The sequence below is a fragment of the Rhodococcus sp. GQ147 genome (assembly GCF_059759155.1).
Window position 1 is genome coordinate 1 of sequence record NZ_JCAXDU010000022.1, and the last position, 82,545, is coordinate 82,545.

The 82,545-nt window shown below is 68.6% G+C and carries 70 protein-coding genes, 1 tRNA gene and 4 pseudogenes; 30 read left to right on the top strand and 45 right to left on the bottom strand.

From position 1 onward, the window contains the following. Positions 1 to 257: 257 nt before the first annotated feature. The 14 genes from tyrS to AC6CID_RS21075 all read right to left on the bottom strand — a co-directional run bounded on the left by tyrS (position 258) and on the right by AC6CID_RS21075 (position 14,960). Complete coding sequence (tyrS, locus tag AC6CID_RS21010; RefSeq protein ID WP_498354414.1) at positions 258 to 1,535, bottom strand: tyrosine--tRNA ligase; 1,278 nt, start codon at positions 1,533 to 1,535, stop codon at positions 258 to 260. A 15-nt stretch (positions 1,536 to 1,550) separates the two neighbouring features. Then, positions 1,551 to 2,201, bottom strand: a complete 651-nt coding sequence (locus AC6CID_RS21015) for a DNA-3-methyladenine glycosylase (protein WP_064060177.1) — start codon at positions 2,199 to 2,201, stop codon at positions 1,551 to 1,553. Then, complete coding sequence (locus tag AC6CID_RS21020; RefSeq protein ID WP_039584036.1) at positions 2,186 to 2,407, bottom strand: Trm112 family protein; 222 nt, start codon at positions 2,405 to 2,407, stop codon at positions 2,186 to 2,188. The genes AC6CID_RS21015 and AC6CID_RS21020 overlap by 16 nt, the downstream gene beginning before the upstream one ends. 39 nt (positions 2,408 to 2,446) lie before the next feature. Then, positions 2,447 to 5,431, bottom strand: a complete 2,985-nt coding sequence (locus AC6CID_RS21025; protein ID WP_498354415.1) for an AMP-binding protein — start codon at positions 5,429 to 5,431, stop codon at positions 2,447 to 2,449. 153 nt (positions 5,432 to 5,584) lie between these two features. Continuing rightward, on the bottom strand, positions 5,585 to 7,006 hold the full coding sequence (argH, locus tag AC6CID_RS21030; protein ID WP_006554816.1) for an argininosuccinate lyase: 1,422 nt from the start codon (positions 7,004 to 7,006) through the stop codon (positions 5,585 to 5,587). A 2-nt stretch (positions 7,007 to 7,008) separates the two neighbouring features. Beyond that, entirely contained in the window at positions 7,009 to 8,208 is a 1,200-nt protein-coding gene (locus tag AC6CID_RS21035) for an argininosuccinate synthase (RefSeq protein ID WP_006554815.1), read from the bottom strand. A gap of 47 nt (positions 8,209 to 8,255) precedes the next feature. Continuing rightward, positions 8,256 to 8,765 (bottom strand): arginine repressor, encoded by a 510-nt coding sequence (locus AC6CID_RS21040; RefSeq protein WP_019289632.1) that lies wholly within the window; start codon positions 8,763 to 8,765, stop codon positions 8,256 to 8,258. Between the two features lie 2 nt (positions 8,766 to 8,767). Further along, on the bottom strand, positions 8,768 to 9,697 hold the full coding sequence (gene argF / locus AC6CID_RS21045) for an ornithine carbamoyltransferase (RefSeq protein ID WP_064060175.1): 930 nt from the start codon (positions 9,695 to 9,697) through the stop codon (positions 8,768 to 8,770). A gap of 6 nt (positions 9,698 to 9,703) precedes the next feature. Beyond that, complete coding sequence (locus AC6CID_RS21050) at positions 9,704 to 10,891, bottom strand: acetylornithine transaminase (RefSeq protein ID WP_033097677.1); 1,188 nt, start codon at positions 10,889 to 10,891, stop codon at positions 9,704 to 9,706. Then, positions 10,888 to 11,826 (bottom strand): acetylglutamate kinase, encoded by a 939-nt coding sequence (gene argB, locus AC6CID_RS21055; protein ID WP_498354416.1) that lies wholly within the window; start codon positions 11,824 to 11,826, stop codon positions 10,888 to 10,890. Before argB ends, AC6CID_RS21050 begins: the two co-directional genes overlap by 4 nt. After that, positions 11,823 to 13,073, bottom strand: coding sequence for a bifunctional glutamate N-acetyltransferase/amino-acid acetyltransferase ArgJ (gene argJ / locus AC6CID_RS21060; protein WP_064060174.1), 1,251 nt, complete (start codon positions 13,071 to 13,073; stop codon positions 11,823 to 11,825). The genes argB and argJ overlap by 4 nt, the downstream gene beginning before the upstream one ends. Next, complete coding sequence (gene argC, locus AC6CID_RS21065) at positions 13,070 to 14,143, bottom strand: N-acetyl-gamma-glutamyl-phosphate reductase (RefSeq protein ID WP_033097675.1); 1,074 nt, start codon at positions 14,141 to 14,143, stop codon at positions 13,070 to 13,072. Before argC ends, argJ begins: the two co-directional genes overlap by 4 nt. A 59-nt stretch (positions 14,144 to 14,202) precedes the next feature. Further along, positions 14,203 to 14,703, bottom strand: a complete 501-nt coding sequence (locus tag AC6CID_RS21070) for a PspA/IM30 family protein (protein WP_006553971.1) — start codon at positions 14,701 to 14,703, stop codon at positions 14,203 to 14,205. After that, a complete protein-coding gene (locus tag AC6CID_RS21075) occupies positions 14,700 to 14,960 on the bottom strand; it encodes a Rossmann-fold NAD(P)-binding domain-containing protein (protein ID WP_174556237.1) in 261 nt (86 codons plus the stop codon). Before AC6CID_RS21075 ends, AC6CID_RS21070 begins: the two co-directional genes overlap by 4 nt. Here AC6CID_RS21075 and AC6CID_RS21080 point away from each other — a divergent pair. Further along, positions 14,947 to 15,345, top strand: coding sequence for an Lrp/AsnC family transcriptional regulator (locus AC6CID_RS21080; protein ID WP_019289638.1), 399 nt, complete (start codon positions 14,947 to 14,949; stop codon positions 15,343 to 15,345). The two genes, AC6CID_RS21075 and AC6CID_RS21080, sit on opposite strands and share 14 nt — an antisense overlap. Here the strand turns inward: AC6CID_RS21080 and pheT are convergent. The 6 genes from pheT to infC all read right to left on the bottom strand — a co-directional run bounded on the left by pheT (position 15,334) and on the right by infC (position 21,321). Continuing rightward, complete coding sequence (gene pheT / locus AC6CID_RS21085; protein ID WP_498354417.1) at positions 15,334 to 17,820, bottom strand: phenylalanine--tRNA ligase subunit beta; 2,487 nt, start codon at positions 17,818 to 17,820, stop codon at positions 15,334 to 15,336. The two genes, AC6CID_RS21080 and pheT, sit on opposite strands and share 12 nt — an antisense overlap. Positions 17,821 to 17,879: 59 nt before the next feature. Further along, a complete protein-coding gene (gene pheS, locus AC6CID_RS21090) occupies positions 17,880 to 18,950 on the bottom strand; it encodes a phenylalanine--tRNA ligase subunit alpha (RefSeq protein ID WP_024101130.1) in 1,071 nt (356 codons plus the stop codon). Between the two features lie 83 nt (positions 18,951 to 19,033). Continuing rightward, the gene (locus AC6CID_RS21095) at positions 19,034 to 19,846 is read right to left on the bottom strand and encodes a TrmH family RNA methyltransferase (RefSeq protein WP_006553976.1); all 813 of its coding nucleotides are present in this window, start codon (positions 19,844 to 19,846) and stop codon (positions 19,034 to 19,036) included. Between the two features lie 38 nt (positions 19,847 to 19,884). After that, a complete protein-coding gene (gene rplT / locus AC6CID_RS21100; RefSeq protein WP_006553977.1) occupies positions 19,885 to 20,265 on the bottom strand; it encodes a 50S ribosomal protein L20 in 381 nt (126 codons plus the stop codon). Between the two features lie 67 nt (positions 20,266 to 20,332). Further along, positions 20,333 to 20,527, bottom strand: coding sequence for a 50S ribosomal protein L35 (gene rpmI, locus AC6CID_RS21105; RefSeq protein ID WP_006553978.1), 195 nt, complete (start codon positions 20,525 to 20,527; stop codon positions 20,333 to 20,335). A 71-nt stretch (positions 20,528 to 20,598) separates the two neighbouring features. Beyond that, positions 20,599 to 21,321 (bottom strand): translation initiation factor IF-3, encoded by a 723-nt coding sequence (gene infC / locus AC6CID_RS21110; protein WP_033097706.1) that lies wholly within the window; start codon positions 21,319 to 21,321, stop codon positions 20,599 to 20,601. Positions 21,322 to 21,638: 317 nt separating this feature from the next. Between infC and AC6CID_RS21115 the strand changes: the two genes are divergently transcribed. Continuing rightward, positions 21,639 to 22,004 carry a DUF1844 domain-containing protein gene (locus tag AC6CID_RS21115; RefSeq protein ID WP_016692782.1) on the top strand — a complete coding sequence of 122 codons (366 nt, stop codon included), beginning with the start codon at positions 21,639 to 21,641 and terminating at the stop codon, positions 22,002 to 22,004. Between the two features lie 96 nt (positions 22,005 to 22,100). On the opposite strand, the gene uvrA is transcribed toward AC6CID_RS21115, so the two are convergent. Next, positions 22,101 to 25,094 (bottom strand): excinuclease ABC subunit UvrA, encoded by a 2,994-nt coding sequence (gene uvrA, locus AC6CID_RS21120; protein ID WP_006553981.1) that lies wholly within the window; start codon positions 25,092 to 25,094, stop codon positions 22,101 to 22,103. 133 nt (positions 25,095 to 25,227) lie between these two features. Between uvrA and AC6CID_RS21125 the strand changes: the two genes are divergently transcribed. Further along, positions 25,228 to 25,917, top strand: a complete 690-nt coding sequence (locus AC6CID_RS21125) for an MBL fold metallo-hydrolase (protein ID WP_220666152.1) — start codon at positions 25,228 to 25,230, stop codon at positions 25,915 to 25,917. A 97-nt stretch (positions 25,918 to 26,014) separates the two neighbouring features. On the opposite strand, the gene AC6CID_RS21130 is transcribed toward AC6CID_RS21125, so the two are convergent. Further along, positions 26,015 to 26,266: a hypothetical protein gene (locus tag AC6CID_RS21130; RefSeq protein WP_498354418.1), complete on the bottom strand. Its 252-nt coding sequence runs from the start codon at positions 26,264 to 26,266 to the stop codon at positions 26,015 to 26,017. Between the two features lie 193 nt (positions 26,267 to 26,459). Between AC6CID_RS21130 and AC6CID_RS21135 the strand changes: the two genes are divergently transcribed. From AC6CID_RS21135 to AC6CID_RS21150, 4 genes are all read left to right on the top strand, one after another. Then, positions 26,460 to 28,154, top strand: a complete 1,695-nt coding sequence (locus AC6CID_RS21135; RefSeq protein ID WP_498354419.1) for an alkaline phosphatase D family protein — start codon at positions 26,460 to 26,462, stop codon at positions 28,152 to 28,154. 162 nt (positions 28,155 to 28,316) lie between these two features. Beyond that, entirely contained in the window at positions 28,317 to 29,360 is a 1,044-nt protein-coding gene (locus AC6CID_RS21140) for a DoxX family protein (RefSeq protein ID WP_024101156.1), read from the top strand. A 173-nt stretch (positions 29,361 to 29,533) separates the two neighbouring features. Then, positions 29,534 to 31,852 carry an ATP-binding domain-containing protein gene (locus AC6CID_RS21145; RefSeq protein WP_121209227.1) on the top strand — a complete coding sequence of 773 codons (2,319 nt, stop codon included), beginning with the start codon at positions 29,534 to 29,536 and terminating at the stop codon, positions 31,850 to 31,852. A 111-nt stretch (positions 31,853 to 31,963) separates the two neighbouring features. Further along, a complete protein-coding gene (locus AC6CID_RS21150) occupies positions 31,964 to 32,383 on the top strand; it encodes a DUF732 domain-containing protein (protein WP_037216868.1) in 420 nt (139 codons plus the stop codon). A 4-nt stretch (positions 32,384 to 32,387) separates the two neighbouring features. Here the strand turns inward: AC6CID_RS21150 and AC6CID_RS21155 are convergent, their stop codons facing one another. The 3 genes from AC6CID_RS21155 to uvrB all read right to left on the bottom strand — a co-directional run bounded on the left by AC6CID_RS21155 (position 32,388) and on the right by uvrB (position 36,074). Continuing rightward, complete coding sequence (locus AC6CID_RS21155) at positions 32,388 to 32,840, bottom strand: universal stress protein (RefSeq protein WP_006553987.1); 453 nt, start codon at positions 32,838 to 32,840, stop codon at positions 32,388 to 32,390. A 156-nt stretch (positions 32,841 to 32,996) separates the two neighbouring features. Then, positions 32,997 to 33,869, bottom strand: a complete 873-nt coding sequence (locus AC6CID_RS21160; protein WP_006553988.1) for an SCO6745 family protein — start codon at positions 33,867 to 33,869, stop codon at positions 32,997 to 32,999. Positions 33,870 to 33,914: 45 nt separating this feature from the next. Continuing rightward, positions 33,915 to 36,074 carry an excinuclease ABC subunit UvrB gene (uvrB, locus tag AC6CID_RS21165; RefSeq protein WP_019289647.1) on the bottom strand — a complete coding sequence of 720 codons (2,160 nt, stop codon included), beginning with the start codon at positions 36,072 to 36,074 and terminating at the stop codon, positions 33,915 to 33,917. 69 nt (positions 36,075 to 36,143) lie between these two features. On the opposite strand from uvrB, the gene AC6CID_RS21170 reads away from it, so the two are divergent. The 3 genes from AC6CID_RS21170 to AC6CID_RS21180 all read left to right on the top strand — a co-directional run bounded on the left by AC6CID_RS21170 (position 36,144) and on the right by AC6CID_RS21180 (position 39,043). Continuing rightward, positions 36,144 to 36,662, top strand: a complete 519-nt coding sequence (locus AC6CID_RS21170; protein ID WP_037216870.1) for a ribonuclease FAU-1 family protein — start codon at positions 36,144 to 36,146, stop codon at positions 36,660 to 36,662. A gap of 462 nt (positions 36,663 to 37,124) precedes the next feature. Then, positions 37,125 to 38,915: a sodium:solute symporter family protein gene (locus tag AC6CID_RS21175; RefSeq protein WP_498354420.1), complete on the top strand. Its 1,791-nt coding sequence runs from the start codon at positions 37,125 to 37,127 to the stop codon at positions 38,913 to 38,915. Beyond that, a complete protein-coding gene (locus tag AC6CID_RS21180; RefSeq protein WP_006553992.1) occupies positions 38,912 to 39,043 on the top strand; it encodes a putative transporter small subunit in 132 nt (43 codons plus the stop codon). The genes AC6CID_RS21175 and AC6CID_RS21180 overlap by 4 nt, the downstream gene beginning before the upstream one ends. 3 nt (positions 39,044 to 39,046) lie before the next feature. Here the strand turns inward: AC6CID_RS21180 and AC6CID_RS21185 are convergent, their stop codons facing one another. Further along, complete coding sequence (locus AC6CID_RS21185) at positions 39,047 to 39,457, bottom strand: LuxR C-terminal-related transcriptional regulator (RefSeq protein ID WP_232238098.1); 411 nt, start codon at positions 39,455 to 39,457, stop codon at positions 39,047 to 39,049. Between the two features lie 340 nt (positions 39,458 to 39,797). Here AC6CID_RS21185 and AC6CID_RS21190 point away from each other — a divergent pair. Together AC6CID_RS21190 and AC6CID_RS21195 are read left to right on the top strand one after the other, a co-directional pair. After that, a pseudogene (locus AC6CID_RS21190) lies at positions 39,798 to 40,318 on the top strand (RNA polymerase sigma factor); the annotation flags it as partial. A 92-nt stretch (positions 40,319 to 40,410) separates the two neighbouring features. After that, entirely contained in the window at positions 40,411 to 40,707 is a 297-nt protein-coding gene (locus AC6CID_RS21195; protein WP_033097668.1) for a hypothetical protein, read from the top strand. A 26-nt stretch (positions 40,708 to 40,733) separates the two neighbouring features. On the opposite strand, the gene AC6CID_RS21200 is transcribed toward AC6CID_RS21195, so the two are convergent. The 8 genes from AC6CID_RS21200 to AC6CID_RS21235 all read right to left on the bottom strand — a co-directional run bounded on the left by AC6CID_RS21200 (position 40,734) and on the right by AC6CID_RS21235 (position 52,132). Next, positions 40,734 to 41,423, bottom strand: coding sequence for a TetR/AcrR family transcriptional regulator (locus AC6CID_RS21200; protein ID WP_498354421.1), 690 nt, complete (start codon positions 41,421 to 41,423; stop codon positions 40,734 to 40,736). Positions 41,424 to 41,626: 203 nt separating this feature from the next. After that, complete coding sequence (locus AC6CID_RS21205) at positions 41,627 to 42,289, bottom strand: FMN reductase (RefSeq protein ID WP_217579723.1); 663 nt, start codon at positions 42,287 to 42,289, stop codon at positions 41,627 to 41,629. Continuing rightward, positions 42,286 to 43,428 (bottom strand): LLM class flavin-dependent oxidoreductase, encoded by a 1,143-nt coding sequence (locus AC6CID_RS21210; RefSeq protein WP_019289657.1) that lies wholly within the window; start codon positions 43,426 to 43,428, stop codon positions 42,286 to 42,288. The genes AC6CID_RS21205 and AC6CID_RS21210 overlap by 4 nt, the downstream gene beginning before the upstream one ends. 97 nt (positions 43,429 to 43,525) lie before the next feature. Then, the gene (gene coaE, locus AC6CID_RS21215) at positions 43,526 to 44,743 is read right to left on the bottom strand and encodes a dephospho-CoA kinase (RefSeq protein WP_498354422.1); all 1,218 of its coding nucleotides are present in this window, start codon (positions 44,741 to 44,743) and stop codon (positions 43,526 to 43,528) included. Between the two features lie 47 nt (positions 44,744 to 44,790). After that, positions 44,791 to 45,624 carry a DUF5602 domain-containing protein gene (locus tag AC6CID_RS21220; RefSeq protein ID WP_498354423.1) on the bottom strand — a complete coding sequence of 278 codons (834 nt, stop codon included), beginning with the start codon at positions 45,622 to 45,624 and terminating at the stop codon, positions 44,791 to 44,793. A 47-nt stretch (positions 45,625 to 45,671) separates the two neighbouring features. Beyond that, a complete protein-coding gene (locus tag AC6CID_RS21225) occupies positions 45,672 to 47,060 on the bottom strand; it encodes an FAD-binding oxidoreductase (RefSeq protein ID WP_498354424.1) in 1,389 nt (462 codons plus the stop codon). 111 nt (positions 47,061 to 47,171) lie between these two features. Further along, positions 47,172 to 50,594: an ATP-binding protein gene (locus AC6CID_RS21230; RefSeq protein ID WP_498354425.1), complete on the bottom strand. Its 3,423-nt coding sequence runs from the start codon at positions 50,592 to 50,594 to the stop codon at positions 47,172 to 47,174. Between the two features lie 80 nt (positions 50,595 to 50,674). After that, complete coding sequence (locus tag AC6CID_RS21235; protein WP_498354426.1) at positions 50,675 to 52,132, bottom strand: MFS transporter; 1,458 nt, start codon at positions 52,130 to 52,132, stop codon at positions 50,675 to 50,677. 294 nt (positions 52,133 to 52,426) lie between these two features. Here AC6CID_RS21235 and AC6CID_RS21240 point away from each other — a divergent pair, with 294 nt between their 5' ends. Then, the gene (locus AC6CID_RS21240; protein ID WP_016934979.1) at positions 52,427 to 52,639 is read left to right on the top strand and encodes a hypothetical protein; all 213 of its coding nucleotides are present in this window, start codon (positions 52,427 to 52,429) and stop codon (positions 52,637 to 52,639) included. Positions 52,640 to 52,815: 176 nt separating this feature from the next. On the opposite strand, the gene rpsA is transcribed toward AC6CID_RS21240, so the two are convergent. Further along, positions 52,816 to 54,276: a 30S ribosomal protein S1 gene (rpsA, locus tag AC6CID_RS21245; RefSeq protein ID WP_006554003.1), complete on the bottom strand. Its 1,461-nt coding sequence runs from the start codon at positions 54,274 to 54,276 to the stop codon at positions 52,816 to 52,818. A gap of 218 nt (positions 54,277 to 54,494) precedes the next feature. Here rpsA and AC6CID_RS21250 point away from each other — a divergent pair, with 218 nt between their 5' ends. Next, a complete protein-coding gene (locus AC6CID_RS21250) occupies positions 54,495 to 55,403 on the top strand; it encodes a class I SAM-dependent methyltransferase (RefSeq protein ID WP_006554004.1) in 909 nt (302 codons plus the stop codon). A gap of 7 nt (positions 55,404 to 55,410) precedes the next feature. Here the strand turns inward: AC6CID_RS21250 and AC6CID_RS21255 are convergent, their stop codons facing one another. The 4 genes from AC6CID_RS21255 to AC6CID_RS21270 all read right to left on the bottom strand — a co-directional run bounded on the left by AC6CID_RS21255 (position 55,411) and on the right by AC6CID_RS21270 (position 59,245). Further along, positions 55,411 to 56,184 (bottom strand): amino acid ABC transporter ATP-binding protein, encoded by a 774-nt coding sequence (locus AC6CID_RS21255; RefSeq protein WP_019289663.1) that lies wholly within the window; start codon positions 56,182 to 56,184, stop codon positions 55,411 to 55,413. Beyond that, positions 56,181 to 57,167, bottom strand: a complete 987-nt coding sequence (locus AC6CID_RS21260) for an amino acid ABC transporter permease (protein ID WP_006554006.1) — start codon at positions 57,165 to 57,167, stop codon at positions 56,181 to 56,183. Before AC6CID_RS21260 ends, AC6CID_RS21255 begins: the two co-directional genes overlap by 4 nt. A gap of 11 nt (positions 57,168 to 57,178) precedes the next feature. Continuing rightward, entirely contained in the window at positions 57,179 to 58,051 is an 873-nt protein-coding gene (locus tag AC6CID_RS21265; RefSeq protein WP_170318567.1) for an ABC transporter substrate-binding protein, read from the bottom strand. Between the two features lie 108 nt (positions 58,052 to 58,159). Beyond that, positions 58,160 to 59,245: an isocitrate/isopropylmalate dehydrogenase family protein gene (locus AC6CID_RS21270; protein WP_006554008.1), complete on the bottom strand. Its 1,086-nt coding sequence runs from the start codon at positions 59,243 to 59,245 to the stop codon at positions 58,160 to 58,162. Between the two features lie 19 nt (positions 59,246 to 59,264). Between AC6CID_RS21270 and AC6CID_RS21275 the strand changes: the two genes are divergently transcribed. From AC6CID_RS21275 to trxA, 3 genes and pseudogenes are all read left to right on the top strand, one after another. Next, a complete protein-coding gene (locus tag AC6CID_RS21275; RefSeq protein WP_033097659.1) occupies positions 59,265 to 59,783 on the top strand; it encodes a 2'-5' RNA ligase family protein in 519 nt (172 codons plus the stop codon). A 272-nt stretch (positions 59,784 to 60,055) separates the two neighbouring features. Beyond that, positions 60,056 to 61,024, top strand: a pseudogene (locus tag AC6CID_RS21280) (GlxA family transcriptional regulator). Between the two features lie 163 nt (positions 61,025 to 61,187). Then, positions 61,188 to 61,559 (top strand): thioredoxin, encoded by a 372-nt coding sequence (gene trxA / locus AC6CID_RS21285; RefSeq protein WP_498354427.1) that lies wholly within the window; start codon positions 61,188 to 61,190, stop codon positions 61,557 to 61,559. 143 nt (positions 61,560 to 61,702) lie between these two features. Here the strand turns inward: trxA and polA are convergent, their stop codons facing one another. Continuing rightward, positions 61,703 to 64,426 (bottom strand): DNA polymerase I, encoded by a 2,724-nt coding sequence (polA, locus tag AC6CID_RS21290; protein ID WP_121209223.1) that lies wholly within the window; start codon positions 64,424 to 64,426, stop codon positions 61,703 to 61,705. Between the two features lie 255 nt (positions 64,427 to 64,681). Here polA and AC6CID_RS21295 point away from each other — a divergent pair, with 255 nt between their 5' ends. From AC6CID_RS21295 to AC6CID_RS21310, 4 genes are read left to right on the top strand one after another with little or no spacing between them, the layout of a single operon-like run. After that, complete coding sequence (locus AC6CID_RS21295; RefSeq protein ID WP_200358135.1) at positions 64,682 to 66,052, top strand: branched-chain amino acid ABC transporter permease; 1,371 nt, start codon at positions 64,682 to 64,684, stop codon at positions 66,050 to 66,052. A gap of 3 nt (positions 66,053 to 66,055) precedes the next feature. Beyond that, positions 66,056 to 67,045 (top strand): branched-chain amino acid ABC transporter permease, encoded by a 990-nt coding sequence (locus tag AC6CID_RS21300; RefSeq protein WP_220666163.1) that lies wholly within the window; start codon positions 66,056 to 66,058, stop codon positions 67,043 to 67,045. Further along, positions 67,038 to 68,072: an ABC transporter ATP-binding protein gene (locus tag AC6CID_RS21305; RefSeq protein WP_138843449.1), complete on the top strand. Its 1,035-nt coding sequence runs from the start codon at positions 67,038 to 67,040 to the stop codon at positions 68,070 to 68,072. The genes AC6CID_RS21300 and AC6CID_RS21305 overlap by 8 nt, the downstream gene beginning before the upstream one ends. After that, entirely contained in the window at positions 68,069 to 68,893 is an 825-nt protein-coding gene (locus tag AC6CID_RS21310; protein WP_006554016.1) for an ABC transporter ATP-binding protein, read from the top strand. Before AC6CID_RS21305 ends, AC6CID_RS21310 begins: the two co-directional genes overlap by 4 nt. A gap of 40 nt (positions 68,894 to 68,933) precedes the next feature. On the opposite strand, the gene AC6CID_RS21315 is transcribed toward AC6CID_RS21310, so the two are convergent. Together AC6CID_RS21315 and AC6CID_RS21320 are read right to left on the bottom strand one after the other, a co-directional pair. Then, positions 68,934 to 70,265, bottom strand: a complete 1,332-nt coding sequence (locus AC6CID_RS21315) for an ABC transporter substrate-binding protein (RefSeq protein WP_019289674.1) — start codon at positions 70,263 to 70,265, stop codon at positions 68,934 to 68,936. 185 nt (positions 70,266 to 70,450) lie between these two features. Then, a complete protein-coding gene (locus AC6CID_RS21320) occupies positions 70,451 to 71,065 on the bottom strand; it encodes an ANTAR domain-containing response regulator (RefSeq protein WP_064060151.1) in 615 nt (204 codons plus the stop codon). 107 nt (positions 71,066 to 71,172) lie between these two features. Here AC6CID_RS21320 and AC6CID_RS21325 point away from each other — a divergent pair. The 3 genes from AC6CID_RS21325 (at position 71,173) to lexA (ending at position 72,539) form a co-directional block, all read left to right on the top strand. Further along, positions 71,173 to 71,249: transfer RNA gene (locus tag AC6CID_RS21325), tRNA-Leu, on the top strand. A 79-nt stretch (positions 71,250 to 71,328) separates the two neighbouring features. Beyond that, positions 71,329 to 71,862, top strand: coding sequence for a hypothetical protein (locus AC6CID_RS21330; RefSeq protein WP_064060150.1), 534 nt, complete (start codon positions 71,329 to 71,331; stop codon positions 71,860 to 71,862). A gap of 14 nt (positions 71,863 to 71,876) precedes the next feature. Continuing rightward, the gene (gene lexA / locus AC6CID_RS21335) at positions 71,877 to 72,539 is read left to right on the top strand and encodes a transcriptional repressor LexA (RefSeq protein ID WP_498354428.1); all 663 of its coding nucleotides are present in this window, start codon (positions 71,877 to 71,879) and stop codon (positions 72,537 to 72,539) included. A gap of 12 nt (positions 72,540 to 72,551) precedes the next feature. On the opposite strand, the gene AC6CID_RS21340 is transcribed toward lexA, so the two are convergent. Beyond that, on the bottom strand, positions 72,552 to 73,424 hold the full coding sequence (locus AC6CID_RS21340; protein WP_064060179.1) for a hypothetical protein: 873 nt from the start codon (positions 73,422 to 73,424) through the stop codon (positions 72,552 to 72,554). A 137-nt stretch (positions 73,425 to 73,561) separates the two neighbouring features. Between AC6CID_RS21340 and AC6CID_RS21345 the strand changes: the two genes are divergently transcribed. Continuing rightward, positions 73,562 to 74,134, top strand: a complete 573-nt coding sequence (locus AC6CID_RS21345) for a hypothetical protein (protein WP_006554022.1) — start codon at positions 73,562 to 73,564, stop codon at positions 74,132 to 74,134. A 142-nt stretch (positions 74,135 to 74,276) separates the two neighbouring features. Beyond that, a complete protein-coding gene (locus tag AC6CID_RS21350; protein WP_220666165.1) occupies positions 74,277 to 75,761 on the top strand; it encodes a DUF4389 domain-containing protein in 1,485 nt (494 codons plus the stop codon). Here the strand turns inward: AC6CID_RS21350 and AC6CID_RS21355 are convergent. Continuing rightward, the gene (locus AC6CID_RS21355; RefSeq protein WP_006554024.1) at positions 75,752 to 76,291 is read right to left on the bottom strand and encodes a flavodoxin domain-containing protein; all 540 of its coding nucleotides are present in this window, start codon (positions 76,289 to 76,291) and stop codon (positions 75,752 to 75,754) included. The two genes, AC6CID_RS21350 and AC6CID_RS21355, sit on opposite strands and share 10 nt — an antisense overlap. Before the next feature lie 236 nt (positions 76,292 to 76,527). Between AC6CID_RS21355 and AC6CID_RS21360 the strand changes: the two are divergent. Next, positions 76,528 to 77,342 (top strand): annotated as a pseudogene (locus tag AC6CID_RS21360) (universal stress protein). A gap of 37 nt (positions 77,343 to 77,379) precedes the next feature. On the opposite strand, the gene ppsA reads toward AC6CID_RS21360, so the two are convergent. Continuing rightward, positions 77,380 to 79,665: a phosphoenolpyruvate synthase gene (ppsA, locus tag AC6CID_RS21365; protein ID WP_064062001.1), complete on the bottom strand. Its 2,286-nt coding sequence runs from the start codon at positions 79,663 to 79,665 to the stop codon at positions 77,380 to 77,382. 129 nt (positions 79,666 to 79,794) lie between these two features. Here ppsA and AC6CID_RS21370 point away from each other — a divergent pair, with 129 nt between their 5' ends. The 3 genes and pseudogenes from AC6CID_RS21370 to AC6CID_RS21380 form a co-directional block, all read left to right on the top strand. Next, positions 79,795 to 80,334 carry a potassium channel family protein gene (locus AC6CID_RS21370; protein WP_006554027.1) on the top strand — a complete coding sequence of 180 codons (540 nt, stop codon included), beginning with the start codon at positions 79,795 to 79,797 and terminating at the stop codon, positions 80,332 to 80,334. A 374-nt stretch (positions 80,335 to 80,708) separates the two neighbouring features. Continuing rightward, positions 80,709 to 82,109 (top strand): annotated as a pseudogene (locus tag AC6CID_RS21375) (WS/DGAT/MGAT family O-acyltransferase). 179 nt (positions 82,110 to 82,288) lie between these two features. Beyond that, the coding region (locus tag AC6CID_RS21380; RefSeq protein WP_498354429.1) for a class I SAM-dependent methyltransferase at positions 82,289 to 82,545 on the top strand (257 nt) is incomplete at its 3' end.

Genomic DNA, 82,545 nt, shown 5'->3' on the forward strand with positions numbered 1-82,545 from the left:
TCATCACGTTACCGGACACCTGTCCGGCTCGCTCCGAGGCAACCGTTCTAAGCTATCACGTCCGATTTCAGGGACGCAAATCGCTGCTTTCCCGTTCTCTTCTGTGAGAGCCGATCGATGCGACATCGAACATGCCTGTTTCCGAACCTTTCGGTCCGGCGGGCTGTTCGGTGTCGCTCGAACGACGACTAAGTTACGCCGACGCTAACGCGCCGTCAAATCCGCTGGTCAGGGGCTCGCCAGCGTCGGCAAAGACCTCAGTCGCGGACGACTCGCACGCCGGCGAAGTTCCGCTTGCCCCGACGCAGGACGAGCCAGCGTCCGTGCAGCAGCTCTCCGTCGCGCGGGGTCCACTCCTCCGAGGCGATACGGACGTTGTTGACCGACGCGCCGCCTTCCTTGATGGTGCGACGCGCAGCTCCCTTGCTCTCGCACAGCCCCGACGCGACGAGCAGGTCGATGATCGTGTCCGGCTCGCCGGCGCGGAGCTCCGTCACGGACGCCTCGGTCAGGGCGGCCGCGAGCGTGGGCTCGTCCAGCTCGCCCAGCTCGCCTCGCCCGAAGAGAGCGCGGCTGGCCAACTCGACCGCTGCGGTGTTGTGCGCTCCGTGCACGAGCGTGGTCATCTCGGCAGCGAGTCGCTTCTGGGCCTCCCGTGCGTGCGGACGCTCCGTGGTGGCGGTCTCGAGTTCGGCGAGTTCGTCCTTGTCGAGAAAGGTGAACCAGCGCAGGTACTTCATGACGTCGGCGTCGGCAGCGTTGACGAAGTACTGGTACCAGGCGTACGGGCTCGTCATCTCCGGGTCGAGCCACAAGCTGCCACCACCGGTGGACTTGCCGAACTTCTTGCCGTCGGACGAGGTCACGAGCGGGACGGTCAAGGCGTGCACACTCTCGCCGTCGGTACGGCGGTTGAGCTCGACGCCGGCGATGATATTGCCCCACTGATCGGAACCGCCGACCTGAAGCGCACATCCGTATTCGCGGCGGAGCTGCACGTAGTCGTTGGCCTGCAGGAGCATGTAGCTGAACTCGGTGTACGAGATGCCGTCACCTTCGAGGCGGCGCTTGACGGTGTCGCGGGCGAGCATCACGTTGATCGAGAAGTGCTTCCCGATGTCGCGCAGGAAGTCGATCGCGGACAGCTTGCCGGTCCAGTCGAGGTTGTTCACGACCACGGCTCCCGTCTGGGAGTCGTCGAAGTCGACGAACCGCTCGAGCTGCCCACGGATCCGCCCTGCCCATTCGGCGACGGTGTCGGCGGAGTTCATGGTGCGCTCCCCCACGTCCCGCGGGTCACCGATCATGCCGGTCGCGCCACCTGCGAGAACGATGGGCCGATGGCCGGCGCGCTGGAAACGCTTGAGTGCGAGGAGCGGAACGAGGTGACCGGCGTGCAGGCTCGGGCCGGTCGGATCGAAACCGGCATAGAGGGTGATCGGCCCCTTGTCGAGTTCGCCTCGAAGTGCGTCGAGATCGGTCGATTGCGCGATGAGCCCGCGCCAGGTCAGTTCGTCGAGAATGTGCTCAGTCACCGTTCGATCATCCCATCACGCTCGAGGCGCAGCGGGCGCGCGTGGGCTGCGCCGGTACGCGGAGACCCCGATCGCCCCGGGAACCCACAACCGCCACGGTCTGTCGGCCGCCACGCTGATCCCCACCCGCGGCCCCCGCGCGGCCTCCCCGACCAGCGGTTCGGCCGGGAGTTCCACCCGCACCCGAGCGTCGGAACCATCCACGTCGATGCCGTTGTCGGCCAGATCGAGACCGAGCGCAGCAGCGAGATTGCCCGGACCGCGCGCAAGGTTCGCGAACGGCGTGCCGGACGTGCGCCGGGAACGGACGGCCTGCTCCCCCGCGATCACCTCACCACCGCGCAACAGCACCGCCGCGGCGGTGCCGTCGGGACCGAGGGAGACGTTCGCGCAGAAGTGCAGTCCGTAACTGCGGTAAACGTACAGATGTCCCGCTGGTCCGAACATGACCGAATTGCGCGGGGTCGGTCCGCGGTACGAGTGCGCGGCCGGGTCCGGCCACGGTCCGTCCTCGGGGCCGCCGTAGGCCTCGACCTCCGTCAGCAGGACGGCGGTCTCCCCCACTCGGATGGTTGCTCCGAGCAGCGCTTCGGCAGCCTCGACCGGATCGAGTCTTTCGAGTTCGCCGCGGACGGATCGATGATTGCGGCTCAGTCGGTGCTCCATCCGGCGACACCGCGCGCGGTGAAGTCCTCGTGCTCGGCGTCGCTGACCTCGCGCGCCTCGTCGACGAGAAGGACGGGAATACCGCTCTCGATCGGATACGCCCGCCGCAGTCGCGGGTTGTACAGGACGGCGTCGTCGACGAGAAGCAACGGCCCCTTGTCCTCCGGACAGGCCAGAATGCTCAGCAACGTGGGATCGACAGCCACGGATGTCCTTTCGAAGGGCGGAACCGAACCGGACCCAGGCTACCGCGCCCCGGCGGGCGAACCGGCCGTGCCCGCCTTCCACGCCGTGGCCACGGCCTTGGTGAACCGCTTGTACGTCCCGGTGTCGGGGTTCAGGTACCAGGTACGGACGGTGGGCACGGGCAATCCCTGTTCGCGCAGACGATCGGCGGACGGGCGATAGGACGGGCCCAACGGGATGTCGGGCACGACGTGCACGAGATCGGGTCGCTCGTCGGCCGGGACCGAGTCGAACGCCGCAGTGATCTCCGCGGCCGTCGGTGCACGGTTGCCCCGCAGCGAGCAGCCGGCCACTGCGATGTCGCGACCTCCCACCGAGATGCCATAGGCGACGGCGAGATCGACACGCGGGATCGCTTCGAGCACGTCCGCCACGCTCTGGGTGAAAACCGGGCCGTGGAAGGTGGGAATCACCGTCCCCCGACTGTCGAGCAACCAGTAGTCGCCGTCGTCGTCGCGTCGGAACAGGTTGTCGGTGGGCGCCCACACGTCGCCCGGTTCGAACACGCCGCGCATCACACCGGTGATTGCCGAGGTTGCGGGACCGGGTCTGCCGAGCAGCAGTCCGACCTCGCCGACCTGCGCCTCCCGCACGAAGCCGCGTTCGTCCTCCACGAGTCGGCCGACGCCGGCGTCGTAGGCAGCGAGGCGCACATCGGCGCTACCGGGCAACGGCCGGCCCTTCGAGCCGATCTTCGAACCGGAGACGTTCGCGAGCACGACGTTGCCCTCGGTCGACGCGTAGAACTCGAGAACCCGGGCGGGCTCAAACCGGTCGAGGGTGCGGCGCCACAGGCCCGGTGGCATGCCGGAACCGATGAACAACCGGATGGGATGGATGGCGTCGATGTGCAGCGACGGGCTGTCGAGCACCTCACGCATCATCGACCAGGTATAGGTGACGACGGTGACGCCGTAGCGGTGCACTTCGTCGCTGAAGAGCGACGGATTCAACCCGCGCGACAGTGCGATACGCGCCCCGCCCGCGAGCGCCCCGCCGAAACTGACCAGCAGACCGGACGAATGATGCAGGGGCGCAAGGCAGTACATGGTGTCACCGCGGCCGAGCGAGGCGGCGGTGGCGGTACCGAAGGCCGACAGCGCCCACCGGTAGTTGGTGACCCGCCGCACCGCGAGCGTGTCGCCACCACCGGAGAACAGGATGAATGCGAGTTCGCGCGCGAGTCCGGGATCGGGGACGTACCAGCCCGGCAATTGCACGGAGGAGATGTCGAGTCGTTCGAGATCGACGACGTCGGCGCCGGGCTCGACGTCGAGGTCGCGGACGTCGCCGCCGCCGAGGACCAGCACGGGAAGACCGGTCGCGACGGCCGCGTCGAGGTTCTCGGGATCGGCGACGATCTTTTCGACACCGCCCAGTCGCACGGCCTCGGCGATGTCCGGTCCCGGGGGGATGAGGGCGGAGACGGCGCCGAGGCGGGAGATCGCCGCGACCGCCGCCATTGCGCTGGGGCGCACGTCCATGAGGATGCCGACGTGCATCGCGGGACGGATGCCGTTGTCGGCGAGCCCGAGGACGACGTTGTCGATCCGCCGGTTGACGGCCTCGAAGGTGTAGACCCGGTCCTCGAAGATGAAGCACTCCCGCTTCGGCGACTTGCGGCCGATCTCGGCGAGCAGACCGCCGACGGAGATGCGGGTGCGCGGCTGGATCTGCCCGAGCCGCGCGAGGCGGGGAAGGGCGCGGGCGGCCTCCCCGGTGAGATCGCGTGCGCCGCGGACGGCACCGACCGCGATCCCCGCGAGCCCCTTGCCGAGATCGGTCCCGACGTCGGCGAGCGTTGCGGCCGTGTGCGTGATGCGGGATGCGACCGAGACGCCCGTGCCCTCGTCGGTGGGGTTCGGCACCGCCATCGGCGCGATGCCGACGGGCCGGTCCCCGACGCCCTCGCGCCACTGCACCCATTCCCCGACCGACGGCCACGTCTGCTGGCCGGCGACACTGCCCACGACGAGTCCGAAATGACCTGCGCGCAAGGTGTATTCGTAGACCTCCGCGCGGGGTGCGGCCTTGCGGATGCCGCGCACGGCGAGCGGTTGCCCGATGTCGTCGACCTCGCCGACGACTGCGAGGACGGGACAGGTGATCTCGGCGAGGCTCACGGCCCGGTCATTGATGACGAACCCACCGCTGACCATGCGGTTGTGGGCGATGAACTGGCGCAGTACCTCCGCGACGGCGGGACCGGACCACGCCACCCATCCCTCGGTGTCGAGGAATCGGCGCTGCGGCTCGCGCGGCAACAGCGCCTCCCGGTCGTGGAGCTGGAGCAGGAAGTCGATGCGCGATCGCAGCGTCTTGACCGGATCGAGCAGCTGGAAGCCGGTGCGCGCCATCCATCCGGTGATCGCGAGGCGGTTGAAGACGTGGTCGGCAAGGAAGTCGGCGGAGTGGGTCGCGACGATCTCCGGGATCCCGAACGGCAGGGCGGCGAGGGTGTCGACCGGGCTGCCGAAGGTGATCAGGCTCGCGATGCCGCGGCTGCGCCGATAGGCCGCGACCTGATAGCAGAACATGCCACCCTGCGAGTATCCGCCGAGATGCACGTCGCGACCGGTGTAGGCACGGACGCAGTCGACGACCTCGTCGAGGGCGAGGATGTGATCGGTGAGGGTGCGCTTCCAGCCGCCCTCCTCCTGGTCGGGCGATCCGAAGTCCACGACCCACGGATCGAGACCCGCTTCGTGGAGGCTGCCGACGGCGCCGGCGTCACGGGTGACGTCGTACACCTCGGCGGACACCATCATCGGTGGTACGAGAACGACGGGGATGCCCGTGGAGGCGGTGTCGGATTCGGGGAAGTACCGGCGGAGCCGGTACATGGAGGTGCGCTCGACGACCTGATAGGGCGACGACGACCGGCCGGGTTCGAGGCCACCGAAGCGCAGGACTTCGAGACCGTTCTGGGCAGTGGCGACGAGCCGTCGCACCGACTCGGTCACTACATCGGCGTCCAGTCCCACGGTCCGTTCCCCTTCTCGACGATGTATCCGCACCGGTCCCCGGCACCTGCGGTTCTACACCGGTACCCGCTGCATGCCGAGAGTATGTGCCAGCCTGCCACACGGCCCTCACCGTCCCGGGCAACTCGGGGTGTGCCCGGGACGGCAGGCGTGTCAGTCGCGAACCCGGTCGCGCAGTTGTGCCGCGGCGTCGCGCACGCGGCCGAGTTGCTCGGCCACCCGCACGCCCGCGGTGCCGCCGCGAGCGTCGCGCGAGGCGATGGAGCCTTCGACGGTGAGCACTTCCCGCACCTGCGGGGTCAGTGCCGGATCTACACCGGCCAACTCCTCGTCTGTGAGGTCCTCGAGGCCGGCTCCGCGGCCTTCGGCGACCCGCACGCACGCCCCGGCCGCCTCGTGGGCGACGCGGAACGGCACACCCTGGCGGACCATCCACTCGGCGATGTCGGTCGCGAGGGTGAATCCGGCGGGTGCGAGCTCGGCCATGCGCTCGGTGTGGAAGGTCAGCGTCGAGACGAGCCCTGCGATCGCCGGGAGCAGCAGCTCGAGCTGAGCGACGGAGTCGAAGACCGGCTCCTTGTCCTCCTGCAGGTCGCGGTTGTAGGCCAACGGCTGCGCTTTGAGCGTGGCCAGCAGACCGGTGAGGTTGCCGATGAGGCGACCGGCCTTACCGCGGGTGAGCTCGGAGACGTCCGGGTTCTTCTTCTGCGGCATGATCGACGACCCGGTCGACCATTCGTCCGCGAGGGTGACGTACCCGAACTCGGGGGTGCTCCACAGGATGATCTCCTCCGCCATGCGGGAGAGGTCGACGGCGATCTGCGCGAACACGAACGCCGCTTCTGCAGCGAAGTCGCGGGAGCTGGTGGCGTCGATCGAGTTGTCCGCCGCCGAGTCGAAGCCCAGGTCGGCCGCAATCGCGTCGGGGTCGAGACCGAGCGACGATCCGGCGAGCGCTCCCGACCCATACGGCGAGACCGCCGCGCGCTTGTCGAAGTCGCGTAACCGGTCGACGTCGCGCAGCAACGGATGCGCATGGGCGAGCAGGTGGTGCGCGAGCAGCACGGGCTGCGCCGCCTGCAGGTGCGTCTTGCCCGGCATGACGGCATCGGGGTGCGCCGCGGCCTGGTCGGCGATCGCATCGACCACATCGAGGACACCGTCGGCGATGCGCCGCGCGCTGTCGCGCAGCCACATGCGGAACAGCGTCGCGACCTGGTCGTTGCGGGAGCGGCCCGCGCGGAGCCGGCCGCCGACCTCGGGGCCGACCCGTTCGATGAGTCCCCGTTCGAGCGCGCCGTGCACGTCCTCGTCGGACTCGGCGGGGCCGAACGCACCGGAGGCCACATCGGCGGCGAGCCGGTCGAGGCCGTCGAGCATCGTGGCGAGGTCGTCGTCGGTGAGGAGTCCGGCACGGTGCAGAACCTTGGCGTGGGCCTGGGAGGCGCGCACGTCGTACGGGGCGAGCGCCCAGTCGAAGTGCGTGGACTTGCTCAGCGCCGCCATGGCGGCGGCCGGTCCGGATGCGAACCGGCCGCCCCACAGGGCACCTTCGTTGGTGCCGTGAGCCGTCATGACTACAGGCCCAGATCGCGCTTCGCGGCGACCTTCGACGACAGGCCGTGGATCTGCACGAAGCCCTTGGCGTTGGACTGGTCGAAGCTGTCACCCTCGTCGTAGGTGGCGAGGTTGAAGTCGTACAGCGACTCGGGGCTGCGACGGCCGTTGACGGTGATGTGTCCGCCGTGGAGCACCATGCGGATGTCGCCGGTGACGCGCTCCTGAGTGTTCTTGATGAAGGCGTCGAGGGCGGTCTTCAGCGGCGAGTACCACAGGCCGTCGTACACCAGCTCGCTCCAGCGCTCCTCGACGCGACGCTTGTAACGGCCGAGTTCGCGCTCGAGGGTGACGTGCTCGAGTTCCTGGTGCGCGGTGATGAGGGCGATGGCGCCGGGGGCCTCGTAGATCTCGCGGCTCTTGATGCCGACGAGGCGGTCCTCGACCATGTCGAGGCGGCCCACACCCTGAGCGCCGGCGCGACGGTTGAGTTCCTGGATGGCCTCGAGGACGGTGACGTGCTTGCCGTCGATCGCGACGGGGCGACCGGCCTCGAAGCTGATGATCAGCTCGTCGGGGGCCTGCCAGTGGGCGGTGGGGTCCTCGGTGTAGTCGTAGACGTCCTTGGTGGGGGCGTTCCACAGGTCCTCGAGGAAGCCGGTCTCGACGGCGCGGCCCCAGACGTTCTGGTCGATGGAGAACGGCGAACGCTTGGTGACGTTGATGGGCAGGCCGTTCTCCTCGGCGAAGGCGATGGCCTTCTCACGGGTCCAGGCGTAGTCGCGGACCGGTGCGATGACCTGGAGGTCGGGTGCGAGGGCGCCGAAGCCGACCTCGAAGCGGACCTGATCGTTGCCCTTGCCGGTGCAGCCGTGGGAGACGACGGTGCCACCGTGCTCGCGGGCGGCCTGCACGATGTGCTTGACGATCAGCGGGCGGCTGATGGCCGAGACGAGCGGGTAGCGATCCATGTAGAGCGCGTTGGCCTGGACGGTGGGCAGGCAGTACTCGTTGGCGAACTCGTCCTTGGCGTCGACGACGATCGATTCGACGGCACCGCAGTCGAGGGCGCGCTGACGCACGACCTCCATGTCCTCGCCACCCTGGCCGAGGTCGATGGCCACGGCGACGACCTCCTTGCCGGTCTCCTTACCGATCCAGCTGATGGCGACGGAGGTGTCCAGCCCGCCCGAATAGGCGAGTACGACGCGTTCGGCCATTGTCTTTGTGCTCCTTCGTATTTCGACGTGCGTCTATGAGTGGTAGGTCAGGCGAGTGATTCGATTTTCGCGGCCAGTTCGGCTCCCGTCGTCGGTTCGCGGGCGATGACCGCGATGGTGTCGTCGCCGGCGATCGTTCCGACCACCTCGGGTAATGATGCCCGATCGAGTGCACTGGCCAGATAGTGCGCCGCCCCCGGCGGGGTGCGCAGCACGGCGATGTTGCCGCTGGAGTCGGTGGACACCAGCAGTTCGCCGAGCAACCGGGACAGGCGGTCGGTGCCTCCGGTCACGCCGCGCACAGGGCTGCCGTCCTCCGGGACGACGTACACCCCGGCGCCCCCATCGGCCGCGCGGAGCTTGACGGCGCCGAGTTCCTCGAGGTCGCGGGACAGGGTGGCGGTGGACACCTCGATGCTGTCCTCGGCGAGGAGTGCGGCGAGTTCGGTGTGGCTGCGCACCGGGTGCGCGGCGAGCAGTGCGACTATGCGGGCCTGCCGCGCCGCGCGCGTCGGCGCGGTCGCCGCACTGTCCGCATGGTTCGCCGCGGTGCTCACGGTCAGCTCCGGCTCTGCTCGAGCAGCCACACCAGCAGGGCCTTCTGTGCGTGGAGGCGGTTCTCGGCTTCGTCCCACACCACAGACCGCGGTCCGTCGATGACCTCGGCGGTGATCTCCTTGCCGCGGTAGGCCGGCAGGCAGTGCAGCACGATCGCGTCGGTGTCGGCAAGGGAGACGAGGTCGTCGTTCAGCTGGAACGGCCGGAAGGGTGCCTCGCGATCCTTGCCGTCGTCCTCCTGCCCCATCGACACCCAGGTGTCGGTGACGAGCACATCGGCGCCGCTGGCTCCGGTACGCGGGTCGTCGGTGACGGTGACGCTGCCGCCGGTCTCCTCTGCCCGTGCGCGGCTCGCGTCGACGACCTGCGAGTCGGGGGTGAACCCGGCCGGGGACGCGATGGTCACGTGCATGCCGGCGGTGACGCCGCCGAGCATCAGCGAGTGCGCCATGTTGTTGGCGCCGTCGCCGAAGTAGGTCATCCGCAGGCCCGCGGTGGCGCCCTTGTTCTCGCGGATGGTCTGCAGGTCGGCGAGGACCTGGCAGGGGTGGAAAGTGTCGGTGAGCGCGTTGACGACGGGCACGGTCGAGTGCTCGGCGAGCGTCTCGATGCGGTCCTGGCCGTAGGTGCGCCACACGACCGCTTCGGTGAACCGGGAGAACATCCGGGCGGTGTCCTCGAGGGTCTCACCCTTCCCGATCTGGGTGGAGCCGGTGTCGACGACGACGGCGTGCCCGCCGAGTTGGGCGATGCCGGCGTCGAAGGAGAAGCGGGTGCGGGTGGAGGTCTTGTCGAACAGCACGGCGACGCTGAGGGGCCCTTCGAGGGGGCGGCGGGACAGCGGCGCCTTCTTCAGTTCGGTGGCGAGTTCGAGCACCTCGGTCTGTTCGGCCGGGGTGAGGTCGTCGTCGCGCAGGAAATGGCGGAGCACGGGTCGTCAGTTCCCTTCCCGGTCGGCGGTGTCGAGGACGGCGGGCAGCGCCGTCACGAAGCTCTCGGCCTGCTGTTCGGTGAGGATCAGCGGGGGCGCGAGGCGGATCACGTCCGGTGCGGCGGCGTTGACGAGGAAACCGGCCTCGCGGGCGGCGGTCTCGACGGCCGGCGCCTTCGCGGCGGTGAGGACGACACCGAGGAGCAGCCCGGAGCCGCGCACGTGCGAGACGAGCGGGTGCCCGAGTTCCTCGATGCCGGCGGCGAGGGTCTTCCCGACGGTGTTCACGTGGTCGAGCAGGTTCTGCTCGTCGATCGTGCGCAGCACCGCGAGGGCGGCCGCGGCGCACACCGGGTTGCCACCGAAGGTGGTGCCGTGCTTGCCGGGCCGGAACAGCTCGGCGGCCGGACCGGTGGCGAGGACCGCACCGATGGGCAGTCCGCCGCCGAGGCCCTTGGCGAGGGTCATCACATCGGGGGTGATGCCCGCTGCCTGGTGGGCGAAGAAGGTACCGGTGCGGGCGATACCGGTCTGGACTTCGTCGAGCACGAGCAGGGCGCCGCGTTCGGTGGTGATGCGACGCGCGCCGGCGAGATAACCCTCGGGCGGGACGACGACGCCGGATTCGCCCATGATCGGTTCGAGGAAGACGGCGGCGGTGTTCTCGTCCACCGCGGCCTCGAGGGCGTCGAGGTCGCCGTAGGGCACGAACTCGACGCCGGCGGGCATCGGTTCGAAGGGGGCGCGCTTGTCGGGCTGGCCGGTCAGGGCGAGGGCGCCCATGGTGCGGCCGTGGAAGGCCTTCTCGCACGCGACGATCCTCGGCCGTCCGGTGAGCCGGGCGATCTTGAAGGCCGCCTCGTTGGCCTCGGTGCCGGAATTGCAGAAGAAGGCGCGGCCCTCGTGACCGAAGCGATCGAGGAGCTTCTCGGCGAGTTCGAGCACCGGCGGCGAGGCGTACAGGTTCGACACGTGGCCGAGCTGGTTCAGCTGGGCGGTGACGGCCTCGATGATCGCCGGGTGGCGGTGGCCGAGGCTGTTGACGGCGATGCCGCCGAGCAGGTCGAGGTACTGCTTGCCGTCGGCGTCGGTGAGCACGGCACCGTCGCCCGCGACCAGCGCGACCTTGGGCACGCCGTAGTTGTTCATCAGCGAACCCGCCCAGCGCTGCTGGAGGTCGGACGTGCCGGTCATGCGGGGCCTTCCTTCTCGGAGGACGGCACCACCATGGTGCCGATGCCTTCTTCGGTGAACAGTTCGAGGAGCACGGAGTGCGGCTGGCGCCCGTCGATGACGTGCGCGGTGGGCACTCCCCCCTGAACGGCGCGCAGGCACGCCTCCATCTTCGGGACCATGCCGGAGTCGAGCGACGGCAGCAGCGCGGTAAGCGCGTCGGCGTCGATCCGCGAGGTGAGCGAGCTGCGGTCGGGCCAGTTCGTGTAGAGGCCTTCGACGTCGGTGAGCACGACCAGCTTCTCCGCGCCGAGCGCTTCGGCAAGGGCGGCCGCGGCGGTGTCGGCGTTGATGTTGTGCACCACGCCGTCGGCGTCGGGCGCGATCGTGGAGACGACGGGGATGCGCCCGGCGGCGATGAGGTCGAGCACCGCGCCGGGGTCGACGCTGGTGACGTCGCCGACGAGCCCGATGTCGGTGGCCTCGCCGTCGACGACGACCGTGCGGCGGGTCGCGGTGAACAGTCCGGCGTCCTCGCCGGAGGTGCCGACGGCGTAGGGGCCGTGGCTGTTGATCAGGCCGACGAGTTCGCGTCCGACCTGCCCGAAGAGCACCATCCGCACGACGTCCATGACCTCGGGGGTGGTGACACGGAAGCCGCCGCGGAATTCACCTGCGAGGCCGAGTCGCTCGAGCATGGCGTTGATCTGCGGGCCGCCGCCGTGCACGACGACGGGGTGGATGCCGACGGTGCGCAGGAACGCCATGTCGGCGGCGAAGGCGGTCTTGAGGGTGTCGTCGATCATGGCGTTGCCGCCGTACTTGACGACGACGATCTTGTCGCGGAACTTCTGCAGCCACGGCAGGGCCTCGGCGAGGACGAACGCCTTCTGCTGCGAGGTGAGGTCGGCGATCAGTGCGTCGGTCACGTCGTCTCCTGTGTTCGTTCCGGTCACGACGAGTACGCCGAGTTCTCTTCGACGTAGGCGTGCGAGAGGTCGGTGGTGCGGATGGACACCTGCGCGTTGCCGAGGCCGAGGTCGATGTCGAGTGCGATGTCGGCCGCGGACAGGTCGACCTCGCGGGCGCCGGGCGCACCGACACCGTCGATGCACACCGGGTTGCCGTTGAACGACACGGAGATCTTGTCGGGGTCGAGTTCGATCGGTGCGATGCCGATGGCGGCGAGCACGCGGCCCCAGTTTGGGTCGGAGCCGAACAGTGCGGTCTTGACGAGGCTGTCGCGGGCGACGGTGCGGGCACCGATCAGGGCGTCGGCCTCGCTGGCGGCGCCGCGGACGGTGACGGTGACCCGCTTGGTGACGCCCTCGGCGTCGGCCATCATCTGCTCGGCGAGGTCGTCGCACACGGCGAGGACGGCGGCGTTGAGCTCGTCCTGGCTCGGGGTGATCCCGCTCGCGCCGGAGGCCAGCAGCAGCACGGTGTCGTTGGTGGAGGTCGCGCCGTCGACGTCGAGGCGGTCGAAGGTGAGCCGGGACGCGTGGCGCAGCGCGGTGTCGAGCTGATCGGCGGTCGCGACGGCGTCGGTGGTGACCACGCACAGCATCGTCGCCAGGGCGGGGGCGAGCATGCCGGCGCCCTTGGCCATGCCGCCGACGTTCCACTTGTCGGCGTGGTGCAGGGCGGCCTGCTTGGGCACGGTGTCGGTGGTCATGATCGCGTAGGCGGCGTCGGTGCCACCGGAGATGCCTCCGGCGAGTTCGTGGACGATCTCCTGCACCCCGGAGAGCACCTTGTCCATCGGCAGACGGTCGCCGATCAGGCCGGTCGAGCACACGGCGACCTCACCGGCACCGGTCTCGGTGCCCCAGTTGCTCAAGGCGTTGGCGACGGCCTCGGCGGTGGCGTGGGTGTCCTGGAAACCACCGGCGCCGGTGCACGCGTTGGCGCCGCCGGAGTTGAGGATCACCGCGCGCAGGCTGCCGGACTTCAGTACCTGCTGGGACCACAGGACGGGGGCGGCCTTGACCTTGTTGGTGGTGAACACACCGGCGGCGGTGAGTTCGGGGCCCTCGTTGACCACGAGCGCGAGGTCCTGTCTGCCCGAGACCTTGATGCCGGCGGGGATGCCGGCGGCCCGGAAGCCGGCGGGACTGGTGACACCCTGGGTGCGGATCAGGCGTCCCCCGGCGATCTCGGTGGCGCCGGTGTAGACGTCGTCTGCGTACTTGTTCTCGGTCACGGAGCCACTCCCACGGTGGACAGGCCGGCGGTCTCGGGCAGGCCGAGTGCCAGGTTCATCGATTGCACGGCGGCACCGGCGGTGCCCTTGGTGAGGTTGTCGAGCGCGGCGACGACGATGAGCAGTCCGGCGTCGGTGTCGACGGTGACGGCGATCTGGACGGCGTTCGAGCCGACCACCGCGCCGGTGGCCGGTAGTGCGCCTTCCGGCAGCAGCTGCACGAACGGTTCGTCGGCGTAGGCCTTCTCGTAGACGGCGCGGGCCTCGGCGGCGGTCACCGTGGTCGGTGCGGTGCAGGTCGCGAGGATGCCGCGCGGCATGGGCGCGAGGATCGGGGTGAACGAGACCTTCACGTCGGTGTCGGCAAGAGCGGAGAGGTTCTGCTTGATCTCCGGGGTGTGCCGGTGGGCGCCGCCGACGCTGTAGGCGCGGACCGAGCCCATGACCTCGGAGCCGAGCAGGTCGACCTTCGGGGACTTCCCGGCGCCGGAGGTGCCGGAGACGGCCACGACGTTCACGACGGGTTCGACGATGCCGGCGGCGACGGCCGGTGCGAGTGCGAGCAAGGCGGAGGTCGGGTAGCAACCGGGGACCGCGATGCGGGTGGCGCCGACGAGGGCGTCGCGCTTGCCGGGCAGCTCGGGCATGCCGTAGGGCCAGGTGCCGGCGTGGTCGCTGCCGTACCAGCGCTGCCAGTCGGCGGCGTTCTCGAGCCGGAAGTCGGCGCCACAGTCGATGACGACGGTCGTCTCGGGCAGCTGCTCGGCGATCACGGCGGAGTGGCCGTGCGGCAGGCCGAGGAAGACGACGTCGTGCCCGAGCAGGGTGTCGATGTCGGTGGCGCCGAGCACGCGGTCGGCGAGCGGCAGCAGATGGGGATGGAACTCGCGCAGGGTGGCGCCCGCGTTACCCCCGGCGGTGAGCGCGCCGATGACGAGCGAGCCGTCCTGGTAGGCGGGGTGGCCGAGGAGCAGGCGCAGGATCTCGCCGCCCGCGTAGCCGCTGGCGCCGGCCACGGCGACCCGTAGCGGCGACTCGGAGGTGGCGGTGAAGTCCGGTGAAGTACCCATACGAATGATTATGCACCCTCATGCAAATCATTTCATAGGGGGTGTCCCTTTCGGAGGATTCACTCCGACCGCAACGACCGCCGGATCTCCGCGAGCCGGTCGGCAGCGGCCGCCTTGCGCTCCTCGTACTGCTCCTCGAGCGTGCGACCCGCACCCGTCGCGTGCGCGAGTTCCTCCGCGCCGAGCGCGGTCGCCGAACGCTGTTCGATCTTCTCACGCACCGATTCGAAGGTCGGCACCCCGTCCGCGGTGTATCCGGTGATCTCCTCGATCGTCGGTGCGCGGACCGGGCCGTCGACGGATCCGGTGTCGACGACACCCGGTTCGACGATCTCGGCGTCGTGGACCTGAGCGTCGTGGACGTCTTCCTCGCGTGGGGTCACGTCGGGATCGGGGCTCGGCTCGGGGTCGATCGGCGGCACGTCCGGGATGTCCGGGGCCGGGGGAATATCCGGCACTGTCGGCGTCTCCGGCCCGGCCGGGGTCACGTCGGGGACGGGCTGCTCCGGCTTGTCGGGCTCCTCGGGAGACGGCACCCGGCCGGCTTCGTCCTTGCTCATGCCTCCAGGCTACGTCGCCCGGCTGCCACTGAGTCCTCTTCGGCGCGAGCCAGCAGATACGCCTCGAGGGCCTCCCGGCTCGTGTACCGCAGGGGCACACCGAGTTCCTCACGCAACCGCCGGTTGTCGAGCACCGGACGGTACTGCAGGAAGGCGACCCGCTCCGGGCCGTGCTCGGTCGATCCCCACGCGCGCCCGATCCTCAGGGCGAACTTCAGGACCGCGCCGGGCACCGTGAGGGATTTGCGGTTCGTCATCGCGGCGATCTCGGGCACGGTGACCGTCGAGGTGCCGTGGGCGGGCGCCGACCTGGGGAAGCTGCCCGGCGTTGCGTCGATCCGCACCCACGTGGTCTCGGAGTGGTTCACCGAGGGCGGGGCGTGGCGGCTGAACGCGCTCGGTCCGGGAGAGCGAGGGGAACTGACGTCGGGCTCCCGGCGGGTGGGTGAGCGGCGCGGACGCACGACGATCTCCGCCACCGACCGCGCGATCCTGTCGGCGCTCGCGGTCGACGGCCGCACCCCGATGCGCACCCTCGCGGAGATCGCCGGGCACATCCTCGACCGGGCGGTCCGCAAGGTCACCACGGTCCCGCCCGAGGTGTGGCTGCCGGGCGGGGACGCGGGCGGCTCAGGCGCGTAGTTCGGCACCGACCGCGGTGGCCGCGGCGGCCACCGCTGCCTCGCGGGCGGCGCTGGCCTCGTCCTCGGTGAGGGTGCGATCGAGGGCGCGGAAGCGCAGCGCGAACGCGAGGGACTTGCGGTTCTCCCCCAGCTGGGCGCCCTGATAGACGTCGAACAGACGGATGTCCTCGAGCAGCTCGCCGCCACCCGAGCGCAGGGCGCTCTCGACGTCGGCGGCCGGCACATTCGCGTCGACCACGACCGCGACGTCCTGCAGGACCGCTGGGAACGGCGAGACCACCGGCGCCGGAAGCGATTCCACGATCGGTAACGCGTCGAGGTCGAGTTCGAAGGCGCACGTGCGTGCGGGCAGACCGGCCGGTTCGATCACCGCGGGATGCAGTTCACCGGCGTGGCCGACGACGACCCCGTCGACAAGCAGTTCGGCGCAGCGGCCGGGATGCCAGGGCAGGTACTGCGCGGCGCGGCGCTCGAGGCGCACCCCGGCGGCACGTGCCACGGTCTCCGCGGCGGCGAAGGCATCGAAGGCATCGGCGGCGCGTCCCGTGCCCCACGGCCCGGCCGGTTCGCGCAAACCGGCGAGCACACCACCGACGTGGACCGGCTGCTTCGGCAGCGACCCTTCGAGCAGGGCGATCTCGTCGTCGGTGGGACGACGGTCGACCGGGAGCGCGTCGACCGGCTTGGTCTCGGAAGTGGGATGCACGACCTGCGCGATTGCGTAGAGCGACAGGTCGCGCTGGCCGCGCGAGACGTTGCGGCCGAGGATCTCGAGCAGGCCCGGCAGCAGCGTGGTGGCCAGCTCCGGACGATCGGCTTCGAGGGGGTTGAGCACCTTGGTGGTCACCCGGCGCGGGTCGTCGGCGTCGAGCTTCCAGGTATCGAACACGCCGGCCGGCAGGAACACCGGGGCCAGGACCTCGACATAGCCGTCGTGGGCGAGCGCGCGGGAGACGGCGCGGCGGCGCTTCTGCGTGGCCGTGAGACCGCGGCCGGCGGGAGCGGTGGGCAGCACCGACGGGATCTGCTCGAGGCCTTCGAGGCGCAGCACCTCCTCGACCAGGTCGGCAGGCTGGCGCAGGTCGGGGCGCCAGGTCGGCGGGGTGACGACGAGCTGGCCGTGGCCGTCCTCGCCGACACCGACCTCGACCGCGCATCCGATCTGCGTGAGACGGCGGGCAGCGGTGCCGTTCGGGTAGCTCACCCCGGCCATGCGGTCGGGCAGGTCGATGTCCATGCGGATCGTCGGACTCTCGGTGGGCACGACGATGTCGGTGAGGGTCGACTCCACGCGGCCGCCGGCGATCTCGACGAGCAGGCTCGCGGCCCGGTCGAGCGCGGCGCGGGCCAGGGCCGGATCGACGGTGCGCTCGAAACGCTTGCCGGCCTCGCTGCTGACCTTGTGCCGACGGTTGCCGCGGAAGACGGCGAGCGGATCCCAGGTGGCGGCCTCGAGCAGCACGTCGGTGGTGCTGTCGCCGACCTCGGTGGTCGCGCCGCCCATGATGCCGGCGAGGGAGATCACCCCGGAGTCGTCGGTGATGACGACGTCCTCCGGATCGAGATCGCGCTCGACACCGTCGAGGGTGGTGAGCTTCTCCCCTGCCCGGGCGCGTCGCACGACCAGCTCACCCTGCAGGCTGGCGGCGTCGAAGGCGTGCAGCGGCTGGCCGAGTTCGAGCATGACGTAGTTGGTCACGTCGACGGCCGGGGAGATCGGGCGGACACCGGCGGTGTGCAGGCGGCGCTGCATCCACCACGGGGTGACGGCCTTCGGGTCGATGCCGGTGACGCGGCGTGCGGCAAACCGGGTGGCCTTCGTCTCGGACTCGAGCCGGATCGGGTAGGCCTCCCCGCCGTCGGACGGCAGTGCCGGCACGGCCGCGGGATCGGCGAATTCGAGGTCGAAGCCGCACGCGAGTTCGCGGGTGAGGCCGCGGACGGAGAAGCAGTATCCGCGGTCGGGGGTGATGTTCAGTTCGACGACGGTGTCGCCGAGACCGAGCAGATCGTTGGCGTCGGTGCCGGGTTCGGCCGTGCCGGGCTCGAGCACGAGGATGCCGGAGTGGTCCTTGCCGATGCCCAGCTCGGACAGCGAGCAGATCATGCCGTCGGAGATGTGCCCGTAGGTCTTGCGCGATGCGATGGCGAAGTCGCCGGGAAGCACGGCGCCGGGCAGGGCGGCGATGATGAGGTCGCCCTCGGCGAAGTTGCGGGCACCGCACACGATGCCGCGCGGTTCCTCCTCACCGACGTCAACCTTGCAGAAACGGATGGGCTTCTTGAACTCGGTGAGCTCGGTGATCTCCACGACCCGTCCGACGACGAGGTTGTCGATGCGGCCGAGGGTCTCGATGTCCTCGACCTCGAGTCCGACCCGGACGAATCCCGCGTCGAGTTCCTCGGCGGTGACGTTCCACTCCGGGGTGGCGCGCTGCAGGATCTCGGTCAGCCAGGACTGCGCTACTCGCACTTGTGCTCAGCTCTTTCGTTCGGTCGTCGGTCGGTGGAGTCGGTGTCGGGAGCGGGCTGTCAGCCCTGCACGCCGAACGGCAGGGTGAAGCGCACGTCGCCCTCGACGATGTCGCGCATGTCGGGGATGCCGTTGCGGAACTGCAGGGTGCGTTCGAGGCCCATTCCGAACGCGAACCCGGTGTACACGTCGGGGTCGATGCCCGAGGCCCGGAGCACATTGGGGTTGACCATGCCGCAGCCGCCCCACTCGACCCAGCCGGCGCCGCCCTTCTTGTTCGGGAACCACACGTCCACCTCGGCGGACGGTTCGGTGAACGGGAAGTAGTTCGGGCGCATCCGGGTGCGGGTCTCCGGCCCGAACAGCGCCCGCGCGAACGCGTCGAGGGTGCCGCGCAGGTGCGCCATGGTCAGGCCCTTGTCGACGGCGAGACCCTCGACCTGCGAGAAGACCGGGGTGTGGGTGGCGTCGAGTTCGTCGGTGCGGAAGGTGCGGCCGGGGCACACGACGTAGATCGGGATGTCGCGGTGCAGCATGGTGCGGACCTGCACGGGCGAGGTGTGGGTGCGCAGCACCTGCCGCGAACCCTCCGGGGCGATGTGGAAGGTGTCCTGCATCGTGCGCGCCGGATGGTCGGGCAGAAAGTTCAGGGCGTCGAAGTTGAAATGCTCGGTCTCGACCTCGGGGCCTTCGGCGACCTCCCAGCCCATCGCGACGAAGACGTCGGCGACCTCGTCGGAGATGATCGAGATCGGGTGGCGGGCGCCGAGCGCGCGGCGGGTCGCGGGAAGGGTGACGTCGACGGCTTCGGCGACGAGGACCGCGGCGTCGCGTTCGGCCTGCAGCACGGCCTTGCGGTCGTCGAAGGCGGCCTGCACGGTGGTGCGGTGGGCGTTGACCCGCTTGCCGGCGTCGGCGCGCTCGTTGCCGGGCAGCGAGCCGAGGGCGCGCTTGGCGAGGGAGATGGGCGCCTTGTCGCCGAGGTGGTCGATCTTCGCCTGGGCGAGTTCGTCGAGGTCGGTCGCAGCGGCGAACGCGTCGATCGCGGACTTCTCGGCGGCGGTGAGCGCGTCCTCGGTCAGGGCGCTCGGATCGACTGCCGGCGGGGTCCCGCCCTCTTTCTTGGCCACGACCGGTGCATCTCCTTCTTCGGACGAACGGGTGATCTCGGTGGTGCGGTCCGGGCCGGAGGCCGCGGCGCACCCGGGAAATCCTATGTGATGGGCCGAGCGGCCCGATGTTGTACCCGCGCGCTCGCATACAGGCAGATCGAGGCGGCGGTGGCGAGGTTGAGCGATTCGGCGCGTCCGCGGATGGGGATGCGGACGCGGTGGTCGGCGCGGGCGGCGACCTGCGGATCGAGTCCGTGGGCCTCGTTGCCGAACAGCCACGCGGTGGGCGCGGCGAGCAACTCGTCGGCGTCGTCGAGGTCGATCTCCCCGTCGGCGGCCGTCGCGAGGATCTGCACGCCGGCCTCGGCGAGCGTGGCCAGTACCCGGTCGGTGTCGCGTTCGCGCGCGACCGGCAGGTGGAAGATGCTGCCGGCCGAGGAGCGCACGCACTTGCCGTTGTGCGGGTCGACGCTGTCGCCGGCGAGGACCACGGCGTCGGCGCCGACGGCGTCGGAGACGCGGATGAGGGTGCCGGCGTTGCCGGGTTCGGCGACCGCGACGGGCACGGCCAGCAGCCGCGACCGCGGGGTCACCGCTTCGGCGAGCGGCACGTCGAGGGTGTCGCACACGGCGACGAGGCCGGGCGGGGTGACGGTGTCGGACAGCCGGGCGGCGGCCCGCTCGGTGACGATCCCCACGCGCACACCCTTGTGGCGTGCTTCGTCGACGACCGTCGCGTACCGGCCGGCGGCCGCCTCGGTGACGAATAGTTCGTGCACGCGTGCAGCGGCGAGCGCCTCGGTGACGGAGTTCTCACCCTCGGCGAGGAACCGCCCGGTCTTGCGACGCTCGGCGGTCCGGAGCAGTTTCACAGCAGAAACGACCCGTGGTGTGCGCTCGGTGAGCGTGTCCACGGGTCGTTCCTGGATGTTGTCGTAGCTCAGGGCAGCACTCAGGCAGCCGGAGCGTTGACGTCGGCCGGAAGGGCAGCCTTGGCGACGGCCACGAGGCCGGCGAAGGCTTCGGCGTCGGAGACGGCGAGCTCGGCGAGGATCTTGCGGTCCACCTCGACACCGGCGGCCTTAAGGCCCTGGATGAAGCGGTTGTAGGTGATGTCGTTGGCGCGGGCAGCAGCATTGATGCGGCTGATCCACAGCTTGCGGAAATCACCCTTGCGGGCGCGACGGTCGCGGTAGGCGTAGGTCAGCGAGTGAAGCTGCTGCTCCTTGGCCTTGCGGTACAGACGCGAGCGCTGTCCGCGGTAGCCCTTCGAGGCCTCGAGAATCGAACGACGCTTCTTCTGGGCGTTGACGGCCCTCTTCACGCGTGCCACTGGTTATGTGTCCTGTCAGAGTTCGGGGGACGAACGAGGTGTCCCCGGATGGATCGGTCGGAGAGGCTCAGAGCCCGAGCATGCGCTTGACGCGCGGAGCGTCGGCATCGGCGACGACGGCCTTGCCGTCGAGGCGACGCGTCACCCGCGAGGACTTGTGCTCGAGCAGGTGGCGGCGACCCGCCTTCTGGCGCAGGACCTTTCCGCTACCGGACACCTTGAATCGCTTCGCGGTGCCGCTGTGGGTCTTCGACTTGGGCATGGAGTCCTCAGTTCTTGTCGTGTGCGTACATCGGTGCTCACGGACAGCACCGGATGTGCTGCCTGAGCGGGCTAGTTGCTCGGGGCGTCGCCCGTCCCGGGAGCCGGCGCGGATGGCGCGGACTCCGTGGTCGGGGCAGCGGAGGCTGCCGGGCGCGGTGCGGCCTGCGCCGGTGCGGCCTGCGCGGCTTCCTGAGCCTTCGCACGGGTCTTCGCACCCTTGTGCGGGGCCAGCACCATGGTCATGTTCCGGCCGTCCTGCTTCGGACTGGTCTCGATGAAGCCGAGGTCGGCGACATCGGCGCCGAGGCGCTGCAGCAATCGGTATCCGAGTTCGGGGCGCGACTGCTCGCGGCCGCGGAACATGATCGTGACCTTGACCTTCGAACCGGCCTCGAGGAAGCGCACGACGTTGCGCTTCTTGGTCTCGTAATCGTGGTCGTCGATCTTCGGACGGAGCTTCTGCTCCTTGATCACGGTCTGCTGCTGGTTCTTGCGCGATTCGCGCGCCTTCTGCGCGGCTTCGTACTTGAACTTGCCGTAGTCCATGATTTTGCAGACCGGCGGCCGGGCGTCGGGCGCCACCTCGACAAGGTCGAGGTCGGCTTCGATTGCCAGGCGGAGGGCATCTTCAACACGCACGATTCCGACCTGTTCACCGCCGGGTCCGACGAGCCGGACTTCGGGAACTCGGATGCGTTCGTTGATGCGGGTCTCAGCGCTGATGGGGCCTCCTAGGTAGAGCGGTGTGGTCGGTTTGACCGCACCGCAGCACGTGGCCCTACTCCTCGACAAGAAGACCCCGCTGTGGTGCCGAGGCTCCACGCGGGGTCCGATACCGACCGGTCGACGGCACCCAGCTCACGCTGCGTGATCCGCACCGCCCGATGCAGGGCGGACATCCGGGCTTCTACACCCGGAGGACCGGACCTCTCAGCTGCATCGATGTGCCGCCAGAGGTGGGAGTCGGACTCCACTTTGCTGCCCACGGAGGATCACCGCGGGCGGTCGTGGGATCAAGTCTAACAAAAAGCCACGTCGACGACGAATCGGCGCGTCGGCGCCGCACCCGCACGGTCGGCGCCGAGCGGCGCGACCCTATGCTCGACGCTATGACGGATGCTCCCGAGACCCCCGATCAGGACGCTGCGGCGGAGGATGTGCGCGAACTCGCCGACATCCCGGCCGTCGAGGTGATCAGCCGCGCAGCCGTGATGCTCATGAGTTCGGCTGCCGAGAAGCTCGGTCTCGCTGACGAGGATCCCGACAGCAGCGCGCGACGTGACCTCGACGAGGCCCGCCGCGTGATTACCGCACTCGCCGGCCTGATCACCTCGTCGGTGGAATATCTCGGTCCGCACGCCGGCCCGCTGCGCGAAGGACTGCAGGCACTGCAGCGCGCCTTCCGCGAGGCGTCGGCGGTGCCCGACGAGCCCGGCAAGGGCCCGGGCGAGAAGTACACCGGCCCGGTCTACTGAGCCGAACCGGAGTCCCGCCCACTTCACGCTCCCCGGCTGCTTCACGAGCCACGAGATCGAGCCGCCCGCCTCTTCCGAGGCGGGCGGCTCGATTCGTCAGCTCGCGGCCGCCACCTTCTTCTTGGCGGTCTTCGCCTTCGTGGCCGACTTCGTAGCGGCAGTCTTGGTCGCGGTCGCCTTGGTCGCCTTCGTCGCGCGCTTGCGTACCGGCGCGGAAGCAGGTGCAGTGATCCGCCCGTCGAGGATCTCCGCAAGGAAGCGTCCGGTGTAGCTCTCCTCCACCGTGACCACCTCTTCCGGAGTGCCCTCCGCGACCACCGTGCCGCCACCGGAACCGCCCTCGGGACCCATGTCGATGATCCAGTCGGCGGTCTTGATGACATCGAGGTTGTGCTCGATGACGATCACGGTGTTGCCCTTGTCGACCAGACCGTTGATGACCCCGAGCAGCTTGCGGATGTCCTCGAAGTGCAGGCCCGTGGTGGGCTCGTCGAGGATGTACGCGGTGCGCCCGTTGGAACGCTTCTGCAGTTCGGCGGCGAGCTTGACGCGCTGCGCCTCACCGCCGGACAGGGTCGTCGCCGGCTGGCCCAGGCGCACGTAACCGAGACCGACCTCCGCCAGCGTGTTGAGGTAGCGGTGGATGGAGGTGACCGGCCGGAAGAACTCCGCCGCCTCCTCGATCGACATGTCGAGCACCTCGGCGATGGTCTTGCCCTTGTAATGCACCTCGAGCGTTTCGCGGTTGTAGCGGGCGCCGTGGCACACCTCGCACGGCACGTACACGTCGGGCAGGAAGTTCATCTCGATCTTCAACGTGCCGTCGCCCGAGCACGCCTCGCACCGCCCGCCCTTGACGTTGAACGAGAACCGACCCGGCTGGTAGCCGCGCACCTTCGCCTCGGTGGTGGAGGCGAACAGGCTGCGGATCTTGTCGAATACACCCGTGTAGGTCGCGGGGTTCGAGCGCGGGGTGCGGCCGATCGGCGACTGGTCGACCTGCACGAGCTTGTCGAGCTGGTCGAGTCCGTTGATGCGGGTGTGCCGTCCGGGAACCTGCCGCGCGCCGTTGAGCTTGTTGGCCATCACCGTCGCGAGAATGTCGTTGACGAGTGTCGACTTCCCGGAGCCGGAGACACCGGTGACGCACGTGAGGACGCCGAGTGGGAACGCCACGTCGATCTCGCGCAGATTGTTCTCGCGGGCGCCGACGACGGTGACCTGCCGGCCCTTGTCGATCGGCCGCCGGAGCGCGGGGATCTCGATCTCCTCGCGTCCGGACAGATAGGCGCCGGTGAGCGATTCCGGGTTGTCGAGCAGCTCCTTGTAAGTGCCGCTGTGGACGACCGTCCCGCCGTGCTCGCCCGCGCGCGGTCCGATGTCGACGACCCAGTCGGAGGCACGGACGGTGTCCTCGTCGTGCTCGACGACGATGAGCGTGTTGCCCAGATCGCGCAGTCGCGTGAGGGTGTCGATGAGACGACGGTTGTCGCGCTGATGCAGACCGATCGACGGCTCGTCGAGCACGTACAGAACGCCGACGAGACCGGATCCGATCTGCGTGGCGAGACGGATGCGCTGTGCCTCACCACCGGAGAGGGTGCCCGCGGCGCGCGAGAGGGTGAGGTAGTCGAGTCCGACGTCGAGCAGGAAGCCGAGCCGGGCCTGGATCTCCTTGAGGACCTGCCCAGCGATGGCGGCCTCGCGGGCGCCGAGGACGAGACCGTCGAGGAAGCGTGCGCACTCGGCGATCGACAGGTCGCTCACCTCGGCAATGGACATCGCACCGAAGTCGCCCGCGCTGACCGTCACGGCCAGAATCTCGGGACGAAGGCGGGCACCGGCGCAGGCCGGGCACGGGATCTCCCGCATGTAGCCCTCGTAACGTTCCTTCGCCTGCTCGGACTCGGACTGCTCGAGACGGCGGTGCAGGAACGGCATGACGCCCTCGAACTCGGCGTAGTACGAACGGACGCGGCCGTAGCGGTTCTTGTAGCGCACGTGCACCTGCTCGGTGCTGCCCTCCAGCACGGCCTTGCGCACCTTGACGGGCAGTTTCCGCCACGGGGTGTCGATGTCGAATTCGAGGGCGTCGGCCAGGCCGGACAGCAGTCGGCCGAAGTATTCGGCGCTCTGGCCCATCGACCAGGGCGCGATCGCGCCGTCGGCCAGGCTCAGATCCGGGTCGGGCACGACGAGATCGGGATCGACCTCCTTGCGCACACCGAGACCCGCACACTCGGGGCACGCACCGTAGGGCGAGTTGAAGGAGAACGACCGCGGCTCGAGTTCGTCGATCGACAGCGGGTGCGCGTTCGGGCACGCCAGGTTCTCGGAGAACCGACGCTCGCGATCGGGGGCATCCTCCTCACGATCGACGAAGTCGAGCACGACGACACCCTCGGCGAGCCGCAGCGCGGTCTCGATGGAGTCGGTGAGTCGCTGCTGCGCGCTGGGCTTGACGGCGAGGCGGTCGACGACGACCTCGATGTCGTGCTTCTCTTGCTTCTTCAGCTTCGGCGGATCGGACAGCGGGTGGACGACCCCGTCGACACGCACGCGGGAGTAGCCCTGGACGGTCAGCTGCTCGAAGAGGTCGACGAACTCGCCCTTCCGGGTGCGCACGACGGGCGCGAGGACCTGGAAACGGGCCCCGGCCTCCATCTCCAGCACCTGGTCGACGATCTGCTGCGGCGTCTGCCGGGAGATCTGCTCGCCACAGACCGGGCAGTGCGGAGTGCCGGCCCGGGCGTACAGCAGACGCAGGTAGTCGTAGACCTCGGTGATGGTGCCCACGGTGGACCGCGGGTTGCGGTTGGTGGACTTCTGGTCGATCGACACCGCAGGCGACAGGCCCTCGATGAAGTCGACGTCCGGCTTGTCCATCTGACCGAGGAACTGGCGGGCGTAGGCCGACAACGACTCGACGTAGCGCCGCTGCCCCTCGGCGAAGATGGTGTCGAACGCGAGGCTCGACTTGCCCGAACCCGACAGCCCGGTGAACACGATCAGACTGTCGCGCGGCAGGTCCAGGTCGACACCACGCAGGTTGTGTTCCCGGGCTCCACGCACGATCAGGCGGTCTGCCACGCCACATCCTTCCTGTAGACAAGGCCGGAATTCGGCCCTCAGCCATGGTAGGCGCGGGTACCGACACGTTTCCGTGACGAACAACCGCGCGCCTCAGGCTCACGCGCGCGCACCCGAAGGTAGGTTTGGCTGCATGCCGCAGCAGCCCGTGATCATCGAAGACACCTACACCGGCGACGTCACTCCCGGCGGACCCGCGCAACGCCGAAGGATTCCCGGAGCGAGCATCGTCAAACTTGCCGTCGGCGAGATGAACAACAACACCTATCTCGTCACCGACGACGCCACCGGCAAGTCCGTCTTCATCGACGCCGCAAACGAACCCGACCGTCTCGTGCAGTTCCTCCGCGACAACGCGCCGGAGCTCGAGCTCATCGTCACCACCCATCAGCACTGGGATCACTGGCAGGGTCTCGAGCGGGTCGCCGCGGAGACCGGTGTGCCTACCGCCGCACATGAACTCGACGCCGATCCCCTGCCGGTGACGCCCGACCGGATCCTGGCCGAGGGCGACACCGTGCAGATCGGTGAGCTGAATCTCGAGGTGATCCACCTCTCAGGACACACTCCGGGGTCGGTTGCGTTGGTCCTCACGGAACGGGGCACGGGTCGTACGCACATCTTCACCGGCGATTCACTGTTCCCCGGCGGCGTCGGCAAGACCCCGAACGACGACGCCTTCCGATCGCTCCTCGGCGACGTCGAGTCCAAGATCTTCGACCGCTTCGACGACGAGACGATCTTCTACCCCGGACACGGCAAGGACTCGACCCTCGGAGCCGAACGTCCGCATCTCGGCGAGTGGCGCGAGCGGGGCTGGTGACGGTCCGTCTCGGTCCGCCTCGGGCCGGACGGCACTCGGTACGAGGCCTAGCCTGCGACGGCCGGATCTGTGACACCCGAGCGTGCTCGCACGACGTCTAGTCGGGGGCACCGTCCCTGTCGGCCGACCCTTCGCCCTTGCCCGCTCCGGCGGGCTCGTCCCTCGAGCGCTCGCCCGCCATATCTGCGAAGGCCGATCCCGAGACCATCCCGTTCGTGCCCGGCACGACCGTGGTCGGCCGCGCTCCCGGTTCGTACATGCGGTCGATCTCCTCGGCCTTCTCCCTCGCCTGCCGTTTCTCTTCGTCGTCGAGCCGATCCCAGCGGGTCGGATTATCCGCGTCGGTCATGTCCGGGCCCCCTTCCAGCACGCGGCAACGACCCGAGCGGGCCGCTTGTGCTGCGTCCGTTCCAGCGTGCGCCCCGTCGCAGAGGCGCGGAGGCCGAACGAGGATCGGAGTTCGCCGGAATCCTCCTGTGCTCCACTGCCGCGAGTACGCTCGAAAACCGGACGAGCTCGCACGAGCACGGAGGCCTGACACTGTGGCGGATCTCGTACTGGGGCCGGTGCTCAGGCACATCGGCGATACGGACGCCACGATCTGGGTGGAGACGTCCGAGCCGTGCACGGTGCATGTGCTCGGCAGTTCCGAACACACATGGACCGTCGCGGGGCACCATTACGCGCTCGTCACCGTCCGAGACCTCGAACCCGGATCGGTGACGCCCTACGAGGTGGATCTCGACGGCCGGGTCGTGTGGCCACCCGTCGGTGTTGCATCGCCGCTGATCAGGACCGCGGAAGACGACCCCGAGGATTTAGTGCTCGCCTTCGGGTCGTGCCAGGTGGCCTCGGAGAGCGCGGAACCGACAGCCGTCCTCGGAAAGGACGCTCTCGTCGCCTACGCGCAGCGCATGCGTTCCCTACCGGTCGACGAATGGCCCGACGCGCTGTTGCTGCTGGGAGATCAGGTCTACGCCGACGAGCTGTCGGAGGAGATGAAGCGACGGGTCGGTGAGCGTCACGATCTGTCGGAACCGCCCGGAGCCCAGGTACGCGACTTCGAGGAGTACACCTGGCTGTACAGCCGGTCGTGGTCCGAGGACAACGTCCGATGGCTGTTGTCGAACGTGCCGACCTCAATGATCTTCGACGATCACGACGTGCACGACGACTGGAACACCTCCTATTCGTGGCGCAGGGAGATGGAGGCCTCCGCGTGGTGGGAGGAACGCATCGTCGGGGCGTTGGCGTCGTACTGGATCTATCAGCATCTCGGTAACCTCGCTCCCTCGGAGCTGGACGAGGACCCGCTCTACGACCGGGTGCGGAACTGTGCCGGGGACGCCGAACCGATCTTGCGTGCGTTCGCGTCCGGCGCCGACGAGGAAGCCGACGGCAGTCCGGGAGTGCGATGGTCGTATCGCCGCGATTTCGGACCGGTGCGTCTGCTGGTGATCGATTCGCGGTGCGGGCGGGTGCTCGCGCCCGACCGGCGCGACATGGTGTCCGATCCGGAGTTCGACTGGATCGAGGAGCAGACCGACGGCGACTACGACCACCTCCTGATCGGCACGTCGCTGCCGTGGCTCCTCCCCCGCACGATGCACGACCTCGAGGCGTGGGACGAGAAGCTCGCGTCCGGTGTGCGCGGTGACCGATGGGCGCGGTGGGCCGAGAAGCTCCGGCGCGCCGCCGATCTCGAACACTGGGCGGCCTTCCGCGATTCGTTCGAGCGACTCGCCCGTTTGTTGCTGGATGTCGCTGCCGGGCGTCGCGCCGAAACGTCCGGCTGCGCGCCCGCGACAATCTGTGTCCTTTCGGGCGACGTGCACCATGCCTACGCCGCCCGCGTCCGATTCGCGACGCCGACCGCCGGCACGGTGTACCAACTGACTTGTTCGCCCCTGCACAACCACGTCCCCGCAGCTGTCCGGGTCGCCTTCCGCGCCGCATGGGGACGCAAGGCGGAGCGCGTCGTGCGGTTGCTGCTCGGTCCGGTGACGGCCGTTCCCGAGACGTCGTTCTCGTGGTCGAAGATGGCAGGTCCGAGCTTCGGGAACCAGATCGCCACCCTGCGGACGCGAGGACGCGTCGCGCACCTGACCATCGAGCGCAGCGTCGACACCGCCTCGGGTCCGCACCTGTTCGAGACCGTCACGGATCTGCCGCTCACTACTGAGGATCGGCCGCCCGAGATTCCGACGTCCCGCGCGGCGAGTCGGCCGTCGAGGTGATGTCGGGGGCGCTCGTCGACGACGAAATTCGGGTTTTTTCGAGTTTCCGTATGGCCCGAAATATCGTTTCGTACCCTTCGGCCCTGCTTCGTGCATATTCCCGTGACGCTTGGGGTACCTGTGTCAGGGTTTGGAAACACAGCCGACCACGGGAGGAACCACATGCTCGTCCGGAGAATTGCGCGGCCCATGCTCGCGTCCATCTTCATCGCCGGGGGTATCGACGCCCTGCGGAAGCCCGAGCCGAAAGCAGGTGCCGCGCAGCCCGGGCTCGATCAGGCTGTGAACGCCTTGCCGGCGTCGATCACCGACCGGCTTCCCAGCAATCCCGAGACTCTCGTCCAGATCAACGCCGCAGTGCAGATCGGCGCCGGGACCCTGTTCGCACTCGGGAAAGCACCTCGTCTGTCCGCTCTCGCGCTGATCGGCAGCCTCGTGCCGACGACCGTCGCGGGCCATGACTTCTGGAACGTCGAGGACCCCGAGGCCCGCGCCCAACAGCGCACCCAGCTCATCAAGAACGTGAGCCTGATCGGCGGTCTGCTCATCGCCGCCGTGGACACCGAGGGCAAGCCGTCGCTGGGCTGGCGGAGCCGTCGCGCCGCGCGTGCCGCGCAGAAGTCGGTGGCCGCTGCACTGCCGGGCCATTCCTCGGACGGTCACACGGCCGAAACGCTGCACACCGTCGCCGAGCGGGTCAAGACGCTGACGGAGGAAGCCGGCGAGCAGGGTGGACACATCCTCGAGATCGCCAAGGAACGTGCACCCGAACTCGCAGAGGCCGCACGCGAGCGGAGCAGCGGACTGCTCGAGGTCGCCCGCGACCGCGGCCCGGTGCTGACCGAACGGGCGCGCGATCGCAGCGCCGAGATCCTCGGTGTCGCGCGTGAGCGCGCCCCCGAACTCGCCGAGGGCGCCCGTGAACGCGGCACCGAACTGCTCGGGCTGGCGCGCGAGCGCACCCCTGAGCTCGCCGACGTCGCCCGCAAGCGTGGCTCGAAGCTGTGGGACACCACGGTCGATCGCAGCTCGGAATGGGCGAAGCTCGCCGAGGAGCAGTCCGCGATCCTGAACGCTCGGGCTCACGTCGCCGCGGAGAAGGCCCGTCTGCGTGCCGAGGCCGCGCGCAAGCAGGGCACGAAGGCGGAGAAGAAGCTCGCGAAGAACCTGAAGGCGCTCGAGAAGAGCATCGAGAAGAAGAAGTAGTCCGGTACGGCACCGTGGTGCGGGCGTGCGAGGGCATCGCACGCCCGCACTGCTGTGATCAGGCTTTCTGCCCGTTTTCCTCCTGCGGCGACTAGACTTCTCGGGCACTTTCGTCGACGCGTCACCCCTGCGGCGGCGAGCGATCTCGTCCTGTCTATCCCCGAGGAGTCCCTGTGCCGGTTGATGGCGCGTCCCATCCGGAGCTCGATCGCGAGCAGGCCTACGTGGCGATGCTCTACACGCATCTCGACGGTCTGCGCGACTACGCGAAGACCCGGCTGGCCCGCGTGCTGCGCGAGACCGGAGGCACCCCGCAGGCGCGCAGCGAACGCGAGTCGTACACCCACATGTACACCGAGGACATCGCGAAGTACGACGCCGCCGAGCACGGCTTGTGCTTCGGCCGCATCGATGTGCGGGAAGACGGGACGGACACCTCCGGCCCCGTGACGGAGGACGGCGCGGAGACCCGCTACATCGGCCGCCTCGGCATCCTCGACGAGGACAACGACTACGAGTCGCTGCTGCTCGACTGGCGCGCACCCCAGGCCCGCCCGTTCTACCTCGCGACCCCCGCCGCTCCGGACGGTGTCGTGCTGCGCCGCCACATCCGCAGCCGCGGCCGCTCCGTCACCGCACTGCACGACGAGTACCTCGACCTCGACGCCGCGCTCGAGCACGCCGACACCCCACCGGCCGGTGGCGTGGCCGGAGAATCGGCGCTGCTCGCCGCTCTGAACGCCGCGCGTACCGGGCAGATGCACGACATCGTGGCGACGATCCAGGCCGAGCAGGACGCGGTCATCCGGTCCGAGCATCGCAGTGTGCTCGTCGTCCAGGGCGGTCCGGGCACCGGCAAGACCGCGGTCGCGCTGCACCGCGCGGCCTACCTGCTCTACACCTACCGCAAGCAACTGGCCAAGAGCGGCGTGCTGATCGTGGGTCCGAACAGCCGCTTCCTCGACTACATCGGTCAGGTGCTGCCCTCGCTCGGTGAGACCGGCGTGCTGCTGTCGACGGTCGGGGATCTGTATCCGGGGGTCACGCCGACGATCGAGGACGATCCGATGGCCGGCGAACTGAAGGGCTCCCTGGACATGGTGAAGGTGCTCGAGAAGGCGGTCCGCGACCGGCAGGAGGTGCCCCGATCCCCCGTGCAGCTGAGTTTCGACACCTACGCGCTCACCCTCGACCGCACGATCGTGACCCGTGCGCGGGGTCGCGCCCGGTCGTCCCGTCGGCCGCACAACCTGGCCCGGCCGATCTTCGTGAACGGTGTGATCGATGCCCTCGCCGACCAGTTGGCCGGGATCATCGGATCGAACCCGCTCGGTGGCGCGAACCTGTTGAGCCGGGAGGACATCCACGACATCCGGTCCGAGATGCGTTCGGATCCCGACATCGTCGGTGCGATCGACGCGCTGTGGCCGGAACTGTCCCCGCAGCAGGTGCTCTCGGATCTGCTGGCCTCCCGCGACCGGATCGCGTCGGCGGCTCCGGCCCTGACCGACGAGCAGATCGATGCGCTGCACCGTCCCGATGCATCGGGACACTTCAGCGCCGCCGACGCTCCACTGCTCGACGAGCTCGCCGAACTGCTCGGGGTGGACGACGCCGCCGAACGCGAACGCGCGAAGCGGCGCTGGCGCAAGCAGATCGCCGACGCGCAGGGCGCACTCGACATCCTCACCGGTTCGGCACCGCAGGATCTCGAGGACGACCTCGATCCCGAACTGCTCATGGCGTACGACCTGATCGACGCCACCCAGCTCGCCGAACGGCAGAACCACCGTCGTCACGAGACCACGGCGGAGCGGGCGGCCGGCGATCGCACCTGGACGTACGGTCATGTGATCGTCGACGAGGCACAGGAGTTGTCGGCGATGGCGTGGCGAACGATCATGCGCCGCATCCCGAATCGCTGGATGACCCTGGTGGGCGACACCGCGCAGACCGGGGATCCGGCGGGAACCGAGTCGTGGCAGCAGATTCTCGAACCGTATGTCGCGAACCGGTGGAAGAAGACCGAACTGACGGTCAACTACCGCACGCCGGCGGAGATCATGCGGATCGCGCACGCGGTGCTCGCGGAGATCGATCCCGACCAGGTGCCGCCGCAGTCGGTGCGCGAGTCCGGTTTCGAGCCGTGGTCGCAGCACGTCGAGGCGGACGCGGTGCTCGCCACCGTGCAGGCAGCTCTCGAGGCGGAGACCGGCCCGGGTACGACTGCCGTGCTCGCCCCGGCGCGACTCGTGGGTGCGTGGGAGCACCTCGCGTCCGAGTCGGTCACGGTCGCGACCGTCAAGGAGGTCAAGGGACTCGAGTTCGACGCGGTGCTGCTCGTCGAACCTGCGGAGATTCTCACCGATTCCTCACGCGGGATGAACGACCTGTACGTGGCATTGACCCGCGCCACCCAGCGTCTCGGGGTGGTCCACTCGGAGGCGTTGCCGGAGGTGCTGGCCGGTATCGCCGGACCGACACGCTGCTGAACCGACACGGTTCGGCCGACACCGCCGAGCGGACCCCGGGACCGGCCACCGGACGGTACCGTCCTTCCGGGCAAGGAGATGGGACGGATCATCCGCGGAGGGAACGAACACGTGGCCTATCGGGCAGCGCACCACCGGATACGTCGAGCGGGGTGCGCTGCGATCGCGGCGCTGAGCGGGTTCTTCGTCTCCGCCGCGTGCGGATCGGTCACGCCGACCCAGGACGAGGCGCAGGCCGCGACGTCCACGACGTCGGTATCCCCTACCTCGTCGACGCCGCCCGACGCGCGTTTTCTGCGGGTGAAGGAGGCACTGGAGGCGTCCGGCCTGGTCGCCGACGTCACGGACGACACGGTGCTTGCGGTGGTGCGAGGGGTGTGCGACCAGTTGCGCGCGGGCGTGCCGGAGCACGACGTCCTTGTCACGCTCCGGCCGATCGCCGCCTACGCCGCGGGCGCCTCGGGTTCGCGCATGTCGGCGGACGACGCCGCCGCGCGCTATCTCGAAACCGCCCGCGAGGAGTACTGCTGATCCGTCAGCGGACCGTGTGCACTACCAGCACGTCGCACAGGGCCTTGCGGGCGACGTCCGAGGGGACGGAGCCGAGCAGCCGCCCGGTCAGCGTGTTGAGGCCGCGGTTGCCGATGACGATGAGATCGGCTTCGACCTCCTCGACGAGCGTGAGGAGCGATTCGACAGGTGCACCGACGATGGGCCGCTCGGTGATCTTGCGGGCGCCGGCGACGGTTGCCTTCTCCCGTGCGGTGCGCAGGATCTCGTAGGTCGGTGCCGAGCCGGTGACCTGGTACGCCTCGTCGCGCAGCGCGTCGGCGGCCTGTGCGGTGTCCTTGGGGTCGGCCGGGTAGTAGGCGCAGGCGATCACCAGTTGGGCGCCCGCGTCGCCGGCCAGAGCAGCTGCCTTCTCCACGGCCCGATACGACGATTCGGAACCATCGGTTCCGACGACTATGGTCCGGTAGGCGCTCATTCATCCTCCATCGAGTGTGTGGTCCATCGACGCGGGTCGCCGATGCCGTCGTCGACGGAGGACACGCACGCTCCCCCGCCATACGCTGCGTCGACAGTAGCGGGATGGGCGGCCCGGGTGGGAGGTTTGGGTCTCATCCCACAATCAGGTTTGATGTTACCGCGCGTCACCGTAACGCGGGCCGAACAGGCCGGCAGGGAATACCTCGGCGTCGACGAAGGCGTCGCGCCACGGCAACGCGAGGTCGAGCAAACGTTCCACCCCCTCCTCACCGAGCGCAGTCCACGGCGCGACCGCCAGGTCGTCGGTGAGATCCTCGACGAGTTCGCGGACCTCGAAGCCCTCACCGGTGAGCTCGCCGCGCTTGTCGAGCAGGCCGCGCCCGCGCAATCCCTTCTCGGCGTCCGCCCACTCGTCCCGCGACCAGCCCCGCAGCTTCCGGGCCGGATCGGTCGCGAACCCGATACCGGTCGCCGTGTGGGTGACGAGCGCATCGAGCCCCGAAAGCCCTGCCGTCTGCAGGGCCGCGATATGACCGTCGCCGCGATACTCGCGCAGCAGGGTCAGGGCGTGCCACAGGCGCAGGTGCGCCTCCTCGGGCCAGGGCAGGTCGGCGTAGGCGGCGTAGAGCGGGCGACCGTCCGGGCCGGGAATCGCCCGCGCCGCGGTGGCCGCGAGGTCCGCCGCCTCGTTCATCTCCGCGGAGCCGAGTACGTCCTGCCCGAGGACCCGTCGATGGAGTGCGTCCAGAGCCCGCAACCGCGCCGCGATGATCGTGGCCGGCTCGGCCGTCTCCCACACTGCCGGGACGGCCGATGCCACCAGGCGGGGCGAGAAGCTGCAGAACGTCGCGGTCACGACCCCGGGGCCGACGGCACCCAGGGGTGCCGCGCGTCCACCGAAGTACTGCGCAGCCGGTCCGTCGACACCGAGCGCGGCGAGTTCACCCGCGATGTCCGGCGCGAAGTAGACGACCGAGTGCAGCAGCTCGAGTGCGCGGGCAGCACGCCCGGCGGAAGAGGGATCCATGGGAGTGGACCCTACCGAGTCGCCGGCGCCGATCGGGCCGGGCGACTACTTCAGACCCGCGGCGTCCATCCCGCGCAGTTCCTTCTTCAGATCGGAGATCTCGTCGCGAAGCCGTGCGGCCAGCTCGAACTGCAGGTCGCGGGCGGCCTGCATCATCTGGTCGGTGAGCTGCTGCACGAGATCGGCGAGCTCGGCGCGCGGCATCGTCGAGGTGTCGCGACCTTCCACGACACCGGAGCTGACGGCCCGTCCGGACTCGCCCTGGGCTCGGCGACCACGCGAAGCGTTGCGGCCGGAGCCGCCCACCTCGACGGCCTCGGTGTCCTCGGCCTCCTGATAGACCTGGTCGAGGATGTCGGCGATCTTCTTGCGCAGCGGCTTCGGATCGAGACCGTGTTCGGTGTTGTAGGCGATCTGCTTCTCGCGCCGCCGTTCGGTCTCCTCGATGGCCCGCGCCATCGAGTCGGTGATCTTGTCGGCGTACATGTGCACTTCGCCCGAGACGTTGCGGGCCGCGCGGCCGATGGTCTGGATCAGCGAGGTCGTCGACCGTAGGAAGCCTTCCTTGTCGGCGTCGAGGATCGCCACCAACGACACCTCGGGGAGGTCGAGACCCTCGCGGAGCAGGTTGATGCCGACGAGCACGTCGTATTCGCCCAGGCGCAGTTGTCGCAGCAGTTCGACGCGGCGCAGGGTGTCGATGTCGGAGTGCAGATAGCGCACCCGGATACCGAGTTCGAGCAGGTAGTCGGTGAGGTCCTCGGCCATCTTCTTGGTGAGGGTGGTGACGAGGACGCGTTCGTCGCGCTCGGCACGTTCGCGGATCTCGTGCACGAGATCGTCGATCTGCCCCTTGGTGGGCTTGACGACGACCTGCGGGTCGACGAGGCCGGTGGGCCGGATGACCTGCTCGACGAACTCGCCGCCGGTCTGTCCGAGCTCGTACGGGCCGGGGGTGGCCGACAGGTAGACCGTCTGCCCGATGCGGGCGGCGAACTCCTCCCAGGTCAGTGGCCGGTTGTCGACCGCCGACGGGAGACGGAAACCGAAGTCGACGAGGTTGCGCTTGCGCGACATGTCGCCCTCGTACATCGCACCGATCTGCGGCACGGTGACGTGCGACTCGTCGATGACCAGGAGGAAGTCCTCCGGGAAGTAATCGATGAGCGTCGCGGGCGCGGATCCGGCGGGGCGCCCGTCGATGTGGCGGGAGTAGTTCTCGATGCCGGAGCAGAAGCCGACCTGCCGGATCATCTCGATGTCGTACTGGGTGCGCATGCGCAGACGCTGCGCCTCGAGCAGCTTGCCGCGGTTCTCCAGATCGGCCAGGCGCTCCTCGAGCTCGGCCTCGATGCTCGCGACGGCGCGTTCCATGCGCTCGGGACCGGCGACGTAGTGGGTGGCCGGGAAGATGCGCAGGGAGTCGACCTTGCGCACGACGTCGCCGGTGAGCGGGTGCAGGTAGTACAGCGCGTCGATCTCGTCGCCGAAGAACTCGATCCGCACGGCGAGTTCCTCGTAGGCGGGGATGATGTCGACGGTGTCGCCCTTGACGCGGAACGATCCGCGGGTGAACGCCATGTCGTTGCGGGCGTATTGGACGTCGACGAGCAGGCGCAGCAGCGCGTCGCGCGGCACCTCCACACCGACCTCGAGCTGGATGGACCGGTCGAGATAGGACTGCGGGGTACCGAGACCGTAGATGCACGAGACGGACGCGACCACCACGACGTCGCGGCGGGACAGCAGCGACGAGGTGGCGGAGTGCCGCAGCCGCTCGACGTCGTCGTTGATCGACGAGTCCTTCTCGATGTAGGTGTCGGTCTGCGCGATGTACGCCTCGGGTTGGTAGTAGTCGTAGTACGAGACGAAGTACTCGACTGCGTTGTTGGGCAACATGTCTCGCAGCTCGTTGGCGAGCTGCGCGGCCAGGGTCTTGTTGGGCGCCATCACGAGGGTGGGTCGCTGGACGCGTTCGATGAGCCACGCGGTGGTGGCGGACTTGCCGGTACCGGTGGCACCGAGCAGGACGACGTCCTTCTCCCCCGCCCTCAGCCGGCGCTCGAGCTCGTCGATGGCGGCCGGCTGATCGCCGGCCGGTTCGTACTCGCTGACGACCTCGAAACGGGCCTCGGTGCGCTCGATCTCACCCACCGGCCGGAACTCGGAGTGTGCGACGACGGGATGCTCACTTGCGAACGCCATGGAATCCAGAGTAAGCGCTCCCACCGACACGCATCGCGGTCCTGCGTGCGGCGCGGTTCGCACGCTAGCGTGCATCCCGTGTCCGCGACCCCGCATCCCGTGAAGACCGAGATCTTCGACGTCGCCACGAAGACCAACATCGACCCCAAGGGCTTCGCGCGGGCTGTCGACGAGTACCGCGTCGAGGAGTGGGGGCTGTACATGGCGCGATCGTCCGACCACCCGCAGTTCCACTATCTCGAATCGTGGTTGCTGCCGGACCTGCGTCTGCGGGCCTCGATCTTCCATTTCACGCCGGGCAACGAACGCGACCAGGACCGCTACGTCGACGTCGGTGAGTTTCGGCGCGACGGCGACGTCTGGTACTCCCACGACCACTATCTCGACCTGATCGTCCGCACGGGCCGCGACACGACGGTCGAGGACATCGACGAACTGGTGGTCGCGGTCACCACCGGGATGATCGACGCGGCGGCGGCCGAGACGGCGATCGACACGGCACTGCGGGCGGTGGACGGCATCGCCGCGCACGGCCACGACCTCGACGCGTGGCTGCGGGAGCGGGGCGCGCCCGTCTCCTGGCGCTGACGCGCACCACCGCTGCGCAGGTGCCGTCACCTGCGCAGACAGCGGGGGCGCAGGAGCGAAAAAGTTACTGCCGCAAAGGACATGGTAATCTGCCCCGGCCGGCGAAGCAGTGCACCGAGAAGGCGACCATCGGGGCCGGCCCGGATCGCCCCTCCGCGTGCACATCACCCGACCGAGGACACCCCTCGCGCCGGCGGCGCGCGCCCGTGCAGCCCACGAGCGCCGACGAGAACGCCGCCGATCACTTCGTCGGCACACGCCCGGATCCGGGCGTGCCCTGCTGGAGCGGTATGCCGCGCCCGCCGGCCCGTGCCCGATCGGGCGCCCGACGCATGCCCACCGTCCGGCGGTGGATCGGACCGACGCCGCAGCGGAACCGACAGACAGGACGCGTGCAGCGCGCCCTGCGTTCCGCTGCGCTCCGACGACCGCGGACGTGACGCGAACACGAAGGAGGTCGCAGTGAACGGCACCGAGCTCGTTCAGTTCAGCGCCGCGACGATCGTTGCCCTGCTCGTAATCTTCTACGGCGGAACGCTTCTCGTCTCCGCTCGAATCGGGAAGAAGGACGAGAACGCCGACGGCTACATGACCGCCGGCAACAAGGTCGGTTTCGGGGTGTCGGCGGCCAGCATGACCGCCACCTGGATCTGGGCGTCCTCGCTGTACGCGTCGGCGACCTCCGGATACACCTACGGCATCTCCGGCCCGATCCACTACGGGCTGTGGGGCGCGTTGATGATCCTGTTCATCTACCCCTTCGGGAAGCGCATCCGCGCGGTCGCCCCGAAAGCACACACCCTCGCCGAGGTCATGTTCGCCCGGCACGGGCGGTCGAGCCAGCTCATGCTGGCCGGTTCGAATCTCGTCGGCAGCCTCATCAGCCTGATGTCCAACTTCATCGCCGGCGGTGTGCTCGTCTCGCTGATCTCGCCGTTCGGCTTCGTCCAGGGTGTCGTCTTCATCGCCGCCGGTGTGCTGCTCTACACCCTGTGGTCCGGCTTCCGAGCGTCCGTGCTCACCGACTTCATGCAGGTCGTGGCGATGCTCGGTGCGGTCGTTGTCATCATCCCGGCGGTCTTCTTCATCACCGGCTTCCCCGACGCGTTCGACGGTGGTTCCGGGAACCTCACCGACCAGCAGAGCGACTTCTTCTCCAGCGATGCCTTCCTGAACCAGGGCGCGCCGTACATCGCCGCCGTGCTCGCGTACGCCATCGGCAACCAGACGATCGCGCAGCGCCTGTTCGCGGTGCGGGAGGATCTCATCAAGCCCACCTTCGTCACCGCGACGATCGGCTACGGCGCCACCGTCATCGGCGTCGGCATGTTCGGTGTGCTCGCGCTGTACCTGGGCATCGACCCGATGGACGGCGACGTCAACAACATCGTGCCGCAGATGGTGGCGTCCTTCCTGCCCACGGCTCTGGTCGTCGTGTTCTTCGTCATGATCATCGGTGCGCTGTCGTCCACGGCCGATTCCGATCTGTCGGCGCTGTCGTCGATCGTCATGGCCGACATCTACGGCCAGAACATCGCCGGCGGCACCCGCAATGCCGATCCCAAGCGGATGCTCTTCATCGGGCGCGCCACGATGGTCGTCGCGACCGCAGCCGCCGTGGCGTTCGCGAGCATGAGATTGAGCATCCTCGACCTGCTCGTGTTCGTCGGCGCGCTCTGGGGTGCGCTGGTCTTCCCCGTCATCGCGAGCTTCTACTGGCACAAGGTCACCAACAAGGCGTTCACGACGTCGGTGCTCGTCGCCCTGGCAGCGTTCCTGCCGGTGCGTTTCGGGTGGTTCCCGATGGACGGGGTGCTCCCCTGGACGGTGGACATCGCATCGGTCGTCGGTGTCGGCGTGATCGCGGGTCTGATGGCATTCGGCTTCTTCGGACTCCGGGCCGCACGCGTCATCGGTGTCGTCGCCGCGGGGGTCGTGGCGCCCTTCGCGCTCGGCTCGGTCCACGACTACGCCGTGCTCAGCGCCTCGCTCGTCGCCTACGCGGTCAGCACGGTCGTGTGCTGGGCGATGTCCGTGAACTCCGACGAGAACTTCGACTTCGAGGTCATCGCGCAGCGTGTCGGTGACTTCGACGTGGCTGCGGACGACGTGACACCCGAAACCGACCCTGACTCCCCGAACGCCCCTGCCTCGGCGAACGTCCCTGCCTCGCCGAACGTCCCTGCCTCGGCGAAAACCCCTGCGTCCGAGACGGACGCCGCGGCGACCACTCCGGAGAAGGAGAACCGATGAGCACGCTCGCACTGACCGTCTACGTCCTGATCTGGCCCGTACTCGTCGCCGGTGTGCTGGCGGCGCTCTGCCGCGGGTTCTTCAAGGAGTGGCTGCAGGCCCGACGGGACGGCGAGGATCTGATCTGACCGTCACCGCAGGATTCCCTCCCGCACGGCTCGGAGGACCGCATTCGTGCGGTCCCGGGCGCCGAGCTCGAGCAGGATCGACGACACGTGGTTCTTCACGGTGCCCTCGGCCAGGAACAGCACGTCGGCGATCATGCGGTTGCCGAAGCCCTCGGCCATCAACCGCAGCACCTCGAGTTCACGTTCGGTCAACTCCTGCACGACCGGGGTGTCGTCGGGCTGTGGAGCGGAGCGGATCGCGCGCAGCAACCGGTCGGTGATCGAGGGGGCGACGAGCGTGCCACCCTCCTCGAGGGTCCGTACCGCACGGGCGAGTTGCTCGAGCGTGACGTCCTCGAGGAGATATCCCCGGGCTCCGGCACGTAGGGCCGCGAGCACGAGTTCGTCGTCGCCGAAGGTCGTGAGCACGAGCACCGGGACTTCGAGGCTGCGCTCGCGGAGACGGTCGATGGTCCACGAGCGGTACGTGGCCGAACTCTCGGGCTGCGGCCGGTGGAGAACGAGGCTCCCGAGAACGACTCGCTTCGTACGATGTCACAGCGCTTGGCCACCCAGTACGTGAAATTCGTCCGCTCCGAGGAGATAGGCTTGGGCGAGAACTGATCTCGCGGTATTGTCGACGGGTGGTCGACGCTGCCCCCGACGGCGTCGACCACTTCGGGCCGCGAAACGTTCGTAACTCCGCCGCCCGTCGAACCGAGTCTCGAATGCGCATGTGGGGCAATGTGACTGCTCGGGATGGCGAGGGGGCTCGATGGACGAAGCCGAGTTGATCGAGCGGTGCCGGGCAGGCGACCGGGCAGCGTTCGCCGAGCTCGTCGCACCGTCACGGGAACGCGTGTGGGCGGTCTGCGTCCGGATCACAGGAAACCGGCACGACGCCGAGGATGCACTGCAGGATGCGCTGATCGCGGCGTGGCAGAATCTCGGCAGATTCCGTGGTACAGCAGCATCCGGAACGTGGTGTATCGCATCGCGAGCAATGCGGCGCTCGCTGTCGTGCGGACGCGACGTGGTGAGGTCCTCGACGAACGGCTCAGGGACGAATACGTCTCCGGGGAAACGCCTCTCGCCGAGAGCGTGGTCGACGGTGATGTGGTCCGGCGAGCTTTTCTCCTTCTCCCCGATCAGTTTCGGGTTGTCATCGTGTTGCGTGAGTATGCGCAGCTCGGTTACGCCGAGATCGCAACGCACCAGGGCGTGGGTGTGCAGACGGTGAAGAGCCGGATCAGGCGTGCCCGTATGCAACTCGCCGATCTACTGAGTCCGGAACTGCTCGGCGCCGAAGAGGTTGCCCTCCGACCGACGGTCGGGTACGCCGACACGGAGGGCACCGAACCGCCGAGGACAACCCGGAAGGATGAGCAATGACGCAGAGCGAACCGATTTCGTTGCCCCCGTCAAGGGAATCGCTGGGACTCGATCCGATGGACCGGATTCCCGAACTACCCGAGGACGCCTGGCGTCGGGTGCTCCATATCGCCACCGATCCCCTCACCCCTCGCATCGGAACCGAACTGGTTCCCGTCGAGGGAATCGATGAGAACGATATCGAGCACCCCGCCATCGACGACCTGCCGATCGAACAACTCGATGATCACGGCAACGACGAGCTGCCGAAGCCGGAATTCGTCGTCGACGCAACCGATCCCGACTCGAGGTAGCCGGCCCTGCAGAGATCCGGCCCGCATCATCGCAGTCCCATCCCGGTCGATCCGAGATCGGCGACCACCTCGTGCAGTGGTCGCCCGACCGGACCGACCGCCAGTAGACCTCGGATCGTCGCCGTGAGGACTATCGTCGAGAATCCTTCGTGGTCGAATTCCGGAAGGTCGCGATGGGCCTCACCCAAGCGTTCGTCGGTGCTCAGCCGTTCGGCGACGTCGTCGCGTTGCTGCCGGAGCCCCGAGATACGCTCGAGCTGCGCTTCCTCGGCGACCGCGAAGTTGATCGCGGCGCTCGCCACCGCACTCGCCAGTGCGACCGCGACGTCGGGTGTGTACCCGCGGCGCACGAGAGCCTCGACCTCGCTCACCATCAGCCGCTGCCCCGCTTCCCCACGCGGGAAGAGGGTCTGCATGTAGGTTCCCAGGCCCGCATGGGCAAGAACGAACGCGCGTAGCTGCAGACCGAACGACAGCAGGTGCCGTTCGATGTCGTGCTCCGGATCGTCATGCAGAACGAGATCGCCGAGCAGACTCTCCCCCACGACGAGTTCGAGTCCCCAGCGACCGTCCACGTGGCGGTACAGCGCCGTTGTGGAGACGCCGAGTTCCGCGGCGACAGCGTTGAGGCTCAACTGTCGCAGCCCGATCGCTCGACCGACACGGATGATGTCCTCCATGTCGATCTTGCGTACACGTCTGCGGACGCCGGCCACCCCGCTCGTTCCTCCGGTCACCTTAAGTTAGACCCCATAACTTAAGGAACTATAGGTGTGGCTTCAGGGAACGACAAGTCGCCGATTCGTTCTCGGCGGGCTGCACCGGGCGAACGGCCCGGCGGCCGAGCTTCGCTCTCGCCGCGAACCTGCTCAGCGCGCATCCGCCGGCGGACGACCGAACCGGTCCGCGACGTCGGGGCTCACCCCAGGTGACGTCCGAGCAGTTCCCGGAAGGACGGCCCGTCCGTGCGGACCGCGTTTCCCGACACGCGCGGCCGTCCGGCGGGCACGGCGTCCGAGAACCCGCGGGGTGATCCCGTGCTGCGGGTGATCTGCTCGGCGAGTTCGTCCGCCGCCCTGCCGATCCGCCCCTTCAGTGCCGTGGCCGCCTCGCCTGTTCCGAAGTCGTCGGTGGTGGCGAAGACGCCGGTGGGCACGACGAGCGCACGCAGATAGCTCAGCAGCGGCCGCATCGCATGGTCGAGGACCAGTGAGTGTCGGGCGCTACCCGCGGTCGCGGCGAGCAACGTGGGCACACCGGTGAGCGTGTCCGGATCGAGCGCGTCGAAGAACATCTTGAACAGACCCGAGTAACCGGCGGCGAAGACCGGGGTCACCGCGATCAGGCCGTCGGCAGTCGCGAGTTGTTCACGGGCTCGTGCGACCGCTGCGGTAGGGACACCGGCGGTGAAGGTGGTGGCCAGATCCATCGCGAGGCTGCGTAATTCGATGACCTCGGTTTCCGCGTCGTCTCCGCGCGTGCCGACCGCGACACGAGTGGCCTCGGCGATGCGGTCGGCGAGCAGACGGGTGGTGGACGGCTCGGCCAGGCCACCGCTGACGACGACGATACGGCGGGTCATCGGGCGTCCACCTCTTCCGGCACGAGGTCGACGCGGGCCGGGATCACCTGACGGTGCGCCGAGTCGGCTCCCTGCGCGGCGAGCGTGCTGTGTGTGGGCGGGTCGGACGGCACGTGGGCGGGGCGGCGGCGTTCGAATTCCGCTCGCAGTACCGGCACGACCTCCCGGCCGAGGATCTCGATCTGCTCGAGCACGACGTCGAGCGGCAGGCCGGCGTGGTCCATGAGGAACAGCTGACGCTGATAGTCGCCGGCGTAGTCGGCGAAACCGAGCGTGCGTTCGACGACCTGCTCGGGTGTGCCGACGGTCAGCGGTGTCATCGTCGAGAAATCCTCGAGCGACGGGCCGTGGCCGTAGACGGGGGCGTTGTCGAAATAGGGACGGAAGATCCGTTTCGCCTCGGCCTCGGTCTCCGCCATGAACACCTGGCCACCGAGCCCGACGACGGCCTGGTCTGCGGCACCGTGACCGTACTGCTCGAACCGCTGCCGGTAAAGAGCGATCATCTGCTGGATGTGTTCCTTGTTCCAGAAGATGTTGTTGTGGAAGAAGCCGTCGCCGTAGAAGGCGGCCTGTTCCGCGATCTCGGACGAACGGATGGAACCGTGCCAGACGAAGGGCGGGGTGTCGTCGAGCGGCCACGGGGTGGAGGTGTAGCCGTGCAGCGGTGTGCGGAACTTGCCCTCCCAGTCGACGACGCGTTCGCGCCAGAGCCGTCGCAGCAGGTGGTAGTTCTCGATGGCGAGCGGGATGCCCTGCCGGATGTCCTTGCCGAACCACGGGTAGACCGGTCCGGTGTTCCCGCGTCCCATCATGAGGTCGACGCGGCCGCCGGACAGGTGCTGGAGCATCGCGAAGTCCTCGGCGATCTTCACCGGGTCGTTGGTGGTGATGAGGGTGGTCGCGGTCGAGAGGATGAGCTTCTCGGTCCTCGCGGCGATCCAGCCGAGCATCGTCGTCGGCGAGGACGGGACGAAGGGGGGATTGTGGTGCTCGCCGGACGCGAAGACGTCCAGGCCCACCTCCTCGGCCTTCAGCGCGATCTTCGTCATCGCGACGATGCGCTCATGTTCGGTGGGGACCCGGCCCGTCGTGGGGTCGCGCGTGACGTCGCCGATGGTGAAGATGCCGAACTGCACGGTCGAACCTCCGTCAAGTAGTTGAACTGTCAACTATTCTAACGGGCGGGTCGCCCGGAAGATTCCCGGGCGGGTCTCCGCCCGGGATCCGGACCCCCTAGGCCGACCAGCCGGTGCTCTCGGCCCACTCCCACGCCCGGTGATGCGCCCGGTCGAACCACGGCGCCTTGAGCGCTGCGTAGGTGGCCGCCGCCTCGGCACGATCCGTCTTCTGCGACGCCCCGACTGCGGCATCGGCCTTGAGGTCGGCGTACTCGCGCTTCGCGGTGTCGACCGCGGACAGCCAGTCGCGCAGTAGCAACGCGAACTGCTGGGCGGGCCAGCCGTCCACCCGGACCGCCACCCGCGCCGGACGGCCGGGATCGGCGCTGCCGTGCAACCGCATCTCCCACACCGCCGGGTCGGTCTCTCCCCCGGCCCCGTAGGACGGTTTCGGATCGTCGGTCACCACATCGTCGATGCGCGGGAAGCCCGCAGCAGCCAAGGCGGGTGCGAGCGCATCGGCTGCCGCGAGATCGCCGACGGTGATCTGCAGGTCGATGACGTCGACGCCGGCCAGACCGGGCACCGCGGTGGAGCCCACGTGGTCGATACGCTTCGCCGCGCCCCCGGCTGCGAGGGCCAGCCGGGCGACGAGCCGCTGCGCCTGCCGATGCCATTCCTCGCGCGCGGGCACGAGAACCGGATCCGCCTCGACCACCACACCGGTGCGCAGATTTTTCTCGAACGGCACCAGGCGATCGTTCCACAGCGTCCGGACCTGCTCGACCAGCACCTGCTGATCACCGGTGTTGTCGAGCCACACGTCGGCGACCTCGCGTCGCTGTTCCTCCGTCGCCTGCGCCGCGATCCGCGCGCGGGCGTCCGCCTCGGGCATGCCGCGCAGTTCGACGAGACGCCGGATCCGCTCCGCCTCGTCGGCGTGCACGACGGCGACGAGGTGGAAGGCCGGCGCCATCCCGCCCTCGACGAGCAACGGGATATCCTGCACGACCACCGCGTCGTCGGGCGCAGCGGCGACCAGCTCGGCGGTACGGCGCCCGACCCGGGGATGGGTGATGGCGTTGAGAACCGCGCGCGCGTCCTCGCTGGCGAACGCCTTCGCGGCGAGGGCAGGACGGTCGAGGGTGCCGTCGGGCTGCAGGATGTCCTCACCGAAGGCGTCCACGAGCTCGGCGAGGCCCTCGGAGCCGGGAGCGACGATCTCCCGGGCGACGACATCGGAGTCGACGATCACCGCCCCGAGTTCGACGAGCTCCTTGGCGACGGTCGACTTGCCCGCGCCGATTCCTCCGGTCAACCCCATTCGCAGCACGTTGCCCAGTCTCGCATCACTACGTCACCGAGGCACCTTCGCGGTCCCTACGAGGCCTCGCGCATCGTCAGCCCCGACAGCGCGACGACATACTCGCCCGCCTGTTCGTCGAAGTCGACGGTGTACACCGTCGGGTAGTAGCCGGTCCGCCGGTAGGACGACGGTTGTTTCACGATCTCCCGCAGGGACGGCTTCGTCGCCAACCACTCCCGCGTCATCATCGGCTCGATGAAGATGAACTCCCCGTCCCACGATCCGTTGAGCAGCACCTCGGTGAACTCGAAGGAGCCGGGGATCACGTCGTCCGCGGTGTCTGTCCAGTGCATGCCCATGAACGGCACGGTGTTCTCGACGGGTGGACCGGGTGGTGGGATGTATCCCTCCGGAACGTACTCGGGTTCGGGGAGCCGCGCCGCGCGCGCCGCGAAATCGGGTGCGGCCGGGTCCACCTCGTGGTCGGCGTCCGTCGTGTAGAAGTGCATGTCGAAATGGGGCGCGCCGTAGAGGATCTCCGGGTCGTGCCCGTTCGGGTTCCAGCCCAGCATCACGTGGTCTGAACCGGTGTCCGGAGCACCCGCGGGAAGATCCGGCATGAGCATCGTCGTGCCGGCGCCCGGACCCTCGGGAAGTCCGGTGAGCACGGACTCCGACATCCGGATACCGACCTCGCGCGGTCTCCCGCCGTGATCGACGACGATATATGCGCGGGAGATTCCCTCCCCCAGTTCGCTTTCCGGCCCGTAGAGGGTGGTGACACCATGGTCGTGCCCTGCCGTCTCCGCACCCTCGGCGGTCGGGACGGATCCGTCGCTGCAACCCGCGAGGGTCAGAACGGTGCAGGTGGAGAAGGCGAGTGCGGTGATCGATCGAGAAGTGCGCATTGCCTGCCTTGCGTGAGTGGATGGGTTCGCGGTGGGAGGTGTCGGTCTCATCGGGGTCGGCGCACGACCTGCCCGACGCGCAGCACACCGTGGGTGTCGTGCTCGTCGGCGAGAGCGCCGAGCCAGTGCGCGGTGTCGTCGTCGTAGGTCCGCGCGATGCGGTCCGGATCCGAGGTGGCGGTGAAGTTGGGCAGCGACGTGCCCGTGGCCCACGGTGCCAGTGCCCGATCGATGACCTGGATGTGCGCGACGACGACGTCGGCCGAGGGTGGCGCGAGGACGCCGCTGACGAAGAGGGAGAAGGCGGCGTCGCGGTGGCAGAAGGCGCTGCGATGCCGTGGTTCACGTGCCAGCGCTCCGCCGAGGAGCCGCATCTCGATGATGGTCTGCGGCGAGTGGGAACCAGGTCCCGCCACCGAGAGCAATACGTCGATCGCGTCGTGCGTCAGTTCGCGTGTCAGCGCACTGTGTTCGTGGACGGGCATCGGGTCGACCGGGTCGGCGTGCACTGCTCCCAGTGCCGTGTACGGCAGGGTGCCGATGCCGTCGAGGATCGGGGTCGCGACCGTGCGCAGCGCGCCGAGGATCTCCTCGGACTCGGCTTCGCCGGCGACGCTCGCGAAACGGACGGCCACGGTGGCGCGACCGGCCAGCGGTTCCGGGACTCCCGGCAGCGGTGGCAGTTGAAGGAAGGCCAGCGAGGTCGAACTGTGCTCGGGCAGGCCAGCGCACAGGTCCAGCCAGGCGTGCGCCACCGCGTCCGCGTCGGCGCCGTCGAAATACAGCGCGCCACCGTAGAAGTGCGGCAGGAGCACGAGATCGATCTCCACCGCGGTGACGATCCCGAGGGTCGCCTTGCCGCCGCGCAGGCCCCAGAACAGTTCGGCGTGCTGTTCGGAAGTCACCCGGAGCAGGTCTCCGTCACCGGTGACGAGATCGAAGGCCAGCACGTGGTCGGAGGAGAGTCCGTAGGTGCGGACCAATGGGCCGATGCCCCCGCCGGTGAGGAAACCGGCCACGCCGACGTGGGGTGCCGATCCGGCGAGCGGGGCCAGGCCGTGGGGTGCGGCGGCGTCGACGACCTGCTGCCACACCAGGCCGGCGCCGAGACGGGCGGTGCGGGTGTCGGGGTCGATCGAGCATTCGGTGAGGCGGCCGGTGTGCACGAGCAGCACCTCGTCGCCGAGTGGCACGGCGCCGTGACCGGTGCGCTGCACGGCCACCTTCAGGCCGTGTTCGCCCGCGAACCGGACGGTGGCGCTGACGTCGAGGGCGTTCTCGACCGCGATCACCGCGCGGGGACGGACCGGCACCGCCACGTTCCACGGGGTTGCGACGTCGTAGCCGGGTTCGCCCGGAAGGGAGATCGATCCGGTGACCGCGGTACGGAGAGCGTCGATGGGGTCGGTGCCGACGGTGGGCGTCCGCTGGTTCATGTGCACTTCCTTTCGTCGCACTGGATGGGGTGCGACAAAAGAGTGCCGGGACCGGCTTGGCGGCTTCTTGCGGTGGCGCGGGCCGCCGTCCAAGCGGTCGCCAAGAACCGGTCAGGTGGGGATCGAGCGGGCGTAGGCGGCGAGTCCGAGCATGCCGGTGTGGGCCGCTTCGTCGGCGATCGCGGCGATCTCCCGGCTGCGTTCGGGCGCGTCCGGCCGCAGTTGGGCACGCAGTAACCGGCACCGCAGCAGCGTCGGGGGGCTCGATGTGCGGGTCGCGAGGTCCTCGGCCCGATCCAGCAGCGCCGCGGCGTCGTCGGTGCGCCCGAGCAGTGCCTGCAGGCGTGCGCAGACCTCCGCCACCGAACCGATCACCCCGACCTGTCCCACCGTCGCGATGCGATCGGTGAACGGATCGAGGAGCTCGAGCAACATCTCGGCGTAGTCGACGAGGGCGAGGTCGGCGACGACGCGCGCGATGAGTGTGCGATGCCCGAGGGTCGTCCAGGTGAAGGGTGCGCCTTTTGCCGCCCATTGTTCGATGTCGCGGATCACCGTCCCGGTGTCCCGACGGGCGCCGGCGATCGCGATGCTCCAGGAATCCGGTTCCACGGTGCCGGGATCCGCGTCGGCGAGGGTGCCGTACTCCCATTCGAGGGTGTTGGTGGCGAGGTCGGAGCTGCCCGCCGTGTACAGCTCGGTCTGCAGGTGGAACTGAGTGGCGGTGTCGTAGTGGCGCCGGGTCTCGGCGAAGTCGCCGTGCCATGCCGCAAGCGTCGCTTCCATCCATCGTAGTTGTACGCGCAGCACGGGCAGACGCAGCAGATCGCAACCGGCGATGCCCAGGCGGACGTGGGACGTCGCGGCGTCGACGTCGCCGAGGTTCGTCAGTGTCATGCTCGCAACGGCGTGGGCGATCACCTCGTCGAACCGGGCCTGCTGGTGCGGCAGTGCGAGGAGTTCGTCGGTGAGCCGGGCGGATTCGCGGCTGTGTGTCGCGACCCCCGAGTAGAGGAGGATGCGGCCCAGCAAGGCGTCGGCGACGACGTCCGGGTCGGCGAGTTCGCGTGCGATCTCCAGCGCGGTGCGGCTCATCCCGTCGGGGACGGACGAATCGGGGTGATAGCAACTGCCCACGGCGAGCGCCGCGAGTACCCGTGCGTGCGCCGCGCGGTCGGCCGCGACGAACGGTTCGAGTGCGGCGAGGCGGTCGAGGACCGGTCCCGGATCCTTGCCGTAGGACACCCACGGCCATGCACCGGCTGCGCGCAGCAGCGCTGCGGCCAGGCGACCGGCCGTCGACGTTCGGCCGTCCCGGACCGCGTCGAGCAGGCCCGCGTCGACGACGTCGAGTACGGTCTGGCCGCGCCCCGCCCGGGCGAGTGCCTCGACACGCGCGACGAGCAGATCGTCGCGATCGCCCGGGGATCGTTCCGCGGCGGGCAGCAGGTCGAAGGCCCGGACGGCATCGTCCCACCAGCGTGCCGCCTCCTCCGAGTTCCATCTCTCGGTGGCCTCGCGGGCGGCGATGACGCAGGCGTCGAGCACGACGCGAGCGTCGACGAGCGGCAGTGCCGCCATGAGATGCCGGGCTCGTCTGCCGGCACGATCCGGGTCGCAGGAGTCTGCCAGGACCTCCGCGACGCGTGCGTGCATGCGTTGGCGGCGGAGGGCGGGAATCGCCGCGAGGACCTCGTCGCGGAGCAATCCGTGGGCGAAGGCGTACCCCCGCAGTCCCGGATCGGCGACGATGATGCGCTCGTCGGCGGCGTCGTCGAGGTAGTCGGCGAGGGTGTCGGGATCGAGGCGCGTCGCACCGGTGAGGATGTCCATCTCGATGGTGTCGCCGACGACCGCGGCCACCCGGAGCACCTGCAGCACGGCCGGTTCCACCGCGGCGAGCCGCCGCGCGAGGACCGACCGGACCGCCATGGGGATCCCACCGTCGAGGCGTTCGTCCCGGGGAAGTCGCGCGTATTCGGACACGAACAGCGGGTTGCCGCCGGTGCGTTCGGCGAGCAGGCGCGCCTCGTCGGAATCGAGCGGCGCGCCGCTCACATGCCCGGCCAGGGCGGCGACCTCGGGTTCGGCGAGCGCCGGGACGTCGATGTGCCGGTTACCCTCGCCGTGCAGCACGGCGTCCACGAACCGCTGGACGCCGGGGGTCGTCTCCGAGTCGCGGAGTGTGCACACGATCCAGACACCCCGCTTGTGCAGGGCTCCCACGAGATACAGCAGGCAACGCAGAGAGGTCGGGTCGGCCCACTGGATGTCGTCGAGCACGACGGTGAAGACGGGAGTCTGCGTCGCGGCCGTTTCGACGACGCCCAGAACCCGTTCGTAGACCGCGAAGCGGGCTTCGTCGGACTCCACTCCGATGGGCGGGATCAGGGTGGTGTCGGCGTCGACGCCGAGTTCGCGCAGGATGCGCCGGATCGGCCACCAGGCGGGTGCTCCGTCGTCCTCGAGACACCGCGCCCACACGGTGTTCCCGCCGATCGCGGCGGTCCGGGCGTCGCATTCCTCGGCGAGGCGGGTCTTGCCGATACCGGCGGGCCCGGTGAGGACGACCCAGCGGGTGGCGCCGGAGCGGACCTCGTCGAGCATGCGGTCGAGGACGCCGGTCTCGGAGGTGCGTCCGACGAAGATGCGTCCGGGGCCCGGCGCCGGGGTGGGTACGGGAATGGTGGGCGCGGCCGGTGTCGGAACCTCCTCCGCGCCCGTCCATCCCGGGGTTCGGGGCCACGCGGCGAGTCCCGGTTCGTGCCGGAGGATCGCGCCCTGCAAGTCGGTGAGTTCGGTGCCGGACCGCAACCCCAGCTCGGTGTCCAGCCTTGTCTCGTGGACGCGGAACTGTTCGAGTGCTTCCGACGAACGCCCCGCTCGGTGCAGGGCGAGCATGCGCAGCCAGCAGGTGCGGTCGCGGAACGGGAACTCGCTGCACAGTTCGGTGGCGTCGACGAGAGCGGGCGCGAGGCGACCGAGGGCGAGCAGTGCGGTGATCCGGGTCTCGCGGCATTCGGTGCGCACCTCGTCGTAGGATGCCGCCGCGACCTCCACCCAGTGTTCGTCGCGCAGGTCCTCGAGGAGATGCCCCCGCACGGAGTCGAGGGCACGGTCGGCGGTGTCGAGTGCGAACTCCCATTCCCCGTTCTCGGCATGCCGACGGGCGGTCTCGGCGTCGTCGAGGAAGCGGGCCAGGTCGACCGACTCGGCCGGGATATCGAGGACGTAGCCGGGCGGCTGGCGCACGATCGGGGAGGCCGCACCGCTCTCCCCTCTCAGCACCCTGCGCATATTGGAGATGTACGCCTGGATACTCGCCGTCGCACTGGCAGGCGCCTCGTCCTGCCACAGGGCGTCGATCAGCCGGTCGGTGGAGACCACCCGCCCCCGGTTGAGCAGCAGGACGGCGAGGACCGCTCGCTGCTTGCGCGGCCCGAGATCGACCTGCGACTCCGACGAGGGCACCGCCGGATCGGCCGTCGACGCGACCCGGACCACCTCCAGCGGTCCGAGCAGTCGGTACATCATGTGGTGAGCCCCCTCGACCCCGGCCGAACTACGCGATCGTTGCAGTGTAAGGACGTTTTCGCCGGGTGCGCGGCGACTTCTCATCCCGTCACGGCCGGGAGTTCGACCGTGTCGCTCTCGGCGTCCCCGAACACCGGTGCGGTCTGCGGCCGGGGACGCAGGCAGACTGCACACACCACGGTTCCGAGAGCCGCAACGAACGCCGCCGCCACGAGCGCCCCCTGCAGGCCCGACACGAAGTCCTGCGGTGATCCGCCGGGCAACAGCGACTCGGCCGGCAGGAACATCCCGAGCACCGCGACGCCGACGGCGATGCCGGTCTGACGGAAAGCGTCGTTGATACCGGCCGCGAGACCGGAATGCGCCGCGGTGCTCTCCCCGAGGACGATCCCGCTCATCGCCGGGTTGAACACGCCGGCGGCCGCGCAGGCCACGACGAGTCCCGGCAGCAGTACGTACTTCGAACTGTCCGCCTCGGCGACCGTCATCACGAGCAACCCGACGGCGACGAGCGCCAGTGAGCACGACAACGAGACCCACGCAGCGACGACACGATCGAGTTTCGCCGTCGCACCGGCGACGACGAACATGGCGACGGTCGCGGGCAGGTACACCAGCCCGGCCTGCACCGGCGACAGCAGCAGGACGTTCTGCAGATACAGCGTGGTGTAGACGAATACCGCGAACAGCGACGCCGAGATGGCGAAGGCCGCGACCTGCGCTCCGACGAAGGCCCGGTTGGCGAGCAGGTACGGGGGCAGCATCGGTTCGGCGGTGCGCATCTCGTGCGCGACGAAGGCGACGAGGGCACCGACAGCGAGCACGAAGGCGATGACGGCCTGCGCATCGGACCACCCGATCTCGTGGCCACGCAGCACGGCGAACACGAACGCCGCCAGCCCCACCGCGGCCAGGAGCTGCCCCGGCACGTCGGCGGCGCGCGGACGGGGATCTCGCGATTCGGGCACCCAGCGCAGGGTCAGGAGCAGGGTCACGAGACCGATCGGCACGTTGACGAAGAAGATCGCGCGCCAGTCCAGCAGTTCGGTGAGCAGACCTCCGACGAGCGGACCGACCGCGAAGGCGCCGCCGATGGTCGCGCCGTAGGCGGTCAGGGCCGACGCCCGCGCCCGCCCTCGGTCGAAGACGTCGGCGAGGAGGGCGAGCGAGCAGGCGAACAGGACCGCCCCACCGATGCCTTGCACTGCCCGGGCGAGATCGAGGACCCAGATCGTCGGTGCGAGGGCGCACAGGAGCGAGGCGCCCGTGAACCAGACGAGGCCGACGACGAACACTTGGCGGCGGCCGCGACGATCGGCCCACGACCCGGCGCCGAGGACGGCTGTGGCCAGGGCGAGGGTGTAGGCGTCGATCACCCACTGCAGTGAACTGACGCCCGCGTCGAGGTCGACGGCGATCGACGGCAGTGCGGTGCTGACGACGGCGATGTCGAGCATGAGCATCGCCGTCGTCACGCACACGACCAGCAGCGTGATCCGTTTCGTCGCGGTACTTCTCGCGGGGGTCGGTGTGGTCATCGAGAATCCTTCCGTGTCGAGGTGTGTGGACCTCGGACACGGTGCGCCGCGTCGCTTGGGACGAACCGGGTGTACTTCTTGGACGGCCGAGAGAACCGTCGACATCTCCCCTCAGAGGGGCTCCGGGGATCACACATCGATCACGGCGGGGTCACGAGGCGGTCGCAACGCCGCTCGGAAACTGGACACACCCCCTTCTACCTGGGGTAAATGCGGAGAATTCGACCGACTGTCCGATATCGTCGTTGCGAAGCATCCGTCCCGGCTCGTCCGGAGCATTCGAGAAGGCAGGCCATGCGATCCTCCACCTCAACCACAGGTCGGCATCGCCTCGGCATGGAAAACGGTGTTCACTGCATCCTCATCCCCGAGGTCGCTGCCGCCCTCGCCGAGCACCGGCGGAACTGGTTCACCGCGCTGCTGACGAACGCGCGCCACAGCCACGCCGCGATGCGCAAGCGAGCGACGGCCCTACCCGCGCAGTGGGCCACTCCCGCCGTGGGATGAGCTCGCCGTGAGTTGAGCACCTGCTATCGACGACACACGAAGACCGGCCCCCTCCGATTCGGAAGGGGGCCGGTCCCGTTGTGGCCCGGGAGCCCCTGTGCCACAGCAACAATGACCCCCCGGAACGCAGACGACCCCGCACCGAACAGTGCGGGGTCGTCCGTCGAAGCGCTGTATCAGGCGTTACCCGACAGCTTCTCGCGCAGAGCGGCGAGCTGGGCGTCGCTCGCGAGCGATCCACCGGTGGTCTCCGGAGCCGCCTCGGCACCCGACTCGGAGGAGTAGTTGCTACCGGACACGCCGGCCGCAGCCTCGGCGGCCTCGTCGGCAGCCATCTTCTCGATCTGAGCGGTGTGCATCTTGTGGCGACGCTCGGCCTCCGCGTAGCGGGACTCCCACTCCTCACGCTGCTTCTCGTAACCCTCGAGCCATTCGTTGGTCTCGGGATCGAAGCCCTCGGGGAAGATGTAGTTGCCCTGCTCGTCGTAGCTGTCGGCCATGCCGTACTTCGACGGGTCGAACTCGGCCGTGTAGTCCTCGTTCGCCTGCTTCAGCGACAGCGAGATACGACGACGCTCGAGGTCGATGTCGATGACCTTGACCATCGCGTCGTCGCCGACAGCAACGACCTGGTCCGGGACCTCGACGTGGCGCTCGGCAAGCTCGGAGATGTGGACGAGGCCCTCGATGCCCTCCTCGACGCGGACGAACGCGCCGAACGGAACGAGCTTCGTGACCTTACCCGGCACGATCTGACCGATCGCGTGGGTGCGGGCGAACTGACGCCACGGATCTTCCTGCGTCGCCTTGAGCGACAGGGAGACGCGCTCGCGGTCGAGATCGACGTCGAGAACCTCGACGGTGACCTCGGTGCCGACCTCGACGACCTCGGACGGGTGATCGATGTGCTTCCAGGACAGCTCGGAGACGTGCACGAGGCCGTCGACACCGCCGAGATCGACGAAGGCGCCGAAATTGACGATGGAGGACACGACGCCCTTGCGGACCTGGCCCTTCTGGAGCTGGTGCAGGAACTCGCTGCGAACCTCGGACTGGGTCTGCTCGAGCCATGCGCGGCGCGACAGGACCACGTTGTTGCGGTTCTTGTCGAGCTCGATGATCTTGGCCTCGATCTCCTTGCCGACGTAAGGCTGGAGGTCGCGGACGCGTCGCATCTCGACGAGCGACGCGGGCAGGAAGCCACGCAGGCCGATGTCGAGGATCAGGCCGCCCTTGACGACCTCGATGACGGTGCCCTTGACGGCCTCGTCCTTCTCCTTGAGCTCCTCGATCGTGCCCCAGGCGCGCTCGTACTGAGCACGCTTCTTGGACAGGATCAGACGGCCTTCCTTGTCCTCCTTGGTGAGAACAAGAGCCTCGACCTCATCGCCCACCGACACGACCTCGTTGGGGTCGACATCGTGCTTGATGGAGAGCTCGCGGGACGGGATGACGCCTTCGGTCTTGTAACCGATGTCGAGCAGCACCTCGTCGCGGTCGACCTTGACGATGGTGCCCTCGACGATGTCGCCATCGTTGAAGTACTTGATCGTGGCGTCGATGGCGGCGAGGAAATCCTCGGCGGAGCCGATGTCGTTGACGGCTACCTGCGGCGAGGTGACGGTGGTGGAGGCCATGTGTTGAGTTGCTCCGGACGGGTTGATAGTCGGTTGGTCAATTCGGTCGGGCACGTGAAACACCCACTGCGATACGGCGATGTGCGAGTCACGGCGAGTTCCTCGTTCGAGCCTGGGGCCGAACTGCGGACACTCGCGATCACCAGGCTACGCGCTTCGAGGGGACCCGGGCAAACCGATATCGGGACCGCTCCCCCGCACCCGATAGGCTCACACCCATGCCGGGCTCCGCGAACCCCCCTTTTCCAGACCTTTCGGGCGTCCCGGAGGGAACCGACGACGAGGCCGCGCGGCACGCGGACGCCGAGACGATCCTCGGCGAGACCCGACCCACCCGGACCCGCCTCGGCTCCCTCGAGAGCGAACGCGCGAACCGGGTCTGGTGGGACGCCGACACCGACGACTACCACCGCACGCACGGCGAGTTCCTGGGCGTGGACTCGGCCGCCGGGGAGTTCGTGTGGTGCCCGGAGGGCCTGCACGAGGGCGATGTGCAGTTGCTCGGCCCGGTTGCCGGACGCGACGTCCTCGAACTCGGGTGCGGTTCGGCGCCGTGCGCCCGCTGGATCGCCGGGCAGGGTGCCCGGGCGGTCGGGCTGGACATCTCCATGGGGATGCTGCAGCGCGGACGCGCGGCGATGACCGGTTCCGGCCCGACGGTTCCGCTCGTACAGGCCGGCGCCGAGAACCTGCCGTTCGCCGACGGAAGCTTCGACATCGTGTGCTCGGCGTTCGGCGCGGTGCCCTTCGTCGCCGATTCCGCCCGGGTGATGCGCGAAGTGGCGCGGGTGCTGCGACCCGGCGGACGGTGGGTGTTCTCCGTGAACCACCCGATGCGGTGGATCTTCCCCGACGATCCGGGCGAACAGGGCCTGGTCGCGATGTTCCCGTATTTCGACCGGACCCCCTACGTCGAGGTGGACGCGACGGGCCGGGCGACCTACGCCGAGCACCACCGCACCGTGGGCGACCGGGTGCGCGAACTCGTCGCCGCCGGCCTCGAGGTCTACGACATCGTCGAACCCGAGTGGCCCGAGCATCTCGACCGCGAGTGGGGACAGTGGAGCCCGCTGCGCGGTTCGATCTTCCCGGGCACCGCCATCTTCTGCAGCCGCAAACCCACCTGATCCCGACTCACAGCAGCCGGGACAGGAACTCCCGGGTCCGGCTCTCCTTCGGGTCGGCCAGCACCTGGCGGGGATCACCGGCCTCGACGACCACGCCGCTGTCCATGAACACGAGCTGATCGGCGACCTCCCGCGCGAAGCCCATCTCGTGCGTGACGACGACCATCGTCATGCCGCCGTCGGCGAGATCGCGCATCACCGCGAGCACCTCGCCGACGAGTTCGGGGTCGAGGGCCGAGGTGGGCTCGTCGAACAGCATGAGCTTGGGATCCATGGCGAGCGCGCGGGCGATCGCGACGCGCTGCTGCTGGCCGCCCGAGAGCTGCGCGGGATAGGCGTCGACCTTGTCGGCCAGCCCGACCCGCGCGAGCAGGTCCCGGGCCTTCTCCACCGCCTCGTCACGCTTGAGCTTCTTCACGAGGATCGGCGCCTCGATGATGTTCTCGAGCACGGTGCGGTGCGGGAACAGGTTGAAGTGCTGGAACACCATGCCGATGTCGCGGCGCTGCTTCGCGGCGGCCCGCGGGTGCAGTTCGTACAGTTTCGAACCCCGTTCGGCGTAACCGACGAGATCGCCGTCGACGTACAGGCGACCGGCGTCGACGCGCTCGAGGTGGTTGATGCACCGCAGGAAGGTCGACTTGCCGGATCCGGACGGACCGATCAGGCAGGTCACCTGGCCGCGCCCCACCTCGAGCGAGATGCCCTTGAGCACCTTGACGGCGCCGAAACTCTTGCAGACCCGGTCGGCCCGCACCATCGGCGTCTCGACGGACGTCATATGTGTTCCTCCCCCGGTGCGCCGGGCTTCGGCGTCGGCTTGCCGGCCTCGGCGACCGGTACGTTCTGTGCGTCGGCGAGTGCCTGCAGCTGACGGGCCGTGAGCTGCCGGCTCAGGCCCTTCGAGTAGTGCCGCTCGAGGTAGTACTGGCCGATCATGAGCAGGCTGGTGATCGCCAGGTACCAGGTCGCGGCGACGAGCAGCAGCGGGATCGGCTGGAAGTTCGCACCCGAGATGTCGCGGGCACGGCCGTACAGTTCGAGGCTGTAGGGCACGGCGGCGACCAGCGAGGTGGTCTTGAGCATGCTGATCAGCTCGTTGCCGGTCGGCGGGATGATGACCCGCATCGCCTGCGGCAGGACGGTGCGGCGGATGGTCTGCGACCACGACATGCCGAGCGCCGTGGACGCCTCCAGCTGCCCCTCGGGCACGGAGGTGATGCCGGCGCGCACGATCTCCGCCATGTAGGCCGCCTCGTTGAGTGCCAGGCCGATGACGGCGAACAGGAACGCCGCGTTCAGACCCTGCACGTCGATGTGGACGAACTGGTGGACGAACGGGATCCCGAGGTCGATCTGCTTGTAGATCGACGGGAACAGTCCCCACAGCACGAGTTGGACGTACACCGGGGTACCGCGGAAGACCCACAGGTACAGCCACGCGACGGAACGCAGCACGGGATTCGGGGACAGACGCATCACCGCGAGCACCACGCCGAGGACGACGGCGATGGCCATGGCGAGCACCGTCAGCTGCACGGTCTTCCACGCGGCTGCGGTGATGCGGGCGTCGAACAGGTACCGGGCGTAGATGTCCCAGCGGTAGGCCTCGTTGGTGGCCGCTCCCCAGGCGAACAACCCGAGTGCGATCAGGACGATCGCGCCGGAGATCCATCGTCCGGGATGTCGCAGGGGTACTGCGCGTATCGGCTCCGGGTCGTCCGGTCGCGGTTCCGCGGATCTCGCGGACGTGGACTCGCTCATGGTTCCCTTTCTCAGCTCGTCGCGCCGTTGATCTGCGAGGCGGTGATCGCGCCGTCCTCCATGCCCCAGCGCGCGGTGATCTCGTCGTACGCACCGGAATCGATGAGGTACTGCACTGCCTGCTGCAGTACGGGACCGAACGGCGACCCCTTCGCGACGACGAATCCGTAGGGCGCGGCGTCGAAGACCTCACCGGCCGGTTCGAGTCGTTCCTCGCTGCGGGCGATGACGTACGCCGTGACCGGCGAGTCGGCGGACAGTGCGTCTACCCGGCCGAGGATGAGGGCATTGGCAGCCTCGTCCTGGCTGTCGTACTTGACCTTGTCGATGGGCGGCAGCCCGCGGGCGACGCATTCCTCGCTCTTCGCGGGGACCTCCTCGAGGTCCTCGATAGTGGTGGTCTGTACCGCCACCCGCAGTCCGCACGCGTTGTCGGGGTCGACGGATTCGCCGGTGCGCTGCGCCCACTGCACTCCGGCGCTGTAGTAGGTGACGAAGTCGACCGATTCCTCGCGTTCCTTCGTGTCGGTGAACGACGACGAGCCCATCTCGAAGGTGCCCGCCTGGACGGCCGGGATGATCCGGTCGAAGTCGGCTTCGTTGAGCACCGCCTCGAGTCCGAGGACGTCGCCGAGGGCGTGGACGAGTTCGACGCCGAAGCCGACGATGGTGCCGTCGTCGTCCTTGAACTCGTTGGGGGCGTACGGGACGTTCACCCCGACCTCGAGGGTGCCGCCGTCGGCGATGTCGGGCGGCAACTGCCTCGCGATGGCGTCGACCTTCTCGACGGTGACTCGGTCGCCGGGCGGCACGGTCGATTCGCTGTTCACCACGCACCCGGTCGCGAAGGCAAGCACCGCCGCTCCCGCCGCCAGCCTGCTCAGGGTCCGGACATGACGACGCCCCCACGAGGTCACGCGGCGGGTGTGCACTGCTCGATTCACAGTCGCACAGTATCCAACCAGGGAGGGGTCCGAATGCAAACCCGAAGCTCAGGCTTCGAGGCGGGCGATGACGGCGGCGGTGAACTCGTCCGTCGACGCGGTGCCACCGAGGTCGGCGGTCGCGACACCCGCCGCGACGGTCGCGCGCACGGCGTCCTCGATGGCGCGGGCGGCCGCGGAGAATTCGATGTCCGCGCGTGCACCGACACGGTCGAGAAGCATGGCGGCGGAGAGGATCAGCGCGATCGGGTTGGCGCGGCCCTGCCCGGCGATGTCGGGTGCGGCGCCGTGCGCAGCCTGGGCCATGGCCTTGGTGCGCGACGCGTTGATCGACGCCGCGGTACCGAGCGAGCCGGACAGTTCGGCGGCGAGGTCGGACAGGATGTCGCCGAACATGTTCTCCGTCACGATCACGTCGAACTCGGCGCCGCGGCGGACGAGCAGCGCGGCCATCGCGTCGACGTGCTGGTCGTCGACAGTGACGCTCGGGTAGAGACGACCCACTTCCTGGCACACGTCCCGGAACAGGCCGGTCGTGCTGGCGAGCACGTTGGCCTTGTGCACGATGGTCACGCGCTTGCGGCGACGCGACGCGAGGTCGAAGGCGGTGTGCGCGATGCGTTCACAGGCGGCGCGGGTGATCACTCCGACCGCGAGTGCGATGTCGGGTGTGGGCATGAACTCGCCGCTGCCGACGGCCATGTTCCGGTCGGCGTAGAAACCCTCGGTGTTCTCCCGGACGACCACGAGATCCATCTTCGGTGACACCGACGCCGCTCCCGGCAGTGCGCACGCCGGCCGGATGTTCGCGTACAGGTCGAAGTGCTTGCGGATCCGACCGCCCGGAGTGAGCTGACCCCGGAACTCGGGTGGGTACGAGGCGCTGTCGTGCGGGCCGAGGATCCACGCGTCGAGCTCGGCGAGGGTGTCGAGGGTGACCTGCGGCAGCGGGCTGCCGTGCGTCTCGATCGCGGAGGCACCGACGGGCAGCGGCACCCAGTCGACCGCGACCCCGGCTGCCGCGACGGCGGTGTCGACGATCCTGCGGGTCGCCGGCACGATCTCGGGACCGATGCCGTCCCCCTCGAGAAGTCCGATGCGATGGGTCTGAAGCGTTGCGGTGTCGTCGGTCACCCGGTCATCATTGCCTACCGTGGTCCAGTCGGTGGAACTCCTCCTCGACGCCCCGCTCGACACGGCGGTGCGCGACGAGTGGACCCGGCTGCTCGACGCCGGCCTGCACAGTCAGGGACGCGTCCGTTCCGAATCCAACCGTCCGCACGTGACGCTGTTCGTCGCCCATGCCCTGCCGGACGAACTCGAGGACGCGCTGCGGGCCACCATCACGGTCCGGCGGATCACCCTCCGGCTCGGTGGCGTGGTGATCTTCGGTGGCCGGTACGCGACGCTCGCCCGCACGGTCGTGCCGTCGATCGAACTGCTCGAACTCCAGGCGCGGGTGTTCGAGGTGCTCTCGGAATGCCCCGGCATCCCCGCACACATCCGGCCGGGCGAGTGGACGCCGCACGTCACCCTCGCACGGCGGGTGCCGGCCGCGCGCATCGGTACCGCGGTCCTGGCGGCGCAGACGCCGGAGCGGCAGCTGACCGGATCGAGTGCAGGAGTGCGGCGCTGGGACGGCGAGGCCAAGCGGGAGTGGCTGCTCACCTGAGCAGCGGGACGGTGCGCCGTTCAGAAACGGTAGTCGCCGAACTGCGTCACTTCCATATGGGTGTCGGGCGTGCGTCCGGTGAGGGCCAGCACGTCGAGGAGGAGAAAGACCGCCAGAAGTACGAGGACCAGCAGGATCATGCTTCGAGCCTGCCGCGCCGGGGTCCCACCCGACAGTGGCAGAGCCGTCGGAGAACATCGTTTTTCTGCCACCACGGTGTCACACTGGGTTGCGTGTCCGGAACACCTGGAACCACCGGCCGGCTCGAGAAGGTGGTCGTCCCCGTCCTCCCCTACGTCGAGACCTTCGAACTCGGCGTGGCGTGCGAGGTGTTCGGCTTCGACCGCTCCGACGACGGCCTGCCGACCTACGACTTCCACCTCGTCGCCGCGACCTCCGATCCGGTGCGCACCCGCTTCGGCTACACCATCGAGGTGCCTCACAGGCTCGATCTCCTCGACGACGCCGACCTGATTCTCCTGCCAGCGGTGAACAGCGACGGCATCGCGCTCGACGACGGGCGCCTCGAACCGTTGTTCGCGAAACTGCGGGCCGCCGTCGACCGCGGCGCGCGCGTGGCGAGCATGTGCACCGGGGCGTTCATCCTCGGTGCGGCCGGGTTGCTCGACAGGCGTCGCTGCACGACCCACTGGATGCACGCCGACCGTCTCGCCCGGACCTATCCGACGGCGCAGGTCGACCGGGACGTGCTCTACGTCGACGACCATCCGGTCCTCACCGCCGCAGGCACCGCGGCCGGCATCGACCTGTGCCTGCACATCGTCCGCTCCGCCCAGGGAGCCCAGGTCGCCAACACGATCGCCCGGCGCATGGTGGTGCCACCGCACCGCGACGGTGGGCAGGCCCAGTACGTCGCGATGCCACTGCCCGAATGCAAGGACGAGTCGCTCGCGCCGTTGCTCGACTGAATGAGCGAGCACCTCGACCGGGAACTCCCGGTGGCCGCACTGGCGCAGAAGGCGCACATGTCGGCGCGGACCTTCGCGCGGCGGTTCGTCGCCGAGGTTGGGGTCACGCCCGCGCGCTGGCTCCGCGATCAGCGGGTCCTGGCCGCGCAGCGCCTGCTCGAGGAGACCGACCTTCCGATCGACGTGGTGGCCGACCGCGTCGGTTTCGGCACCGCTGCGGTGCTGCGCCAGCATTTCCTGCGCCTGCGGCAGACCACTCCGCAGGCCTACCGACGGACCTTCCGGCGGTCCGTCGAACCGGTCGGCGTGTGACGCGTCCCTCGATCGGCACCTCCCGACGACACCCCCGGATCGGACACGTCACGTAGCGTGGCGGAAGGAACCCCGTCACGACGCGTGACGGCGGGAACGAACGGGAAGAAACAGCGGCGGCCGGATGTTGGACCCGTCGACACGCCCGACCGAAAGGATTTCCGTGGCAACCAAGGCTCTCACCCAGCAGGACTTCGACGAGGTCGTCACGAGCAATGACATCGTGCTCGTGGACTTCTGGGCCGACTGGTGCGGCCCCTGCAAGCAGTTCGCGCCCACCTTCGAGGCATCGTCGGACAAGCATCCCGACGTCGTGCACGCGAAGGTCGACACCGAGGCCGAGCAGGCCATCGCGGCGGCGGCGAACATCCGCTCGATCCCCACGATCATGGCGTTCCGCGAAGGCATCCTCGTCTACAACCAGGCCGGTGCTCTTCCGCCCGCCGCTCTCGAGGATCTCGTCTCGCAGGTCAAGAACCTCGACATGGACGATGTGCGCAAGCAGATCGCGGAGGCTGGCGCCGAGCAGAGCTGACCCACTCGTCGCGTCGACGGCGCCCGTCCCCGGTGATCCGGGGGCGGGCGCCGTCGTACGTACGGTGTGTGTACCTGCGGCCGGTGTCCCTGCGACTCGGTGTCCCCGCGACTCGGTGTCCCCGCGACTCAGTGCGCCGCGACTCAGTGCGCCGCGGCGTCCCAGCTGCGGCCGTAACCGACCGAGACCTCGAGCGGCACCGACAATTCGATGACGGAGTCCATCTTGTCGCGCACGAGCGCCTCGACCTGTTCGCGCTCGGCTTCGACCACTTCGAGCACGAGTTCGTCGTGCACCTGCAGCAGCATCCGCGACCGCAGTCCGGCCTCATTCAGCGCCTTCTGCACGTCGATCATCGCGACCTTGATGATGTCGGCGGCCGTGCCCTGGATGGGGGCGTTGAGCGCGGCGCGCTCGGCGATCTCCCGGCGCTGCCGGTTGTCGCTGTTGAGGTCGGGCAGGTACCGGCGGCGGCCGTAGAGGGTGGACGTGTAGCCGACCTTGCGGGCCTCCTCGACCACGTTGTAGAGGTAGTCGCGCACGCCGCCGAAGCGGGTGAAGTAGGCCTCCATCTGCTCGCGGGCCTCGTCGGTGGAGATCTTCAGCTGCTGGGCGAGACCGTAGGCGCTCAACCCGTAGGCGAGACCGTAGGACATCGCCTTGACGCGGCGACGCAGCTCCGGGGTGACCTCCTCGAGCGGCAGCCCGAACGCCCGCGACGCCACGAAGGTGTGCAGGTCCTCGCCCGTACGGAATGCCTCGATGAGCCCCTCGTCGGCCGACAGGTGCGCCATGATGCGCATCTCGATCTGGCTGTAGTCGGCGGTGAGCAGCACGTCGAATCCGTCGCCCACCACGAAACCGTCGCGGATCCGGCGACCGGCCTCGGTCCGCACCGGAATGTTCTGCAGGTTCGGCTCGGTCGACGAGAGCCGGCCCGTCGCCGCGACGGTCTGGTTGAAGGTGGTGTGGATGCGACCGTCGTCGGCGATGGACTTGATGAGTCCGTCGACGGTGGTCTTCATCTTGGTGTGCTCACGGTGCGCGAGCAGGTGTTCGAGGAAGGGATGGCCCGTCTTGTCGAACAGGTTCTGCAAGGCATCCGCGTCGGTGGTGTAGCCGGTCTTGGTCTTCTTCGTCTTCGGCATCTCGAGCTCGTCGAACAGCACCACCTGCAACTGTTTCGGCGAGCCGAGGTTGATCTGCTTGCCGATCACCTCGTAGGCGGCGTTCGCGGCGGCGGCGACCTGGGCCGCGAATTCGGACTGCAGGTCGTGCAGGTGCGCCGAGTCGACGGCGATGCCGGTGGCCTCGAGTTCTGCGAGGACCTCGAGCAGGGGCAGTTCCATCTCGGTGAGCAGGCGCACCGATTCGATCTCGCCGAGTTCGGTGTCGAGGGCCGCGGCGAGGTCGACGACGGCGCGCGCCGCGAGGATCTGCGCCTCGGCCGCTTGCGCGTCGGCGGCGTCCTCGTCGTCGAGCAACGAGAGTTGTTGCGCGCCGGTGTCTTCCACTCGCAGCTCACGCTTGAGGTAGCGCAGCGACAGATCGTCGAGCTTGAACGAGCGCTGGCCGGGCCGCACCAGATAGGCGGCGAGCGCGGTGTCGCTGGTGATGCCGGCGAGCGTCCAGCCGCGTCCGCGCAGCGCGTGGATGGCGAACTTCGCCTCGTGCACGGCCTTCTCCACGGCGGGGTTCGCGAGCCATGCGGCGAGGGCGTTCTCGTCCTCGGGCGTGAGCGCCACCGTGCTCACATAGGCGCCCTCACCGTCGGCCCCGGCGACGGCGATCGCGGTCGCGTCGCCTCCGTAGGGAGTGCCGGTGCCCACCACGGCGAGGCCATGACGTCGACCTGCCGGGGCGTGCTCGGCGAGCCAGTCGCCGAGGGCACCCGGCTCGACGATCCCGCCGCGCACCTCGAAGCCCTCCTCGGCCTCGGGCTCGGCCGACGAGAGCGTCTCGAACAGCCGGTCGCGCAGCACCTTGAACTCGAGGTCGTCGAACAGGCGGTGGATGCGGTCGCGGTCCCACGGGGCGAGGGCGAGTTGTTCGGGGGTGTACGGCACGGCCACGTCGCGCACCATCTCGGTGAGCTGGCGGTTGAGCAACACGTTGGACAGGTTCTCGCGCAGCGCGTCGCCGGTCTTGCCGCGCACCTCGTCGACGCGGTCGACGAGTCCGCTCAGGCTTCCGTACTCGCGGATCCATTTCGCGGCGGTCTTCTCGCCCACGCCGGGGATGCCGGGCAGGTTGTCGCTCGGGTCGCCGCGCAGCGCCGCGAAGTCCGGATACTGCTGGGGGGTGAGTCCGTACTTCTCCTCCACCGCGTCGGGGGTGAAGCGCGTCAGGTCGGAGACGCCGCGCCGCGGATACAGCACCGTGATGTCGCCGTTGACGAGTTGGAGCGCGTCGCGGTCGCCGGTCACCACGAGCACCCGGAAGCCCTGGGCGTGCGCCTGCGTCGCGAGCGTGGCGATGATGTCGTCGGCCTCGTAGCCCTCGATCGCCATCACCGGGATCCCCATCGCGCCGAGGACGTCCTTGGTGAGGTCGATCTGACCCTTGAAGTCGTCGGGTGCGGCGCTGCGCTGGGCCTTGTAGGCGGCGAACAGTTCGGCACGGAAGGTCTTGCGGCTGACGTCGAATGCCGCCGCGACGTGCGTGGGCTGCTCGTCGCGCAGCAGGTTGATGAGCATGGAGGTGAACCCGTAGACCGCGTTCGTGGTCTGCCCGCTGTGGGTCTTGAAGTTCTCGGCGGGCAGCGCGTAGAACGCGCGGAACGCGAGGGAATGGCCGTCGAGGAGCAGCAGGGTCGGGCGGTCGTCGGTGGCCGCGGTGGACGTCGCGGAAGTGGATGCACGGGTCACGCGTGCCAGTCTAGGGACCGAGGACGACAGCGTCGGCCACACCGCCCGACCAGCACCTCTCCGGTATGTGCGAACACTCGTTGTCCGAAGAAACGAGACCGAAACGTCCGGGTGATCCAATTTTTCCCGTGGACGTGCGATCCAGCCGCTAGAGTCCCCTGTCACGACACCGTAGTCCGGCGTCATCGAGGTTGACGATGATGCCCCGGGCGCAGTGCCGCGCTCGATGACAGCGCACCCACCGGGAGGACCTGCGTGGCCCCTACCTCGGGATGTCGGCGACGACCGACCTCGACCCTCCACCGATCGGTCCGCGCCGCACTCGTCACGCTCGCGAGTGTCCTGTTCGTCCTCGTCGGCTCCGGCCTCTCCTCCGCCCAGGATCCGCCGGACCCACCCTCACCGCCCGCGAACACGGCACCGGCCGCACCCGACGAGGAATCCGCGGAGGGGGTGACCGTCCGCGGAACGCTCAACAATGCCGGCGAACGACTCGACGGTGTCGTCGTCCGTGCGACCACCGAGAGCGGCGAGGTGGTCACCGAGACGGAGTCCGCCGACGGTGGGCGCTGGGAACTCACCGTTCCGCCGGGCACGTACGTCTTCGAGGTCGACACCGAGAGCCTGCCCGACGACGTCACCGTCCAGACCTCGGTGACCCGCGATGTCGCTCCGGGACGGGCGAACACGGTGATTTTCTCGTTCGGGGAGGCGCGTAGCGGTTCGACGGTCGCGTGGGGCGAGACGCTGGTGCGCACGATCGTCGACGGTCTGCGTTTCGGTTTGGTCATCGCGATCGCCGGAGTGGGCCTCAGTCTGATCTTCGGCACGACCGGCCTGACGAACTTCGCCCACGGCGAGCTGGTCACCCTCGGGGCGGTCGCGGCGTGGATCTTCAATGTCACCCTCGGTGTCCAGCTGATACCGGCCACGATCCTGGCGGTGATCGTCGGCGTCATCATCGGCCTGCTCAACAACGCACTCATCTGGGCTCCGCTCCGGCGCCGCCACACGGGCCTGATCGCCCAGCTGGTGGTGTCGATCGGCCTCGCGATCTCGTTGCGCTATCTCATCCTGGCCTTCTACTCCGACCGCACCCAGCCGTTCGACGACTACCAGGCACAGCAGCAACTGGTGTGGGGGCCGATCGCGATCACCCCGGTCAACCTCGCGTGCATCGTGATCAGCCTGGTGGTGCTCGTCGGGGTCGCCCTGCTGCTGCAGCGCACCCGGATCGGCAAGGCGATGCGCGCGGTGGCCGACAACCGCGACCTCGCGGCATCGTCGGGGATCGACGTCGAACACGTCATCCGCTTCGTGTGGGGTCTCGGTGGCGGGCTCGCCGCGCTCGGCGGGGTGCTGTTCGGCCTGTCGGAACTCGGCGGGCGCGTGCAGTGGGAGATGGGCTTCAAGCTGCTCCTGCTGATGTTCGCCGGCATCATCCTCGGCGGCCTCGGCACCGCCTACGGCGCACTGGTCGGCTGCGTCGTGGTGGGACTGCTGGTCCAGTTGTCCACCCTCGTGATCAACCCGGACCTGAAGTACATCGGCGGTCTGCTCGTACTCATCGTCATCCTGGTTATCCGCCCCCAGGGCATCCTCGGCAGTCGGACAAGGATCGGTTGACCCATGGATATCGTGTCGGTACTCCAGGTTTCCTTCGCCCAGCTCATCGGCCCGTCGGCGATCTTCTACGCACTGCTCGCGATCGGCCTGAACCTGCACTACGGCTATGCAGGGCTGCTGAACTTCGGGCAGATCGGTTTCGCCCTCCTGGGCGGTTACGGCGTGGGCATCATGACCGTCACCTACGACCAGCCGTTGTGGGTGGGCATCCTCGTCGGCCTCGCACTGGCAGGTCTGCTCGCGCTCGTCCTCGGCATCCCCACCCTGCGGTTGCGGGCCGACTATCTCGCCATCGCGACGATCGCCGCGGCGGAGATCCTGCGGCTGATGTTCCGCTCGACCGCGTCCGACTCGGTGACCGGATCGACCCGCGGCCTGTGGGGTTTCGCCGACCCGTTCACGTCCCTGAGCCCGTTCGATTCGAGTCGCCAGTACAACCTGCTCGGTATGCGGTTCTACGGCGACGACCTGTGGGCGATGGTCGTCGGCTGGACCCTCGTGCTGTTGCTGTGCGGGCTGGTCTACCTCCTCTCCCACAGTCCGTGGGGGCGGGTCCTCGAGGCGGTGCGTGAGGACGAGGACGCTGCCCGCGCGCTCGGCAAGAACGTCTTCGCCTACAAGATGCAGGCCCTGGTACTCGGCGGCATGATCGGCGGTCTCGGCGGCGTCTTCAACGCCCTGCAGACCAAGTCGATCAACCCCGACTTCTACTCGACCGCGCAGACCTTCTTCGCGTTCGGCGCGCTGATCCTCGGGGGTGCGGGAACGGTCTTCGGACCGGTGCTCGGCGCCATGGTGTTCTGGTTCCTGCTCACCCTCCCGGATGCCTTCCTGCGTCAGGCGATCACCGGACCCGACCCGCTGCTCCCGCTCACCGAACAACAGGTCGGCGCGATGCGGTACGTGCTGCTCGGCGTCCTCATCGCGGTGATGATGGTCTTCCGGCCACAAGGCATCCTGGGAAGCAAGCGGAAGGTGCAACTCGATGCCTGACACGATCCGACCCGACCCGACACCACCGCGCACGGTCCTCGGCGCGGACGAACGCGCCGCGCTGTTCGCCGGCGTCGACCGCGCCCCCGGCGCCGCCAAACCCGACCCGATCCTCGTCGTCGACGATCTGTGCCGCACATTCGGAGGCCTCAAGGCCGTGGACGTGGCCCACCTCGAGATCCAGCGCTCGTGCATCACCGGCCTGATCGGCCCGAACGGCGCCGGCAAGACCACCCTGTTCAATCTCCTCACGGGCTTCGACCGGCCCGACACCGGCACCTGGGCGATGGACGGCGACGCGCTCGGCCGGCTCCATCCCCATCAGGTGGCGCGGCGCGGGATCGTGCGCACCTTCCAGCTCACCAAGGCGCTGTCGAAGATGACGGTCCTCGACAACGTCCGCCTCGGCGCCCGGCACCAGACCGGCGAGCGCATGGCCGGTGCACTGCTGCCGTGGACGTGGCACCGCCAGGAACGCGAGATCACCGCGCGCGCATACGAACTGCTCGACCGTTTCGGTCTGGCCGCGAAGGCCGACGACTTCGCCGGTTCACTGTCCGGCGGTCAACGCAAACTGCTCGAGATGGCCCGTGCGCTGATGACCGAACCGACCGTCGTCATGCTCGACGAGCCGATGGCCGGCGTCAATCCGGCGCTCACGCAGAATCTGCTGGGACACATCAAGACCCTGCGCGACGACGGGACGACCGTGGTATTCGTCGAGCACGACATGGACGTCATCCGCGACATCTCCGACTGGGTCGTGGTGATGGCGCAGGGTTCGGTGATCGCGGAGGCACCGCCGGACGCCCTGTCGTCCGATCCGGCCGTGGTCGACGCCTATCTCGGCAGTCACCACGACCAGGCACTCGAATTCGACGACGAGGGCAATCCCGTGGGCGCGACCGCCGAACTCGCCGACGCCCTCGCGGACGCGGAAGCGCAGACCCTCGAGGCCGGAGGCGACCTGTCCGATCCCGATTCGGCGTCGACCGACGCGACGGCCACGACCCTGGAGAAGCCTTGAGCGACAACATCACTCCTGCACTCACCGGGACGACGCCGGCGGAACGTGCCGCGACCCCGGAGGAACATGCGCGCCTGGCGACCGGAGCTCTCCTGCGCGCCGACGATCTCGTGGCCGGTTACTTCCCCGGGGTCGATATTCTGCGCGGTTGCAACTTCTACCTGCGCGACGGTGAGATCGTGGGCATCATCGGCCCGAACGGAGCCGGCAAGTCGACCCTGCTCAAGGCGTTGTTCGGCCTCATCCCCATCCGCAGCGGCACCGTCACGCTCGGCGGGGACGAGATCACCTCGGCGCCCGCACACATCCTGGTGCGCAAGGGGATCGGCTACGTGCCGCAGACGCAGAACGTGTTTCCCTCACTGACCATCGAGGAGAACCTCGAGATGGGGATCTATCTGCGTCCGAAGGACTTCGAGAAGCAGTTCGAGCGGGTGGCGTCGTTGTTCCCGTTGCTGTCCGAGCGCCGGAAGGTCAAGGCGGGAGCGCTCTCCGGTGGTGAGCGGCAGATGGTCGCGATGGGCCGCGCGCTGATGATGGAGCCGTCGGTGCTGCTCCTCGACGAGCCGTCGGCGGGACTGTCGCCGATGTTCCAGGACGAGGTCTTCATCCGCTGCAAGAAGATCAACGCGGCGGGGGTGTCGATCATCATGGTCGAGCAGAACGCGCGTCGCTGCCTGCAGATCTGCGATCGCGGATACGTTCTCGACCAGGGCCGCAACGCGTACACCGACACCGGCAGCAATCTCATGCACGACCCGAAGGTCGTCGAACTGTATCTCGGCACTCTCGCCGGCAGCCGGGAGAAGCGGAAGGGGTGACCGCCTACCGGCGATCACCCCTTCGCTCACGACCGGCGGGTCACTCACCCACCACGATGTAGTCCTCGGTGGTCAGGGTGTTGTCGGGACCGAACACGAGTCGGCCGTACGAGCCCACGCCGGGTTCGCCCGCGTCCACGAAGGTGAGTTCGCCGGTGGCACCGTCGTAGTCGATGTCCTGATCCGCACGGAGCAGGTCGAGGCACTGCTGGTAGCTGGTGCACTTCTCCCCGTCGCGGGTCACCGAGTTGATGTTCGCGGCGATGTCCACCCCGGCGGTCGACCCTGCCTGTTCCGCGGCCAGCGCCGAGACGATCACGGCGTCGTAGGACTCTCCGGCGTAGTTGAAGTCGATCAGACCCGGATCGACGCCGAGCAGTCGCTGCTGGAACTCCTCGCCGGTGTCGGTCAGCGGCGTGGTGCCGGCCATGCCGTCGAGCAGTCCTTCGGCGACGTTCTCGCCCAGCGCGTTCCCCATGTTGCCGTCGACACCGAAGACCGCCATGCCGTCGGACGGGCCGATACCCACCTCGTGCATGCGAGTGATGATCTTCGCCGACTCCTCGAAGCCGATGAGTGCCACAGCATCCGGTGCGAAGTTGGCCACCTGGTCGACCTCCGCGTTGAACGACTGCGCGTTGGGGTCGTAGATGATCTTCTGGATCTGGTCCTCCGGGATACCGGCGTCGACGAGGTTGGTCACGGTGTTCTCGGCGAGGCCGGTGCCGTACGGATCGTTCAGCGCCAGGATCGACACGCGCTGCGCCCCGTCCTCGGCGATCAGCTGCGCGAGCGCCTGCGCCTGGAGCACGTCGGTCGGGGCGGTGCGGAAGTACAACCCGCGGTCGGCGTAGCAGACGAACTGGTCGGAGGTGTTCGCCGGCGAGAACTGCACCACGCCGGCACTGACGATCTTGTCGATCACCTTGAGCGAGACCGACGACGAGGCGGCGCCGACGATCACCTGGGTGCCGTTGGCGAGATGTCGGTCGACGGTGGTGTTCGCGGTGTCGGTCGTCGTGTCCCCGGAATCGCCCGGGAACAGTTCGACCGGCTGGTCGAGAACACCGCCCGCGGCGTTGATGTCGTCGACGGCGAGCCGGACGGCAGCGACCTCGGGCGGTCCGAGGAAGGCGAGACTGCCGGTCTCGGGGAGAATCGTGCCGATCTTCAGCGGTCCCGTGGCGGGAGTCGCCCCTGCTGTGGCCTGCTGTGGTTCGCAGTCGGTCTCGACGGTCGTCGCGGCCGCCGACCCCTCGTCACCGGCCGACGTACCGGATGCCGAATCGTCGCTGTCCGAACCACACCCGGTGAGGGCGAGCGTCGCAGCACCGAGTACCGCTACGGCGCGGACCAGAGTCCGTCTTGCCATTCAACTCTCCTTCGAACGCCTGACACCGCATCCGGCGGATTCCGGATGTGGTCGAAACATAGCGGTCGGAAGCACCCCGCGAACCCGGCCGAAATCCTTGTGATACGACCGTTATCTGCGGGGCGGAGATTTGATGTGGCGGTAACGCGTCGGGCGCCGTGAGCACTCGAAACCGGTTCGCGCGGCTAGCCGGCGGTGTCGCTTCCGAGGGTCTCGAGGACGACCACCGCGACCTGCTTCATGGTGGTGCGGCGGTCCATCGCGGCGCGCTGGATCCAGCGGAACGCCTCCGGTTCGGTCATCGCATGCTTCTCCATGAGCAGTCCCTTGGCCCGGTCGACGAGCTTGCGGGTCTCGAATCGCTCGTTGAGCCCTTGCACCTCGCGCTCGAGCTCGCGCAGCTCGGCGAAGCGGCTGACGGCCACCTCGATGGCGGGCACGAGATCGCTCTTCGAGAACGGCTTGACGAGATACGCCATGGCGCCTGCGTCGCGGGCGCGTTCGACGAGTTCGCGCTGACTGAAGGCTGTGAGAATGACCACAGGGGCGATGCGCCGCTGTGCGATCTCCGAGGCGGCGTCGATGCCGTCGCGGCGCGGCATCTTGACGTCCATGATCACCAGGTCGGGCCGGAGTTCCTCGGCGAGTTCGACGGCACGCTGTCCGTCGCCGGCCTCACCGACCACCTCGTAGCCCTCCTCGCGCAGCATTTCGACGAGATCGAGCCTGATCAGGGCCTCGTCTTCCGCTACGACGACCCGACGAGGAGTTGGTGTGCTGTCGTGCGGCGCGGAGGTCATGGTCGGGCCTTCCCCTCGGTACTGGCGGTCCCCGGTGCAGGGTGGAACGTAAGAAGGGTACCGGTGCGCGCCCACTTCGCCCGATCCTCTACAGTGGTGTCCGCAACGCCCCCGTATCCCAATTGGCAGAGGAAACGGATTCAAAACCCGTCCAGTGTGAGTTCGAGTCTCACCGGGGGCACCACTTTTCGGTTCGCGCCACACGGCCGGAGCACGCCTTCCGCATCCCGCCGATTCCGGCTCCGCTGTCGTAATGTTCCGGCGTGAGTATCTGGGTTCCCGTCGTCGTTGCACTCGTCACCGGGGTGGTGTCGTGGGCGGCCGCACGTCTGTCGCGCGAGCTGTCCCGTCGAAACCTCCGGACCCGGATCGCAGCCGATCTGGCCATCTACAACGGACTCGGCGACGAGTTCCGGAAGCGCCCCCTGCGGGAGAGCGTCGATGCCCGGTTGTGGCAGCTCGCGGCCCAGTCGATGCCGTTGGCGCCGGGATCGCGTCCGAAGCCCAGGATCCGCCAGATCCTGGCCCTGATCGCAGTGGTGTTCGTCGCCGTCGGAGCGCTCGTGTTCGTGGAACTCGTCCTGGGCATCCGGGAGGGCGACTCGGCGCGGGTGGCGCTCGCACTGCTGGCAGGTGCCCTGGTCGGATTCTCGATTCCCGGCCTGTCCGCCGATCCGGCGGAGTTGCAGGAGCGGCAGCTCATCCGGGCGCTGCGGGAGCGACGGGCCATGGAACAGCTGCAAAACGGGCAGAGCTCCTCCGCAGGTACTCCCCCGGACCTGGCGGAGACCGCGTAGCTACGATTCTCCGGGTGACCGGTTACGACGAGTTCGACATGTTCGGGGGCCTCGACCCCGCGTCCCTGCCGCTGCGCCAGCAGCAGATCCTGGCCGCGACCCGCGACTGGATCGTTGCGCAGGGATCGTCGCCGAGCACCCGGCAGATCGCCGATTCGGTGGGTCTGCGGTCGACGTCGACGGTCTCGAAGCATCTGAAGAGCCTCGCGGACAAGGGTTTCCTCCGCCGCGGCACCGCTGTGGCGCGCCAGCTCGACGTGCGCCCCTTCCTCGGCTCGTCCGGCGGTGAACGCGCATCCGACGACACCGTGACCGTGCCGGTCGTCGGCGACATCGCCGCGGGCGCACCGATTCTCGCCGAGGAGCACACCGACGACCTGCTCACCCTCCCCCGCGGTCTGGTCGGCTCCGGCACGGTCTTCGCGCTTCGCGTGCGAGGCGACTCGATGGTCGACGCGGCGATCTGCGACGGCGACACAGTGGTGGTTCGGCGGCAGCACGAGGCCCACTCCGGTCAGATCGTCGCGGCGATGATCGACGGCGAGGCGACGGTCAAGGTGTACCGGCGCCGAGGCGGCCACGTCTACCTCGAACCCCGGAATTCCGCCTATCCCGTCCTCGACGGCGACGAGGCGGTGGTGCTGGGCACCGTCGTGTCCGTCATGCGCCGCATCTGATCCCTGCCGAGATCAGCCGCAGATCCGATCGGTGACGACCGGCGGTAGTCCGTCGAGGAGATCCTGCGCGGGCGGTCCGAGGAGCGGATCGCCGGCGAGCCAGCCCAGCGGCGGGCAGTCCTGCAGGCGAGGACCGGGTTCCGGTCCGGGCGGAACCCCTTCGGTGAATGCGCCGAGGACGTGCTCGGAGAGCTGCGCCGCCGATCCGTAGGTCGACGCCGCGACGGAGAAGTCGGGGCCGAACGAGGCGGAGGCGTGGAACGAGCGGTCGTCGCTCCAGCCCCATTTCGTGCCGACGACACCGGCGATCAGCGCCGTGCCGTAGTCCTGCGGATATCCGTCGGCGGCGGTGTCGTAGGCCGTGGCCATCGCGGCGAGCACCGGCGAACCGGGGTCGGTGCGCTTCTTCGTCTCGAGATAGGTGACCATGTCGTGCGTCGACGTGGTGCCGACACCCCAGTAGCCGGGCACGTGGGTGTCGGTGAGCCCGAACTCCGCCACGGTCGACGAGATCGCCTGGGGGTATTCCGCGTGCAGGCGGTCCGCGATCGCGTCGTTCGACGACCGGATCATCTCCGTCGCGTCGGCGTGATCCGCAGGATCGACGTAGGTGAAAACGTACTCGGCCGGATACATCTTGACGATCGACACGTCGGCGCGGGACTCGTGCTCGTTCGCAGTGCCGGCGCGCAGACCGGTCGGGGTGTGCGCGAACGAGATCTGGGTACTGCTCGGAGCAGCGATCGCGCCGGTGTCGTCCACGATCGGCACGGGCGCTGCGGAGGCGATGTGACCGCCGAGGGCGGTGAGGGCGGCTACGGCGAGGGCTGTCGCAATCGGGCGGTTACCCCGAAGCGGACGAGCAGTGACGGCCGCGACCTGCACGCGGCCGTTCCTGTCGGTGCCCGCCTCTACAGTTCGGTCGTCCGAGGATCGCTCCGGAACCAGCGACACGAAACGGATCCACCATGTCGATGCCCGCCACTCCGCCCACTCGTCGACCGTGTCGATCGTCTGTCCCGGTGCGCCCCGCTCGCGGACCGGGCTCCCGGGTGATCGCGTGCCGGACGACGATCCCGTTCGGGCGCGACAACGACGGCACGCCCGTCTCGTGGGATCTGTCCGCCGGACGGCACCTGCTGATCCGACGCGACGAGCGCCGCTCGTCGCCCAGCGTGTCGCTCGACCTGATCGCGATGACGACACTGACCGGCGGCACCCACGACCTGGTGGTCATCGATCCGCACCGTCGTCATCGCTGGCTCGGTGGCTCCGCCTCGCTCCCCACGGGGCCGTGTTGCTGGGCCACCACCACCGATCAGATCACCGACGTGGTCGCCGAACTCGATTCGCCGGTCGTCGACCCCCCGCGCGTGTTGCTCGTCGCCGATCTCGCCGCGACGGTCGCGGCGCTCGACGACGAGGGGCGCACCCGGCTCGCCCGGGTAGCCGTGGACGCACGCGAACACCAGTTGCTGCTCGTCGCCACCACCGCCGACACGAATCCCCGCTGGTATCCCGAGGGGCTGATCGACGCGTTCGACGACATCGTCGCGCGGCGGCGCGAGGAGAGTCCGTCCTTCGGCCTTCGCTGATCGCTCGATCGGCCGAGGAAGTTCTCGATACCCCGCAATGCTCGATTGACGCCGAGAAAGACCGATCGAGCTGCCACAATCGTTCTACGAACACCCTCCCGTAGCGACTCGGTGATCGTCACGGTGCGCGGAGGACGGATCGATGAACGTCGGCAAAGTGGTCATGCTGGTCGTCGGTATTCTCCTCGTGCTCCTCGGAGGCGCTGCCGCGGTCGGAGCGCTCATTCTGGGGTGGTTCTTCGTCGTCCAGCGCGCCGACGGTTTCATCACCGGTCCCGAGGGGACCCTCCGGACGCAGACGCACGCGTTGGTCTCCGAACGTCTCGACCTCGTCACCGACGATCAGAGCCCCACGGGTCTGCGCAGTGAGGACATCGGCCGGCTTCTGGTGCAGGCCACCGCACTCGATCCCGCATCGGCGGTGTTCGTCGGGATCGCTCCCGTCGGGGAGGTCGAGGCCTATCTCTCAGGGGTCGCCCACGCCGTCGTGACCGATCTGCGGTTCGAGCCGTTCGAGGTCACCTACCGTGACGTTCCCGGGGGCGACACTCCGGCTGCTCCTTACGCGCAACAGTTCTGGGTCGCATCGGCGGAAGGGACCGGCACCCAGCAAGTGGAATGGGATCTGCGCGACGGCACATGGACCGTGGTGGTGATGAACGCCGACGCATCCGCAGGGATCGGCGTGGACGTGCGCGCCGGGATCCACATCGACCTGCTCGGACCGGCCGTGCTCGCCCTGCTGATCCTCGGTCTGGTTCTTCTCGCCGTCGGTGTCCCTCTGCTGCTCGCCGGCGCGGTCGGACTCGGTCGGCACGGGCCTCCGCCGCCCAGTCCGGTGTCCGCTCCCGCTACCGGCGCCACTCCGGTCACCGCACCTTCGCACCCGGCGGCGGTGCCCTATCCGGTGCATCTGCGCGGCGATCTCGACGAACCGTTGTCGCGGTGGCTGTGGCTGGTGAAATGGCTGCTGGCGATCCCCCATTTCCTCGTGCTGTTCTTCCTGCACATCGCGTTCGTCGTGGCGACCTTCGCGGCCGGGATCGCGATCCTGTTCACCGGTCGTTATCCGCGCGCACTGTTCGACTTCGACGTCGGCGTGCTGCGGTGGACCTGGCGCGTCGCCTTCTACACCTATTCGGCGCTGGGCACCGACAGGTACCCGCCGTTCGGCCTGCACCGCACCGATTACCCGGCCGACTTCGACGTCGAGTATCCGGAACGGCTCTCCCGTGGGCTCGTCCTGATCAAGTGGTGGTTGCTCGCGATCCCCCATTACGTCGTACTGGCCGTGCTGGCCGGAGGATGGCTGGGCGGGTGGACCCTCGGTATCGCGGCCGGCGACGGCAGCGACGGTGCTACCGGGAACGGCATGTGGGCCTTCGGATCGCTGCTGGGCGTGCTGGTGTTGTTCGCCGCGATCGTGCTGCTGTTCACCGGCACCTATCCGCGATCGCTGTTCGACTTCGTCATGGGCATCAACCGGTGGCTGTACCGTGTGTGGGCGTATGCGGCACTGATGCGCGACGAATACCCGCCCTTCCGTCTGGACCAGGGCGCGCGCGAGCCGATCGAGCAGGTCTCCGTCACTCCCCCGGCCGGCCCGACCGGCACCGGTCAGCCCTGATCACGCGGTATATCGATGAGGCCTTCCCGGATCCTCTCCGTCCACGCGTCGACGTCGACCCAGTCCCGGGCATCGCCGTAGTGTCCGCCCATCAGCCGGAAGACGATCCGCCCGATTCCGGCCCAGTCGCCCGAAGCGATGGCACCGGCGAAGAAACGGTGATCACGCACATCGGTGATCGAACGGAGGTTCTGCACCGCCCGAGGTTCCGGCGTGACCCGTCGCAGATATGCCGCCACCCGGGGCGAGAGAATCGTGCTGGTCGCTCCGATCGACGAGACGGAGAACGCCCACACCGGTCGCCCTTCCGATTCGGTGCCCAGCCGATAGATCGCATCGGAAGCCTCGGGGAGCCACTGCCCGTTGTGGATCGCACTTCCGACGATCAGCGCCTCGTACGTTCGTACCGACGCGACATCGCCGAGCGCGCGCAGTTCCACGGCACCGCGGCTTTCCAGTCCCGCAGCGATGCGTTCGGCGATTCCCCGCGTCGACCCTCGAGCGGTCGCGTAGCCGATCAGGACGGACATGGCGGGGCCTTTCGGCAGTGGGTGATTGCGCCGGATGCAGTCTCCAGTGTGAGAAGCGGCGTGCACGGCACGTGAGGGTCTTCGGTCACTTCCTGCGGGCAGGTCGGGACCGTCGACTCTTGTGCGACCGACCGGTCCGAGCGTGTGCTGGCAGGGTCCCGAAACCGCAGGATCCCGGAAAAGCAGGGCCCGAAACGGCCGTGCCCGCAGCTCGGACAGGCACCGAGGTGATCGTGATAACAGCACACCACCCCATCGTCGCCGGAGTGGACGGATCGAGAGCGTCCCTGCAGGCCGTGGTCTGGGCAGCTCGCGAGGCGGAACGGTGCCGGCTCCCGTTGTCGCTGGTCACCATCGTGTCGGTCCGCAACACGTTCGGTGTCCCGATCGGCATGCCCGCCGGATTCTTCGAGTAGGAGGGATCCGAGGGACGCGACATGCTCCTCGATGCCGCCGAATACGCGCGCCGCGCGGTGCCCGAGGATGAGCTCGACATCGAGACCCACCTGTGCACCGATTCTCCGTCGCTCGAACTGGTGGACCGATCGAAGTCGGCGTCGATGGTCGTGGTCGGGGCCGGGGCCGGGGACAACCGGTTCGGCTGGGAGCGATTCGGTTCGGTCAGCCGCGCGGTGGTCACGCGTCCGGTGGTCGTCGGCGTCGACGGTTCGGAGCACAGTGTGCGCGGTGTCCGCCGCGTTCGAGGAGGCCTCGCTGCGCGGCACCGACGTGGTGGCAGCCCACGCGTGGTCCGACCTCGATGTGCGCGGTCCGTTCCGATTCCGGATCGAGTGGGACAGCGTGGAGAACAAAGGAGCGGGCACTGTTGTCCGAGAGTCTCGCCGGGCACGGCGAGGAGTTCCCCGACGTGCGGGTGCACCCGGTGGTGGTGCTGGACCAGTCCTCCCACTATCTGGCATCGCACGCTGCCGATGCGCAGTTGCTCGTTCTCGGCCGTCGTGGTCGAGGCGGGTTCCCGAACCTGATGCTGGGATCCACCACATGGGCGCTGCTGCACACGGTGACCTGGCCCGTGATGGTCGTCCCGTAGTGCGCGGCGCCCCTGACGAAGGACGGTTCCCCGCCGGTCATGCCCCGGCGCGCCGGGCGCGGTCGAGCAGGATGCGTTGTTCCGCTCGCGCCACCGTCCGTCTCGTCTGCGCCGCGGCGTCGGGCGCGACCGACACGGAGGTGATGCCGCGCCGCACGAGATGCTCGGCGAGGTCGGTGCTCGTCGACACGGCCTGACCGCACAACGACGTCGTCAGTCCCGCGGCCGAGGCCCGTTCGATGATGTGGTCGATCGCGTCGAGCACCGCGGGGTCGAGGGTGTCGAACAGGTCCTTGCACACCTCCGAGTCCCGGTCCACGCCGAGCATCAACTGCGTGAGGTCGTTGGTTCCGATGGACACGCCGTGGATGCCGAGCTTCGCGTATTCCGGCAACCAGTAGACGACCGACGGGACCTCGGCCATGATCCAGCGCTGCATGCGCTGGTCGGAACCGAGCGGATGCCGGTCGAGTTGGGCGAGGCAGTCCCGCAGCTCCCAGCGGGTGCGCACGAACGGGATCATCAGATGCACGTTCGGGTGTGTGCGCCGAACCCGGTGCAGCACATCGAGATCCAAGGAGAACAGTTCCGGATCCCGGATGTACCGGAAGCACCCGCGGTAACCGATCATCGGGTTCTCTTCGTGGGGTTCGACCTCCCCACCCTCGAGATCGGCGAATTCGTTGCTGCGCAGGTCGATCGCACGGTATACGACCGGACGCGGGGCGAATGCCGCCGCGATCCGCGCCAGGCCACCCGCCATCTTCTCCACGTACTCGTCGCGGCGTCCCTGCGCGATCATGTGCGAAGGGTGTTCGCCCGCGAGTGCTTCGGTGATCATGAACTCGGCACGGAGCAGACCGACGCCGTCGACATCGGTCGCGGCGACCGACTCCGCGGCATCCGGAGTCGCGAGATTGACGTAGACCGCTGTGGCCGTAACGGTTTCGGCGGCGACGGCCGACGCCGCAGACGCGGATACCGTCGCGACGGGCCGTTCCGCCGTGTGGACTGCGCCGTCGAACACCACACCGGCGTTGCCGTCGACGGTGATCAGTTGCCCGTCCTTCAGATCCTTGGTGGCGGTACGTGCACCGACCACGACGGGCTTGCCGAGTTCGCGTCCGACGATGGCCGCGTGGCAGGTGATACCACCACCGTCGGTGACGATGCCGCCGGCGCGGCGCAGAATCGGCAACCAGTCGGGTCTGGTCATCGGCGCCACGATGATCTCGCCGTCGCTCAGCTTCTTCCCGTCGACCAGTTCGTGGAGCACCCGCACTCGGCCGGTCGCCGTCCCGGGGCCGGCACCGAGACCGGTCAGCAACGGTCGCGCTTCGCCGTTTCCGGACGGGGCGGGCGCCGCCGGTTGATCGAGCGTGGTGATCGGGCGGGTCTGCACGATCCACAATTCGTCGTCCGCGAACGCGAACTCGAGGTCCTGGGGGCGCCCGTAGTGCTCCTCGACTCCGGCGGCCAGGCGCGCGACGCGCACGAGCTGATCGTCGTCGAGCACTCGGGTGCGGCGCGTGGGATCGACGGCGACGCGACTGTCCCCGCTGTCGGTGGAGGTGATGCGGAACTCCTGATGACCGAGACGCACGTCGAGCACCTCGAGGCCGTCCTTCGCGACGACATAGGTGTCGGGTTCGACCTGCCCGCCGACGACGACCTCTCCGAGACCGAGAGCTGCCTCGATGACGATGCGATCGAGTTCGCCCGTGCGCGGGTCGGCCGTGAAGGCCACGCCCGACAATTCGGACTTCACCATCACCTGGACCACCACCGCGATGGACGGCTCGTCGGTCACCCCGCGCAACCCTCGGTAGGTGCGGGCGCGTTCGGACCACAACGAGGCCCAGCACGCCTGCACCGCGCGGATCACCGCGTCCGGACCGATGACGTTCGTGTACGACTCGTGGATCCCGGCGAACGATGTGTCGGAGGCGTCCTCCGCGGGAGCCGACGACCGCACTGCAACCGGCGCGTCGGGACCGAGGCTCTCGTAGGCGGAGACGATCGCCGCGCGCATCCCGGCCGGGACGGTCGAACCCGTCACCAGGGCGGCGAGTTCCGCGGAGGTACGGATGAGGGTGGCGTCGTCGATATCGGGGTCGGGCACGGCCTCGGCGGCCAGTCGGGATCGGATGCCGGCTGCGTCCATCGCGTCGAGATAGGCGGCGGTGGTGACGGCAAACGCCGGCGGTACCGGAAAGCCTGCGCGGGTGAGCTCTCCGAGGTTCGCGGACTTGCCACCGACGGTCGGCGCGTCGGCGGCGCCCACCTCCGCGATCGGTCGGACCCACAGTTCGTGTTCGGTCATCGACGACTCCCCACACTCCCCGCCCGCGTCGACCTTCCGGGCCGGATCGGATACTCGGTCTTCCCATCGTCGCCCCGGCCCGATCGATACCGTAGGGGCAAAGGTCATCATTCCGGGACGGGGACGACCGTGGCCGATCCTCCGCGCACACCTGATCCGCGGGAGCGGAAACGGTTGATCCTGACCGCGATAGCGCGTCCGACGCTCACCGCCTTCGTGCTGGTCAGCGTTTACTTCGTGATTCCGGTCGAGCATGTCCGCAGCACGTCCGAGGTCCTGACCCTCGTCGGTGGTGGCACTGCGGTCCTGATGGTCGGCTGGTGGCAGATCCGCAGGATTCTCGCGTCCGAGTACCCGGCGGTCCAGGCCGTCGAGGCACTCACCACGATCGTGTCCGCCTATCTCGTGGTCTTCGCAACCCTTTACCTCCGCATGTCCGTGGCGCATCCGGACAACTTCACCGAACCACTGTCCCGCGTCGATGCCCTGTACTTCTGTCTGACGGTCTTCTCCACGGTGGGATTCGGGGACATCTCCGCTGTAACCGAGACCGCGCGAGCCGTCGTGTCGGTGCAGATGATCGCAAATCTGATCTTCCTGGCTCTCGGGATCCGATTGCTCACGGCCGCCGTGCAGTGGCGTCGTCGCAATCGCGGGGACGAGGAGTGACCGATCACGGGATCGACCTACGCGATTCGGCGTCCGGGTATTCCCCAACCGCTGCGCGGGGTGATCCTTGAAAGGACTCGACGTCCACTGGCAGATGTCGGAGGTCCGAGATGCTGAATGGGAACCGTCGTCGACAGCGTCATGTTGACCGCGAAAGCGCCTCGGAGTTCGCAAATCGGACAACAATTCTCACTTCGGCGGGAAATCGGGCGTCCGGACTTGGCGATATGGCCCGGTATCGCGTAGTAGTTGTGTCGCGTCATAAACTTGTGATGGGGGTCATGGTTTGACGCACATGTCGGCGGGGCAGCAGGGGGCCTCGCCACGAACTGCCCGGCGATCCGGGTGGAGGAAATGTGCCGATGCGTCCACCCATGTCGCCCACCGATTCGATGTTTCTCCTCGGGGAGTCCCGTGATCATCCGATGCATGTGGGCGGACTGATCCTTCTCCGGCCTCGTGAAGGCACGACCGCCGCGGATCTGGGAGCACTGTTCACCGCCGCCGCGGAGGACGGCGAGGTCGCTCCGCTGTGGCGTAAGCGCGCGGTCCGCTCCCTGGGCACCTTCGGCCAGTGGGCCTGAGAGGAAGACGGGAACTTCGACCTCCCCCACCACGTGCGACGCAATGCGTTGCCACAGCCCGGCGGGCTCGACGAACTGTGGGATCTCGTTTCTCGGCTGCACAGCACGCTGCTCGACCGGAGCCGACCCTTGTGGCAGATGCACATCATCGAGGGTCTGGCGGACGGGCGCCTGGCCGTCTACACCAAGATCCATCACGCCCTCGCCGACGGCGTGGGCGCGATGAAGTTGCTGCGCCGCGCCCTGAGTCCGGACTCCGAGCAGACCGGCATGCCGGCACCGTGGGCGCCCTTCGACGCGCCGAGCCGCTCCCACTCGTCCGGGACCGCGCTAGATCTTCCCGAAGCCGCCATGCAGGCGGTGCGGACGGCGACGTCCGAGGTCACCGGCTTCGTGCCCGCGCTGGCCGGCACCGTGAACAGGGCGCTGCGCGGCGGTGGCGGATCGCTGTCGCTCGCCGCGCCGAACACCATGATCAACGTGCCGATCTCCGGGACGCGCCGGTTTGACGCGCGCTCGTGGCCGCTGACCCGCCTGCGCGCTGTGTCGAGAGCGGCCGACGCGACCGTCAACGATGTCGTGCTGGCCATGTCGTCGGGAGCACTGCGCGCCTTCCTGAGCGAGCAGGGGGCGTTGCCCCACAAGTCGCTCGTGGCCATGGTCCTGGTGTGCCTGCGACCCGACAAAGATTGCGCCGGAAACGAACTCGGTGTCCTGATGGCTGATATGGGTACGGATCTCGCCGATCCGGCCGACCGGCTGGCCAGGGTGTCGGCATCGACGACGCAGGGCAAGGCCTCCATGCAGGGGATGTCCTCCCTGTCCCGGTTGGCGGCCAGTGCACTCGGCGTCGCGCCTCTGGCGGTGGGGATCCTCACCCGCAATCGTGCACTCCCGCGACCGCCCTTCAACGTCATCGTCTCGAACGTGCCGGGAGCTCCGGATCCGTTGTACTGGAAGGGCGCTCGCGTGGATGCGGTGTATCCACTGTCCGTGCCGGTCGACGGTCAGGCACTGAACATCACGTGCACGAGCACCGACGACGCGATCGCTTTCGGCCTGACCTCGTGCAGTCGCAGCCTGCCGCAGCTGCAGCCTCTGCTCGACCACTTCGATACCGCCCTCGGAGAGCTGGAGGACGCGTTCGACATCGTGCCGGTCGCCGACGAGACATCCGTCCGTGCGGGCTGACACCACGGAATAACGGCAGCACGCCGGTGCCCGAGTCGGACATCTGCCCCAGGAATCGCCGTCCCCGTGTGAGAAGGCGCTCTGCCGGAGCACTATCGACCGATAGCGGTGTATGGCCGGGACGCACCGACGCCCCGCACCGGAACTCGCGGCCCACTCCTCGCGGAGAGTAGGTCCGAATGCAGCAACTGACGCCGTTCTACGAGAAGGTCCAGACCCACTACGACCTGTCCGACGACTTCTTCGAACTGTTTCTCGACCCCACGCGCACGTACAGTTGCGCCTACTTCGAATGCGACGACATGAGCCTCGAGGAAGCTCAGATCGCAAAAGTCGATCTTGCTCTCCGTAAGTGCGATCTCCGGCCCGGGATGACGCTGCTGGATATCGGTTGCGGTTGGGGCTCGACGATGATGCGGGCGGCGGAGCGATACGA

Coding starts and splice junctions, on each gene's coding strand:
- AC6CID_RS21255 (WP_019289663.1), bottom strand. CDS start 56,184: ATGACGTCCGTCGAGACGCCGATGGTGCGGGCCGACCGGGTCTGCAAG.
- AC6CID_RS21160 (WP_006553988.1), bottom strand. CDS start 33,869: ATGGATCCCTCTTCCGCCGGGCGTGCTGCCCGCGCACTCGAGCTGCTG.
- AC6CID_RS21320 (WP_064060151.1), bottom strand. CDS start 71,065: ATGACCTCCGCGCCGCACGACAGCACACCAACTCCTCGTCGGGTCGTC.
- AC6CID_RS21240 (WP_016934979.1), top strand. CDS start 52,427: ATGCGATCCTCCACCTCAACCACAGGTCGGCATCGCCTCGGCATGGAA.
- AC6CID_RS21015 (WP_064060177.1), bottom strand. CDS start 2,201: ATGGAGCACCGACTGAGCCGCAATCATCGATCCGTCCGCGGCGAACTC.
- AC6CID_RS21075 (WP_174556237.1), bottom strand. CDS start 14,960: ATGACGAACCGCAAATCCCTCACGGTGCCCGGCGCGGTCCTGAAGTTC.
- AC6CID_RS21035 (WP_006554815.1), bottom strand. CDS start 8,208: ATGGCCGAACGCGTCGTACTCGCCTATTCGGGCGGGCTGGACACCTCC.
- AC6CID_RS21140 (WP_024101156.1), top strand. CDS start 28,317: ATGCTCGTCCGGAGAATTGCGCGGCCCATGCTCGCGTCCATCTTCATC.
- AC6CID_RS21315 (WP_019289674.1), bottom strand. CDS start 70,265: ATGGCAAGACGGACTCTGGTCCGCGCCGTAGCGGTACTCGGTGCTGCG.
- argH (WP_006554816.1), bottom strand. CDS start 7,006: ATGACGGCTCACGGCACCAACGAAGGTGCCCTGTGGGGCGGCCGGTTC.
- AC6CID_RS21230 (WP_498354425.1), bottom strand. CDS start 50,594: ATGATGTACCGACTGCTCGGACCGCTGGAGGTGGTCCGGGTCGCGTCG.
- AC6CID_RS21050 (WP_033097677.1), bottom strand. CDS start 10,891: ATGACCGGCACGTCCGACCTCCAGCAGCGCTGGGCGGGTTCGCTGATG.
- AC6CID_RS21220 (WP_498354423.1), bottom strand. CDS start 45,624: ATGCGCACTTCTCGATCGATCACCGCACTCGCCTTCTCCACCTGCACC.
- AC6CID_RS21260 (WP_006554006.1), bottom strand. CDS start 57,167: ATGAGCGAGTCCACGTCCGCGAGATCCGCGGAACCGCGACCGGACGAC.
- argC (WP_033097675.1), bottom strand. CDS start 14,143: ATGGGTACTTCACCGGACTTCACCGCCACCTCCGAGTCGCCGCTACGG.
- AC6CID_RS21355 (WP_006554024.1), bottom strand. CDS start 76,291: ATGTCCGTCCTGATCGGCTACGCGACCGCTCGAGGGTCGACGCGGGGA.
- AC6CID_RS21235 (WP_498354426.1), bottom strand. CDS start 52,132: ATGACCACACCGACCCCCGCGAGAAGTACCGCGACGAAACGGATCACG.
- AC6CID_RS21070 (WP_006553971.1), bottom strand. CDS start 14,703: ATGAGCAAGGACGAAGCCGGCCGGGTGCCGTCTCCCGAGGAGCCCGAC.
- AC6CID_RS21205 (WP_217579723.1), bottom strand. CDS start 42,289: ATGACCCGCCGTATCGTCGTCGTCAGCGGTGGCCTGGCCGAGCCGTCC.
- rpmI (WP_006553978.1), bottom strand. CDS start 20,527: ATGCCCAAGTCGAAGACCCACAGCGGCACCGCGAAGCGATTCAAGGTG.
- AC6CID_RS21130 (WP_498354418.1), bottom strand. CDS start 26,266: ATGACCGACGCGGATAATCCGACCCGCTGGGATCGGCTCGACGACGAA.
- AC6CID_RS21195 (WP_033097668.1), top strand. CDS start 40,411: ATGACGCAGAGCGAACCGATTTCGTTGCCCCCGTCAAGGGAATCGCTG.
- AC6CID_RS21350 (WP_220666165.1), top strand. CDS start 74,277: ATGAACGTCGGCAAAGTGGTCATGCTGGTCGTCGGTATTCTCCTCGTG.
- AC6CID_RS21250 (WP_006554004.1), top strand. CDS start 54,495: ATGCCGGGCTCCGCGAACCCCCCTTTTCCAGACCTTTCGGGCGTCCCG.
- AC6CID_RS21115 (WP_016692782.1), top strand. CDS start 21,639: ATGACGGATGCTCCCGAGACCCCCGATCAGGACGCTGCGGCGGAGGAT.
- AC6CID_RS21125 (WP_220666152.1), top strand. CDS start 25,228: ATGCCGCAGCAGCCCGTGATCATCGAAGACACCTACACCGGCGACGTC.
- AC6CID_RS21180 (WP_006553992.1), top strand. CDS start 38,912: ATGAGCACGCTCGCACTGACCGTCTACGTCCTGATCTGGCCCGTACTC.
- ppsA (WP_064062001.1), bottom strand. CDS start 79,665: ATGACCGAACACGAACTGTGGGTCCGACCGATCGCGGAGGTGGGCGCC.
- AC6CID_RS21155 (WP_006553987.1), bottom strand. CDS start 32,840: ATGAGCGCCTACCGGACCATAGTCGTCGGAACCGATGGTTCCGAATCG.
- rpsA (WP_006554003.1), bottom strand. CDS start 54,276: ATGGCCTCCACCACCGTCACCTCGCCGCAGGTAGCCGTCAACGACATC.
- AC6CID_RS21300 (WP_220666163.1), top strand. CDS start 66,056: ATGGATATCGTGTCGGTACTCCAGGTTTCCTTCGCCCAGCTCATCGGC.
- AC6CID_RS21305 (WP_138843449.1), top strand. CDS start 67,038: ATGCCTGACACGATCCGACCCGACCCGACACCACCGCGCACGGTCCTC.
- AC6CID_RS21225 (WP_498354424.1), bottom strand. CDS start 47,060: ATGAACCAGCGGACGCCCACCGTCGGCACCGACCCCATCGACGCTCTC.
- uvrB (WP_019289647.1), bottom strand. CDS start 36,074: ATGGCGTTCGCAAGTGAGCATCCCGTCGTCGCACACTCCGAGTTCCGG.